The following is a 110,140-nucleotide window of genomic DNA, read 5'->3' on the forward strand; positions in this document are numbered from 1 at the left end:
GAAGGCCCGCTTGGGGACGCCTCCCCCGCCCATCGGCAGATCACCTTCGAGGACCTGCTCACCCACCGGGCGGGCCTGACCTATGGCGATTTCCACGCCGGCCCCATTGCGGCGGCCTATGCCGAGGCCCTGGGCGGCGACATCGACAGCGAAGTTCCGCCCGACGCGTGGATCGCCCGCCTGGGCGCCCTGCCCCTGATCGACCAGCCGGGGGCCCTCTTCCACTACGGACGCTCCACCGACCTGCTCGGCCTGCTGATCGCGCGGATGGAGGGCGCGCCGCTCGGCGAGGTGATGCAGGCGCGGATCTTCGAACCCCTGGGGATGGCGGATACGGGCTTCCGGGTCCCGCTGGAAAAGCGAGACCGGCGCGCGGGCCATCACGGTTTCGATGCAGGCGGACGGCTGGTGAAGCGAAGCGCCGTTCCGGGCGAGGCGGCCCTGCCCGAACGCCCTGAGGGCATGGCCTATGAGTCCGGCGGCCAGGGATTGTGGTCGACCCTCGACGACTATCTGACCTTCGCCCGGCTCTTTGCGGAGGGCGGCGCGGTCGGAGGCGTCCGGCTCCTGCAGCCGGAGACCGTGAGCCTCATGACCGCCAATCGGCTCACGCCGCAACAGCGAGCGGATTCGCAGATGTTCGGCCAGCGGCTGTTCGCCGCCGGCCACGGATTCGGCCTCGGCGTGGCGGTGGTCGTGGAGCCCGAGCTGGCCGATCCCATCCGCTGCGGCGGCGGAACGGGTTCCGTCGGATGGCCGGGCGCCTATGGCGGCTGGTGGCAGGCCGATCCGAACGATGCGAGCGTGCTGATCTTCCTCACCCACAATATGGTCGAACTGCATCAGTTGATGGAGGGGGTCGGGTTGGGCTGCTACGCCGCCATCGGGGAATTCCAACGGCTGGCAACCGACGCCTTGAACTAGCCGCGCTTGCGGCTTTCGCGTGCGCCGGGAGGTTCCCTGCCGCCCAGGATTGCGCCAGGGTGGGCGCTGACCCTTTTCTTTGGAACGCGCATGAAACCGATCATCGCCGCGGCGCTGCTGACGCTGCTTTCGACCGCGCCCGTCCTGGCCCAACCCCAGGTGCGGGAACAGGGCCAGCTCGTCATGGAGAACGTGCCGGTCACCCCGCCCGAAGTGCGCGAGGCGCTGCAGCGCTATTCCAATACACGTTCGGCGCGCTTCCTGGACTGGCTGGACGACGGTTCGATGCTGATCTCCACCCGCTTCGGCCAGACCGCCCAACTGCACCGGGTGACCCAGCCCGGCGGACAGCGCACCCAGCTCACCTTCTTCGACGAACCGGTGATGACCGCCTTGGCCCAGCCGAACGGCGGCGGGCGCTTCCTCTATCCGCGCGATGTGGGCGGGGCGGAATACTTCCAGGGCTATCTGGCGAGCCTGACGGGGGCGGAGGCGGCGTTCACCGCGCCCGGCACGCGGAACCTCGGCTTCGTCTTCTCCCGCGATGGCCGGCGGCTCGCCTGGGCGCAGGTTACGCCGGGGTCGGGCGACTACGAAGTGATGCTGATGGAGGTGGACGATCCGGCCAGTCGGCGGGCCGTGCACAAGGGCGGCGGGGCGGTCTTCCCCATCGACTTCTCGCCGGATGGCGGCAGGCTGCTGCTGGGCCGCACCATCTCGGTCCAGTCCTCCAAGCGCTATCTCCTCGATCTGGCCAGCGGCGCGGCGGCCGAGATCAATCCGTCCCGCAGCGAGATCGCCTACGGCGGCGGGGAGTTCACGCCCGACGGCCGCGCTATCCTGATGCTGTCCGACCAGGGCTCGGAGGTCGCCCGGCTGGTCCGGTACGATCTGGCGACCAAGCGGTTTTCACCTGTCGGCGACGGCGGCCGATGGGAGGTCGAGGACTTCGACCTTTCCGCCGACGGGCGCACCCTCGCCTACACCATCAACGAGGAGGGCCGCTCGCGCCTGGTGGTGCAGGACGCCGTGACCCGCCGCGCCCTGCCGCAGCCGCCGCTGCCGGTGGGCGAGGTGGAAGGCGTCAAGTTCTCGCCGGACGGGCGGCGCCTGGCCATCAGGTTCAATCAGGCGACCTCGCCCCTGGACGTCTGGGTATGGGACCTGGACGCTGCTGAACTGACCCGCTGGACCCACAGCGAGATGGGCGGGCTCGATCCCGCCGAGATGGTCACCCCGGAGCTGATCCGCACGCCCTCCTTCGACGGGCTGGAGGTTCCGGCCTGGGTCTATAAGCCCAAGCGCGCCGGCAAGGCGCCGGTGATCGTCAGCATCCACGGCGGCCCGGAGGGCCAGTCCCGTCCGGGCTTCACCTCCACCTATCAGTACTATGTCAACGAGCTGGGAGCCGCAGTGGTCGTGCCGAACGTCCGCGGCTCCACCGGCTACGGCAAGACCTATGTCAGCCTGGACAACGGCGTGAAGCGCCACGACGCGGTGCGCGACATCGGCGCGATCCTGGACTGGATCGCCCAGCAGCCGGACCTCGACGCCGAGCGGGTGGTCGTCACCGGCGGGTCCTATGGCGGCTACATGTCGCTGGCCTCGCTCGCGCACTACAACGACCGCCTGGCCGGCTCCATCGTGGTGGTCGGAGTGTCGAACTGGCTGACCTTCCTGGCCAATACCGAGGGCTATCGCCGCGACTTGCGGCGCGTGGAGTACGGCGACGAGCGCGACCCGAAGATCCGGGCCTTCCTGGAGCAGGATTCGCCCATGAACCACACGTCGAAGATGACCAAGCCGCTGTTCGTCATCCACGGCTTCAACGACCCGCGCGTGCCCTGGACCGAGGGCCGGCAGGTCGTGGACAAGGTGCGGGCGAACGGCGGCGAGGTCTGGTGGCTGCTGGCCAAGGACGAGGGCCATGGCTTCCGCAAGAAGCCCAACATCGACGCCCAGCGCGAGGCCGAGACCCTGTTCCTGCGCAAGGTGTTCGGGGAATAGCCGCCGCCACGTCGCCCTTTCCCCGACTCCCGCGGTTGGTTAACCTCGCTTGAGAGGGCCGGCCGCCGGAGGGGGTGCGGAGGCAATATGGGCGAGCGTGTGCTGGTCATCGGCGCCGGGATCGGAGGGCTGTTCACGGCCCTCGCCCTTGCGCCGACCGGCCGCGACATCGTGGTGCTGGAGCGCGACCCGCCGCCGCCCGGCAAGGATCCGGAGCTCGCCTTTTCCGACTGGAACCGCCGGGGCGTCGGCCATCTGCGCCATTCGCACGCCTTCCTGGCCCGGCTGCGCACGGTGCTGCGCAGGGAGCATCCGGCCCTGCTGGCCGAGCTGACGCGGGCCGGCTGCCGCGAGCTCGGCTTCGAGCGGATGCTGACCGACCTGCACAAGGCCCGCTACGCCCCGCGTCCGGAGGACCGCGACTTCGTGGTGCTGACCAGCCGCCGCACCACCCTGGAGCTGACGATCCGGCGCTATGTGGAGACCTATCCCAATGTCCGCATCGCCTCGGAGACCTTCGTCCGCAAGCTCCTGATCCAGCACGACCCGGAGGGCCTGAGGGTGGCGGGCGTCTCGGTCGCCGACGCGGCCGGCGGGCGTGACGTGATCGGCGACGTGGTGATCGACGCCGGCGGCCGCACCGCCTCAGGCGTGGAGCAGCTGGTGGAGGCCGGAGCCGCGATCGCCGAGGTGGCCGAGCCTTCGGGCATCCTCTATTTCACCCGGCACTATCGCCTGCGCGACGGCCTCACCGAGCCTGCCCGCAACACCCGCGCACCCTCGACCGGCGACCTGGGCTACCTGAAATTCGGCGTCTTCCCGGCCGACAACGGCTGGTTCTCCATCACGCTCGCCACGCCGGAGCTGGAGATGGAGCTTCGCAAGGCCGCGGTGGACCCGGAGCGTTTCGACGCCGTCTGCCGCACCATCCCCGGGCTCGTTCCCTGGCTGGAGGCGGCCGAGCCCGCCAGCAAGGTGTTCGGCATGGGCGACCTCGCCCTGCGCTGGCGCAGCTTCGTCCGCGACGAGACGCCGGCGGTGCTGGGCTATTTCGCCGTCGGCGACAACCTGATCCGCACCAACCCGCTCTATGGCCGCGGCTGCTCCTTCGCGGCGGTGGAGGCCTATCTGCTGCGCGACGCCCTGGTGGCTTCCGACGATCCGGGGGAGCGCCTGCTGGCCTACGAGGCGGCGGTGGAGCGCGAGCTGCGCCCGTTCTACCTGGCGATGCGCGACCAGGATCGCTCGGCGATCCGGCGGGCGCGGATGGCCCTGACGCCGGGCGCGAGGCCCAGCCTGAAAGGGCGGCTGATGAAGAGCTTCCTCGAGGACGGGGTGAACATCGCCGTGCGCTCCGATCCCGACCTGCTGCGCGAAGCCCTGCGCGGCTTCCACATGCTGGAGCACCCCACCGCCTGGCTGAAGCGGCCCGACAATCTGGCCAAGGTGCTCTACTACTGGGCGCGGGGAAGGCGCCGCAACGCCGCGGCCTATCCACCCAAGCCCGGGCCGGAGCGGACGGCGCTGATGCGGGCCGTGGGCCTCTCGCCCGAGGCCGACCTGCTGCCGGGCCGACGCTAGATCAGGCCCGACAACGGCGAGGACGGGTCGGCGTACGTGCGCTTTGGCATCCGGCCGGCGATGTAGGCCTCACGCCCGGCGATGACGGCGTGCTTCATGGCCCGCGCCATGCGGATCGGGTCCTTGGCCTCGGCTATGGCGGTGTTCATCAGCACCGCGTCGCAGCCCATCTCCATCGCCTGGACGGCGTCGGACGCCGTGCCGACGCCCGCGTCCACCAGCACCGGCACCTTGGCCTGCTCGATGATGAGCGCCAGGTTCAGGAAGTTCTGGATGCCGCGCCCGGAGCCTATCGGCGCAGCCGCCGGCATGATCGCCGCGGCGCCCGCGTCTTCCAGCTTCTGCGCATAGACCGGATCGTCGCTGCAATAGACCATCACCTGGAAGCCGTCGGCGATCAGCAGCTTCAGGGCCCGCAGGGTCTCTTCCATATCGGGCAGCAGATGCCTGGTGTTCGACAGCACCTCGAGCTTGACCAGGTCCCAGCCGCCGGCCTCGCGCGCCAGGCGCAGGGTGCGCACCGCCTCCTCGCCGGTGTAGCAGCCGGCGGTGTTGGGCAGAAAGGTGAAGCGGTCGGGCTTCACGTGGTCGACCAGCATGGGCTGGCTGGGATCGGACAGGTTCACCCGCCGCAGGGCCACGGTGACGATCTCGGCGCCCGCCGCCTCCGCCGCTGCGGCGTTCTGGGCGTAGTCCTTGTACTTGCCGGTGCCGACGATCAGGCGCGAGCGGAAGGTGCGCCCGGCGACGCTCCACGTCTCCTCGGGGTGGGTCGCTCCGTCCATCTTCAGCCGCCTCCGACGAATTGCACGATCTCGATGCGGTCGCCGTCGGCGAGCGCCGTGGCTGCATAGGCCGATCTGGGGACGATCTCCAGATTGCGTTCGACCGCCACCTTGCGCGGATCGAGCCCCAGGGCGGCGACCAGTGCGGCCAGGTCGCTCAAGGGCCCGAAGGTGCGCGGCTCGCCGTTGATGGTGAGGATCATGACCGCCTCGTGAAGCCTCGTGCTTGTGACGCCTGCCGCCGGACGATACAAGACGCCGGAATCGACGGCGGAGCCGAATGTCGAAACCGATCTATGTGCTGAGCGGGCCCAATCTCAACCTCCTGGGCGTCCGCGAGCCGGAGATTTACGGAAAAGAGACCCTGGACGACGTCCGCAGCCGATGCGAGCGCCGTGCGGGCGATCTGGGACGCGCGATCGTCTTCCGCCAGACCAACCACGAGGGCGAGCTGATCGACTGGGTGCAGGAAGCCCGCACGCAGGCCTGCGCGCTGGTGATCAATCCGGCCGGCTATGGTCACACCTCCGTGGCTTTGCTCGACGCGCTGAAGATGCTCGATATCCCGATCGTCGAGTGCCACCTTTCGAACCCCGCGGCGCGCGAGGCGTTCCGCCGCGAAACCCATGTGTCCCTGGCTGCGACCGGCGTCGTTTCCGGCTTCGGCGCGGCGAGCTACGAGTTGGCCGTCGAGGCCGCCGCGGGTCTGGCCCGCTGAAGCCCCGCATCAGAAGAACAAGTTCGAGGAATAAAGTATGGCTAGCAGTCCGAAGGCTCCCGCCGCCGATCCGATCGACGCGCGCCTGGTGCGCAAACTGGCCGACATCCTCACCGACACCGGCCTCTCCGAGATCGAGGTGGAGCGCGACGGCCTGAAGATCCGCGTCGCCAAGAGCCTGACGGCCGCCCCGGCCCCGATCCACTACGCCCCGGCCCCGGCGGTCGCCACCGCGCCCGCAGCAGCCCCCGCGGCCGCGGCCGAAGCTGCGCCGGAAGCGCGCCGCAACGGCGACGTCGTCAATTCGCCCATGGTCGGCACGGTCTATCTGCAGCCCCAGCCCGACGCCCCGCCCTTCGTGAAGGTGGGCGACACGGTCACCGCCGGCCAGACCCTGCTGATCGTGGAAGCCATGAAGACCATGAACCCGATCCCGGCGCCGAAGGGCGGCCGGATCGTCGAGATCCTCGTCTCCGACGCCCAGCCCGTCGAATTCGGCGAGCCCCTGGTCGTGATCGAATAGGCGTCTCGATGTTCGAGAAGATCCTCATCGCCAACCGCGGCGAGATCGCGCTGCGGGTCCACCGCGCCTGCAAGGAGATGGGCATCTCCACGGTCGCGGTGCATTCCGAGGCCGACGCCAACAGCATGTGGGTGCGGCTGGCCGACGAGAGCGTCTGCATCGGCCCGGCGCCGGCGGCCAAGTCCTATCTGAACATCCCCTCGATCATCGCCGCGGCGGAGATCACGGGGGCGCAAGGCATCCATCCCGGCTACGGCTTCCTGTCGGAGAACGCCCGCTTCGCCGAGATCGTAACCGCCCACGGCTTCACCTTCATCGGGCCCAAGGCCGAGCACATCCGGATGATGGGCGACAAGATCACCGCCAAGCAGGCGGTGAAGGAGGCCGGCATCCCCGTGGTGCCCGGCTCCGACGGCGCCGTCACCACCGAGGAACAGGCCTTCGCCGCGGCCAAGGAGATCGGCTTTCCGGTGCTGATCAAGGCCGCCGCCGGCGGCGGCGGGCGCGGCATGAAGGTGGCCAAGACCGAAGAGGACCTGGCCGAGGCCGTCTCCACCGCCCGGGCCGAGGCGCGCGCCGCCTTCGGGGACGATGCGGTCTATATGGAGCGCTATCTCCAGACCCCGCGGCACATCGAACTGCAGGTGGTCGCCGACTCCTTCGGCAATGTCTGCCACCTGGGCGAACGCGACTGCTCGCTGCAGCGCCGCCACCAGAAGGTGCTGGAGGAGGCGCCCTCCCCCGTGATCGACGCCGCCGCCCGCGCCAAGATCGGCAAGGTCGTGGTCGATGCGGTGAAGGCCATCGGCTATCTCGGCGTCGGCACCATCGAGTTCCTGTACGAGAACGGCGAGTTCTTCTTCATCGAGATGAACACCCGCCTGCAGGTGGAGCACCCGGTCACCGAGGCGATCACCGGAATCGACCTGGTGCGCGAGCAGATCCGCATCGCCGCGGGCCTGCCGCTCTCCTTCACCCAGGAGGAGGTGGTGTTCGAAGGCCACGCCATCGAGTGCCGCATCAATGCGGAGAACCCGCGCACCTTCGCCCCCTCGCCGGGCCAGGTGACCGACTTCCATGCTCCCGGCGGCCTGGGCGTGCGGCTCGATTCGGCGCTCTACGCCGGCTATTCGATCCCGCCCTATTACGACAGCCTGGTGGGCAAGCTGATCGTCCACGGCCGCGACCGGGAGGAGTGCATCGCACGCCTGAACCGCAGCCTGGGCGAGATGGTGGTGGGCGGCATCGACACCTCGATCCCGCTGTTCCAGGAACTGCTGCACGAGCCCGACATCCTGGCCGGCGACTACAATATCCACTGGCTGGAACGCTGGATCAAAGCCCAGCAGGAAGCCTGAGCTACGCCCTGGCCCCGGCTTCGGCCAGGGCCTATGGGGTGGGGTCATGAAGCCGTTCGGCCCGCACGAACTCCTGGACTGCTACGCCCGGGGCGTCTTCCCGATGGCCGACGCGCGGGACGACGAGCGGATCTTCCTGATCGACCCGGAGCGCCGGGGCGTGCTGCCGCTCGCCGGTTTCCACGTGGGGCGGCGGCTGGCGCGGACGGTCCGCCGCGAGCCCTTCGAGGTGCGGGTCGACAGCGCATTCGCCGAGGTGGTCGCCGCCTGCGCCGAGGCCATGCCGGGGCGGGCGGAGACCTGGATCAACACCACCATCGAGCGGCTGTACGGCCGCCTGTTCGAGATCGGCCACGCCCACAGCGTCGAATGCTGGAAGGAGGGCGAACTGGTCGGCGGGCTCTACGGCGTCTCGATGGGCGGCGCCTTTTTCGGGGAGAGCATGTTCAGCCGAGCGACCGACGCCTCGAAGGTGGCGCTGGTCCACCTCGTCGCCCGCCTGATCGAAGGCGGCTACCGGTTGCTCGACGCACAGTTCATGACCGAGCACCTGCGCCAGTTCGGGGCCGTGGAGATCCCCCGCCGCGAATATCACCGCCGGCTGGCCGCGGCCCTACAAGTCCAGGGGGATTTTCAGCGGCTGGCGACGGCCTCCGGCGAACGCGCCCTGCAGGTGATCAGCCAAGCGTCGTAGACCGGGTGTTCCAGCGGATTGAGGCTGGGCGAGGAGGCGTACATCCAGCCGCGGAAGGCCTGCCGGGGCGGCGGCGTCGGCTTGCCGGGCGCCGAGCGGGGCTGCGACTGGACGGTGACGTGGGCGATGGAATCGTCCTGCGCCTCGTCCGCCGCGGCGCGTTCGCAGGCGCGCACGGTGAAGACCAGGCTGCGATAGCGCACCGGCTGCCCGACCTGGGCCTCGAAACGCACCGAGCGGGCGCTGATCTTGTCGAGCGCCTGGATCACGGCCACGTCGTAGCGCTGGCGCTTCAGCGGCTCCTCGGTGGCCTTGGTCGCGACCTTTTCGGCCGGCGGCGGCGCGGGCGCCACCTCCTGGGCCTCGATGGGCGGCGCGGCCACCACCGGAGGCGGGGGCGCGACCTTGGCCGGCGGCGCTTCCTCGGCCGGCGGCGGTCCGTTCGATGTCGGTGGGTTCAGGGGCGGGGGTTGCAGCGGCGGCGGCTGGATGGGCGCAGGCTGCTGAGCGGCCACCGCGCCCGCCCCGGCGGCGAGCGCGACGGTGAGGATCGCGCGGGTGCGGATCCGGCCCATGGCTATTCCGGCCGCCAGGCCTCGTAGTCGCCGGTCGCCCGCTGGCGCTCGCCGCCGCGGGCGATCGAGCCCTTGGGACGCCAGGCGTGCACCGTGCCGCTCAGGTTCGGGACGTGGTCCTTCTCCCACGGCTGGCGCTTCAGCGGCGCGGTGGTCGGCGGCTCCTCGAAGGTGTGGTGCAGCCACCCGTGCCAGTCCGGCGAGACCTTCGAGGCCTCGGCATAGCCGTTGAACACCACCCAGCGGCGCTTGCGGCCGTCGTAGGAGTCCTTGGTGTCCTTGGCTTCGTAATACTTGTTGCCCAGTTCGTCCTGGCCGACGAACACCCCGCGCCGGCGGATCGTATTCAGGATGCCCGGCGTGGCGCCGTTCCACCAGGTGAAGAGTTGTTTCAGCACGTTCACGCGATCCGGACGGGGTTGCGAAGCGGGCGGACTATAGGCGCCGGCGCCGGGCGCGTCCAGCGGCCGCCATGTCGCGGAACGGCCGCAATATCTTGGGGACACAAGGCGCTGTGACCGCAACATCTATTGCCGCCCCTTGCGCCGCTCCCTAGACTCGCTCGACGGGAGAGTCACATGCGTCACGAGACGGCGAGGATCGAACGACGGCAGCTCGAACGGGCGTCGAGCGTGGCCGAGGTGCTGGCCCCCGCGGCCTGGACGGACGCGCGGGTCGAAGCCTGGCTCGACTGGCTGGATGAGGCCTCCGACCTCCCCGCCGCCCTCTTCCGCTTCGCCGAATCCTTGGTCCAGCGCGGCGACGCCGCAGGACTGTTCGACTCCGCCCGCGCCCGCGCCGCCTTCCGCCGCGACCTGGGCGCGGCCATGCTGGCCGGGCAGATGGCGATGCGGGGCCCCCGCCCGGGGCCGGCGCTTCCGGTGATCCGATGGGGCGAGCCCGGCGCAGCCGGGGCGCTCGCCACCCTGCGGGCCGAACATCGCGGCCGGGCCATGGCGCGCGCCGCCGTGCGCGAGATGGCCGACCGCCTGCAGGCGGTGATGGACGCGATCCTGCGCTGCGAAGGCGATCCGGCCGCCTGCGCCGACCTCGCGGCCAATCCCAGCCTGGCCCGCGCCGCCGAGGCCGCCCGAGCGGCGGGCGCCACCGACGCCATGATCCTGGAGGCCATCGGCCTGGCGCAGTCGGGCGAGGACCAGTGGACGGCGCTGGCTCCGGTGTTCAGCGACATGGAAGGCCTGGAGATCGCCTGCGTCTCCCGGCCGGAGATCGAAGGCCCTCTGGCCGCCGCCGCCTGGGAAACGGGGGCCGTGGCCGTGGCGGTCGCCGAGGAGGTCGCAGCAGGCGTCGCGCGCGCGGCCGGCGGCGCCCGCGGCGCGATCGACGTGCTGGCCTTCGGCGCCGGCCAGGACTTCGACGGCGCGGCCTTCGATCAGGCCGTGGTGCTGCTCGGGACGGCGCTTGCCGCCTTGGCCGATGAGCGGCCGGCGGCCCTGGGCCTCGCGGGCGTGGCCGACTGGCTGGTGGCCCAGGGCCTGGCCTATGACAGCGAGGCGGGGCGGGATGCGGTTCGCGACCTCTATCGCCGGGCGGCCTCGGCGCTAGTGGGCTCCGGCCTGCGGCTGAACGGCGGCCTGTCGGTGTTCGACGATCCCGAACTGGCCCTCAGGCTCGGCGGGATTTCGACCTCGGCCGCGCCCTGGACCGGGCCGGTGACGGTGGCCCAGACCGCCGACGGGGCGATCACCCGGGTGCTGTCGGAGGCCGCGCTCCGGGGCCTGACCGTACTGGGCGCGGACATCGCCCAGGCGCGCGCCTGCCTGCTGGGCCAGCTCGACCTTTCCGATGCGCCCGGCGTCGACTACGCCGCCCTGCGCGCCCGCGGCTTCACCGAGCACGAGATCGCCGCGGCCGAGGCCGCCCTGCCCTTCGCCGAACGGCTGTCCGACGCCTTCCGGGCCGTCGACGCCGGCTTCCTGACCGACGTGCTGGGCGCCACCGAGGCGGACCTCGCCGATCCCGCCTTCGACGTCCTGGCGCTCGCCGGCTTCTCGGCCGACGAGATCGCCGCGGCCGAGCAGTACGCCCTCGGCTCCGGCGAGCTGTCGTCGGCCGAATTCCTGACCCCCGCCCAGCAACGCGTCTTCCGCTCGGCCGACGAACTGGGTCCGGCGCCCTATTTCGCCCTGCTGGCCGGCCTCGGATCGGCCCTGGCGGTCCCGGCGCTGGCCGAGTTCGAGCTCGATTTCGACAGCCATCCGCTCGACGCCCAGGAACTGCTCGCCGCCGCCGCCGCGGCCAGGGCCTTTGCGGTGCGCATCAAGCGCGCGCCGGCCCCGGCCGACCTGAAGCTCGAGATCCCCAAGGCCGCCGAACCGCCGCCGCGCCCTTCACGCGAACCCGTCGCCCAGGCCGAGGCGCCGCCGCAGGAGCGCATCGTCGAACGGATCGTGGAGCGCGACCGCACCCGCCGGAAGCTGCCGGACCGCCGCAAGGGCTATATCCAGAAGGCGGCCGTCGGCGGCCACAAGGTCTATCTGCATACCGGCGAGTACGACGACGGCGAACTCGGCGAGATCTTCATCGACATGCACAAGGAAGGCGCGGCCTTCCGCTCGCTGATGAACAACTTCGCCATCGGCATCTCCATCGGCCTGCAGTACGGCGTGCCGCTGGAGGAGTTCGTCGACGCCTTCGTCTTCACCCGGTTCGAGCCGGCGGGGCCGGTGACCGGCAACGACTCGGTGCGTTCGGCCACCTCGATCCTCGACTACATCTTCCGCGAACTCGGCGTGTCCTATCTGGGACGCGACGACCTGGCCAACGCCGACCCAGGCGAGCTCAACGCCGACGGACTGGGCCGCGGCAAGCAGGAGGGCGCGGGCCTGTTCGAGGAGCCGCAGCCGGCGAGCCACTTCATCTCCCGCGGCTTCGCCCGGGGGGCTGCGCCCGACAATCTGGTCTTCCTGCCCTCGGCCAAGGAGCGCGGCGCAGCCGGCGGATCGCACGAGGCCGACGTCTGTGCGGCCTGCGGCGACGTGGCGGTGGTGCGCAAGGGCGCGAGCCTGATCTGCGAGACCTGCGGCGCTAGGGCCGGCCAGCCGCCCGGCGACATGACCGGCTGAGGCGCCCCTACATGGCGCCCAGCCGCGCCAGCACCGCGCGCGGAATGGCGTAGTGGGCGATGACCGGCCGGTGATCGCGCGCCCCGCAGGCTTCGCGCTGGATGAAGAACTTCCACACAGCCTGGGCGGCGGCCTTCAGCAGCGCCTCGCGCCCCTCCTGCGCCAGGGCGTCGGGATCCTCCAGCCGGGCGAGCGCCGCCTCGACGGCCCGCCCGGCGCGCCCGAGGGAAAGCGCCTTCTCCTCCTGGATCTCCACCCCGAGAATATCCACGCCGGTCTGGAGCGGGGAGCGGGCGCCCAGGCTTTGGGGAAGTCGCACGGCCATTCCCCACAATAGCAGGCTCCCGAACATGGTCACCTGGCCTTAAGCTTGCTCGCCCATGGTCACGCTGCGCCAACGGGAGACGCTTGCGCCATGAGACCGATCGCCCTCGTGCTTGGACTGTCGCTGCTGGCGGCCGCGCCGCCGGCCCAGGCCCAGAACGCCGGACACATCGCCCAGGCCCGCCGAGGCGCCGACTGTCCCAAGTGCAACCTCTTCCAGGCCGATTTCGCAGGCCTGGAGATCCGCGGCCGCAATTATGCCGGCGCCCGCCTGCGCCAAGCCGACCTTTCGCTCTCGGTGCTCAACCGCGCGAACTTTTCCGGCGCAGACCTGCGCGACGTGGAAGCCTACGGCGCAGTGCTTTCGGGGGCGAATTTCTCGGGCGCGGATCTCACCAACGCCAGTTTCGTAGGCGCCTATCTCGAGGGGGCGAATTTCTCAGGCGCGAAGCTGGAAGGGGTGAATTTCGCCGGGGCGGAGCTTTCCAGCGCCCGAGGCCTGTCGCAAAACCAGCTGAATCGGGCCTGCGGCGATCTGTCCACTCGCCTGCCCAAGGGCCTGAATTTGCAGCCTTGCTAGGGCTAAGTGGCTGGAAATTACCGCGAATTAAATAGCGCCAGCGACCGCCGACGGGCACAACCTGCGACATGAAGCTTACGTCCAGAGTCTTCGCCCCAGCGCTTAGCGCCCTCGCCCTGGCTGCGGCCCTCCTGCCGTCGGCGGCCCATGCGGCCCTGAGCGACAAGGAAGTCGCCCGCATCACCTCCTTCGGCGGAGCCTGCAGCGGCTGCGAGCTCTCCGGACGCAAGCTCGCCAAGGCCCAGTTCATGGGCGCCAACTTCTCCGGCTCGGCCCTGGTGGGCGCCGACCTTCGCGAGGCCCGCTTCATCGGCGCCAATTTCGCCAAGGCGGACCTGACCCGCGCCGACCTCTCCGACTCCCAGATGATCGGCGCCAATTTCGGCGGCGCCGTGCTGTCGAACGCCAGGCTGCGCTCGGTGGAGGCCAAGGCGGTGAACTTCGGCTCGGCGGTCATGACCGGCGTGGACCTGCGCGACAGCGAAGCTGCGGGCTCCAACTTCGCGAACGCCAATCTGGCCAACGCCCGCTTCAACGACTCCGTCCTGGTGGGGGTGAACTTCAGCCGCGCCGACGCGAGAGGCGCCAGCTTCCGCGATGCGGAGTTGCGCGGGGCCAATCTCGCCCACGGCCGGTTCGATCAGGCCTCGTTCCGCGACGCCGACATGACCGCTTCCAATCTGGGCGGAGGCAGCTATGCGGGCGCGGACTTCCGAGATGCGAGCCTCAAGCACGCCAACATCGTAGGCGCGGACCTTTCCCGAGCCCGCGGCCTCACCCAGGACCAGATCGACCAAGCCTGCGGCGACGCCACGACCCGCCTGCCGGGCGGCCTGACCGCCAAACCCTGCTCCCGGAACCGGGTGCGGTTCGTGGCGGGCCCTGCCCCTGCAGTCGCCCCAAGCCTGAAGCCGATGCCCGCTCCGCCGGCCCCGCCTTCGCCCCCCTCGCCGGCCCCGCGCTATCTGATCGCGCTGGACTGAGGCCTTCCGCCGATCAGACCTTGATCGGCGGCGCCAGGCGGATGTGCAGCTCCTTGAGCTGCTTTTCGGTCACCTCGGACGGCGCGTTCATCAGCAGGTCCTGCCCCTGCTGGTTCAGCGGGAAGGCGATGACCTCGCGGATCGCCGTCTCGCCCGCCAGCAGCATGACGATCCGGTCGATGCCGGGCGCCAGGCCGCCATGCGGCGGGGCGCCGTGGCGGAAGGCGTTCAGCATGCCGCCGAACTGCTCCTCCACGAGGTTGGCGCCGTAGCCGGCGATTTCGAAGGCTTTCACCATCAGGTCCGGCAGGTGGTTCCGGATGGCGCCGGAGCACAGCTCGTAGCCGTTGCAGACGATGTCATACTGATAGGCGCGAATGGTCAGGGGGTCCTGGGTCATCAGCGCCTCCAGCCCGCCCTGGGGCATGGAGAACGGGTTGTGCGAGAAGTCCGGCCGGCCGGTCTCCTCGTTCAGCTCGTACATCGGGAAGTCGACGATCCAGCAGAACTTGAACTGCTCCTCGTCGATGAGGCTGAGGTCCGTCCCGACCTTGGTGCGGGCGAGCCCTGCGAACTTGGCGAACGCCTTGGGATCGCCGGCGACGAAGAAGGCGGCGTCGCCCTGACCCATGCCGAGCTGGTCCATCAGACCCTGGGTCGCTTCCGCGCCAAGGTTCTTGGCGATCGGGCCGCCCCAACCGCCCTGGTCCTCGCTCCAGAAGATATAGCCGAGACCCGGCTGGCCTTCGCCTTGCGCCCACGAGTTCATGCGGTCGCAGAAGGCGCGGCTGCCGCCCTTCGGGGCCGGGATCGCCCAGACGGCGTTCTTGGCGTCCTCGAGGATCCGCGCGAACAGGCCGAAGCCGCCGCCGCGGAAACGCTCGGAGACGTCCTGCATGACGATGGGGTTGCGCAGGTCCGGCTTGTCGGTGCCGTAGCGCTGCATCGACTGCACATAGGTCAGGCGCTCGAAGCCCTTGTGCTCGATGGTCTTGCCGAAGTCGTCCACATAGGACATCGGCTGGTCGATCGGCGAGACGCGCTTGCCGTTGGCGAACTCGGTGAAGACCCCGTGCATCACCGGCTCGATCGCCGCGAACACGTCCTCCTGCGTCACGAAGCTCATCTCGACGTCGAGCTGGTAGAATTCAAGGCTGCGGTCGGCGCGCAGGTCCTCGTCGCGGAAGCAGGGCGCGATCTGGAAGTAGCGGTCGAAGCCCGCCACCATCAGGAGCTGCTTGAACTGCTGCGGCGCCTGGGGCAGCGCGTAGAACTTGGTCGGGTGAAGGCGCGAGGGCACCAGGAAGTCGCGGGCGCCTTCGGGGCTGGAAGCCGTCAGGATCGGCGTCTGGTACTCCAGGAAGCCCTGCTCGATCATGCGGTTGCGGATCGAGTGGATCACCTTGGACCGCAGGACGATGTTGCGGTGCAGGGTCTCGCGCCTAAGGTCCAGATAGCGGTGCTTCAGGCGGATCTCTTCCGGATAGTCGGGCTCTCCGAACACCGGCAGCGGCAGTTCGGCGGCGTCGGACAGCACCTCGGCGCCGCGCACCCGCACCTCCACCTCGCCGGTCGGCAGGTTGGGGTTCACCGTCTCAGGGCTGCGGGCCACCACCTCGCCGTCGATGCGGATCACGCTTTCGGCGCGGGTGTGCTCGATGGTCTCGAAGCCGGGGGTCTCCGGGCTGAAGACCAGCTGGGTCAGGCCATAGTGGTCGCGCAGGTCGACGAACATCAGTCCGCCGTGGTCGCGCTTGCGGTGGATCCAGCCGGAGAGGCGGACGGTCTTGCCCGTGTCGGCGGCGCGGAGCTGGCCGCAGGTATGGGTGCGGTAGGCGTGCATCGGGAGTCGCTAAGGCTCAGAAAAATCGAGGCGCGGAAGGGCGCATGCGCGCCCTTCGATGTCAAGGCGGCGGGGCTGTTTGGCCCCGCCGCGTCGTCCTACTTCGGCCGGAACCGCTTGGACGTGGGGAAGCCCTTGGGGGCCAGCTTGCCGGCGGCCGCGCGCTTGCCCAGCCAGTCGCGCCATTCGGGCCAGACGCGGGTGCGGCCGGCGGAATCGATCCAGCTCGCCCCCTCCTCGGCCTTGAAGATCGCCGCGTCGCGCAGGCCGCCCTCGCGGTAGGACTGCAGCTTCACCCCCTTGCCGCGAGGCATTTCCGGCAGCTCCGCCAAGGCGAAGACCAGGATCTTGCCGTTGTCGCCGATGACCGCGATGTGGTCCCCGGCCAGAGGCATGGCGAAGGCCGCGCCCTTGGCCCCGGCGTTCAGCACCTGCTTACCCGCCCGACGGAAGGAGATCGCCTCCTCTTCCGGGAGGATGAAGCCGTAGCCCTCCTTCGAGGCGATCACCCGCCTGGTCCCCGGCCGATGCGGGAAGATGTCGACGATGCCGACCCTGTCCTCCAGGTCGAGCATCAGACGCAGCGGCTCGCCATGGCCGCGGGCGGAAGGAAGCTTGTCGCAGCCCAGGGTGAAGAACCGGCCGTCGGAGGCGAAGATCAGCAGCTTGTCCGTGGTCTCGGCCGGCACCACGAAGGCGAGCTTGTCGCCCTCCTTGAACTTCAGCTCCGAGGGATCCTCCACCCGGCCCTTGGCGGCGCGGATCCAGCCGCGTTCGGAGAGGATGACGGTGATCGGCTCGCGCACGATCATGGCTTCGATGGCCGCGTCGGCGTCCACCTGGGGCGCCTCGGCGAAGGTGGAGCGGCGCTTGCCGAGCGCGGTGTCGGGGCCCAGCACCTCGCGCACCGACCTCAGGCCCACGCCCACCAGCTTCCACTGGGCCTTGTCGGAGGCCAGCATCTTCAGGATGCCTTCGCGCTCCTCGGCCAGTTCGGCGTGCTCGCGCCGGATCTCCATCTCCTCCAGCTTGGCGAGCTGGCGCAGGCGGGTGTTGAGGATGGCGTCGGCCTGAATCTCCGAGAGCTCGAAGGTCTCGATCAGCTTGGCCTTGGGCTGGTCCTCGTAGCGGACGATGCGGATCACCTCGTCGAGGTTGAGATAGGCGATCAGCAGGCCGTCGAGGATGTGCAGCCGCGCCTCGATCTTCTCCAGCCGGTGTCGCGCCCGGCGCACCAGCACCTCACGGCGGTGGTCGAGGAAAGCCTTCAGGGCCTGGCGCAGGCCCATCACGCCGGGCGAACCGCGGGCGTCGAGCACGTTCATATTGACCGAGAAGCGGGATTCGAGCGCCGAGAGCTTGAACAGGCTCTCCATCAGCACCTCGGGCTCGACGTTGCGGCTCTTGGGCTCCAGCACCAGCCGCACGTCCTCGGCGCTCTCGTCGCGCACGTCGCCCAGCAGCGGCGCCTTCTTGTTTTCGATCAGCTCGGCGAGTTGCTCGACCAGATCGGCCTTCTTCACCTGGTAGGGGATCTCGGTGACGACGATCTGGTAGGTTCCCCTGCCCGTCTCCTCTTTCTCCCAGCGCGCCCGCACGCGCACGCCGCCGCGGCCGGTGGCGTAGGTCTCGACCAGGCTCGCCTGGGGCTCGACGATGACCCCCCCGGTGGGGAAATCAGGGCCCTTCACGTGGGCCATCAGCTCGGCCGTCTCGGCGTTGGGGTTTTCCAGCAGCAGCAGGCAGGCGTCGATCAGCTCGGCGGCGTTGTGCGGCGGGATGGAGGTGGCCATGCCCACGGCGATGCCGCTGGCGCCGTTGGCCAGCAGGTTCGGGAAGCCGGCCGGCAGGACCACCGGCTCCTCGTCCTCGCCGTCATAGGTGGGGCGGAAGTCGACGGCGTCCTCGTCGATGCCGTCCAGCAGCAGTTGCGCGGCGTCGGTGAGCTTGCACTCGGTGTAGCGCATGGCCGCGGCGTTATCGCCGTCGATGTTGCCGAAATTGCCCTGGCCGTCGATCAGCGGGTAGCGCTGGGCGAAGTCCTGGGCGAGGCGGACCAGGGCTTCATAGACGGCCACGTCGCCATGCGGGTGGAACCGGCCGATCACGTCGCCCACCACGCGGGCGCACTTCTTGGCGGTGGTGTTGGGGTCCAGGCGCAGCTGGCGCATGGCGTAGAGCAGCCGCCGGTGGACGGGCTTCAGGCCGTCGCGCACGTCCGGCAGGGCGCGACCGGTGATGGTCGAGAGCGCATAGGCCAGATAGCGCCGGGACAGCGCCTCCGACAGCGGTTCGTCGATGATGCGGTCGCCGTCGCCCGGCGGAGCTGTGTGTACGGTCATAGCGAATCAGGCGTGAGGTTTCCCACCCGTTCTAGCGGGCGGAGCCGGCCGCGTCCCCGCGGCGGATGGACTCCCTCTCCTCACATGGCCCGACGGATCTCCGCAAGGCCGAAGGCCGCCAGCACGGCCCCCGAAACGCGGTCGATCCAGCGCCGGGCGCGCCGGCCAACGGCGTGCCGTGCAGCGGCGACGACGGCCACCATGCCGATCCACCAGAGCATGGAGCCTGTGAAGACCCCGGCCACCGTCACGGCCGCCGTGGCGGGCTGGAACCCATGGGCCGGCGCCAGGGCGGCGAAGACGGCCGCGAACATGATGATGGTCGGCGGATTGGTCAGGGTCAGCAGGACCGAGCCTGCGAAGGCGCCGGCGAGCGAGGCGCTTTCCGGCCGTACGGCCTCGGCCTCCTCGGCCTTGCGGAAGAAGGTCTTCAGGCCGAGCCAGATCAGGAACAGGCCCGCAGCCAGGTGCAGCGGCTCCTGATGGGCCAGCATGAAGGCCGAGACGCCAGCCAGGCCCAAAGCCGCCACCGCGGCGAAACAGGCGTCGCCGACGGCGATGCCGGCGCCGGTCGCCAGCCCCTGCCCCCACCCGCGCGTCAGGGTGCGCCGCATGCAAAGCAGCGCCATCGGACCGACCGGCGCGGCCACGGCCAGGCCCACGCCGCAGGCCTTGAGGAACAGGGGAAGGGTCTCCATCGAAGTCTCTCCAGGGGTGGAAATGCAAAAAGCCCCGCCGAAGCGGGGCCTTGGGTTCGCCGGTTCGCTTGTGGATTCGGCCTTAGCCGTCCCGCGCGCACAGCCCCGCCCCGCCGCCGGCCTGGCGACGTTGCTGGTTGGGCCGTTGCTGTTGGATGCGGACCATGGGCGGGAGCCTAACCCGACTGCGCCGGTTCGGCCACCGCCTCGATGATGACGAAAGCCTGGGCGTAGGGGTGGTCGTCGGTGAGCGAGAGGTGGATCACGGCGCGATGGCCGGCCGGCGTGATCTCCTCCAGACGCTTCAGGGCGCCGCCGGTCAGCGCCATGGTGGGTTGGCCGGAGCGCATGTTCACCACCCCCATGTCGCGCCAGAAGACGCCGCGCTTCAGGCCGGTGCCGAGCGCCTTGGCGCAGGCCTCCTTGGCGGCGAACCGCTTGGCGTAGCTGGCGGCGCGATCCGGCTTCCGCTCCGAGCGGGCCCGCTCGATCTCGGTGAAGACCCGATGGGTGAACCGCTCGCCGAAGCGTGCGAGGCTGTTCTCGATCCGCCGGATGTCGGAAAGGTCCGATCCGATCCCGACGATCACGCCGCGCGCCCCGCCCGGGCCTCGTCCATCAGCGCCCGCATCCGCTGGATGGCGGGGCCGAGGCCGGTGAAGATCGCCTCGCCGATCAGGAAGTGGCCGATGTTCAGCTCGGCGACCTGGGGAATAGCGGCGATCGGCTTGACCGTCTCGTAGTCGATGCCGTGGCCGGCATGGACCTCCAGGCCCAGGCGCGCGGCCTCCGCGGCGGTGACCCGCAAGGCTTCCAGCATGCGGCCCGCCTCGGGCGAGCCTTCCCGCACCGCGTCGCAATAGGCGCCGGTGTGCAGCTCGACCACCTGGGCGCCGGCGGACTTCGACGCCTCCGCCTGCGCCGGATCGGCGTCGATGAAGCAGGAGACGCGGATTCCAGCGTCCGCCAGCCGGCGCACGACGGGCGCAATGGCGTTGTGCCCGCCGGCGACGTCCAGCCCGCCCTCGGTGGTCCGCTCCTCGCGCCGCTCGGGCACCAGGCAGGCGGCGTGGGGCAAGTGGGCGAGCGCGATGGTTTCCATCTCCGCGGTCACCGCCATCTCGAAGTTCAGCGGCCGGCCGCGCTTGCGGGTGATGGCGGCCAGAGCCTCGATATCGGCGTCGGAGATATGCCGGCGATCCTCCCGAAGATGGGCGGTGATCCCGTCGGCGCCCGCGGCGATCGCCATCTCGGCCGCCCGCAACGGATCGGGATAGGTCGAGCCGCGGGCGTTCCGGATCGTCGCGACGTGGTCGATGTTCACGCCCAGGCGGATGCGGTTCACGCGTGCAGCCTCCGGCTGCCGGGGTCCTCGACGGGGATCGCCGCCAGGTCCGGGGGAAGCTGGTCGGCGGGATAGGCGGGGACATCCAGCCTCGCCAGCGCCACGAACGGCGCGCCGGGATCGGCGCGGCCGCCGGAGCGGTCCACGATGCAGGCGGCGACCACCACGTCGCCGCCGTGGGCCTTGATCGCGTCGACGCACTCACGGGACGAGAGGCCGGTGGAGACGATGTCCTCCACCATGGCGATCCGCGCGCCCGGCGGGATGGAGAAGGCGCGGCGCAACTTGAAGGCGCCCCCTTCCCGCTCGACGTACATCGACGGCACCCCCAGGTGGCGGGCGGTTTCGTAGCCGGGGATGATCCCCCCGACCGCAGGAGAGATGCACAGATCGACCTCGCCCACCGCTTCGCGGATTCTGGCGGCCAGGGCCTTGCAGAGGCGTTCGGTGCGGTCCGGGTACTGGAAGACCAGGTTCTTCTGCAGGAAGACCCCGGAATGCAGACCGCTGGAGAGCACGAAATGCCCTTCGCGCAAGGCGCCGGCGGCGCGGAACTCTTCCAGGACCTCTTCGGTGTTCATGCGGGCCTCCTCCGTCGTCCAGCGGATAACGCATGGCCGGGCCGGCTGTCATCGGCCATTTCGCGGCGCAGGAACGGACCAATCGCGCTCAGGCGAAGCCCGAAAGGTCCGGCATGCGGCCGTTCCAGCCGGACAGGCGCTCGAAAGCGGCGGCCAGGGCGACCACTGTCGCCTCGTCGCCCGTCCGTCCCATGATCTGGAACCCTGCCGGCAGGCCTTCGCGCGTTAGCCCCATGGGGACGCTGGCCGCCGGCAGGTCGAGATAGTTGGCCGCCCGCGTCAGGGCGGAGAACGGCGAGACGGTCTCATCGACCTCGGCGATCGGAGGGGCAGGGATCGGCGCAGTGGGGCTGACCAGGGCGGCGTAGGGCGCCATCCAGGCGCCGAAGCGCGCCTGAGCCTCCGCCCGCTGCGCCTGGGCCCCGGCGAGTTCGGCGTCGGAAACCCCGCGGCCGGCTTCGAACCGCTGGCGGACCCACGGATCCATCTCCTCGCCGTGCGCCTGGATATGAGCGCCGCGCACGCGCCAGCCTTCGGCCGACATCAACCAGCCGTTCGGCAGGAAGTAGTCCGAGAACGGCCGAGGCGTGACGGCGGGCTCGACCTTCACCCCCAGCGCCTCCAGCCTGGTGAGCGTCTGGCGGTAGAGTTCGGCGATGTCGGGGTGGACCGTCGGCATCGCTTCAAGCGGGAGCGCTGCGACCCGGCCCCCGCCGACCTGGGTCGCCAGCGCGGCCTCGGCGTCGAAGGGGCCCCGTCGCGCGCTCCCGCCGTCGGGGCCCGAGATCGCCGCCAGCATCCGCGCCGCCTCTGGCACGGACCGTGCGAGGGTTCCGACGGTGTCGAGACTGGGGGCGAGGTCATGCACGCCGCGGGTGGGAACCAGGCCGCGGCCAGGCTTCAGCCCCACCACGCCGCTGGCCGCAGCGGGGATCCGCACCGAGCCTCCCGTGTCCGTGCCGAGTGCGACGTCGCAGAGCCCCGCGGCCACCGCGACCGCCGAGCCGCTGGACGAACCTCCAGGCGCCCGGCGCACCTTCGCGTCCCACGGGTTCCACGGCGCGCCCACCGCCCGGTTGGTTCCCCAGCCGCCAAAGGCCAGCTCGACCGTGTGGGTCTTGCCCACGGCGCCGTAGCCCGCATCGAGCAGCCGCTGAACCACTGTGGCGTGCGCCGCCGGACAAGTGGCGAGCGGAACCTTCCCGCCGCCTCCGGTTGGGACGCCGGCCACATCGATCAAGTCCTTCACCGCAAAGGTCGGCCCGGAGTCGTTTCCGAGCGGGGGTTCAAAAACCTGCGTGAAGACGTGCAGGCGCTCGCCCAGTCGACGACGTTCGTCCACGTCTATCGGCGGCCGCTCGCTCGGCCGGATCGGATCGCCAGACATGGTTGGGTCTCGGGAAGAATCGTCTGTCCGCCCGTCGATCGCCAGGAACAGGCGGGCGGCGCGGGAATTGATATAGCAGTGCTATATCAAGGAGCCCAGCCGATGAAATGGCTTAACCTCATTACCCTGGCCCTCGTGATCGTGGGCGGGCTGAACTGGGGACTGGTGGCGTTCGGCGGCTATGGCGCCGATCTCGTGGCCAGCCTCTTCGGCGGCGCGGACACGGCCGCGGCGCGGGTGGTCTACGGCCTGGTGGGCCTGTCGGCCCTCTGGCAGCTGGCCCCGCTGTTCCGCTCGGCGCGGATCGGCGAGGTGAACGCCGAAGCCAACGTCCGTACGCACTAGTTCAGTCGGACGACAGGAGAAGCGCCGCGGTTCACCGCGGCGCTTTTTCGTGGTCAGCCCTTCGCCCGGTCCACGGTCTCGATCGACGGATTGGCGCGCAGGGCGGCGGCGATGTGGGTCAGGTGCTTGGCGTCCTTGACCTCGACATCGAAATCCACGTCGAAGAAGTCCGACTGGCGCCGGTGCATGCGCAGGTTGACGATATTGCCCCCGGCTTCGCCGATCACCGTACAGGCCTGGCCGAGCACGCCGGGCGCGTTACGGATGGTGGCGGTCAGCTTCGACAGGGTGACGGTGTTGCGCTCGGCCTCCGGCGTCCATTGCAGGTCGCGCCAGAGTTCCTCGCGGTCCTCGAACGCTTCCAGGGTCTCGCAATCGATGGTGTGGACGGTCAGCCCGCCGCCGTCCGGTTCGAGGATGCCCACGATCCGGTCGCCGGGCACCGGCGTGCAGCAGGCGCCGAAATGCAGCGAGACGCCTGGCGTGAGACCGCTGCCCCGGACATAGAGCCGGGCGGCCTTGCCGTCCTCGATCCGCCGCACGGCGCTGGCGGCCTCGCGTTCGGCGGCCTTCAGGCCGGGGAAGATGACGTCGAGCACCTGGGTCGGCGAGACCCGCCCGCGGCCCACCGCCTCGAACAGCTCGTCCTCGCCGGCGGCGGCGAAGCGCTCCAGCGCCGGACGCAACGAAACGTCCTTCCGCGCCTTTCCTGCGCGTTCGAAGGTCTGGTCGACCGTCGCCAGGCCCAGGCGCACGAACTCCTCGCGCTCGGTCTGGCGGATGTGCCGGCGGATGGCGGAACGGGCGCGGCCGGTGACCGTGAGAGAGCGCCAGTCCGGCGGCACCACGGGCTTGGCCCCGCGCACCACCTCCACCACGTCGCCGTTCTGAAGAATCGTCCGCAAGGGCTTGAGTTCGCCGTTGATCTTCACCCCGATGCAGGTGTCGCCCACGTCGGTATGGACGGCATAGGCGAAGTCGAGCGGCATCGCCCCGCGCGGCAGGCTGACCAGGCGGCCCTTGGGCGTGAAGACGAACACCTGGTCGAGGTACATTTCGAGCTTGGCGTGCTCGACCAGCTCCTCCACGTCGCCGCCGTGCTCCAGCACCTGGACCAGGTGGCGCAGATTGACCAGCGGGTCGCGCCCGCCGGCCGCGGCCTGGTGCTCGGCGTCGAAGCCGTAGGAGGTTTCCTTGTAGCGCCAGTGGGCGGCCACGCCCTCCTCGGCGACCCGGTCCATGGCCTCGGTGCGGATCTGCATCTCGATCCGCATGCCCTTAGGCCCCACCACGGTGGTGTGCAGCGAACGGTAGTTGTTCCGCTTGGGCGTGGAGATGAAGTCCTTGAACCGCTCGGGCACGCTCGGCCAGGCGCGGTGGATGACGCCAAGGGCGCGGTAGCAGTCCTCCTCGGTGTCGACGATCACCCGGAAGGCGTAGATGTCCGACAGTTGGGAGAAGCCGATCGACTTGCGCTGCAGCTTGCGCCAGATCGAATAGGGGTGCTTCTCGCGGCCGAAGACCCGCGCAGGGATGCCGGCCGCCTCCAGCTTGGCGGCGATTTCGCCGGACACCAGCGCCACGGCCCCGCCCTGATCGTGGCGAAGCGTTTCCAGTCGCCGGCCGATGGCGTCGCGGGCCACCGGGTTGAGGTGTTCGAAGGCCAGCTCCTCCAGCTCCGAACAGATGCGATGGCAACCGATGGATCGCGCCAGCGGGGCGTAGATGTCCAGGGTCTCGCGGGCGATGCGTTCGCGCTTGGCCGGGCTCTTGATGTACTGGAGCGTCCGCATGTTGTGCAGGCGGTCGGCCAGCTTGACCAGCAGCACCCGCACGTCTCGGGAGATGGCCAGGATGAACTTGCGCAGGTTCTCGGCCTGGCGCGTGTGCTCGCTGGTGAGCTCGAGTTGCGAGAGCTTCGTCACGCCGACCACCAGCTCGGCGATCTCCTCGCCGAACAGCTCACGGATGTCGTCGGGCGTGACCGGGCAGTCCTCGATCACGTCGTGCAGCAGGGCCGTCACGATGGTCGAGGTGTCGAGCCGGTAGTCGGTGAGGATGCCGGCCACCTCGATGGGGTGGGCGAAATAGGGGTCGCCGGACGCACGCTTCTGCGAGCCGTGCATCCGCATGGCGTAGACATAGGCGCGGTTCAGCAGCGCCTCATCGGCGGTGGGGTCGTAGGAGCGGACCTTTTCGATCAGCTCGTACTGCCGAAGCAGCTTGGGCCGCTTAGGCGCGGCCGGCGCGACGGGACGTCCGGCGGGCTTGGCCGCCGTGGCGGTGAGAGGGTCTGCGCCTTCGGGGCTCAGTACCGCTCCTCCTGGCCGCCGTCGCGGTCGCTCTGCAGGGCGCGGACCAGCTCCAGCTCGCTCATCTGCATGTGGGTCGGATCGGCCAGCAGGGCGAGGGTCTCGGCCTCTTCCTCGGCTTCCGAACGCTCGTCCACCCGCTGCAGGGTGCCGATCAGGTTCTCGCGCAGCTCATCGGCGTCGACCACGTCGTCGGCGATCTCGCGCAGGGCGACGACCGGGTTCTTGTCGTTGTCGCGATCGACCAGGAGCTGGGCGCCGGCCGAAATCCCGCGGGCGCGGTGCGCGGCCAGCAGAACCAGGCTGAAGCGGTTCGGAACCTTCTCGATGCAGTCTTCGACGGTGACGCGGGCCATGGAGTCCTCGGATCGGGGATAGAACCGTTGAAAATAGAGCTTTCGGCGCTTTTGTGCAACGCCGCAAAGGCGGTCAGGCCGCCGCAGCCAGGATGTCGGTCGGGCGTTCGAAGAAAAGCTCCGGCTTCTGCGCCTGGAGAATGTCCCGCGTCGCATAGCCCCACGCGACCGCAGCCGCCGGCAGCCCAGCCTTTCGCGCCGCCTCGATGTCGCGGACCTCGTCGCCGACGCAGAGGGTCTGGGAGCGTTGCGCGCCGGCGCGCCGCATCACCGCGCGGAACTTGGCCGCCTTGCCGAAGATCGAGGCGCTGCAGGCGTAGTGGTCGATCAGCCCCGCCAGTTCCGGCCCCAGCACCCGACGCACCACCGCCTCGCTGTTGGAGGAGACGACGGCCACGGTGACGCCGCGGGCCTTCAACTCCCACAGGAGGGCCGGCACCTCCTTGAAGAGCTTCAGGCGCGAGGCGGCGCGGGCGGCCTGCTTGCGCATGTGGGCGGCGATGAAGGGCATCTTCCAGGCCGGCACGCCCAGATAGCGGACGATCTCGCGGTTTCCCTGATCTCGAAGCTGGGCCACCTCGGTCGCGCCGACCGTACGGAAGCCGTAGGCGCGGGCGGTGTCGTTCAGCACGCCCAGGAACCAGAGCATGCTGTCGGCGAGCGTGCCGTCGAAATCGAAGATGATCAGCTTGCGGGTCACGCGACGCCTCCGCCGAAACGAAAGGGGCGGCCTCTAGACCTGCGGGTGGGCGGGGTCAACAGGACTCGCGTCGCGCCCCACCGGCGCCTTCGCGGCGAGCGCTGCGGCTGTTTCGCCCAGGACGGGATGGCGCCAGTCCGGCGCAATTTCCGCGAGCGGACCCATGACGAACAGGCGCTCGTGCGCGCGGGGGTGCGGCAGGGTGAGAGCAGGGTCGTCCGACACCCGCCGGCCGTGGGCGATCAGGTCGAGGTCGAGCGTCCTCGCCGCGTTTTTTTCGCCCCGCCTGCGGCCGAACGCCTGCTCCACCTCGAACAGCGTTCGGATTATGGCTTCCGGGCCAAGCCGAGCCTCGACAAGCACAATCCCGTTGCGATACTCGTTGGCCGTCGGGTCCGGCCAGGCGGCGGAGCGCCACCAGGACGACCGACGCAAGTGGGGCAATCCCGCCTCCGCCAACCGAGCGAGCGCCGCCTCCAGAAGGGCCTGCGACGAACCGAACGCGCCGGCGAGATTTCCGCCAAGGGCGACGACGACGGCCTCGTCCAGGTCCACTCCAGCCCCTTTCCAGGATTTTCCGAACACCATGACTTTCTACCCCACGGACAGGATCGCGCTCTTCATCGACGGAGCGAACCTGTACTCGGCCGCCAAGGGCCTGGGCTTCGACATCGACTATCGCAAGCTGCTGGAAGAGTTCCGCAAGCGCGGCGTGCTGGTGCGCGCCTACTACTACACCGCGCTGGTGGAGGATCAGGAATATTCGCCGATCCGGCCGCTGGTGGACTGGCTCGACTACAACGGCTTCCGCCTGGTGACCAAGCCGGCGCGGGAATACACCGACGCGCAGGGCCGCAAGCGCTGGCGCGGGGACATGGACGTCGAGATCGCCGTCGACATGATGGAGATGGCCGGACCCGCCGATCACCTGGTGCTGTTCTCCGGCGACGGGGATTTCCGCGTGCTGGTGGAGGCCGTGCAGCGCAAGGGCGCGCGCGTGACCGTGGTGTCGACCGTGAAATCCCAGCCGCCCATGGCTTCGGACGACCTGCGGCGGCAAGCCGATTCCTTCGTGGATCTGGCCGATCTGGCCGACATCATCGGTCGGCCCTCGCGGCTGCCGCGGTTCATCCAGGAAAGCCGCGCCGGCGCCGAGCGCGACGCCGACCTCGACGCCGAGGTCTGATGTCGGTGGAGCTTTGGGGCGCTGAGCCGCCCCGGGACTGCCCGCTGTGCCCCAGGCTGGTGGCCTATCGCGCCGTCAACCGCACCCAGAATCCCGACTGGTGGAACGGACCTGCGCCGTCTTTCGGCGATCCGCAGGCCCGCCTGCTGGTGACCGGCCTGGCGCCGGGCCGCACCGGCGCCAACCGTACCGGTCGCCCCTTCACCGGCGATCATGCGGGCTGGATGCTCTACGAGACCCTGGTCAAGACAGGCTTCGCCCGCGGAACCTATGACGCCCGCCCCGACGACGGGCTGGAGCTGGCGGACTGCATGATCACCAATGCGGTGCGCTGCGCCCCGCCCGGCAACAAGCCGGAGACGTCCGAAGAGGCGACCTGCCGCCAATTCCTCACCGCGCGGCTGGAGGCCCTGCCGCGGCTGAAGGTGATCGTCACCCTGGGCGACGTGGCGCGGCGCAACGTGCTGCGGGCCATGGGCTTGAAGGCCTCGGCCGGGATCGCCGGCCACGGCACGGAATTCCGGGCCGGCCCCTATGTGGTGCTGAACAGCTATCACTGCTCGCGGCTCAACACGAACACCGGCCGGCTGACGGCGGAGATGTTCGAGGCGGTGTTCCAGCGCGCGCGCGAGCTGGTAGGCGGCTAAGGCCGGCTCAAGCCTTACGCCAGTACCAGTAGCGGCGACGGCGCTCGAACCCGAACCGGCGATAGAGCCCGCGAGCGGGGTTCTCCTCCGTCACCTGCAGGAAGACCTTGGCGACCCCGCGCGCCTGGGCCTCGGCGGCCAAGGTCGCCAGTATGCGGCCAGCCGCCCCCTCCCCGCGCCGGTCCTGCGCCGTCCGCATGCCGTGAATGCTGGCCCAGCCGCCGTGGAAGGACATCACGCCTACGGCGACGGTGCGGGCCCCGTCGCGCACGCGGCCGTAGAGCGCACCAGGCGAGCGCGTGAACGCGGCCACGCGGTTGAAGCCGTCCTCCGGATCGAACCCCTCGCCGGTGAAGACCGCGGCCCAGTCGGCGTCTGGCGCGTCGATCAGTTCAGCGGGCGCGCCCCGAAAGGCTGCGATCATCCTCGCTATGGATCCGGTCTTCAGGAGGGTCGGGGTGTCGGGGCGGTAGCCGCGCTCGGAAAGCGCCACCCGGATCGGTTCGTGCCCCGGCTCGTCGCCGATCCGCCAGACGGGCGAAAGGCCGGCCTCGGCGTAGAGCGCCTCGATCCGCGGCACGGCGTCGGCCGTCATCTCGAGCGAGAAGGGGGCGGCGCTGTGCGCCCGGCCGATGGTTCCCTGATCGAGGGCCAAGACCCAGCCGGGCAACTCCATCACGCGCGCCGGCGCCACAGCCGCCACGGTGGCGCGCTCGATGGATTCCAGCTCGTCCGGGCTCAAGCTCAGCCCCGCTCCCGCAGGAGCCGCGCCTTGTCGCGCTGCCAATCGCGCTCGGCCACCGCTTCGCGCTTGTCGTGGGCCTTCTTGCCCTTGGCGAGGGCGACCTCCAGCTTGGCGATCCCCTTGTCGTTCCAATAGAGCTTGGTGGGGATGATGGTGCGGCCTTCGCGCTGGACCGCGCCGATCAGCTTGTCGAGCTGCTTACGGTGCAGCAGCAGCTTCCGCGGCCGCCGCGGCTCGTGGTTGAAGCGGCCTGCCTGGGCGTAGGGGGGGATGTCGGCGTTGATCAGCACCACCTCGTCGCCCTCCACCGCCGCGTAGCTCTCGGCGATGTTGGCGCGGCCGTTGCGCAGCGACTTGACCTCCGATCCGGTGAGGACCAGGCCCGCCTCCATGGCGTCTTCGAGGAAGTAGTCGAACCGCGCCCGCCGGTTCTCGGCGATGAGCTTGCCGGACATCAGGTAAGGCCGAGTTCCTTGAGCGCCGCCGTCACCTCCTCGCGGGCGGACGCCGAGCACGGGGTGATCGGCAGGCGCGCGTCCTCCCGGCAGAGGCCGAGGTGCGACAGGGCGAACTTGGTGGGGCTGGGCGAGGCGTCCGCGAACAGCGCCTTGTGCAGGCGGAAGAGCCGATCCTGCCAGTAGAGGGCGCCCTTCCAGTCCTCGCCTAGGGCGGCGTTGTAGAAGGCCGCACAGAGGTCGGGCGCCACATTGGCGGTGACCGAGATGCAGCCGTGGCCGCCATGGGCCATGTAGCCCAGCGCCGTGGGGTCGTCGCCCGACAGCATCGTCCAGCCTTCGCCGCACAGGGCGCGCTGGCGCGTGGCCCGTTCCAGGTCGCCGGTGGCGTCCTTCACGCCCACGATATTGGGCAGCTTGGCGAGCCGGGCGAGCGTGGCGTCGGAGATGTCCACGCTGGTGCGGCCGGGCACGTTGTAGACCAGCACCGGCAGCTGCACGGCCTCGTTGATGGCGGCGTAGTGGGCGTAGAGCCCTTCCTGGCTGGGGCGGTTGTAGTAGGGGGTGACCACCAGGGCCGCATCGGCGCCGATCGTCTTGGCGTGGCGGACCAGCTCGATGGCCTCGGCGGTGGAGTTCGACCCTGCGCCGGCGACCACGGGCACGCGGCCGGCGGCGGTCTTGACGCACAGCTCCACCACGCGGCGGTGCTCGTCGTGCGACAGGGTCGCGGTTTCGCCGGTGGTGCCCACCGGGACCAGGCCGTGCACGCCGCCCGCGATCTGCCGCTCGACCAGGGCGACGAAGGCCTCTTCGTCAACCGCGCCGTCGCGGAAGGGCGTCACCAGGGCCGGCATGACGCCCTTGAACAATGGATCCGACATCTCTGCAAAAAGCCGTGATTTGAAGGCGGATTATTCTCGCCTCAAGATTTGGCCGGACAATATGTCCGCCTGCCCCCGCGCCGCAACCTGATACTCGTGCCCCTTACGCGTGACCGGAGACATAACTTGCCCTCCAAGGCCCGCAAAGCGTTCCTCGCCGCCGCCTCCATCCTGGCCCTCACGACGGTCGCCCAGGCCCAGACGGCCCGCGCCCCGGCCGCCCCCCACCAGGCGACCGAGGGCCCCAAACCCCTTGAGCTGACGCAGACTCCGCAGGTGGCCCGCCATCGCCCGGTGTCGGACGCCGAGGCCGCGGCGCTGCGTACGGCGCTGGCCGCCGCCCGCCGGAACGACATCTCCGGCGCGCGCGCCGCCATGGCCAGTCTGAGCGATCCGGTGGCGCGGAAGGTGGCGACCTGGGCCCTGGCCGACGCGGCCGCCGAATCGATCGGCTTCTTCGAGATCGATCAGGCGCGACGCGACCTGGCCGGCTGGCCGCGGGGTCAGCGGCGGCAATTGGCCGCGGAGAAGCTCTTGGCGACCTCGGGCCAATCGCCGCAGGCGATCCTGGCCTGGTTCGGCGGGGCCGAGCCGCAGACGGCCGAGGGCGCCATGGCGCTCGCCTCCGCCTACGAGGCGACGGGGCGTACGGCCGAAGCCCAGGCCCTGATCCGCAGCTTCTGGCGCGACAAGGTCTTCGAGGCGCCCGCCCAACGGGCCATGCTGGCGCGCTACGGCGCCTGGCTGACGCCGGAGGATCACATCCGCCGGGCCGACATCCTGCTCTATGGCCCGCAAGGCCCCGCGGCGCGGGAGATGATCGCCCTGCTGCCGGCCGATCACCAGCAGCTGGCCCAGGCGCGGATCGCCCTGCGCGCCAACGAAGCCAACGCCAACACCCTGGCGAGCGCGGTCCCGGCGCACCTGCAGTCTCATACCGGCCTCGCCTTCGAGCGTGCCGGCTTCTTCCGCAAGCGCGGGCTCGACACCCTGGCCGTCGAGCAGCTTCGCCTGATGCCGCGCGAGGTCCATCACTCGGACATGGCCTCGCGCGCCTGGAGCATCCGCTATCCGCTGATCCTGGCTTCCATCCGCAGCGGCGATCATCGCAACGCCTATGCGGCCGCCGCCGATTCAGGCCTGACCTCGGGCGGCGACGCGGCCGATGCGGAATTCTACGCCGGCTGGATCGCGCTTTCGAAGCTGAAGGACCCGGCCCGCGCCGACGTCCACTTCGCGAACCTTGAGAAAATCGGTTCCTCGCCGATCACCCGCGGGCGCGCCCTCTACTGGCGCGGCCGGGCGGCCGAGGCGCGCGGCGACCAGGCCGCCGCCCAGCGCTGGTACCAGGCTTCGGCCCAGTTCGGCACCACCTTCTACGGCCAGCTCGCCGCCGAGAAGCTCGGCCAGCCGCTGACGCTGGGGGCGGACCCGCCGATCGCGGCGGCCGACCGCGCCCGGTTCGAAGGCCGCGAGACGGTGCGCGCCGCGCGCCTGCTGCAGGAGATCGGCGAGCGCGACCTGTTCCGCGCCTTCGTCCTGGCCCTGGACGATGTCCTGCCGACGGCGGAGGAGCTGGCCCTGCTGGTCGACCTGGCCCGCGGGTACGGCGACCAGGACACCTCGATGAAGGTCGTGCGCACCGCCGCCCAGCGCGGCTTCATTCTGCCCGACCGCGGCTATCCGGTGCGCAATGCGCCGTTCGTGCCGGGCGCGCCCGAACTGGCCCTCACCATGGGGATCACCCGTCAGGAAAGCGGCTTCGACCCGATGGTGCGCTCGCATGTGGGCGCGCGGGGCATGATGCAGCTGATGCCGGCCACGGCGCAGCTGACGGCCAAACGGATCGGCGTGAACTATTCGGCGAACCTGCTGGACGACCCGGACTACAACATGCAGCTCGGCCAGACCTATCTGGCGCAGATGCTGAGCACCTTCTCCGGCTCCTATCCGATGGCCATCGCCGCCTACAACGCCGGGCCCGGGCGGCCCGCCCAATGGATCGGCTTCTGCGGCGACCCCCGCACCTCGGCCGTGGACCCGATCGACTTCGTCGAGTGCATCCCGTTCTCCGAGACCCGGAACTACGTGATGCGGGTGATGGAGGGCATGCAGGTCTATCGCGCCAAGGCCGCCGGCGGCCAGGCCCCCGTCACCCTGACCGCCGACCTGAAGCGCGGCGGCTACGGAACCGCCTATGCCGGTCCGATCGAGCCCCCGCCCGCGCCGTTGCCGATCGGCGGGGCCAGCAGGCCGGTTCCGAATCCGTAGAGCACGATGCGGTCAGACGTACTCGTCCGACCGCATCGTGCTCTCGATTCTAAAGCTTGAGCGCGTTCTGTTCGCAAGACCGGGTTCCACTTTTGCGGAACGCGCTCTGGGCTCAGTCGGCCACCAGGCCGTGCATCAAGCCGTCGAGGGTGACCGAAAGGAGCTCGTCGGTCGGCGCCCATTCGAAGTTCGGGCGGTTGATCAGGAGCGTGACGACGCCGTGGCAGGAGGCCCAGAGCGCCTGGGCCGCGGAATCGGCCGTGCCGGTGCGCAGGCGGCCCTCGGCGGCGATCTCGCGCACCACGCCGGAAAATATCTCGTAGCAGCGCGCGCCCAGGTCGGCGGCGGTCGTCTCTTCATTGACGATCGCCGAGAGCTGCCGGACGTGGGTGAAGACCAGTTCGTAAGCGTTCGGATGCTCCAGGCCCCAGCGCATGTAGGCGTCCAGCATCCGGCGCACCCGAGTGACCGGATCGAGCGGCATGGCTGCAATCTCGGCGTTGCGCTCCAGGAGTTGAAGGATCGTTCCTTCGCAGATCTCCAGCAGGATGCAGCCCTTGTCGGGAAAGTGCATGTAGAGCGCCGTGGAGGACACGCCCACCTCGTCGGCGATCTTGCGGATGGTGGCGCCCTCATAGCCCTCGGCCACGAAAATCCGCTCCGCGGCGGCCAGGATCTCGGCCCGGCGCAGATGGCCGTCGCCTTTCGGCTTACGGGCCGAGCGTTTCGGAGCTGCAACCGTCGACACGAGATACCTTCCACTTCCCCCTAGAGCGCGATGCGGTCGGATAGACTCATCCGAACGTTGAATCGTGCCCTCAATTCAAAAACTTGCGCGCGTTCTGCTCACAAAGCCAGATCCACCTTTGCGGAACGCCCTCTGGCTTGCAGCGGAAACCAAAACCACCGCGGAGGCAACCCCGTGGGCGGCCGATTGCGACAATTTGGTGGCGCCGGGCGGCCGGCGCGAACCAACCGCGGCCGTCGTCCATTGTTGACGGAGCGGGAGGGCGAGCGCCCACTGGGGCCCGCACGTCCGCCTTCGAAAAGGAGGGATCATGAGACTGCCCGACGACCAACTGGAACGCCTGGCCCTGCACAGCGCCTTCGGCCTTCACCTGATCGCCAAATGGATGTCCGGCCGCTCGGACGTGGACCCGGAAATCCGCGACCGGCTGCGCGTGCACATCGCCGCCATCGACGGGGTGCTCTCCACCAACGGCCACGACTGGATCCGCGACGAGATCGAGGCCACCGAGACCGCGCTGCAGAGCTGATCCCTGCCCCTTCGTCCCTCTCCCGCCATGCGGGAGAGGGTGTCCGAAGGACGGGTGAGGGCGAGGCGCAGCCGAGGCCGCCGCTAGGCGGGCGGCGCGAAGCGGCGCCTAATCCTGATGCGTTGAAGGGGTGGCGCCTGACGGCGCCAGCGGCTCCGCCGCCCTCGCAGGCTTCGCCCGCTCGCCCTCACCTGGCCTGACGGCCTGTCCTCTCCCGCTTGCGGGAGAGGAGGACTCCCGCCCTGGACGGCGAGGCCTTGCAGGGGCTAGTCCAGCGGCATGGACAAGACCCCCGTCGTCGCCGAGAAGCCCGGCGTCATGCGCACGACCGGCTGGACCGACTACGCCCTGATCGACAGCGGCGGCGGCCGCAAGCTCGAGCGCTACGGCCCCTACTCGGTGGTGCGGCCGGAGCCGCAGTGCATGTGGACGCCCAGGCTGGCGGCGGACGAATGGGCGCGGGCGGACGCAGCCTTCGACCCCACCGACGAGGAGGACGCCGGCCGCTGGCGGTTCAGGGGCAAGCCTCAGGAGACCTGGCCGCTTTCCTGGCGCGAGGTGCGCTTCTACGGCCGCTTCACCGCCTTCCGACATCTGGCCTTCTTTCCCGAACAGGCCGCCAACTGGGCGTGGCTGGACGAGCGGGTGCGCAACCTGGAGGGCCAGCCGCGCATCCTGAACCTGTTCGGCTATACCGGCGTGGCGAGCCTGGTCTGCGCCGCGGCCGGCGCGGCCGTGACCCATGTGGACGCCTCCAAGAAGGCGGTGGGCTGGGCGAGGGACAATGCGGCGCTTTCCAAGCTGCAGGAGCGGCCAATCCGCTGGATCGTCGAGGATGCACGGCGATACGTGCAGCGCGAGGTTCGCCGCGGGTCGCGCTATGAGGGGATCGTGCTCGATCCGCCCAAGTACGGCCGCGGTCCGGACGGCGAGGTCTGGCGGCTGTTCGAGGATCTGCCCGAACTTGTCGCCCTATGCGCCGAACTTCTTTCGGAAAACGCTTCGTTCCTGCTGCTCAACGCCTATGCCGAGCGGATTTCCGGCCCGGCGCTCTCCTCGCTCCTGGCCCAGAAGCTGGCCGGACGCGGCGGACGCATCGACTGGGGCGAGCTGGCGCTGGTTGAAGACGCGCCCGACCGGCAGATCGGGATGAGCTTCTACGCCCGGTGGTCGGCGTGAGCGCTCGGGCGGTCACCTCGCTGACGAATCCGACGGTGAAGGCCGTCCGCGCCCTGCACCTGCGCAAGGAACGCGACGCCACCGGCCTGTTCGTCGCCGAAGGCCTGAAGATCGTCACCGAGGCGGTGGAGTTGGGTCATGCTCCGCGCATTCTGATGCACGGCCGCGAAGCCGAGGGCCATCCCCTGCTCCGCCGCGCCCTGGAGGCCACGCGCGCCGCCGGCGGTGAAGCGCTGGAAGTCACCCAGGACATCCTCGCCAAGGTCTCCCGGCGCGACAATCCGCAGGCGGTGGTCGGCGTCTTCGCCCAGGCCTTCACCCCGCTTGCGGAGCTGAAGCCGCAATCCGCACCCTGCTTCGTGGCGCTCCATCGCGTGCGGGACCCCGGCAATCTCGGGACCATCGTGCGGACGGCCGATGCGGCGGGCTGCGGGGCGGTGATCCTGGTGGGCGAATGCTGCGATCCCTATTCGGTGGAGGCCGTGCGGGCGACCATGGGCTCGATCTTCGCCGTTCCCATCGTCAAGGCGAGCGAGGCGGAATTCGCCGGCTGGCGCTCCGGCTGGCCGGGCTCGGTGGTGGGCACCCTGCTGACCGCCTCGGTCGACCATCGGCAGGCCGAATATGTTCAGCCCGCCCTTATCCTGATGGGCAACGAGCAGCAGGGCCTGACGCCGGAGATGGCGGCGCTGTGCGACGTCAACGTCAAGATCCCGATGCGCGGTCGGGCCGACAGCCTGAACCTCTCCGTAGCCACGGGGATCATGATCTACGCCGCGACGGCGTGACCCCGATGAAGACCCTGCTGATCGTCTGGCACTCCCGGACCGGCGGGACCCGGCAGATGGTCCAGGCCGCGGCCGAAGCGGCGCGCGCTCAGGGCGAGGTAGAGGTTCGGGTTCTGGAGGCGCAGACCGCCGGCGCGGCGGACCTGCTGGCGGCGGACGGCTACATCTTCGCCTGCCCGGAGAACCTGGCGGCCATGACCGGCGAGATGAAGGCCTTTTTCGACCGCACCTACTATCCGGTGCTGGAGCGCCTGAACGGCCGGCCCCATGCGGCGATGATCTGCGCCGGCAGCGACGGCTCCAATGCGGCGCGCCAGATCGCCCGCATCGCCACGGGCTGGCGCCTGAAAGCGGTGGCCGAGCCGCTGATCGTCAACACCGCGGCCCAGACGCCGGAGGCGATCCTGGCGGAGAAGCATCTGGACGAGGCCCAGCTCTCCCCCTGCGTCGAGCTCGGCGCGGCCATGGCCGCCGGCCTGGCGCTCGGCGTATTCTGACGACGATCAGGTCCCACGCGGCTTGGCGCGGGCGGTGGGGGCGGCTGCGGCCGGGTCTTCCGGCCAGACATGCTTGGGATAGCGGCCGCGCATGTCGGCGCGTACGTCCTTCCAAGAGCCCCTCCAGAACCCGGCCAGATCCTTGGTGGTCTGGATCGGCCGATGCGCCGGCGACAGGAGCGCGAGCGTGATCGGCGTCCCTCCGACGGTCGGGTGTTCGGAGAGCCCGAAGACTTCCTGCACCCGGACTTCCACCTTAGGCCCCCCATCCGCGCCGTAGTCGATGGCGAAGCTGTTGCCCGTGGGCGCAGTCCAGCGTGGGGGCGCCGCCGCCTCGAGCCGGCGCTGGAGGTCCCAGGGAACCAGGCTGCGCAAGGCGCCATCCAGCACCTCGGGCCGCAGGGCCGCCAGCGACCGGACGCCCGCCAGCAGCGGCGTCAACCACGCATCCAGCCGGGCCAGCAGGGCGGCGTCGGAGAGGTCAGGCCAGGGCTCCCCCTCCCGCTCGCGCAGGAACTGCGCCCGCTGCCGGAAGGAACGGGCGCCCTCGCCCCAGGCCAGCGCCTCCAGCCCCTCGCGCTGGACGCGGGCGGCCAGCGCCGCGGCGATCAGGCCCGGGTCGGGGTTCTCATCGATCTCCTCGCGGATCGCGAGGCGGCCCAACCGGACGATGCGCTTTGCGCGCAGGCGCCCGCCGCCGCTCTCTTCCAGGCGCTCTTCGGTTTCGAACTGATCGGCGAAGGCCGAAGCCAGCTCGGCTGCGTCCAGAGGCGCGGCGAGCAGGATGCGGTCGCGGCGCTCGCCGCCGCCGAGTTCGGCCACCGCCAGCCATTTTTCCCGCGCCAGAGCATCGGTGGGCTCCACGAAGGCGCCGCGGCCGGTGACCAGCTGGAACTCTCCCTGCCCGCCGCGGGCCTCGGCGATGCGCTCTGGATAGGCGAATGCGAGCAGCAGGCCGTCGGCCAGGGGATCGCCCTTCCCGCCCTTGCCAGCCAGTCCCGCCCAGCGGTCGGCGAGCGCGCGGGCGTCACGCGCCCGGGGCGAGCGATCCCGCTCGAACGCCTCGAGCCGATGGCGCAGATCGGCGTCGCGTCCGCCAAGCCCGCGTTCGGTCACCAGGGCGGCGATGCGCGCCGCCCGCGCCGCCTGGCCGGTCTCGGCGGCCTTCAGCACCATGTGGGCGAGCCGGGGCGGCAGCGGAAAGCCGCTCAAGACGTCGCCGTGCGGTGTCAGCACGCCGTCGGCGGTCAGGGCTTCCAGGCGCTCCAGCAGGCCCCTCGCCTCCGCGAAGGCCGCGGCCGGCGGCGGGTCGAGGAAGGCCAGGGCGGCCGGGTCCTTCGCCCCCCAGCGGGCGAGGTCTAGGGCGAGGCCCGCGAGATCGGCCTGCAGGATCTCCGGCTCGGCGAAGGCCGGCAGGGCGCGGGTCTCGGCCTCGTCCCACAGGCGATAGGCGACGCCCGGCTCGGTGCGGCCGGCCCGGCCCCGGCGCTGGTCGGCGGCGGCCCGGCTGACGCGAACGGTGGCGAGCCGCGTCAGGCCGCTGGCGGGGTCGAAGCGCGGAACCCGCGCCAGGCCGCAGTCGATCACCACCCGCACCCCTTGAATCGTCAAGCTGGTCTCGGCGATGGAGGTGGCCAGCACCACCTTGCGTACGCCGGGCGGCGCGGGCTCGATGGCGGCGTCCTGTTCGGCGGGGTCGAGGGCGCCGTAGAGGGGGGCGATCCGCACCTCGGGCCGCCGGATCCGCTCGGCCAGCAGCTCGGCGGTTCGCCGGATTTCGGCCTGGCCGGGCAGGAAGACGAGCAGGCTGCCGCTCTCCTCGGCCAGGGCGCGTTCGACGGCGCGGACCACGCGGTCCTCCAGGCGCAGGCGCTCGTCCCGGCCCAGATAGCGGGTCTCGACCGGATAGGCCCGACCGTGACTCTCGATCACCGGCGCATCGTCCAGCAGGCGCGCAACCGCCGCCCCGTCCAGGGTCGCCGACATGACCAGGAGCCGCAGATCCTCGCGCAGCAGCCCTTGAGCGTCGCGGGCGAGCGCCAGGCCGAGATCTGCGTCGAGGCTGCGCTCGTGGAATTCGTCGAAAAGCACCGCGCCCACGCCCTCGAGGCTGGGATCCTCGAGGATCATGCGCGTGAAGACGCCCTCGGTGACCACCTCGATGCGGGTGCGGGCCGAAACCCGCGACTGCATCCGCACGCGGTAGCCGACGGTCTGGCCGACGCGCTCGCCCAGCGTGGCGGCCATCCGCTGGGCCGCGGCGCGGGCGGCGAGGCGCCGGGGCTCGAGCACCAGCACCTTGCCGCCGGCGAGCCAGGGCGCATCCAGCAGCTCAAGGGGAACCACGGTGGTCTTGCCGGCGCCCGGCGGGGCGACGAGCACCGCGGCGTTGCGCCGGGCGAGCGTCGCCTTCAGGGCCGGCAGGGCCTCGTGGATCGGCAGTTGCAGCGCCTCGCCGGGGAGGCTCGCGCCGCCCGCCATCAGCTGATGAGCTGCGGGAACAGGCCGAACAGCAGGATCAGGGCGACGGCCAGGGGGCAAACCCAGGCGATCAGCGCCCGCCAGAGCGGCAGGAAGCGACCGGGCCTCAGGCCGGTTTCGGGGTCCACCAGCTTCTTGTCCGCGACCCAGCCAATGAAGATTGCGGTGATCAGGCCCGACAGCGGCAGGAGCAGCTTGCCGGTGACGCCGTCGATGGCGTCGAACCAGGTGGCGTTCTCGAAGCCGGGCAGGAACGGAAGCGGCCGCTGGTCGGCCCAGATGTTGAAGGAGAAGAGCGAGACGAGCCCGATCAGGAAGAAGCCGAGGCCAAGCAGGCTGCTGGTCAATACCCGGCCGAGCTTGAACCGCTCCATCACCCAGCCGACCCCGATCTCCAGTAGGGAGACCGACGAGGTCACCGCCGCGAAGAAGGCCAGGACGAAGAAGGCCAGAGCCACCAGCGCGCCGCCGGGCATGGAGTGGAAGGCCGCCGGCAGGGTCTGGAACATCAGGGTCGGGCCGGCGTCCGGCGACAGGCCGACACTGAAGACGATAGGGAAGATCGCCAGGCCCGCCACGATGGCGACGGCGGTGTCGGCGAAGGCGATGGTCCCGGCGCTGGAGGAGAGGTTGGTCTCGCGCGAGGCGTAGGCGCCGTAGGCCACCATCGCCCCGCCGCCGAGGCTGAGCGAGAAGAAGGCCTGTCCGAGGGCCGAATTCAGCACCTGGGGCTGGATGGCGCGCTGGAAGTCCGGCTGGAACAGGAAGGCCGCGGCGGCGGCGAGGTCGCCGACCACGGCGGAATAGGCTGTGATGCCGATCAGCAGCAGGAAGAAGGCCGGCATCAGCCAGACGGCGGCCACCTCGATGCCGCTCTTGACGCCGCGCGCCACGATGAAGGTCGTGATGATCGCGAACACGGCGTGGAAGATCAGCATCTTGCCGGGATCGGCGAACAGATCGGGCATCTGCGCCCTCACCTGCTCGGTCGTCAGGCCGGCATAGGCTCCGGCGAAGGGCTGGCCCGAGGCGACGGCCCCGGCCACGTCGCCCAGGGAGGTGGCGACGTAATAGAGCACCCAGCCGGCGACCACGCTGTAGAAGGTCAGGATCAGGAAGTTGGCGATCAGGCCGATCACCGCCAGCGCCGCCCATCCGGACGAGGCGCCCGACTGCTTGGCCAGGATCGCCGCGCTGCCGATGGTCGAGCGCTGGCCGTGCCGTCCGATCAGCGTCTCGGCCAGCAGGAGCGGCGCCCCGATGAGCGCGACGCACAGCACGTAGATCAGGACGAAGGCCCCGCCGCCATTGGCGCCGGCCTCGCTGGGGAACCGCCACAGATTGCCCAGGCCGACGGCCGAGCCCACCGCCGCCAGCACGAAGGCCGCGCGCGACGACCAGTGGGCCTGGCCCGGCGCGGAGTTCACGTTTCCTGCCATATGAATTCTTCCTGCGCCTCGTTTGCTGTGCGCGATTTTCGCAGCCGGCGCATTCGCCCGCCGCTCGAAGCTATCCTTGGACGGCCGCGCCCCGGCGATCAAGCCGAAGCGCGGCTTCGCCTATTCGTGGTCGGGCCCCGCAGTCTTGTCCCCCTTGGCGAGGGCGAAGACCACGCCCGAAAGCAGGGCCAGGGCCAGCAGGTTGGGCAAGGCCATGGCGGCGTTCGAAAGGTCGCCCAGGCGCCAGACGAAATCGATCTCCTGGAAGGAGCCCACGAAGATCATCACCACCCACAGCACGCGGAACGGAATGGCGAACCGCTGCCCGAACAGGAAGGTGGCCGCCCGTTCGCCGTAATAGCCCCAGGTGATCAGGGTGGTGAAGACGAAGAGGATCAGGGCCACCGAGGCGATCAGCCCGCCGATGGTGACCTGGCCGAACACCTTCAGCGGGAAGGCCGCGGCGTAGGCCGCCTCGGTCATGGCGAAGCCGCGCAGATCCGAGGTCCAGACGTGCTCCTGCATGGTCTGGACGCCGTCAGGGCCGGTGTGGGGGAATGCGCCCTGGACCGTCAGCAGGACGAGGCCGGTGGCCGTGCAGATGATGATGGTGTCGATGAAGGTGCCCATCATGGCGAAGCGGCCCTGGCGGGCCGGGTCGGTGGTGCGGGCGACCGCGTGGGCGATCGGAGTCGAGCCTTGGCCTGCCTCGTTGGAGAAGAGCCCCCGGGCGACGCCGGCTCGGATCGCCATGATCATCGCCGCGCCCAGGAAGCCGCCGGTGGCCGCCTGCCCGTTGAAGGCGCTGTCGAAGATCACAGCGAAGGACGCCGGCAGGTCCTCCAGGTTCAGAGCCAGTGCGACGACCGCCATCAGGATGTAGGCGATGGCCATGGAGGGCACGATCTTCTCAGCCACGGCGCCGATCGACTTGATGCCGCCGATGATCACGGCGAACACCGCCGCAGCGGCGATCAGCCCGGCGACCCAGTCGGGCAGGCCGGTCAGGGCATGCACGGAATCGGCGAAGGAATTCGCCTGGATCATGTTGCCGGTCGCGAACGAGGAGAACAGCAGGCCGATGCAGAAGAACACCGCCAGCCAGCGCCATTTCTTACCGAGGCCGTGCCGGATGTAGTACATCGGCCCGCCCTGATAGGGACCGTCGGGCAGCTTCTCGCGGTAGCGGATGGCGAGCGAGCCTTCGGCGAAGGCCAGAGCCATGCCGAACAGGGCGGTGATCCACATCCAGAACAGGGCGCCTGGGCCGCCCAGGGTGATGGCGGTGGCCACGCCGGCCAGGTTGCCGGTGCCGACCTGGCCCGAAAGCGCGGTGGAGAGCGCCGCGAAGGGCGAGATTTCCCCCGCCTCGGGCGACTTGTCCTTCTTGAACAGGCCCGCGAACGCCGCAGGGAGGTGAGTGACCGGATAGAACCGCAAGCCCACCATCAGCCAGAGCCCGACGCCCAGCAGGATCACCACCATGGGGGGGAAGAGCAGCACCTGCTCCCCGTTCCAGGTTCCGCCCCATACGAAGTCGCTGACGTTGGTGACCCCGTCGTAGAAGCGCTGAAGCCCTGGGCTTGTGGCCATTCGAATCCCCCTCGGAACGCCGAAAAAGCGAACCTATGCCGAGGCGGGGCGGATTGACCAGCCCGTCGCGGGGCACGACATTCCGCGCATACCGCCGATGAACGCAAATTGATCCCTTTTCGAGCGTCGCCCCGAGGATTCCTTGCACCCCCCAATCAAAGCCCTGATCGCGCCCGTCACGCCGCTGGCCCAGAACTGCACCATCGTCTGGTGCGCCAAGACCCGGAAGGCCGCCATCATCGATCCCGGCGGCGAGGTCCCGCGCCTGCTGGAAGCCCTGAAGGCGCATGACCTGACCCTGGAGAAGATCTGGATCACGCACGGGCACCTCGACCATGCCGGCGGGGCGGCCGCTCTGCAGGCGGCGACCGGCGCGCCGATCGAGGGGCCGCATCCCGACGACGCCTTCTGGATCGAGGACATCGGCCAGAGCGGCGCGCGCTGGGGCGTGCCCGACGCCAAGTCCTTCACCCCCGACCGCTGGCTCGCGGACGGCGACGTCGTGACCCTGGGCGAAACCCAGTTCGAGGTGTTCCATTGTCCGGGCCACACGCCGGGGCACGTGGTCTTCTTCCATCGCGAGGCGCGCTTCGCCCAGGTGGGCGACGTGCTGTTCCAGGGCTCCATCGGGCGCACCGATTTTCCCCGCGGCAATCATGGCGACCTGATCGCCTCGATCACCGGCAAGCTCTGGCCGCTGGGCGACGACGTGGCCTTCGTGCCCGGCCACGGCCCGATGTCGACCTTCGGAGCGGAGCGCAAATCCAACCCCTTCGTCGCCGACGCCGTGCTGGCCGAGAGCTGAAAACCTCTTTCAGCCGTGAAATCCGCACGTTACCCAAGGGCGCGAAAATGACCCCGATGGAACCGCGCCTCGAACCTTCCGCGCCCGCCCCGCGCGAGACCGCCCGCATCCTGATGGTCGACGACGATCCGGGAATCCGCGACGTGGTGTCCGACTTCCTGGGCAAGCACGGCTATGCGGTCGAGACCGCCGCCGACGCCCGGGAGATGGAGCAGGTGCTGGAGCGGACCTCCGTCGACCTGATCGTGCTGGACGTCATGCTGCCGGGCGAGGACGGCCTGGCCATCTGCCGCCGCCTGGCGGTCTCCGAAGGTCCGCCGGTGATCATGCTGTCGGCGATGGGCGAGGACACCGACCGCATCGTCGGGCTGGAGCTGGGCGCCGACGACTACCTGGCCAAACCCTGCAATCCGCGTGAGCTGCTGGCCCGCGTGCGCGCGGTGCTGCGTCGCGCCGAGCAGCGCGCCCAGGCCGGCGGCATGGGCGCGGGCTGCGAGTTCGCCGGCTGGCGGCTCGACCTGGTCCGGCGGGAGCTGCGCTCGCCGCAGGGGGTGGTGGTGAACCTCTCCTCCGGCGAGTTCTCCCTGCTGCGGGCCTTCGTGGAGCGGCCCCAGCGCGTGCTGACCCGCGACCAGTTGCTCGACCTGGCGCGCGGCCCGGACTCCGACGCCTTCGACCGCGCCATCGACGTGCAGATCAGCCGGCTCCGCCGCAAGCTCGACGACGGCGGCCAGGAGCTGATCCGCACGATCCGCAACGAGGGCTACATGTTCACCGCCAAGGTGAAGCGCACGTGACGGCGCCCTGGGCGGGGCGGCCGACGGCGTCGCTGTTCGGCCAGCTTCTGGCCCTGATCGGGCTGTCGCTGATCGCCGCCCAGGCGATCAGCCTGATCGTGCTGTTCAGCCTGCCGCCGCCGGCGCCGGACTTCTATCGTCTGAGCGAGATCGTGCAGGCCTTCCGTGGCGCGCCCCCCACCTTCACCGAACGCCGGCCCCTGAAGATCCTGACCCGCGACGCGCCGCCCGCCCAGCCGATGGAAAGCCGGATGGCGCCGGTGATCCGCCATGAACTCGCCCGGGCGCTCGGCGTGCCCGCGCGGGACGTGGTGATCGGGTCGAAGTCCCGCTTCCCGATCTCCGACCGGCGGGTGTTCCGGATCGTGCGCGACCGCATCGCCCGTGAAGGCGAGCGCGAGGAGCACTTCCTGATCGCGCCGTTCGAGGTGGCCGTGCGCCAGGCCGACGGCCGCTGGCTGGCCGTGCGGCCCGATCGGGGCTTCGGGCTCGACCCCTGGCAGCAGCGGATCGCGCTCTATTTCCTGCTGACGCTCGCGGTGATGGCGCCGGTGGCCTACGTCTTCGCGCGCCGGCTCTCCGCACCCATCGTCATCTTCGCCGACGCCGCCCGGGCCATCGGACGCGATCCACGCGCCCCGCCGCTGTCGCTGCGGGGGCCGGCCGAGATCGACGTGGCCGTCCGCGCCTTCAATGAGATGCAGGAGCGCCTGCGCCGCTATGTGGAGGACCGCACGGCGATGGTGGGCGCCATCGCCCACGACCTGCGCACGCCCTTGACCCGCCTGCGATTCCGTATCGAAGGCGCGCCGGACGACCTGAAGGCGAAGATGGCGGCCGACATCGACCAGATGGAGGAGATGATCTCGGCGGCCCTCACCTTCGTGCGCGACGCCACCCGCGCGGCCGAGCGCACGCCGCTGGAGCTCTCGTCCCTGCTGGAGAGCGTCTGCGACGAGATGGCCGAGACCGGCGCCGACACCGAGGTGGAGCGCGGTGAGAAGGTGGTGCTGCACGGCGATCCCGTGGCCTTGCGGCGGATGTTCACCAACCTCCTGGAGAATGCGGTGAAGTTCGGCGGGGCGGCCCGCGCCCGGGTGTTCAAGGCGGGGGCCTTCGCCGTGGTCGAGATCGAGGACGACGGGCCGGGCGTCCCGCCGGAAGACGCCGAGCGGGTGTTCGAGCCGTTCTACCGCCGCGAGCCGTCGCGCAGCCGGCAGACTGGGGGGGCGGGCCTCGGTCTGGCCGTCGTCCGCTCGGTCGCCCGCAGCCACGGCGGCGACGTGACCCTCGAGAACCGGGCCGGCGGCGGCCTGACGGCGCGCGTGCAACTGCCGCTCTGACGGCTCCGGCGAAGGCCGATGCGGCGGCGCCGAAACGCTCCGCCGCGATTAAGCGGAACGAATTGCATTTTCTTCGCAACCTACGCCGCATCTCGCGGGTTTGCTTGACCGTAACACGCCCGAGGCGTCAGCCCGCCTCCCCCGGTCGACGCAAAACGAGGAGCCGCTCATGGATCTCGATCCCAACGCCAAGCCGAAGTCCCGCCGCGGATTCGCCGCCATGAACCCCGAGCGCCGCCGCGAGATCGCCCGCAAGGGCGGGGCGAGCGTGCCGGGCGAGAAGCGCAGCTTCGCCAAGGACCGCGACCTGGCGGCCTCGGCGGGCCGCAAGGGCGGGGAATCTTCCCGCGGCGGCGGCCGCACCCGCGGGGAACGGCCCGAAGGCTGACGCGGTCGAAGCGCGTTCCGGCGTCGTGCTCGGAGCGCGCTCCATCCTCTGCGACGAGATTCTGGAACGGTCAGGCGATTTCGTCTGACCGCGTCTTGATTCAGGCCCGCAGCAGGACCACCGCGAAGCGGGGCTCGGGGCTTTCCCAGCTTCGCTCCAGCCTCCAGCCCGCCGCCTCCGCCAGCTTCGCGAAGCCCTCGACCGTGAACTTGTAGGAGTTCTCGGTGTGGATGGTTTCGCCTGCGCGGAAGGCGAAGGTCCGGCCGGCGGCGGTCGCCGTCTGGTCGATCTTGCTGCGCAGGTGCATCTCCATCCGGCTTTCGGCCGGGTTCCAGACCGCCAGGTGTTCGAAGGCCGAGAGGTCGAAGTCGCCGTCCAGCTCGCGGTTGATGCGGGTCAGGAGATTCAGGTTGAACGCCGCCGTCACGCCTGCGGCGTCGTCATAGGCCGCCACCAGGGTCGCCTCGTCCTTGGCGAGGTCGATGCCGACGAGGAAGCCCGCCCCCGCCCCTAAGAGCCGCCGGGCGGCGGCCAGGAAGGCGATCACCTCGTCCGGCTGGAAGTTGCCCACCGTCGAGCCGGGGAAAAACCCCAGCCGCGGGCGTTCGGCCGCCGCCGCCGGCAGCCGCAGGGCGCGGGTGAAGTCGTCCACCAGCGGGGCGACGGCCAGGTGCGGATAGCTGGCGCGGATCGAGGCCGCCGCGGCTTCCAGGGCCGAGGCCGAGATGTCGATGGGCACGTAGGCCGCGATCTGCGGCGCGGCGTCGAGCAACAGGCGGGTCTTGGTGCTGGCCCCGCTGCCGAACTCCACCAGCACCGCCCCGTCCGGCGCGGCATGGGCCATTTCGCCGGCCTTGTCCCGCAAAAGGGCGATCTCCGTGCGGGTTGGATAGTATTCCGGCAGCTCGGTGATGGCCTCGAACAGGCGCGAGCCCTCGGCGTCGTAGAAGTACTTCGCCGGCAGGGCTTTCCGCCGCTGCGACAGCCCCGCTTTCACGTCTGCGGCGAATCCGTCCTCCCGCGGCCGGCGGCGAGAATGGGGCTCGGCGTCCCACGCCAGACGCAGGCCGGAGAACATCCACCGCTGATGCGGATGGAAGAAGTTGCGATAGGTCGGGCGCACATGGCCCGCCGGCGTGACGCAACAGCCCCCGCGCAGCACCATCTGGCCGCTCATGAACTTGCCGTTGTATTCGCCCACCGCGCCGGCGGCGGGACGGAAGCCCGGATGAGGCCCGTAGGCGCTGCGCGTCCATTCCCAGCAGTCGCCATAGGCCTGCCGCAGGCCCTGCCCCGGCGCGGCCGCCGACGGGCCGAACTGGCGATCCTCCAGGAAGTTGCCGCGCACCGGCAGGCCCTGGACAGCGTGCTCCCACTCAGCTTCGGTGGGCAGGCGCGCGCCGGCCCAGGCGGCGTAGGCCTCGGCCTCGTAGAACGAGATATGGGTGACCGGCGCGTGCGGCGCGATCGCCCGCAGCCCCTGCAGGGTCATGGCCAGCCAGCCCCGCTCGCCCTCTTCCCAGTAGAGCGGCGCCCGCCAGCCTTCGGCCTGGACCAGCGCCCAGCCGTCGGACAGCCAGAGTTCGGGCCGCGCGTAGCCGCCGTCCTCCATGAAGGCCAGCCACTCGGCGTTGGTGACCAGGCGGTCGGCCAGACGATAAGGCGCAAGATAGGCCGTGTGCCGCGGCCCCTCGTTGTCGAAGGCGAAGCCCGCGCCCGCGTGGCCGATCTCCACCAGGCCGCCCTCGAACTCCACCGCGCCCATCGGGCCCGGATCGGCGCCCACCGGAAGGGCGGGCGCGCGAGCGTAGGCGGGCTTCAGCGGCGACTGGGCGTAGAGGTGCAGGAGGTCCATCAGGATCAGCTCCTGATGCTGCTCCTCGTGCGCGAGGCCGAGGTCCAGCAGGCCGGCGACGGAGTCCGGCCGCTCGGCCAGCAGCCGCGCCATGCCGGCGTCCACATGGGCGCGATAGGCCAGAACGTCGCTGAGCGGCGGCCGGCTGAGCAGGCCGCGCTGGGGGCGGGGCTGCCGCGGGCCCAGCGCCTCGTAATAGGAGTTGAACAGATAGGCGTAGGCCGGATGGAAGCGCCGGTAGCCCTCCAGCTGCGGCTCCAGCAGGAAGGTCTCGAAGAACCAGGTGGTGTGCGCCAGGTGCCACTTGGCCGGGCTGGCGTCGGGCATGGACTGGATCGTCAGGTCCTCGATCGGCAGGTGACGCACCAGCGCCGCGGTCGCCTCGCGCACGCGCGCGTAGCGAGCGGCCGGATCCTGTGCGCGTGCGGCTCGCAACGGGGCCGGGGCCGCCTCTCCCAAAGGCTTCATGTGCTGCTCCAATCGCGCTGGTTTCGACTTGACGGCGACGCTCGCCGGACGCCTGCGGCCGAACGTCGCGGACGCAGCCCAGGTTCCGAATTTGGGTGTTCCCGTCCCGTTCGCAACCCCCGGAACGGTTGGACTCCGCGTGCGTTCAAATGCGGTCGGAGCGCACGGCCGGCCAGGGTCATTCGGGCGACGGGGCGGATCGAGGTCCAGCATGAGCAGTGACGGCGAATGGCGCGATAGTGTGGTGGCCATGATCCCGGCCCTTCGCGCCTTCGCTTGGTCCTTGAGCCACAACGGATCGGACGCCGACGACCTGGTCCAGGACACGCTGATCAAGGCCTGGACCAACCGCGACAAGTTCGAGCCCGGCACCAACCTGCGGGCCTGGCTGTTCACGATCCTGCGCAACACCTACTACACCCAGGTGATCCGCCGGCGCCGCGAGGTGCGCGACGAGACCGGCGAATACGCCAACAACCTGCGCGCCCCGGCCACCCAGGACTGGAGCGTGGCCATGAACGCCCTGGCCGCGGCCCTGAAGCAGCTGCCTGACGAGCACCGGGAGGCGCTGATCCTGGTGGGGGCGGCGGGGCTTTCCTACGAGGAAGCCGCCGAGATCTGCGGCTGCGCGCTGGGCACGATCAAGAGCCGGGTCAACCGGGCCAGGGCGCGGCTCCTGAAGATCATGGACGCCGAGGACGCCACGGACGTGATGGCCCTGGAAGACCTCGCCGCGGCGAACCAGGCGTAGGCGCCTCGCGCGCGCTCGCTACTATGGCCTTCGAGTCAGTTCGCAGGGCCTTCCATGTTCCGACGCCTCACCCTCGCCGCGGCGCTGGCCGCCGCGATCGCGCTCCCGGTGTCCGCCGCGCCCAAGGACGAGGTGGCGCAGATTGTCGAGAGTGCGGCGTTCAAGACGGCGGTCCAGACGCTGGCGGCCGAGCACGACCGAACGGTGGCCGACATCGTGGCGATCACCCAGATTCCCGCGCCCCCCTTCAAGGAAGCGGCGCGGGCCGAGGCCTACCGCGCCATGCTGGAAGCGCACGGGCTTCAGGACGTGGAGATCGACGCCGAAGGCAATGTCATGGGCCTGCGCAAGGGAACGGGCGACGGGCCGCTGGTGGTGATCTCGGCCCATCTCGACACGGTCTTTCCGGAGGGAACGGACCTCACCGTGCGGCGCGAGGGCACGCGGCTCTACGCCCCAGGGATCGCCGACGACAGCCGCAGCCTGGCGGTGCTGCTCGCCTATCTCCGCGCCCTGGACGCGGCCGGGATCCGCACCAGGAGCGACGTCCTGGTTCTCGGCACGGTCGGCGAGGAAGGCGCGGGCGACCTGCGCGGGGTGCGCCACTTCTTCGAGAAGGGCAAGTACAAGGATCGGATCGGCGCCTTCTTCTCCATGGACGGGATCGATCCGGCCAACCTGGTGCATGTCGGCGTCGGGTCGAAACGCTATCGCGCCGTGTTCAAAGGACCCGGCGGCCACAGCTACGGCGCCTTCGGCATCGTCAATCCGATGGCGGCCCTCGCAGGGGCCATCGTCGAGTTCTACGAGATCCGTCCGCCGACGCGGCCGAAGGTCACCTATTCCGCCTCGGTGATCGGGGGCGGGACCTCGGTGAACGCCATTCCAGACGCGGCCTACGCCGAGTTCGACATGCGGTCGGCCGACGCAGGCGAACTCGCCAAACTGGAAACGCGGTTCAAGGCCATCCTCGAAGCCGCGGCCCAGGCCGAGAACGCCGCCCGCTCCACCCGCTTCGGCGCGGTGGAGGTGGAACTCATCCCCATCGGCGACCGGCCGGCCGGATCGACGCCCCGGACCTCGCCGCTGGTCGCCCGGACCGCGGCGGCGATCGAAGCCTTGGGCTATCGGCCGGTGTTCAGCGCCTCCTCCACCGACGCCAACGCCCCCATGGCGCTGGGCGTCCCGGCGGTGACCATCGGCTCCGGCGGATCGGGCGGCCGAGCCCATTCGCTGCAGGAGTGGATCGACGTGGAGCCTGTGGAGAGCGTGCGCGGGATGAGCGTGGGTCTGGCGGCCCTGCTGGCCGCGGCGGGCGTGGAATAGGCGGATTCAGCCCCGCTCGCGCTTTGCTTTCAAGGGCTTCGGCGTCTCGGCGCCGTCGAGTTGATCCAGGACGGAAAGGATCGCGTCCGGAACGGGCCGGGCTTCCAGCGCCTGGAACATGACCTTGAGCTCGGCGTCCGGCGCCTTCGGCTTGCGCGACTTCCGCGGCATTCCCCAGATCCCCTTGTGCCCAACAGAATGAATAAAGGAAAAGCCTTAACGAGCCCATCGGGCTCGCCCGGCGGGTGAAGCGCGGAACAGGACCCCGCCCGCGGCCGTTCCGGCTTCGAACCTTGAGCGGAGGGTGAAGCCATGCCGGACAGATACGGTAAAGGCCCCCGAGGACGTCCCGGGAGCGAACCGCGCAGCTTCGAGGAACGCGGCCGGTTCTCCTCCGACCAGGCGCGCTACTACGGCGCGGACGAGCGCGACTACCGCCCGCCCGCGCGCACGGCCGGACCGAGAGCACGCGGAATCTTCGGCTCCGACGAAGCGCACGACTATCACGCCTATCCCGGCGATCTGCATCGCGAGCAGGAGTATGGGCTGAGCGCTGGAGGACGAGAGCGCGGGCCACGGCACGCCTTCCGCGGCGACCCGAGGCGGGAGGTTCCGTATGGCGACGAACCCCTGCCCCACGGCGCGGACGTGAACGCCTTCGGCTTGCCGGCCGACTACGCCTATCACCCCGACCTGCAGCGCGACCTCGACCGCGACTACTTGGCCTGGCGCGAGGAACGGCTGCGGGGGCACGATCGCGATTACGCCCAGTGGCGGGACGAGCAGCGCCGACGTTACGACGACGAATACCGCAGCTTCCGCCAGGAGCGCCGCGCCGAGTTCGGCAAGAGCTTCACCGACTGGCGGTCCCAGCGCGACGCCGTCTCGCAGGACCTGTCGAGGGGGGCCGAAACCCCCGACGACAAGATCTGAGCCGTCAGTTCCCCTCCGGATAGATCACCGGCAGCACCAGGGCCGAAGGCCGAGCGGCCTCGTGATGGACGGCGTTGGTCGCCACGCGGGGCTTCGCCTTTCGGGCGCCTTCCGGTTCGCCGGTGTTGGGGTTCACGTCGAACCGGGGGCTGTTGGAGGAGGTGATGTGCAGGGCGATGCGGTGACCCTTTTCGAAGGTGATCGCCGTGCCCCACAGGTCGAGGACCAGTTCCTCCGGCGCGCCGGGCGTCATCGGCTTGACGTCGTCGGGCATGCGGCCGCCCCGGAACCGTGCGCGGATCGGGGCGTCGAGGACGAGCGCCTCGTAGCCGTCGGGATAGACGTCCACCAGCTTGGCGACGAAGTCGGTGTCCGGTCCGTCGGTGGCGGCGTGCAGCTCCACCTTCACGGGGCCGGCGATCACGACGTCCTGCTCCAGCACCGGCGTCTGGAACCGCAGATAGTCCTGGCGGGGCGGGATCGCCCGCTGGTCCATCGGCCCGCGCTCGAAGGTGAGGTTGGCGCCGCCCACGGTGGGGACCGGGCGGGCCGGATCGAAGCGGTAGCTGGTCTTGCCCCCGTTTGCGGCCGGCGGCCGGGTCGAGAGCCCCTTGTCCGGGGTCAGGTAGTAGCGGACCTCGCGATAGGCCGGCGGCCAGTTGGCGAAGGCCATCATCCGGTTCTTCGGCGAATAGGCGCCCTTGCGGGCCGAGGCCATCATGAAGGCCTGGACCGGGGGTTCGTCCATGATCCCGTTGTCGATCCCCTTCAGCCAATAGTCGAACCAGCGGATCTCCTCGTCGCCGCTCAGCGCCAGGCGGTCGTAGCCGGGATAGGCCAGGTCGCCGGATAGTTCGCCGTGGCCGAAGGGGCCCATCAGCAGCTTCTGGTTCCCCCGCGCGCCCTTGGCGCCGTGGTTCTGCAGCCAGGTGAAGTTGTCGGTGTTGCCGTTGTTGAAGATGTCGTACCAGCCGCCGACATTGTAGATCGGGATCCGGATGTACTTGCGGTTGGCGCTCATCGCCCCGCGGTTCCAGACCACGTCGTCGACCACCCGCGCGCGGACGGAGTTGCGGATCTCCTCCGAAACCCCCTGCCCCTCCAGCCAGCCGAGGGTGTCCTTCTCCTTCAGGACGCCGCCCATATAGGTGTTGTGCAGGCGGTCGTAGGGGGCGACCACCACATAGGCGGCCTTCAGGGCCGGATGGGCGGCCATGGCCGCGGCGTTGCCCGTTATGCCGAGCGCCGAGCCGCCGGTGATCCCGATCCTGCCGTTGCTCCAGGGTTGGGCGGTCAGCCACTCGAGGGTGTCGTAGCCGTCCTCGATGTCGTTCTCGAAGGCGGCGTAGAAGCCCTCCGAGCGTCCCTTCCCGCGCACGTCCTGCAGGACGTAGACATAGCCCGCGTCGGTATAGCGCTTGGCCTGGGCGCGCAGCCGATCGGCGGCTTCCGGACGATCGGGCGGTCCGTCCTTCAGATAGGGCGTGCGCGAGACGATCACCGGCCAGGGGCCGGGGCCTTCCGGCTTGAAGATGTTGGCCGCCAGCTTCGTCCCGTCCCGCATGGCGGCGAATTCTTCGGCATGTGCGGGCGGCGCGGGGGCCTGGGCCTGAACCTGCAGCGGCGCGACCGCGAGGCACAACGCCGCGGCCAGCATGGCGAGCTTCTTCATCAATCCCCCCTGCGCGGCCTGGGCGGCTGCGATCTATGGCTTTGGTTTCAAATCTCGGCCCTGCGCCTTGGCGCTGGCCGCAACGCAGTGTGGCGCCGGTCGCGGGATCCCGCCACCGGCGCCTTCTGCAAAATGGGGGGTCAGGCGAACCGTGTCGAACGGCGCAGGCCGAGATACTGGAGGGCTGCAAAGCCGCCCACCGCGGCCGCCTGGGCGATCACGAAGGCCGTCCCGAGCGCATTGGGTGAAACCCAGCCAAGCGCCAGGCTTCCTACGCTTTCGAGAGACCAGACCGTGTTGATGCCGATCACCGCCCAGACCGCCGGCGCCGGGACCACCCGCAGCGCCGCCATGGCGCCGGGCAGGAACGCGTAGGCGATCAGGAAGAGGCCGACCGGGCGGCTCATGTCCGCGGGCAGTCCCATCAGCCCCTCCAGGGGCTGGGCGGCGGTCGCCAGCAGCGCCCCGGTGGCGGCGGTGGCGACGGCGTCGAGGGCGAGGACGCGGCGGAGGAAGACGGACGCGACGAGCGAGGACATGGCGGGTTCCTTCGAGAGGTTTCGGACGCCGGGCTTGCCGCCCGACGTCCAGGAGCATGCCGCCCGCCCCGCCGTCTGCCGATTACGCCGGAGGTAAGGAATCCCAGCCGCCGCCGAGCGCTTTGTAGAGCGCCGCCACGTCTGTATTGAGCGCCGTCTGCGCCAGGCTGAGCCCGTCTTCCGCCGCCAGCAGGGTGCGCTCGGCGTCCAGCAGGACAAGGAAGTCGATCTCGCCCTCGCGGTAGCGGATGCGGGCGAGCTCGGCCGCCCGGCGCGAGGCCGCCGCCTGTTCGGTCAGGCTGCGCAGCTGGGCCTGGCGCTGGGCGTAGGCGACGAGCGCGTTCTCCACATCCTCGACAGCGCGCAGCACCGCCTGGTCGTAGGCGGCAAGCGCGCCTTGGGTGCGCGCTTCCTGCGCCCGGAGTCGGGCGCGGGCGCCGCCGAGATCGAGCCCGGGCCAGCTGACGGCCGGCGTCGCCGACCAGGCGCGGCTCGCCCCCTCCCCCAGCGCCGAGAGGTCGCCGGCCAGAAAGCCGACGAAACCCGTGATCCGCACCCGCGGGAACAGGTCGGCGGTCGCCACGCCCTGGCGGGCCGTCTCCGCGGCCAGCCGGCGCTCTGCCGCCTGGACATCGGGCCGGCGGCGCAGGAGGTCGCCGGCTTCGCCGATGGGCAGGGGCCGGGCCAACGGAGCCTTCCGCGTCATCGGCTCGGCGAGCCGCGCATCAAGCGCTCCGGGCCTCTGGCCGGTCAGCACGGCCAGCCGGTGCGCCGCCTGCCGTTCGGCGGCGATCAGGGCGGGGATGGTCGCCTCGGTGGCGGCCAGGCGGGCGCGGGCGCTCTCGGCGTCTATGGGATCGCCCCGGCCGACATCGAAGCGCACCTGGGTGATGCGCATGGTCTCGCGCTGGCTCTCCAGGTTTCGGCGGGCGACATCGAGGCGAGTCTGGGCGCCGCGCAGCTCGAAATAGGTCCGCGCCACCTCGGCGGCGACGGTGACCTGGGCGTCCCGGAGCGAGGCCTCAGCTGCGCCCGCCTCCGCCCGGGCCGCCTCCACCCCGCGGCGGACGCGGCCGAAGAGGTCGAGCTCCCAGGCGGCGTCGAAGCCGAGCTGATAGGTCTCGCTCTCCACCCGCGCGCCGCCCGAGCCCGGTTGCTGCTGTTCGCTGGCCGAATAGGCGCCGAGCAGCGTGGCGCGGGGCAGCTGGTCCAGCCGGGCGTCGGTGAACAGCGCACGGGCTTCGGCGACGCGGGCGAGCGCGATCCGCAGGTCGGTGTTGGCGACCAGCGCCTGGGCGATCAGGTCGTCCAGCACCGGATCCTCGAAGCCCCGCCACCACGCGGCCTCCGGATTGGCCTGCGCATAGACCGCCGGATCGGCGTTGCGGAACTCCGCCGGCGCGACAATCGGCGCCTTGTAGTCCGGACCCACCGCGCAGGCGGCCAGGACCAGGGCGGAGGCTGCGGCGAGGATCGGAGAGAAACGGCTCATCCCTGCACCTCCGAAGCCAGCGCCGCGGCGGTGCGGGTCCGCCCGGTGAAGCGGCGCACCAGAAGGTAGAAGACCGGCGTCAGGACCAGGCCGAAGAAGGTCACCCCGATCATGCCGGAGAACACCGCCACGCCCATGGCCCGGCGCATCTCGGCCCCTGCCCCGCTGCCGAACACCAGGGGCGCCACGCCCATGATGAAGGCGAAGGAGGTCATCAGGATCGGCCGCAGGCGAAGGCGGCAGGCCTCCAGCACCGCATCCCAGGTGGGGATCCCGTGCTCCTCGCGGTCACGGGCGAACTCCACGATCAGGATGGCGTTCTTGCACGCCAGCCCCACCAGCACGATCAGCCCGATCTGGGTGAAGATGTTGTTGTCGCCGCCGGTGATCCAGACCCCGGCCAGCGCCGAGAGCAGGGTCATGGGCACGATCAGGATCACCACCAGCGGCAGGCTCCAGCTCTCGTACTGCGCGGCCAGCACCAGGAAGGCCAGGAGCACGCAGAGCGGGAAGACGAACACCGCGGTGTTGCCGGCCAGGATCTGCTGGTAGACGAGCTCGGTCCACTCATAGCCCATGCCGTTGGGAAGCTCCTCGCGGGCCAACCTCTCCATCGCCGCCTCGGCCTGGCCGGACGAGAAGCCGGACGCGGGGCCGCCGTTGATCTCCGCCGACAGATAGCCGTTGTAGTGGGTCACCCGGTCGGGCCCGGTGGCTTGCTGAAGGGTCACGAAGGCGCCCAGCGGGACCATCTGACCTTCGGCGTTTCGGGTCTGGAGCCGCAGGATGTCTTCCGGCTCGAGGCGATGGGCCTGGTCGGCCTGGGCGTGGACTTCATAGGTCCGGCCGAAGCGGTTGAAGTCGTTCACATAGACCGAGCCCAGATAGACCTGCATGGTCTCGAAGAGTCCCGTCAGGGAGACCCCCTGGGCCCGCGCCTTCTCCCGGTCGATGTCGGCTGTAACCTGCGGCACGTTGATCTGGAAGCCGCTGAAGAGGCCCATCAGCGAAGGCTCGTTCCCGGCTTTTTCGATCAGGCCCTGGGTCTGGGCGTAGAGCTCCTCGGCCCCCAGGCCCGCGCGGTCCTCGATCTGGATCTTGAAGCCGCCGATGGTGCCGAGACCCATGACCGGCGGCGGCGGGAAGACCGCGACATTGGCGTCCTCGATGGCGCCGAACTTGGCGTTCAGCTCGCCGGCGAGCGCGTCGGCCGAAAGCGCCCGTCCCTTGCGCTGCTCGAAAGGGTCGAGGGTGACAAAGACGATGCCGGCGTTGGGGCTGTTGGTGAAGCCGTTGATGGACAGACCGGGGAAGGCCACGGCGCTTTCGACCCCCGGGGTCTTCAGCGCCAGGTCGCTCATCTGGCGGATCACCGCCTCGGTGCGGTCGAGCGAAGCCGCGTCCGGCAGCTGGGCGGCGGCCACCAGGTACTGCTTGTCCTGGGCCGGGATGAAGCCGGCCGGGGTTCGCATGAAGCCGATAGCGGTGACCAGGATCAGCACGCCATAGACGGCCATGGCGACGCCGGAGCGGCCGAGGGCCTTAGACACCGACCCCACATAGCCGTGCGAGGCGCGGCCGAAGAAGCGGTTGAACGGGCCGAACAGCCAGCCGAAGGCCGCGTCGATGAGGCGCTGGAAGCGATCCTTCGGCGCATCGTGCGGCTTCAGCAGCACCGCGGCCAGGGCCGGCGACAGGGTCAGCGAGTTGAAGGCCGAGATCACCGTCGAGATGGCGATGGTCAGGGCGAACTGGCGATAGAACTGCCCGGTCAGGCCGCTGATGAAAGCGGCCGGCACGAAGACGGCGCAGAGCACCAGAGCGGTGGAGACGATCGGGCCGGTGACCTCGGTCATCGCCTTGCGGGCGGCGGCCAGGGGGGCCAGCCCCTCCTCGATGTTCCGCTCGACGTTCTCCACCACCACGATGGCGTCGTCGACCACCACGCCGATGGCCAGCACCATGCCGAACAGGGTGAGCGTGTTGAGCCCGAAGCCCATCATCAGCATGACCGCGAAGGTCCCCACCAGCGAGACCGGAACGGCCACCAGCGGGATCACCGAGGCGCGCCAGCTTTGCAGGAACAGCACCACCACCAGCACGACCAGCAGCACGGCCTCGGCCAGGGTGTGGGTCACCGCGTCGATGGAGCCACGGACGAAGACGGTGGGGTCGTAGACGATGGCGTAGTCGACCCCTTGCGGGAACTCCTTCTTCAGCTCGGCCATGGTCGCCCGCACGTTCTGCGAGATCTGCAGGGCGTTGGAGCCGGGCCGTTGGAAGATCGGCAGGGCCACGGCCGGCTGGTTGTCGAGCAGCGAGCGCAGCGCGTAGCTGGAGGAGCCCAGCTCCACGCGGGCCACGTCGCCCAGGCGGGTGATCTCGCCCGAGGGGCCGGTGCGCACGATGATGTTGCGGAAGTCCTCTTCCTCGGTCAGCCGCCCCTGGGCGTTGATGGCCAACTGGAAGTCGGCCTGGCCGGGCGCGGGCGGCGCGCCCAGCTGGCCTGCGGCCACCTGCACGTTCTGCTCGCGGATCGCCCGCAGGATGTCGCCGGCGGTCAGCGCCCGGGAAGCCACCTTCTCCGGATCGAGCCAGACGCGCATGGCGTAGGGGCCCGAGCCGAACATCTGCACGTCGCCCACGCCCTCGATCCGGGCCAGCTGGTCGCGGATGCGCAGCTGGGCGTAGTTCGACAGGTAGAGCATGTCGTAGCGCCGATCCGGCGAGATCAGGTGCACCACCATGGTCAGGTCCGGGGAGGCCTTGGTGGTGGTGACGCCGGCGCGCTGCACCTCCTCGGGCAGCTTGGGCAGGACCTGGGCCACCCGGTTCTGCACCTGCACCTGGGCCTTATCGAGGTCGGTCCCGAGAGAGAAAGTGACGGTGAGCGTCATCACCCCGTCGGCGGTGGACTGGGAGGACTGGTAGAGCATCCCCTCCACGCTGTTCAGCGCCTGTTCCAGCGGCGAGGCCACTGTCTCGGCGATGACGGTCGGATTGGCGCCGGGGAAGACCGCGCGCACCACGACGGTGGGCGGCACCACCTCGGGGTATTCGCTGATCGGCAGGCGCGGCAGGGCGATGACGCCCGCCACGAAGATCAGGATCGAGAGCACCGCAGCGAACCGCGGCCGATCCACGAAGAAGCGTGAGAAGTTCATGGCAAGGCGTTCCTGGGCCGCATTGGCGGCGGGCGTTTGGGGCACGCGGGGCCGCTCCTCCCGCAGTTGCGGGGAAAGCGGCGCGCCGCGCGGCTTGGATCAGTTGGTCTTGGTTGCGGTGGCCAGGGCGGCGGTCTGCAGCGGCTTTGCCTCGATCTGGGCGAGCGCGGCGGCCGGCAGTTCGTAGGCGACGCGGGTCGGCGCCATGGCGTCGCCGGGCCGCACCCGCTGGCCGCCGCCGATCACCACGACATCCCCGCGCTTCAGGCCCTCGCGGACGATACGCAGGTCGCCGACCTTCGGCCCCAGGACGACCGTACGGTACTGGGCCTCGTTCTTCGGTCCCACCACCAGCACGAAGCGTTTGCCGAGGTCGGCGGCGATGGCGCGGTCGGGGATCAGGGCCACGTCCTCCGCCGCCTCGCCGACCAGCTTGATCCGCGCGAACAGGCCGGCGGTGAAGCGGCCGTCCGGATTGGTGAACAGGGCCCGCCCGGCGATGGTGCCGGAGCCGGCGTCCATGGCGTTGTCGACGAAGACCAGCCGCCCCTCGTGCGGATAGCCCGCCTCGGTCATCAGGCCCATGTAAACCGGCGCCTGGCGGCCGCGGGAGGCCGCGGCGTACTTCAGATAGGTCTGCTCGTCGGCGTTAAACGACGCATAGACCGGGTTTTCCGAGACCACGGTGGTCAGGAGGTCGGCGCTGGTGACCAGGTTGCCCGCGGTGACCACGGCGCGCGAGACGCGCCCGTCGATCGGCGAGGTCACACGGGTGAACTCCAGGTTGAGCCGGGCGGAGGCCAGCGCGGCCGAGGCCGCTTCCAGCGCGCCGCGGGCGGCCTTTTCCTCGGAGACTAGGCGCTCGAACTCGCTGCGGGAGAGCGCGTTCTGCTCCACCAGCCGCTCGCCGCGGCCGCGGTTGGCCGAGGCGAGGTCGAGCTTGGCGCGGCTGGCCTCGACCTCGGCGCTCAGGCGGTCGACCTCGGCCTGGAAGGGCCGCGGATCGATCTGGAACAGCACCTGGCCCTTGCGGACCTGGGCGCCCTCCTGGAAGCGCACGCTGTCGATGTAGCCGCCCACGCGCGGGCGGACCTGAACCTGCTCCACCGGCTCTAGCCGGCCGGTGAATTCATCCCAGGGGCGGATGGACTTGAAGACCACTTCGGCGGCGGAGACCTGCGGCGGCGGCGGGGCGTCGGTCGCCTGCTGCGCCTGCGCGCCGCAACCGGCGACCAGCAGGGATAGGGCGAGGATCGAGCCGACGGAGGCGAAGGATTTCAGAGGCATGGGATCGTTCCGGCCAATTTGTCGCGGCTGGCCCGCGCTTGACGCGCCGGCCCGTCGGTGCTTTAGGGAGGATGTGACGATACCGGTCGGTAACGTGAGCTGTAGATACTGACCGGTCACTCTCACGTCAAGACAAGGAAAAATGAAAATGTCGGGGAGCGAACCTAACGGGGGGCCGGCTGCGGCCGAAAAGTCACGCCGGCCGGCGCGGGACCGGATCTTCGAGACCGCCCGGGAGATGTTCTACAAGCACGGGATCCGCGCCGTCGGGGTGGAGACCATCGCCGCCGAGGCCGGCGCCACCAAGATGAGCCTCTACCGGAACTTCCCGTCGAAGGACGAGCTGGTGGCCGAGGTGCTGCGCGAGCAGTCCCGCGAGGCCTTCGACTGGTGGGACGAGGTGACCGCCGGAGAGGACGATCCCCGGGAGAAGATCGCCGCCCTGTTCGAGGCCCTGGCCGGCAAGAACTGCTGCGAGGAATCCCACGGGTGCGCACTCGGCAACGCCGCGGTCGAGATTCACGAGCCCGACCACCCCGCGCGGCTGGTGGCCCACGAGCACAAGCGCGAAACCCATCGCCGCCTGCTGCAGATGGCCCACGCAGCGGGGGCCGAGACCGACGACCTTGGCGACGCCCTCATGCTGCTCATGGAAGGGGGCTACATGGCCCGGGTGACGCTTTCCCCCAAAGGCCCGGTCCGCAACCTCGCCGGCGCCGCCCGGGCGCTGATGCGGGCTTATCTGGATTAGGTTTGTCGAAAGGCGCGCGCGCCGCGTTGCAAGGCGCGCGCGAACCGGCTATCCGTCCCGGCCCGGATGGTGACGTGGCCGAGTGGCTGAAGGCAACGGTTTGCTAAATCGTCATACTCGAAAGGGTATCGAGGGTTCGAATCCCTCCGTCACCGCCAGGCTCTTCCGCCAGTTCCGGCACATCTGACCACCGCCGCCCATTGCCCCAACCCGCGATTCCGCGCCATCTCCGGTTCGGGACGGAACGACGGGGCGCGGCCTTGAGCGATATCGACGACATTTCCAGCCCCTCGCCTGCGCGCCGGATCGCGGGTTTCGTGCTGGGGCTGGCCGCCTTCTTCGCGGTGCTGCTGGCGCCGCCGTTCACGCCCGAGCCTGAGGCCCAGAAGGTGGCCGCCGTCACCCTGCTCATGGCCATCTGGTGGATCAGCGAGGCCGCGCCCCTGGCGGCGACGGCCCTCGTGCCCCTGGTCCTGTTCCCGATCCTGGACGTGGCCGGCATGCAGGCGGCGGCGGCGCCCTACGCCGATCCGGTGATCTTCCTGTTCCTGGGCGGCTTCATCCTGGGCGCGGCCATGGAGCGCAGCAACCTGCACAAGCGGGCGGGCCTGGCCTGCGTGGGGGCCATCGGAACCACGCCGCGCCGCCTGCTGGGCGGGGTGATGATCGCCACCGCCCTGATCAGCATGTGGGTCAGCAACACCGCCACCACCGCCATGATGCTGCCGGTGGCCGCCGCCGTCCTCGCCTTCGTGGAGAGCCGGGGCGAGGCGCTGGACCCGGTCTCCCGGCGCAATCTCGGCGCAGGCCTGATGCTGGGCGTGGCCTACGCCTCCAGCGTCGGAGGCCTGGCCACCCTGATCGGCTCGCCGCCCAACGCGCTGCTGGCCGGCTACATGGCGCGCGAGCACGGGATCGAGGTGGGCTTCGCCCAATGGATGCTGGTGGCGACGCCGATCTCGGTGGTTCTGCTGGCGGCCGCCTGGGCGATCCTTGCGCGCCTGCACCCGGTGCGCGCCGCCCTCCCCGACGCCGCAGGCATGCTGGCCGAGGAACGGGCGAGCCTCGGCCGCATGTCGCGAGCCGAGTGGCGGGTGGCGGCGATCTTCGCGGCCACCGCCCTGGCCTGGATCACCCGGCCGCTGTTCCAGGACCTCGCCCCCGGCTTGAGCGACGCCGGCATCGCCGTCACCGCCGCCCTGATCCTGTTCCTGACGCCCTCCGGCTCAGGGACCGGGACGGGCCTTGTCGAGCTTTCCGACCTGAAGCGGGTGCCGTGGGACGTGCTGCTGCTGTTCGGCGGCGGGCTCAGCATGGCCGCGGCGATCTCCAGCAGCGGCCTGGCGGCCTATCTGGGGGGCCTGCTCCACGCGGCGCACGCCATGCCCGTGGTGCTGATGGTGGTGGTGCTGACGGCGGCCATGATCTTCGTCACCGAACTGACCAGCAACACCGCCTCGGCCGCCACCTTCCTGCCGATCGGCGGGGCGCTGGCTCTGTCCATGGGCGCCGATCCCCTGGCCTTCGGCGTGCCCCTGGCGCTGGCGGCGACCTGCGCCTTCATGCTGCCGGTGGCGACCCCGCCGAACGCCATCGTCTACGGCAGCGGGCGGATAGCCCTGGGTCAGATGATGCGGGCCGGGCTGTGGCTGAACCTGGCCGCCATCATCGTCATCTCGGCGGCCGCGCTTGGGATCGCGCCGGCGGTGTTCGGCCGCTGAGGCCTATTTCAGCTTCTCCCAGCGGTAGGGTTCGTCCTCGCCGTTGCGGAAGTCGCCGCGCAGATCCGCCTCGCCGTCCCCATCGGTGTCGTAGAACGCGGCGTCGAAAGCGCCGTCGCGATCGAAATCGAGCAGGGTGAGCTCCACCTTGCCGTCCCCATCCTCGTCGAACATGTAAAGGACGGGATCGCGCTTGCGCTTGGGCTCGAGGATCACGAAGTCCGGCTCGCCGTCGCAGGTCTCGTCTACGATGAACATGATCCCCGCCGGCTTCTTCGTAGGCTCTTCGGCGAGCACGGTCAGCTCGCAGCCTTCCGGGATGCGCGACGGCGCCTTCGGGGCCGCGCGGTCCTCGGCGAGCGTCAGGAAAGCCTTCACGTCCTCGGCCGAGACGGCGAAGTTCAGCCCCTCGCCTTCGCTCTTGAAGCTGTTGATGCCGACGATGGTCAGGTCGTCGGCGATCAGCGGCCCGCCGGAATTGCCCGGATTGATCGGCGTCTGGGTCTGGATCAGGGTCGCGCGGTGCTCGGTCCGCGCATCGATGCTCCAGGGGTGGTCCTTGCGGATCTGACTGACGATGCCGCGGGTGTAGGTCCAGGTCCGGCCAGTCGGATGGCCGATGGCGTGGACGTCGGCGCCCACCTGCAGCTTGCCGGAATCGCCCAGGACAAGGGGTTTCACGCCGGGCGGCGGCTCCACCTGAAGCAGGGCGAGGTCGGTCATCCCGTCGCGCCGGATCACCTTGGCGGTGCGGATGTCGGGCTCCCCGACCTTAGCGTCCTCGGCGGCCGGCTTGAAAACCACGCCGACCGTCTCGGCGGCGCCGACCACATGCAGGTTGGTGACGATCTTGCCGTCCTCGCTGATCAGGGCGCCGGAGCCGAACGCCTCATCGGTCACCACCAGCACCACGGCGGGCGCGGCCTGCTGGTAGACCTGCACCTCCTGCGGGCCCCGCGTCGTCGCACGGCCTTCGGGCTGCAGGCCTGCCAGGGTTCCGGCGAAACGGGCGAGCGGCGGACGCGGCGCGGGCTTCGCCAACACCGAGGGACGGCTGACGGCCGGCCGCTCCGACCGAGGCATGGGCTGGCCCAACAACCCTGCCGCGTCCTGAGCCCACGCATAAGATGACGTGGCGAGAATCAACGCCGCCGCGCCGAACTGGAGCCGCCCCATGGCTTTCCTACCCCCGACTGGTTCGCTACGGCGAAGCCTAGCGGTCTCGCTGCTCGCCGCAAGCGTCCTTCTCGCGCAGCCACGACCTGCGGTGGCGGCCGAGGCGGCGCCTGACAGGATCAACGCGGCCTGGGGCGCCTATTTCGAGGGGCGAGGGCTTACGGCGCGCCAGGACCTCACGGCCCTGCTGGGCGAGCCGGCGACGCAGGAGTCCTGGGCGCGGCTGGCCGTGCTGGGCGCCCTTCTCGACATCTGCATCCGAATGCAATCGGACCCCTGCCTCGCCGAGCACGCACCTCAGTATGTCGACGCCGCGGAGGCGGTAGCCGAAACCGATCCGCAAGTCCGGGCGCAGCTCGCCCGACGCGCCGCCTACTACTTCGATCACGGCCGTCTGGCCCTGCGGCGGCCGGAGGTGACGGCCCAGATCCTCGATTGGGCGCCGTGGAAGGTGGAGAACGCCTTCGACGTTCCCCTCTATCTGCAGCGCCAGGTTCTGGCCGCCGAAGTCCAGGTCGCGCTGGACGACGCCCGCGGCGCGACACGCTCGCTCGACAAGGTCCTGTCACTGATCGCCTCGGTGAAGAACCCCCAGGATGGGCGCTACACGGTGGCCTGGACCGGCGCGGAGGCTGTCAGCCTGCTGATCGAGCTGGGCGACAGCGACCGGGCCTATGGCGTCTATGCGGCCCTCGGCCCGATGGTGGCGCAGACCCTGCCGCCGCTCAGCGTCGAAGCGGCGCGGTTCCGGCTTTCCGAGGCGCAGCTGCTGCAGGAGCGCGGCGACCTGCCGGCCGCTGTGCGCGCGGCCGAGGCCGCGGCGGCGACCCTGCGCGTCATCGAACTCGACCCGGAGGAGCGCGAACGGCTGCTGGGAGCGGCGCTCACCCTGAAGGCCGCGCTCTGCGCGATCCAGGGCGATCCGGACTGCGCGGGGGCGGCCCTGGCCGAGCATCCCTTCGCCGCCCGGCACGCCAAGGCCGGCCGCGCCCCCGCCTCGATGGCCGAGCTGACCTATCTGACCGCCCGCGCCCTGGCTCACGCCCTGACGGGCGAGGCCGATCCCGTCGCGGCGCAGGCGCTCGCGAAGCCGGCGGGGTTCGCGACCACGCCGGCCACCGACGCCCTCATCGAAGCCTACCGGGCGCTCGGCCATGCCCTGGCCCAGCCGCAGGGTGACGGTCGGGCGAGCGGCCTCTACGAGACCGGCCGGCGCATGACCGCAGCCCTTGCCGCGCAGCCGGCTGGCGGTTTCGGCGCCTGGCGGCGGCCGGACGCGATCGACCGCACCATCGTGGCGCTGGCCCTCACCCAGGCCGCCGCGGAGCAGCCCGACGCCGACGAAACGGTGTTCGCGCTTCTCCAGTTGGCGGGGCGGATGGGCGCGACCTCCGAGTCCGACGCCCTGACGGCGCTGTCCCAGGCCAAGGACGCCCTGCAGCGGCGTTCGATCCACCAGGCCCTGCGCCTGCGGGCGCGGCGAGACCGCCTGGAGCGGCTGGAGCTGCGCAAGGTGGCCGAGCGGATGTCGACGGCCCCCACCAGCCAGGGCCTGAGCCATGATCACGACACCCGCAGCCTGTTCCGCGACTTCGCCAAGCGGCTCTCCGAGACCGACCGCCGGCTCTCGGCCGACGGGATCGAGGCTTCGGGCCTCAACCTCGTCTCGCTCGCGGACTTCCAGGCGAGCCTGGGCGAAGACGAGGCGGCCTTGAGCTTCACGCTTGTCCCCGGCGGCGTGGCGCAGATGTGCGTGCGCCGCGACGGCGTGCGCCGCCGCGTGGGTCCCCTCGACGCGAGGCGCATGCTGTTGGACCTTCGAGCCCTGCAGGGCTCGCTGACCGCCGGCCACGCGCCTTCGGAGGACCTGGACGCTCAGTTCCCGGCCGAGGCGGCGGTGAGGCTCTACGATCTGCTGATCCGCCCGCTGGACGCCTGTTTGAAGCCCGGCGACCACGTGCTCTGGCTCCCCAACGCCGGGCTCTTCCCCCTGCCGCTCGGCGCCCTGCTCGAGCGGGTCCCCCCGAAGCTCGGCGACGGCTATGATCTCGCCGCCGCCGACTGGTTCGCGAGGCGCCATGCGATCAGCTATCCGGGCGCGGCGAGCGTGGTGGCCGCCATCCGCTCCGCGCCCGCCGGCGAGACCGGCTATTTCGATTTCCTGGGCGTGGGCGATCCGATCTTCTCGGGCGCCACACCGGCCGGCGAGGACCGCGCCAAGGTCCTGCTGCGCGGCGCGCGGCTTTCGGCGCTCCAGCCCCTTCCCGAGACGCGGGACGAGCTGGAGCGGTCGGCTGCCCCCTTCGCCGCCGCCCGCGTGCTGCTGCAGGGTCAGGCGACCGAGCGGGCGGTGCGCGGCGAGTTGATCGGCGGCTACCGCCACCTTTCCTTCGCCACCCACGGCCTGATCCGCGACGAGCTGGAGGGGGTGACGGAGCCGGCCCTGGCTCTGACGCCCGTGTCGGCCGGCGATCCCGCCGATGACGGCCTGCTGACCGCCTCGGAGATCGCTGACCTGAGCCTGGCGGCGCGGTTCGTGGCGCTCTCGGCCTGCAATACCGCCAATTACGACCTGAGCCGTATGTCGGGCGAACTCTCGGCGCTCGCCTCGGCCTTCGCGGTGGCGGGGACGCCGGCGGTGCTGGGGACGCTCTGGCCGGTGGAGTCCGAGACCGGAAAGGAAGTGGTCGCCGGCGTCTTCGAACGGCTGGGCGGGGGCGAAGCGCGCCCGGCCCAGGCCCTGGCCGACGCCCAGCGCGCCTTCCTGGCCGCTCCGCCGGGGCGGGCCTATCTGCATCCGCGCTTCTGGGCGCCGTTCCTGCTGCTGGGCGACGGCGGGCGCGGGACCGCGGCGGCGCCTGCGCCGGCGGCGCTCTCGATGGAGGTTCTGACCCGCGGGACCGGCGGGGCGAGCGAGGTCCTGGGCCTGGCCCGCAGCGAGGCGGGGATCGTCGCCCGCTTCATCGGCGCGGCGGACGCTGAAGGCCGCCACGGCGCCGGGATAGCCGCCGTGTCGGGCGAGCGGACCTGGCGGCGGGAGGACCGGAACGCCGGCGCCGGAAACCTGATCGTTCCGCTGGGTCGCAGCCTGCTGACCAGCGGCTATGTCGCGGCCGGCGGGGACCGCTTCATCCCCACCCTGGAGCTCTTCGACGCCAAGACCGGCCGGCGGACCAAGGCGTGGCGCGGCGACGCGGCGGAAGGTGCGAGCGCCTTCGTCCTGGGCGGCGCGGCGCTCGGATCCGATCAGGCTGTGTTCGTCACCGCCGAGCGGAGCTTCGATCCGAACCGCATCACCCCGGCGCGGCTGCGCGCCTTCGAGGTGGATGCGAAGCTCGCGCCCCGGCCCCTGTTCGAGATCGCCTTGCCGGCGGGCGTGCAGGTCGACGAGGCGACGATCATTCCGCGCGGCGAGACCCTGCTCCTGACCTACAGCCGCCGCCACGGCGCCTCCCCGCCCCTGCCCGAGGAGCTGGACGACTTCGAGTGGCCGATCTGCATTCCGCCCCCGACCACCTGGATCGAGGTGCGCGACGGCCGAACCGGAGCGCTCGTCGCCCGGCGGGAGCTGCCCGGCTGGGCTATCGCCGCCGGCGCGGCATGGCGGGACGGGACCGCGCTCGCCGGCGCGTTCAAGGCCGACTGCGCGACGGACGAGAAGGCCGGCCTGCTGACCCTCGGCCCTGATCTCGCGCCGGAAATCCTCAACCTCGACGACAGCCTCGGCGTCTCCGAGATTCGCGCCCTGGCGGTCGCGCCAGACGGGGCGTTGATCGCAGCCGGGCGGAAGGAGAACCTGCTGGACTATCGCCTGGGAGACGCGCCGCTCTCCGGCGGCAAGCGGGCCTCCTACAGCGGCGTGGTTCTGACGGTCGGGCCGGACGGGACGGTCTCACAGCCGCGCATGCTGGACTCCGGCGGAAACCTCTTCCTGTTCAGCGTCGAGGCGAGCGATCCCGAGTCGGTGGTGCTGGGCGGCGCCGTTGGCGGCGAGGCCGCGGTCTTCCGGCTCGACCGGGGCGCCTTTCCCCCAACACGTTAGTCGAACGCTGGCCCGTTAACGGCTCGTCCAGGGCGCGCGTGCATGCTGCAGCTCCATTTCCTGGGCTGCGTCCGCATTCGTTCAATGACTTCCACCGCCATCCTGGAGCGCCCGTCGAAGGCCGCCGGCTCCGCCGATCCGGCTCATCCCGACCGGCGCGGCCCCTTGCGGCCGGCTCAGCTGGCGCCCACGCGCGCGCGCCTGCCCGGGCGCGTGGTGGCCTGGCTCGCCCAGCTTTCCGACATGGGCGGCCTGCTGGCGGCCGCGCTGCTGCTGAACCGCGCGGCGGGCGTATCGGCGGCTTTCGCCGCGGCCGCCGCCCTGGCGACCTTGCTGGCCCTTTCGCTGATGAACGCCTACGGCTTCGGCCGGCGCGAAGGGCCGAAACTGCACCTGGCCCGTGCCGGAATCGCCCTGGCGCTTGGAACCGGCGGCGCCTTCCTGGCCCTCGCGCCCGTCACGCCCCTCGCCGCCCTGACCGCGGGGCTCCAGGCCTGGATCCCTGTGGCGGGCACCGTTCTGCTGACCACCCACCTGGGCTGGTGGTGCGGCGTTCAGACCTGGCGGCGCAACGGGCGCCTCACGCCCAATATCGTCGTGGTGGGCGCGACGGGCGCAGCCGAGCGCCTGATCGCCGCCGCCCTGAAGAGCCGCGAGGTCAACATCCTGGGCGTCTTCGACGACCGCGCGGCGCGGCGGCCCAAGGACCTGCGGGGCGTGCCGGTGCTGGGCGGGTCCGAAGCGCTGCTCGGCCACCGCGTGCTGCCCTATGTGGACCGCATCGTCATCACCGTGCCCGCCAAGGCCGGCGATCGCATCCGCCAGCTGGTGGAACGGCTGCGGGTCCTGCCCAACGAGATCGTCCTCTTGCTCGACGGCGCCGACCCGGCCGCCGAGGCCGAGGCCATCGACCGCATCGCCGACGTGCCCCTGGCGCGGATATCCGGCCCGCCCTCCGATCACGGCAAGGCGCTGGCCAAGCGGGCCCAGGATCTCGCCGTCGGCGCGCTGGCCCTGCTGCTCGCCGCCCCCGTCATGGCCGCCATCGCCGTAGCGATCCGCCTGGACAGCCCGGGCCCCGCCCTGTTCCGTCAGCGCCGCCACGGCTTCAACAACGAAGAGATCGTGGTCTGGAAATTCCGCTCCATGCGGGTGGAGGCCGCCGACGCCACGGCGAGCCGCCAGATCACCGCCGACGACGACCGCGTCACCCGGGTGGGCCGCTTCATCCGCCGCACCAGCCTGGACGAGCTGCCGCAGATCCTGAACGTGCTAAAAGGCGAGATGTCCCTGGTCGGCCCCCGCCCGCACGCCGTGGGCATGAAGACCGGCGACGTGGAGAGCGCCCGCCTGGTCGCCGAATACGCCCACCGACACCGCATGAAGCCGGGCATGACCGGCTGGGCCGCCATCAATGGCTCGCGAGGGCCCGTCGACACGCCAGAGCTCGTCCGCCGCCGCGTGGCGCTGGACGTGGAATACATCGAGCGCCAGTCCTTCTGGTTCGACCTCTACATCATGGCCATGACCATCCCCTGCCTGCTGGGGGATAGCGAGGCGGTGCGCTGATGTTCTGGCGCGGCGTCCTCGGATACCTGCCGGTCAACATCGTGCAGGGCCTGGTGGGCCTGGCCACCATCGTCACCTTCACGCGCCTGCTGACGCCTGGGCAGTTCGGGGACTACGCCCTCGGCTTCTCGGTGATGACCTTGGTCCATACGGCCGCCTTCACCTGGAACGAAGCGGCGCTGGCTCGCTTCTGGGCCGCCGAGTCGGGCCGCGACGGGGGCAAGGCGCTTTCCGCCACGGTGCAGCGGACCTGGCTCCTGCTGCTGGCGGTCCTGCCGCTGGCGGCCGCCGCGGCGCTCTTCTGGCCGATGGGGCCGGGCCTGAAGTTCGCAGTGCTCGCAGGCCTCGCGGCCGTTCTGCCCCGCACCTTCGCCAAGATCGCCCAGGAACGCGCCCGTGCGGCCGGAGAGGTCCGCACCGCCGCCCTGATCGACGTGATCCAGACCCTGGGCGGCTTCCTGATCGGCGCGGGCCTGGCGCTCGCCGGGTTCGGCGGCGCGGCGCCCCTGCTGGGCTTCGGCCTGGCGGCGGCGGTCTGCATGGCCTGGCGGCTGCCGGCCGAGGCAAGCCTCGCCCGCGGCGGGCGGCTCGAGACCGCGCGGCTCCGAGAACACGCGTCCTATGGCGTGCCGGTCGCGCTGTCGCTGATCCTGGCCCTGGTGCTGGCCAGCACCGACAGGTTCCTGCTGGCCGCCTTCCTGAACGCCGAGGCGGTGGGCCTCTATCACGCCGGCTACAGCCTCGCGAACCGCACCCTCGACGTGGTCTTCATCTGGCTGGGGGCGGCCGGCGGACCGGCCCTGATCATGGCGCTTGAGCGCGGCGGACGCGGTTCGCTGCGGCGGGCGGCGCGCGAACAGGCCAGCCTGATGATCCTGCTCACCTTCCCCGCGGCCGTCGGGCTGGCGCTCGTCGCCGCGCCGCTGTCGCAGCTGATGGTCGGCCAGGCCATGGCGGCCGGCGCCGCCCATGTCACACCCTGGATCGCCGCCAGCGGCCTCTTCGCAGGGCTCACCACCTATTATTTCCATCAGGCCTTCACGCTCGGCCGCCGAACGACCCTGCTGCTGGTCGCCATGGCCATCCCGGCCGGCGCCAATCTCGTGCTCAACCTGGTCCTCATCCCGCGCTTCGGCCTGGACGGCGCCCTGTGGGCGACGGCGGCGAGTTACGCCCTGGGCCTTGTCGCCTCGGTCCGCCTCGGCCAGGGCCTCGCGCCCCTGCCGATCCCATGGCGCGTGGTGCTGCAGGCCGGCGGCGCCAGCGCCTTGATGGCTGGCGTCGTGATGAGCCTGCCGTCCCTCGGCGGCCTTCCCGAACTGCTCATCAAGGCGGCGGCCGGCGCGGCCGTCTATGGGGTGACCGTCTATCTGGTGGACGCCGGCGGCTTCCGCAGCCGCGCAGGCGATGCGCTGGCCGCCCTCCGCGCCCGGAGCGCCGCATGAGCGCCCAGACCGAGGTTCTGTTCGACAACGCCCTCTGGGCCGCCGGCGGCGCGCGCCTGTCGGTGCTGATCCCTTTCAAGGGCGACGATCCCGTCCGGCTGCTCCAGGCGCTCGGGACGATCCCTGCTGCGGCCGAGGTCGTCGTGCTCGACGACGGCACCGGCGACGCGGAACTCGCCGCCAGGGTCGAGGCGGCCGTCGCCGCCCTGCCCCACCCTGCGCGCTTCGTGCGCCTGGCGCGCAACGAGGGCCGCTCAAAGGGGCGCAACCGCCTGGTCGGCCACGCCCGCGGCGCCTGGTTCCTGTTCCTCGACTCCGACATGCTGCCGGACACGCCGGACTTCCTGGTCCGCTGGCTCGAGCTCATCGAAGCGGAGAACCCGGCGGTCGCTTTCGGCGGCTTCTCGCTGGACCAGCTGCCGCCGCGCCGGGAGCACGCCCTGCACCGGGCCATGGCCGTCCATTCCGACTGCCTGCCCGCCGAGGTTCGCCGACGGAACCCGGAGAAGCACGTCTTCACCTCCAACCTGCTGGTGCGCCGCGACGTCTTCCAGACCGAGGCCTTTGACGAGGCCTTCTCCGGCTGGGGCTGGGAGGACGTCGAATGGGGGATGCGGGTCGCCCGCCGCTGGCCGATCCTGCATATCGACAACACCGCCACGCACCTTGGGCTCGATACGCCCGGCGCCATGGCCGCCAAGTACGAGCAGTCGGCGGCCAATTTCGCCCGGGTCGTGGCCGCCCATCCGGAGGTGGTCTCCACCTATCCCAGCTATCGCGTCGCCCGGGCGCTGAAGCGCGCGCCCTTGCGCGGGCTGTGGCGGCCGCTGCTGAAGGCCTACGCCAAGGCCGACGCCGCACCGCTTTCGAGCCGCGCCTTCGCGATGCGTCTCTATCGCGCCGCCCTCTATGCCGAGGCCGTATGACCGCCGCCTACGACGAAGCCTATCGCGCCAACGCCGGCCTCGACGGCAAGATCCGCCGCCGGGTGGCCCGCCTGCTCCACCGCCGCCCCCTGGCCCGCGCGCCGGAACGGCCCATGCTGTCCATGAGCTTCGACGACGCCCCGCTGACCGCGGCCGTGACCGGCGCCCAGATCCTCGAAGCGCGGGGCCTGCGCGGCACCTTCTACGTGTCCGCCGGGCTCGCCGGGGCGGAGATCCCCATGGGGCGCTGCGCCGAACCGGCCGACTACCGACGCCTGGCCGAGGCCGGGCACGAGATCGGCTGCCACACCTTCTCCCACCTGGACTGCGGCCGCGCCTCAGGCGCGGAAGCCGAAGCCGAGGTGGCCCGTAACGCCGACCTGCTGGCGCAATGGGCGCAGAAGCCGGTGGAAAGCTTCGCCTATCCCTACGGCGACGTGGCGCCGGGACCGAAGGCGGCGCTGGCTCGCCGCTACGCCACCCTGCGCGGCCTGCACCACGGCATGATCGAGAAGGGCTCGGATCTCAACCAGGCCCCGGCGGTGGGTATCGAAGGCGAGAAGGGCGAGTCCACCGCCCGCTACTGGCTGGCCAAGGCCCGGGCGAAGACCGCCTGGCTGATCCTCTACACCCACGACGTGCGGCCCGATCCCTCGCCGTGGGGCTGCACGCCCCAGGCCCTGGCCGGCATCCTCGACGACGCCCTGGCCGAAGGCTTCCAGGTGATGACGGTGGGCGAGGCCGCGCGGACCCTTGGCGTCACCGCCTGACCGTAGCGCTAATCGGATAGGCGAGCTTCACCGCGATCATCACGAACAGCGCCCAGCGGAAGTCGTGATAGGTCACCGCGATGCTCTCGGTGAAGGACATCAGGCTGTAGACGATCAGGAACGGGACGGCGAGAAACGCCCCGCGGTCGCGGAAGATCGCCACAGCCGCCAGGATCAAGGCCTGGGCGTACATCAAGGCGAAGGCCGCGAGCCCTGGAAGGCCCATGCCGATCCATTGCTCCACCCAGGCGCTGTGGGCGTGGATCGGTGTGAAGTTGGCGTCCTTGACGATCCAGGCGAGCGGGGTCCATGCCCCCTTCACTTCCCAGACCACGCCGTAGCCGTAGCCGGTCCAGGGCCGCTTCTCGATCTGGCGCATCGCCGCCTCCCAGATCTCCGTCCGGCCGGTCAGCGTGGCGTCCTTGCCCAGGAGCTCGAAGAAGACGTCGGCGGCCACCAGCATGAAGCCGCCCAGCAGGGCCGCCCCGAACACCGCCAGCCAGACCATGCCGACACCCAGCGCCGCGTTGCGCCGGACCAGCGCCACGAAGACCAAGCCCCCGAAACCCAGCAGCAGCGAGACGAGAGAGGTCTTCGAGGTCGACATGAGCACGAGGAACAGCGCCAGGACGGCGAACCCGCCCCAGAGCAGCGCCCGCTTCGGGTTGAGCGCCGCGGCGGCGGCCAGCACCACGAAGCCGATCGCCATGTTGCCGCCCAGCGCGTTCTTTTCCGGCCAAACGCCACGCCACGCCCCGGGGAACAGGTCGGGCATAACGCCCAAGGAGGGGACCAGCAGGGCCGCCAGGATGGCGATCACCGCCAAGGCGGCGAAGCAGCCCGCCAGCAGCTCCGCCAGCTCGGCCCAGGAATAGCGCACCGCCAGCACGATAGCGCCCAGGCAGGTGAAGCCGAGCGCGATCACCCGGCGGAAGCTCTGGTCGGGCGCGATGGACCAGGTGATCGAGGCGGCGCAGATCAGGAGCAGGAGGATCAGGAAGGGCTGGCGCAGCGTGGCGCGCACCACTTCCCATGGCGAGAGCGCGAACAGGAAAAGCGCCGCCGCATAGGCCGGCAGATAGAGGTTGCGCACCAGGCCGCTGGCCGCCGGATCGCCGTCCTCGCCCAGGATCGGAAAGACCCAGAACTGGCTATAGATCAGGAAGACCAGCGCCGCGGCGCCGACGGTGGCCAGGCGCCAGAGCGTCCAGCGCGCTTCCGCGGCAGGCGGGGCGCCGGCCCAGGCGCCGTGGGTCACGGCAGGATCGCCTTCAGGAAGCCCGGGCGCTGCACCACGCCGCGATTGAAGAACAGGCCCGAGACCTGGCCGCCGGCCGCGGCGACGGCGTCGCGCAGGCGCGCAGGCGCCTTCACGTCCGGCTCGTCGGCGGCCACGACCATGACGATCTGGTCCATGAAGGGGGCGACCATCAGGCCCGCCTGGGAGCGCTCGGGCGAAGGCGCGTCGACAACCACCAGGTCGGCGTGGGCCCGCATGGCGTTCCAGTAGTCGGCGGTCGGCCGGATATGCACGCTCTGACGGCCGCGCAGGGCCTCGGCCCGGAACCGGGTGATCCACAGGCGTGCGCTTCCAACCCGACGGGCTTCCAGATAACGGGCGTCGGGCCAGGGCGTCCCATCGGCGGTCCGCGCCGGCGGCTGGACGGTGAAGAAGGTCGAGCCGTCAGGGCTGGCGGCCACGGGCTCGCCCAGCGCCCCATAGCGGCCCGCCTCGCGGTTCAGGGCCTCATGCTGCGGCGCGCCGAGCAGGTCGAGGTCCACGAGCCAGACCCCACGCGCGGCGCGGCGAGCGGCGTGGGCGGCGAGCTCACGTGCGACGGTTGAGGCGCCCTCCCCACGGCGCGCGGCGATCACCTGGACGATCCGCGCGCGGCCGCCCGCCGGCGCGCCGAGCGACGCCCAGAGGTCGGCCATCTCGGCGCTCAGATCCACCATCGCTCGAATCGCCGTCCGTACAATCGGCTCAAACTAACCCAAATATCCGCCGTCGCTCACGCCTTCAGCGGCGCTGCGCCCAGCACCGGCAGGTCGAGAGTGCGGGCGGCCGATTCCGGGGTGGGCAGGCCCGGCCGCAGGAACATCCGCAGCAGGCCGGCGCAAAGCGCGGTGAAGGCGGCGAACATAAAGGCCAGCATCGCCACCGGCCGCTTCAGGCTCTTGCCCTTGGTGGCGGGGATCGCGCGCGAGACGATGCGGATGTTGTCGTTGGTGCGCGCGGCGATCTCCTGATTGGCCCGGCTCTGCTCCTCCTTGACCGTCAGGTCGCGGACATTGGCCTGCAGCACGTCGCGGCCGAGCGAGAGCTCCTGGAACAGCGGCTCGAGCTGGGCGAGCCGCAGCCGCCGGCGGGTGACCTGCTCGACCTGATCGGCGAGCGCGGCCTGGCTCTGGCGCAGGGCGGCGACCTCGGCGGCGAGCTGGATCTTCTCGGTCTGCAGGGTCTGGTGGACCGGATTGACGCCGATGCGCCGCGCGCCCTCCCCGGCCGTGCGGCCTGCGGCCATCCCGGCCTCCAGCTGGGCGATCTGGGCGTCGAGTTCCTGCACCGGACGGGCTTCAGCCTTGTAGCGGGACAGCAGGTCCTCGCGCTGCAGCTTCAGGGTCACCAGCTTCTCACCCGGCGCGCCGGAGACGTCGCGATAAAGACCCACCTCGGGAGACACCTGGGCGAGCTGACGCTCAAGCGTGGCGAGCCGGCCCTCGCGTTCGCTGAGTTGGGCGTCGGTCTGGTATTTCTGCTGCTCGATCTGGGCCTGAAGCGCCGAGAGCGAGGCCTTCTCGGCCACGAAATCGCCGATGCGGTTGTTGGAGAGGAAGTCCTCATAGGCCGAATCGGCCTCCGCCAGCCGCCGCTGGAACGCCAGTCGTTGCTGCTCAAGCGCCGAGGCGCTGGGGTCGAGCAACACCGAGCGGCGATAGACGAGGTACTCTTCGAGCAGCGTGTTCAGCACCAGCGCGGCGGTCTCGGCGTCGGTATGGGCGAAGGACACCCGGATGATCGGGGTGTCGGGCGCGGTCTCGATCTTCAGGTGACGCTCCAGGCCGAGCACCGCCTGGCCCATGATCTTGGCCTTCTCGGCCGGGCCAGCCTTGGCGTATTTCGGCGCGAGCTCCGGATAGATGCGGGCCAGGCCTAGCCGGTTGATCACCCGATGCTTCAGCTGCCCGGCGCCCAGGATCTCGGTTTCGGACTGGATCACCTGGTCGGGGTCGAGCACCGCGCCGCGGCCGGCGTCGCCGGCGCGGGGCTCGTACACATACTCCTGGCCCAGCCGGACCAGCACGCTGGAATAGGCGGGAAAGGTGGTCTTCAGGGTGAAGGCGAAGGCGATCCCAAGGCCGAACAGCACGAGGAAGACGGCCAGCATCAACCAGCGCTCGCGCCAGAGCAGGGTCGGAAAATCCGTCCAGGCGTAGCGGGGCCGTGCGCTCCAGCCGGAGCGCGCCGTCATGTCCTGCCCTGCCCAAGCCCCCGGCGACGCCATCGAATCCCGACCGTTCACACCCTTCACGGCGCAAGCTGGCGGGGCGCGATTAACACTCCGTTACCCATTCTCCTTAACCTTTGGGCCATGCGATCCGCAGTGTCCCTGGCCATCACCCTGACCGCCGCCCTGGCGCTCGGCGGTTGCGCGGTTCCGCGGCCGCCCAATGTCGACTTGCTGGGCGTGCGCGACGAGCCGGCGCCCAAGCGTACGCGCGGCGCCTTCGCCGATATTCCCTATGCGAGCTGGACGGACTACGAGCCGGACTACCGCTTCTATCCCGGCGACGAGATCGAGCTGACGGTGCCGTCCGCCCCGGAGCTGAACAAGGTGGTCACCGTGCAGCCGGACGGGCGAATCATCGCTCCGCTGGTGGGCCCGGTGATGGCCGCCGACCGCTCGGCGCACGAGCTGCAGGCCGATCTCCACCAGGCCTATTCCGGCCAGCTCCTGCGGCCCTATGTGGAGGTGACGCCCAAGGCCGCGCCCTTGAAGGTCTTCGTCGGCGGCGAGGTCGACAAGCCCGGCGTGATCGATCTGGTGGGCGACTCCGACGCCCTGCGGGCGGTGATCCAGGCCGGCGGGTTCAAGGTCACGGCCGACAGGTCGAAGGTCATCGTGATCCGCCGCGGCCCCGACGGGCGGGCGATGATGCGTCACGCCGACCTTCTGCGGGGACTGGGATCGCCGGACGCGGACCTGGTGCCGCTGCGCCGGTTCGATATCGTCTATGTGCCCCGCAGCGGCGTCGCCAATGCGGGACTGTGGATGCAGCAGTACTTCCGCGACGTCTCGCCGATCACCTTCGGGTTCAACTACGCCCTGGGCGACCGGGTGGTTCAGTAAGGCAAGAGGCGGCGGCTCAGCCGTGGGCGAGCCACTCGCGGGCCTGACGCTGGGCTTCGGCGACCTCCTCGGCGGCCATCTCCTGGCTCAGCTCCTTGCGGTAGATCTTGGCCTCCACCGAACCGCGCATAGCGGCGAGGTTGAGGAGCATGTGCGCCGAGACGTAGTCCAGCGGCGCCCCGCCCTGCCCCGTCGAATAGAGCAGGCCCATCTTGAAGAGTTCGTCGCCCGTGGCGGTCGGGTCCGGCAAAGGCAGGCCGCCGTCCATTTCCATGCTCGCAGGCATGAGCAGTTCCCCTTTTCCCCGGACCGCCGCGCCCCGTTCTGGAACACGCGCGGCCCTTCCGATCAGAGGATGAGCCGATATGCGTTAAACATAGGGTTAATACGAAAGACTGCGGCGGCAGGCCGCAGTCTTGGCGCACTATTCATGCGTTTTACTCGACGGAAATCAGTGTCGAGAAAGGGTTAAGCTCAGCGGGCGCGCTGGCCGAACAGCACCTTGCGCGCAGCCTCGGCGTCGGCCGTCGCCGCCCCCAGATTGCGGTTGGTGATGCCCTTGCCCTTCTCGGCGCTGCGCTGCACGGCCGGCCGCGCGGCGATGCGGTCGTACCAGGCCTTGAGGTTCGGGAACTCGTCCATGACGATGCCCTGCAGCTTCCAGGGCGTGACCCACGGCCAGGCGGCCATGTCGGCGATGGAATAGTCGCCGGCGACATACTCCCGGTCCGCCAGACGCTTATCCAGCACCCCGTAGAGCCGATGCGTCTCGTTGGTGTAGCGGATGGCGCCATAGGCGATCTGGCGCTGATCGGAAATCATCGCCGGGGCGTACTGGCGGAAGTGATGCGTCTGACCGGCCATGGGTCCCAAGCCCGCCATCTGCCAGAACAGCCACTCGTCCACCTCGATCCGCGCCCGCTCGTCGGCGCCGTAGAACTGACCGGTCTTGCGGGCCAGGTACTGCAGGATCGCCCCGGATTCGAACACCGACACCGGCTTTCCGCCCGGGCCGTCCGGATCGACGATGGCGGGCATGCGGTTGTTGGGGCTGATCGCCAGGAATTCCGGCTTGAACTGCTCGCCCGCCCCGATGTTCACCGGCACGATGTTGTACGGCAGGCCCATCTCCTCGAGCGCGATGGTGATCTTGTAGCCGTTGGGCGTCGGCCAGAAGTGGACGTCGATCGGTTCAGCCATGGCGTTCTCCCTTGCAAGCCGGTCGGACATAGATGGCGGTCGACGCGCTTCGCGCAACCGCCAAGCCTGACAGTTCTGTTCAGGTCGAGTTCAGCCGCGCTTGATCATGGTTACCGCCAAGGGACCTTCAAGCCGGGAGGCTTCGCAGATGAAACACCTTGTCCTGGGCCTCGCCGCGGCCGCCGCCGTCGCCGGCCCGATCGCCGCCGGCGCCACCGCCGCCTACGCCCAGCCGCGTGACTATTACGACCGGTGGGATCGCAGGGACGACCGCCGCGACAACCGTTGGGACCGCCGCGACGACCGGCGGGACTATCGTCGCGACCGTCGCGACGACCGGCGCTACAGCCATTGGGACCGCGGCCGGCACAACGGCTACTACTACAACAACCGCTGGTACTACGGCCCGCCTCCAGCCGCCTACTACGGCAGCCCCTACTACCGCCCGGGCTACACGGCCTGGCGGCGCGGCGCCTATATGCCGCCCTACTACCGCGAATACGTGATCTACGACTACGACCGCTATCGGCTCCGCCGCCCGCCGCCGGGCTACGCCTGGCACCGTGTCGGGAGCGACTACCTGCTGGTGGCGCTGGCTACCGGCCTGATCCTCGAGATCATCAACAACTGACCTGGGCGAGAGGGCCTCGAAGCGCACGCTTCGAGGCCTTTTCCGTCGGTTCAGACGCCCAGCCTGGCCTTCAGGAGCTGGTTGACCGCTCCGGGATTGGCCTTGCCGCCGGTGGCCTTCATCACCTGGCCCACGAACCAGCCGATGGCCTGGGGCTTTTCCTTCACCGCGGCGGCCTGGCCGGGATTGGCGGCGATCAGGTCCTCGATGATCTTCTCCAGGGCGCCGGTGTCGGAGACCTGTTGCAGGCCCTGCTTCTCGACGATCTCGCGCGGGGTCCCCTCGCCCGCCCACATGCGTTCGAACACGTCCTTGGCGATCTTGGAGGAGATCACGCCCTCCTCGATCAACTGGACGAGTTCGGCGATGGCCGCGGGCTTGATCGGACTGTCGGCGATCTCGATCCCGCCGGCGGCCAGCTTGGCCGCCAGGTCGTTGGTCACCCAGTTGGCGACCAGCTTCGCGTCCCGCCCCTTGGCGGCTTCCTCGTAGAAGTCGGCCCGGGCCTGGTCGGAGATCAGCACGCCCGCGTCATAGGCGCTGAGCCCATACTGCGACTGTAGGCGCGCCTTCTTGGCGTCGGGCAGCTCCGGCAGGGAAGCCTCGATCTGCTTCACCCAGGCCGGGTCCAGCTCCAGGGGCAGCAGGTCGGGGTCGGGGAAATACCGGTAATCGTGCGCGTCTTCCTTGGAGCGCATGGACCGGGTCTCGCCCTTGTTCGGATCGAAGAGGCGGGTCTCCTGGTCGATCTTGCCGCCGTCCTCGAGGATCTCGATCTGGCGGCGCGCCTCGTACTCGATCGCCTGCTGGATGAAGCGGTAGGAATTGACGTTCTTGATCTCGCAGCGCGTGCCCAGGTGACTGAAATCGCCGGTCTCGCGGAACTTCTCGTAGTCGCCGGGACGGCAGACCGAGACGTTCACGTCGGCCCGGAGGTTGCCCTTCTCCATGTCGCCGTCGCAGGTGCCCAGATAGACGAGGATCGTCCGCAGCTTCTTCACATAGGCCGCGGCCTCGGCCGAGGTGCGCATATCGGGGCGCGAGACGATCTCCATCAGCGCCGTTCCAGCCCGGTTCAGGTCGATGTAGGTGGCGTTGGGGTCCTGATCGTGCAGGCTCTTGCCGGCGTCCTGCTCCAGGTGCAGGCGCTCGATGCGCACGGTGAAGGTGGAGCCGTCGTCGTGCTCGACGATGACCTCGCCTTCCCCGACGATGGGCTGCATGTACTGGCTGATCTGATAGCCCTGCGGCAGGTCCGGAAAGAAGTAGTTCTTCCGTTCGAAGCGGCTCTTCAGATTGATCTGGGCCTTCAGGCCCAGGCCCGTGCGCACCGCCTGCTCCACGCAATGGCGGTTGATCACCGGCAGCATGCCGGGCATGGCCGCGTCCACGAGGCTGACCTGCTCGTTCGGGCCGGCGCCGAAACCTACCGCCGCGCCGGAGAACAGCTTGGCGTTCGAGGCGACCTGGGCGTGCACCTCCAGGCCCAGAACCATTTCCCACGGGCCGGTGCGGCCCTCGATCACCTTGGACGTCTCAGTCATGGGGGGTTACTAGCGCCAGCCGCGGAGGAGCGGAAGCCGGCGCCGCGAAATCCCTTGCACACGGCGCCGCTCGCTGGCGAAATCCGCGCTCGACGCGAACGGGAATGAGGAAACACCCATGAAGATCACGCTTGCCGCGACGCTCGCCGGCGCCGCCCTGGCGTTCGCCGCCGCCCCCGCTTTGGCCGAAAACGCGCACGCCGGCCATGAGGGCCACGCCGAGGCCCCGGCCAAGCTGTCGGCCGAAAACAGCCCCATCGCCGACATCGCCGCCAACGAGGCCGGCAAGGCGGCGCTGGAGAAGAACCTGCCCGGCATCACCAGCCACGAGGCCTACGACCAGTTCAAGGGCATGACGCTGAAGCAGCTGCAGCCCCTGTCCCAGGGCATGATCACCGACGATTCCATCGCCGCTGTGCAGGCCGAGTTGGACAAGATCTGATCTGCGGTCAGCCTTGACAGACAAAAGCCCCGGCCGGCGGCCGGGGCTTTTCTTATGGCGTCACCACCACTTGGCCGGCTTGGCCTTGAAGTCGGCGGCCTTTTCCAGCGCGCCGCCCAGGGAGAACAGCGTCCCCTCGTCCAGCGCCTTGCCGATGAGCTGCAGGCCGAGCGGCAGGCCGTTGGCGTCCACGCCGGCCGGGATGCTCATGCCCGGCAGGCCGGCCAGGTTCACCGTCACGGTGAAGATGTCGTTCAGGTACATGGCCACCGGATCGTCGGCGTTCTCGCCGAGGCCGAAGGCGGCCGAGGGCGCGGTCGGGGTGAGCAGCGCGTCCACCTTCTCGAAGGCCTGGTCGAAGTCGTCGGCGATGCGCCGGCGCACCTTCAGCGCCTTCAGGTAATAGGCGTCGTAATAGCCGGCCGAGAGCACATAGGTGCCGATCAGGATCCGGCGCTTGACCTCGGTCCCGAAGCCGGCGGCCCGGGTGTTCTCATAGGTCTCGATGAGGTTCGCCCCCTCCTCGCGCAGGCCGTAGCGCATGCCGTCATAGCGGGCGAGGTTCGACGAGGCCTCGGCCGGCGCCACGATGTAGTAGGCCGGCAGGGCGTACTTGGTGTGCGGCAGGGAGACTTCGACGATCTCGCAGCCGGCCTCCTTCAGCCAAGCGATCCCCTGCTCCCACAGCTTCTCGATCTCGGCGGGCATGCCGTCGACCCGATATTCCTTGGGGATGCCGATCCGCAGGCCCTTCACCGACTTCCCGACGAAGCTCGGGAAGTCCGGCGTCTCCACCGGCAGGCTGGTGGAATCCTTGGGATCGTGGCCGGCCATGGACCGCAGCAGGATCGCCGCGTCCTCGACCGTGCGCGCGATCGGCCCGGCCTGATCAAGAGAGGATGCGAAGGCGACCACGCCCCAGCGCGAGCAGCGGCCGTAGGTTGGCTTGATCCCCACCGTGCCGGTGAAGGCCGCCGGCTGGCGGATGGAGCCGCCGGTGTCGGTCGCCGTGGCGCCGAGGCACAGCTCCGCGGCCACCGCCGCGGCCGACCCGCCCGAGGAGCCGCCGGGCGTCAGCTTGGCGTTCGAGCCTTCCGAGCGCCAGGGATTCACGACCGGACCGAAGGCCGAGGTCTCGTTGGACGAGCCCATGGCGAACTCGTCCATGTTCAGCTTGCCCAGCATCACCGCCCCGTCGCGCCACAGGTTGGCGGTGACGGTGGATTCGTAGGTCGGGACAAAATTGCCGAGGATGTTGGAACAGGCCGTGGAGCGCACGCCCTCGGTGCAGAAGAGGTCCTTGATCCCCAGCGGCGCCCCGTCCAGCGGCCCGGCCTCGCCCTTGGCCCGGCGGGCGTCGGAGGCCTTGGCCATGTCCAGGGCCTTTTCGGGCGTCTCCAGGATGTAGGCGTTCAGCGAGCGGGCGGCTTCGATGGCTTCCACGTGCGCGCGGGTCAGCTCCTCGGACGAGAAGGCTTTCGACTCAAGGCCTTCCAGCGCGGCCTTCAGGGTCATGGTGGTGAAGGACGACATCTATTCCACCACCTTCGGCACGACATAGAAATTGCCCACGCTCTTGGGCGCGTTGGAGAGCACCTTGGCGGGATCGCCGCCCTCGGTGACCACGTCCTCGCGCATCGGCAGGGTGGCGTGGACGGCGGTGGTCATGGGCTCAACCCCGTCGGTGTCCACCTCGTTCAGCTGCTCGATCCAGTTGAGGATGCCGGTCAGCTCCCGGGCGAGCGGCTCCAGCTTCTCTTCCGGCTCGGCGATACGGGCGAGCCTCGCGACCTTGCGCATGGTCGCGGCGTCGATGGCCATGGGGGCCTCCTGATTGTTCGGGGCACGGGTTAGCCGCGCGGGCCTCCCTTTGACAAGCCATCCCCGCTAAGAGGAGCCATGGCCGTCGTCGACCTGAGCGAACTTCCCGCCCTTCTGCCCCGTTACGGCGCGCTGATCGGCCTGGATCTGGGGGAAAAGACCATCGGGGTCGCGATCTCCGACGCCACCCGCACGGTGGCGAGCCCGCTGGAGCTGATCCGCAAGACCAAGTTCACCGAGGAGGCCAACCGCCTGTTCGCCCTGATTCAGGACCGCGACGCCGCCGGGATCGTCATCGGCCTGCCGGTGAACATGGACGGGACGGAAGGCCCGCGCTGCCAGTCCAACCGCGCCTTCGCCCGCAACCTGCTGCGCCTGCGCGACCTGCCCATCGCCTTCTGGGACGAGCGGATGTCCACCATGGCGGTCAACCGCTTCCTGATCGACGAGGCGGACATGACCCGCGCCCGCCGCGCGGACGTGGTCGACAAGATGGCGGCCGCCTGGATCCTGCAGGGCGCGCTGGAGCGGCTGCGCGCCATCGGAGGCTAGGCGGCCGCTTCGACCCCGGGCTAAGCTCTTCCCCAATCATAGAGCACAGGGAGGGCGGCGCATGAAGGACTTCGCCGGCAAGATCGCGGTCGTCACGGGCGGCGGCACGGGCATGGGCCGCGAACTCGCCCGCCAGCTGGCCGCGGAAGGCTGCAGCGTGGCCATGTGCGACGTCTCGGCCGACGCCATGGCCGAAACCCTTCGGCTCTGCGAGGCCGAGCGCCTGCCCCAGGGCGTTAAGGTGACCGCCCACCGGGCCGATGTCTCCGACGAGGACCAGCTGGTCCGCTTCCGCGACGAGATGGCCGAGCAGCACCAGACCGACCGGCTGCACCTGCTCTTCAACAACGCCGGGATCGGCGGCGGCGGTAGCATGATCGCCGACGACCGCGCCCAGTGGGAGCGGACCTTCAACATCTGCTGGGGCGGCGTCTATTTCGGCGTGCGCACCTTCCTGCCCATGCTGATGGCGGCCGAGGAGGCCCACATCGTCAACACCAGCAGCGTCAACGGCTTCTGGGCCAGCATCGGCCCCAACACGCCGCACACCGCCTATTCCGCCGCGAAGTTCGCGGTGAAGGGCTTCACGGAGGCCCTGATCACCGACCTGCGGGTGAATGCGCCGCACGTGAAGTGCTCGGTGGTGATGCCTGGCCACATCGGCACGCCCATCGTCGCCAATTCCCGCAAGGTGCTGGGCGGCGACGGGGCGCTCACCCCCGAGGACCTCGCCCGCGCCCGGGCGCGGATCGCCGCCATGGGGGTCGACGTCGCCCAGCTGCCGGACGAGGCCATCGCCGCCCTGGTCGCCGAACAGGCCCGGCGCTTCGAGGAGGACGCCCCCACCAGCGCCGCCGAGGCCGCGACCATCATCCTCGACGGCGTGAAGGCCGACCGCTGGCGGATCCTGGTGGGCGACGACGCCCACCGCCTTGACGAGCGCGTGCGCGCCGCGCCGGAGAAGGCCTACGAGCCGGAGTTCTTCCAGGGCTTTGCGGCGGAGGCCAACTGGCGCGTAGCCAACTAAGGCGGCTGCCGGCCTTGGCGCCCGCGCCGCCCTCGCCTATGAGCGGGCTTTAATGAGCGCCGCCCCCACAGGTCTGAACGAGGTCCTCGGCCGGACCTTCCCCTTTCCCAAGCGGCATTTCCTGTCGGTGCTGGACCTCGATCCGGTCGAGGTGACTCGGCTCCTCGATCTCGCCGATTCGTTCGTCGCCCTGAACCGCCAGACCTCGAAGAAGCTCGACCTGCTCAAAGGTCGAACCCTGATGAACCTTTTCTTCGAGAACTCCACCCGCACCCAGAGCTCCTTCGAGCTGGCCGGCAAGCGGCTGGGAGCGGACGTGGTCAATATGAGCCCGCGTTCCTCCTCGATCTCCAAGGGCGAGACCCTGATCGACACGGCGGTGACGCTGAACGCCATGCAGCCGGACCTGCTGGTGGTGCGCCACGCCTCCTCCGGCGCGGCCTCCCTGCTGTCCCAGAAGGTCACCTGTTCGGTGATCAACGCCGGCGACGGCCAGCACGAGCATCCGACCCAGGCCCTGCTGGACATGCTCTCCATGCGCCGCACCTTCGGGCGCATCGCCGGGCTGAAGGTGGCGATCTGCGGCGACGTCCTGCACAGCCGCGTGGCCCGCTCCAACGTCGCCCTCCTGCAGATGATGGGCGCGGAGGTGCGGCTGGTCGGGCCCTCCACCCTGATGCCCGCGCAGGCGGACCGCTGGGGCGCCGCCGTGCACAACGACCTGCGCAAGGGCATCGAGGGCTGCGACGTGGTGATGATGCTGCGCCTGCAGCTGGAGCGGATGGACGGGGTGATGGCGCCGTCCCAGCGGGAATACTTCCGCTTCTACGGCCTGGATCGTGAAAAGCTCGCCCACGCCTCGCCTCAGGTCCGCGTCATGCACCCCGGCCCCATGAACCGCGGCGTGGAGATCGATTCCGACGTGGCCGACGACCTGTCGGTGTCCCTGATCCAGGATCAGGTGGAGATGGGCGTCGCCGCGCGCATGGCGGTGCTGGCGGCCCTGGCGGCGCGGCTGGAAAACGCCTGATGGCGCAGCTCGCCTCCGTCTGCGTGTTCTGCGGCTCCAGCCCCGGCGCCGATCCGGCCTATCGCGCCGCGGCCGAGGCGATGGGGCGCGAGATCGCCGGCCGGGGCCTGCGGCTGGTCTATGGGGGCGCCAAGGTCGGGCTGATGGGCGCGGTGGCCGATGCGGCGCTGGCGGCCGGCGGCGAGGTCGTGGGGATCCTGCCGCACGCCCTCTCCGACAAGGAGATCGCGCACACCGGCCTGACCCGGCTGGAGATCGTCGGCTCGATGCACGAGCGCAAGGCGCGGATGGCCGAGCTGTCCGACGGGTTCGTCGCCCTGCCCGGCGGGGCCGGCACTCTGGAGGAGATCTGCGAGATCTGGACCTGGGCGCAGCTCGGCTTCCACGCCAAGCCCGCCGGTTTCCTGAACGTGCGCGGCTATTACGACGGCCTGCGCTTCTTCGTCGACCATGCGGTGGCCGAGGCGTTCCTGCGGGCTCCGCATCGCGACATGCTGCATTTCCGCGGCGAGGCCGCCGAGCTGCTGGACGCCTTTTCCGCCTATGCCCCGCCGGCGGTCGAGAAATGGATCGGACGACCCGAGCTATGACCCAACGCCCGACCGCCTTCGTAGGCGCCCGCCTGGTGGACCCGGCCTCCGGCTGGGACGGCCCGGGCGCCCTTCTGGTGCAAGATGGGAAGATCGCCGATCTGGCCAAGGGCGGGGAGCTCGGCGCGCTCTCGGCCGACATCGAGGTCGTCGACGCGCGCGGCGCCATGCTGGCGCCGGGCCTGGTCGACCTGCGGGTGAAGACCGGCGAGCCGGGCATGGAGCCCAAGGAGACCCTGAAGTCCGCCGCCCTGGCCGCTGCGGCCGGCGGGGTCACCTCCATCGTCGTGCAGCCCGACACCAACCCGGTGGTGGACGAACCGGCGGTGGTCGACTTCATCCTGCGCCGGGCGCGGGACATCGAGCTGGTTCACGTCTATCCCGCCGGCGCGGCCACCAAGGGGGCCAAGGGCGAGCGGATGGCCGAGATCGGCCTGATGCGCGAGGCCGGCTGCGTCTATGTCACCGACGCCGACCGGCCCATCGTGAATTCCAAGGTGCTGCGCCGCGTGCTGGCCTACGCTAAGGGGTTCGACACCCTCGTGGCCCACCGGCCGGCGGATCCGTGGCTGGCCGCGGGCGCCGCGGCGACCGAGGGCGAGTTCGCCGGCCGCATGGGCCTGCCCAGCGTGCCGCCGGCGGCCGAGAAGATCATGCTGGAGCGGGACCTGGCGCTGGTGGAGCTGACCGGCGCCCGGTTTCTGGTCGATCAGGTGACCACCGCCTGCGCGCTGGAAAGCCTGGCGCGCGGAAAGGCCAAGGGCCTGCCGGTGACCGCCACCACCTCGATCAACCACCTGTCGTTCAACGAGATCGACATCGGCGACTACCGGACCTTCCTGAAGTTCGACCCGCCGGTGCGCAGCGAGGACGACCGGCAGGCGACCATCGAGGCCCTGGCTTCGGGCCTGATCGACATCGTCGTCTCGGCCCACGCCCCTGCGCCCGCCGAGGACAAGCGCCTGCCCTACGACGAGGCGGCCCCCGGCGCGGTGGGCCTGCAGACGCTGCTGCCGGCCCTGCTCGCGCTCCAGGACCGCATCCCGCTTATCGACCTGATGCGAACGGTTACAAGTCGGCCGGCCGAACTGCTGGGCCTGCCCGCCGGGCGCCTCGAAAAGGGCGCGACCGCCGACCTGGTGCTGTGCGACCTCGACGCACCGGTGGTGGTGGACTTGGAAAAGCTGAAGTCCAAGTCCCGCAACTCGCCCTTCGACGGGCGGCGGTTGTTCGGCGAGGTGAAGATGACCCTGGTCGACGGTCGCGTGGTCTATCGCGCCTAAACCCCGCCGGCGCCGGCGAGATAGTCCATCTTGCCGAGGGGAACGCCCTGGTTGCGCAGAACGGCGTAGGCCATGGCGACGTGGAAGAGGAAGTTGGGCAGCGAGAACTGGAAGAGGAAGTCGCGGCCGCTGAAGGTCATGGTCTGGTTGGGGAACTTCAGTTCGATGACCGCCTCTTCCCGGCCGTCCACCTGTTCCCGCCCTACGCTCTCAACGAATTCGATCGTCTTGGCGATGCGCGCCTTCATCTCCTCGTCGGTCGTCTCGGTGTCGGCGAAGCTCGGCGGCGTCAGGCCGGCCAGGCGCGCGGCGGCGCCCTTGGCCGCATCGCTGGCCAGCTGGATCTGGCCGATCAGCGAGTGCATGTCGGGCGCGAGCCGTGCGTCGGCCAAAGTCTTGAGCGGAATGCCGTTGGCCTTGGCGTGGCCTTCGCCCTTTTCCAGGATGGCCGCAAGATTGCGCAGCATCCGCAGATAGCCGGGGATCGAGGCGTCATAGAGCGAAAGGGTCAAGGCGGTCTCCCATAGCCGAGGTTGTGCAGGCCAGATGGGGTGGTCCATGCGCGCCGCAAGTGCGCCCAGCGCATCGATCTTGCCCCCGCCCGGCCCGGCGACTAGGTTTCTCCGCAGTTTTTCGGGGTTTAGCCAACCGGCGATATGACCGACGCAAACGCCTTCAAGGCCCTCGGCAACGAACGCCGACTCCAGATCCTGGCCTGGCTGAAGGACCCGCGCGCCCATTTCCGGCCTCAGGTGGACGGCGATCTGGTGGACGACGGCGTCTGCGCCCTGCTGATCGCCGAGAAGCTGGGTGTCAGCCAGCCGACGCTTTCGGAGCACATGCGGGTTCTGACCCAGGCCGGCCTCGTCACGCCCAAGCGGATCAAGCAGTGGACCTTCTACAAGCGCAATGAGGAGCGGCTTCAGGCCCTGACACGCGCCCTGGCCGAACAAGTCTGAACATCCGCCGTTGAACCTCGCGCCAGGCGAGGCTATAGCCATTGGAACAAAGGGAGAACTCGCATGACCTATCACGGCGGATGCCAATGCGGCGCGGTGGCTTTCGAGGCCGACGGCGAAATCGAGCAGCTGATCGAATGCAACTGCTCGATCTGCAAGCCGAACGGCTATCTCCTGTGGTTCGTGCCGGAAGCGAATTTCCGGCTGCTCACCGACGAGGGCGCGCTCAGCGAATACCGCTTCAACACCCATAAGATCGCCCACCAGTTCTGCTCGACCTGCGGGGTCTCCACCTTCGGCCATGGGCCGGGGACCTACGCCGTCAACGCCCGCACCTTGAAGGACTTCGACGTCGCGAGCGTTCCGATCCAACAGGTCGACGGCGCTTCCCGGTGACGGCGGGCCGCGGCGCAGGTTAGGACTCCCAGGCAGACCGGGGGGAACCGATGCCGACAGACCAGCTCAGCCCTATGCTCATCGCCGCCGCGCTAGCCGGGGGCTACCTCTTGGGCTCCATACCCTTCGGGGTGATCGCCACACGCCTGGGCGGCGCGGGCGACGTGCGCAACATCGGCTCCGGCAACATCGGGGCGACGAACGTGCTGCGCACCGGGCGCAAGGACCTGGCGCTGATCACCCTGCTGGGCGACGGGGGCAAGGGGGCGCTGGCGGTGCTGATCGCCTGGCTTGCGACCCGCCAGGCGAGCGCCGAGATCCAGGCGACCCTGACGGCGCTGGCGGCCGGAGCAGCCTTCCTGGGCCACATCTTTCCGGTCTGGCTGAAGTTCAAGGGCGGCAAGGGCGTGGCCACCTTCTTCGGCACGCTTCTGGCCGCGGCCTGGCCGGTGGGCCTGGCGGCCGGGGCGACCTGGATCGCCATGGCCTTCCTGTTCCGGATCTCGTCACTCGCCGCCCTGACCGCCGCGGCCCTGGCGCCGATCTACGTCTTCCTGCTGGACCGCCCCTATCCGATCGCGGTCCTGGCCCTGTTCATGGCGGTGCTGATCTATCTGCGACACCGGGAGAACATCGCCCGCCTGCTGAAGGGCCAGGAGCCGCGCATCGGCGGCGGCAAAGCCAAGGGCGGCGATAGCGCGTGAGCCGCAAACTGACCGAGGCGGCGCGGCGCGACTGGCTGCGGCTGGCGCGGACCGAGAACATCGGCCCCGTCACCTTTCGGGAGTTGATCGCCCGCTACGGCGAAGCCTCGTTGGCGCTGGCCGCCCTGCCCGACCTCGCCCGTCGGGGCGGGCGGGCCTCACCGCTGGGCGTGCCCAAGGTGGAGGCGGTTCTGGCCGAACTGGAGGCCGGCGAGGCTCTGGGCGCGCGGCTGCTCTGCGCCTGCGAACCCGACTTTCCGCAGATGCTCGCCGCCCTCGACCCGCCGCCGCCGGTGATCTGGGCGCGCGGGAACTTGAGCCTGATGCATCGGCCGGCCGTGGCGGTGGTCGGCGCCCGCGTCGCGTCGGCCGGCGGGCAGCGATTCGCCCGCGGCCTGGCCGCCGACCTCGGCGCGGCGGGCTTCGTGGTGGTCTCGGGCATGGCGCGCGGCGTGGACGGCGCCGCCCACGAAGGCGCGCTGGCCATCGGGACCGTCGCGGTGCTGGGCGGCGGGATCGACGACGTCTATCCGCCCGAGCATCGCGATCTCTACCAGCGCATCGTCGCCCAGGGTTGCGTCGTCTCGGAGAACGCGCCCGGGCGTACGGCGGTCGCCAAGGATTTCCCGCGCCGGAACCGGCTGATCTCCGGCCTCTCCCAGGCCGTGGTCGTGGTGGAGGCGGAGGCCCGCTCTGGCTCGCTCATCACCGCCCGCATGGCGGCCGAGCAAGGGCGCGAAGTCCTGGCGGTGCCAGGATCCCCGCTCGATCCGCGGGCCCGCGGGACGAACGACCTGATCCGTCAGGGCGCGGCTCTCTGCGAGGGCGTGGAGGACGTGCTGCGCGCCCTGGAAGGTTTCGGCGGCCTCGGCGAACCAGAGCGCGCCTTCGCCCCGCCGGTCGCAGCCTCCGAGGGTGAAATCGACGCGGTTCGCGAGCGCGTCGCCGGCCTCCTCTCCCCCACGCCCGTCAGCCGCGACGAGATCGTGCGCGCGGCCGGCGCGCCGGCTCCGGCGGTGATCGCCGCCCTGGTGGAGCTGGCCCTCGCCGGCCGCGCCGAACTGCTGCCGGGCGGACTCGTCGCGGGATGCTGAAACACGCCGCGGTTGACAGCGGCCCGGCCCCGCCCCCACTTTTCGCGCCCCTGAATTCGGGCGGCCTGCAGACCGCCCGGTAGAAAAAGCACGCATGAACGTCGTCGTCGTCGAAAGTCCGGCCAAGGCCAAGACCATCAACAAGTATCTGGGCTCGGGCTACACGGTCCTGGCCTCGTACGGCCATGTCCGCGACCTGCCGGCGAAGGACGGCTCGGTGAAGCCCGACGAGGACTTCGCCATGAGCTGGGACGTCGACGCCAAGTCGGCCAAGCGGCTTTCGGACATCGCCGAGGCGGTCAAGGGCGCCGACCGCCTGATCCTCGCCACCGACCCGGACCGTGAGGGCGAGGCCATCTCGTGGCACGTTCTGGAGGTGCTGCAGAAGAAGCGCGCCCTCAAGGAGGCCAAGGTCCAGCGGGTGGTGTTCAACGCCATCACCAAGTCGGCCGTGACGGAAGCCATGAAGCATCCGCGCGACATCGATATGGAGCTGGTGGAGGCCTATCTCGCCCGCCGGGCGCTGGACTATCTGGTGGGTTTCACCCTCTCGCCGGTGCTGTGGCGCAAGCTGCCGGGCGCGCGCTCGGCCGGCAGGGTTCAGTCGGTGGCCCTGCGGCTGATCGTCGATCGCGAGCTGGAGATCGAGCGGTTCAAGACCCAGGAGTACTGGACGGTCGAAGCCGACGTCTCGGCTGGAGGCGACCCGTTCACCGCCCGTCTCGTCAAGCACGAAGGCAAGCGGCTCTCGAAGTTCGACCTGGGCGATGCGGCCGCCGCCGAGGCCGCCAAGGCCGCCGTCCAGGCCGCCGCCCTGAAGGTGACGGCGGTCGAGAAGAAGCCGGCCCGGCGCACCCCGCCCCCGCCCTTCACCACCTCGACCCTGCAGCAGGAGGCGGCCCGCAAGCTCGGCTTCTCCGCCCAGCGCACCATGCAGGCCGCTCAGAAGCTCTATGAAGGGATCGATATCGGCGGCGAGACCGTGGGTCTCATCACCTACATGCGGACCGACGGGGTCCAGGCCGCGCCGGAAGCCATCGACGAGGCGCGCCAGGTGATCGGCGGCCTCTACGGCCGCGAATACGTTCCCGAGAGCGCCCGGATCTACAAGACCAAGGCCAAGAACGCCCAGGAGGCGCACGAGGCGATCCGGCCCACGAGTCTCGCCCGCAATCCCGGCTCCCTGCGCCTGGAGAGCGACCTTGGCCGGCTCTACGAACTGATCTGGAAGCGAATGATCGCCTCCCAGATGGAGGCCGCGCGCATCGAGCGGACCACCATCGAGCTGGAAAGCGCCGACGGAAAGACCGGCCTGCGCGCCACCGGCCAGGTGGTGTTGTTCGACGGCTACCTGGCCGTCTACGAGGAAGGCCGCGACGACGCCGAGGACGAGGACGGCGGCCGCCTGCCCCAGGTGCGCGAGGGGGCCGAGGCGCGCGTCGCCACCGCCCGCGCCGACCAGCACTTCACCGAGCCGCCGCCGCGCTATTCCGAAGCGAGCCTGGTCAAGAAAATGGAGGAGCTGGGCATCGGCCGCCCCTCCACCTACGCCTCGATCCTGACCGTGCTGCGCGACCGCGCCTATGTGCGGATGGACAAGAACCGCTTCGTGCCCGAGGACAAGGGCCGGCTGGTCACCGCCTTCCTGGAGCAGTTCTTCTCCCGTTATGTGGAGTACGACTTCACCGCGGCGCTGGAAGAGAAGCTCGATCAGGTCTCGGCCGGCGACCTCGATTGGAAGACCCTGCTGCGGGAATTCTGGCAGGGGTTCCAGGCCGCGGTGGGCGAGATCGCAGAGCTGCGGGTCACGCATGTTCTGGACGCCCTCAACGATGCGCTCGGCCCCCACATCTTCCCCGACCGCGGCGACGGGACCGACCCCCGCGCTTGCCCGACCTGCGGGACCGGGCGGCTGTCGCTGAAGACCGGGCGATTCGGCGCCTTCATCGGCTGCTCGAACTATCCGGAATGCCGCTTCACCCGGCCCATCGCCCAATCCGAGGAAGACGCCGCCCAGGAAAGCGGCGACCGCGAGCTGGGCGTCGATCCGGTCACCGGTGAGACCGTGTTCCTGAAGGCCGGACGGTTCGGCCCCTACGTCCAGCTCGGCGAGGGCGACAAGCCCAAGCGCGCCAGCCTGCCCAAGGCCTGGCCGGCCGCGGCCATGGACCTGGAAAAGGCCCTGCGCCTCCTGCGCCTGCCTCGCGAGGTCGGCCCTCATCCCGAGGACGGTCAGCCGATCCTCGCCGGCATCGGCCGCTACGGGCCGTTCGTCCAGCACAACGGCACCTATGCGAACCTGCCGAGCGTGGACGAGGTGTTCGAGGTTGGTCTGAACCGCGCCGTGACCCTGCTGGCCGAGAAGCGCGCCGGCGGCGCCGGCCGCGGCCGCGCGGAGGCCGCGGCCCTGAAGGAGCTGGGCGCCCACCCGGCCGACGGCGCGCCGGTGCGGGTGCTTTCCGGTCGCTACGGCCCCTACATCAAGCACGGCTCGACCAACGCCAATATCCCCAAGGGCAAGGATCCCGCCGAGATCACCCTCGAGGAGGCCCTGGCCCTCATCGCCGAACGCGAAGCCAAGGGCGGAGGCAAGAAGAAGCCCGCCAAGGCTAAGGCCGCCGCCAAGCCCAAGGCCGAGAAGCCGCCCGCCAAGAAGCCAGCCGCGAAGAAGGCGAAAGCCTAAGGCGCGCCATGGATCTGCCTGTCCGGGAGTTCGCCGCCTCGGGCTACAGGTCGCTGCAGCGGATCGTCTATCCAGTCTCGCGGCTGGACGTGCTGGTCGGCGCCAACGGCGTCGGCAAGTCGAACCTCTACCGCGCGCTGGAGCTGCTGCGCGCGGCGGCGGCCAATGGGCTGGGCGCGCAACTGGCGCAGGAGGGGTTGGAAGCCGCGCTGTGGGCCGGTCCCCGGCGCTCCGAGCCGGTGCAGATCGGGCTAGGCGTGACGCTGGCCTCGCCTCACCGCACCGACGCCACGCTCCGCTACGACGTGGCGGTGGGCTTTCCTCCGCCGACCGCCGCCGCGTTTCAGCTCGAACCGCAGATCAAGACCGAACGCCTGACTCATGCGACGTCGCAGCGGAAGGTCGTGCTGGCGGAGCGTGACGGCCCCTCGGTAATGGCGCGCGGCGAAGACGGCCGGCCTGCGACGGTGGAGATCGACCTGCTGGCGTCCGAGACCATGCTTGGGCGCCTTGAGGATCCATCTCGCTATCCCGCGCTCGATCTACTCCGGCGGACTCTGCTGGAGTGGCGGTTCTATCACGACCTGCGGACCGACCCGGGCTCGCCGCTGCGGAGGCCCTGCACGGCCGTGGCCGCGCCCAACCTGGCCTCCGACGGCTCGAACCTGGCGGCGGTCTTCGCCACCCTGGCGCACATCCGCGGCGACACCGCCGAACTGGACGCGCTGATCGAACGCGCCTTTCCCGGGGCGAAGCTCGTCGTCCCGACGCCGGACGCAACGGCGAGCTTCGGGCTACGCCTGCCGGACTTTCCCAGGCGGGTGTTCGACGCCGCGGAGCTCTCCGACGGCACTCTGCGATTCCTCGCCCTGGCCGGCGCCCTGATGGCCTATCGCCTGCCGCCCTTCGTGGCCCTGAACGAGCCGGAATCCAGTCTGCATCCAGACCTGATGGAGCCGCTCGGTGCGCTGATCGCCAAGGCTTCGGAACGCACCCAGGTCTGGCTCGTCACGCACTCCGAGCGCTTGGCGGCCGCGGTGGAAGCGAGCGGTGCAGGCGCGGTGCGCACGGTGCTGAAACGGAACGGCGCCACCGCCATCGAAGGCCTAACTCCGTTTGGCGCCTTCCGCGACGACGAGGATTGAAGCTGCGACGGCTTCGATCTGCGCACGCGAGGACGATTTCCGCGTTATAGGGGCTCATGGCACGACCCCGCACGCCCAAGGCCGAGCGATTCGCCGCCGGAAAGAAGCCCGCCCAGGGCCTGCCGGACCGCGAGACTCTGTTGAAGTACATCCGCGAGGCTGGGGAAACCGACCGCGGCGAGATCGCCCGCGCCTTCAGCCTGAAAGGCGCCGACCGGCGGGCCCTGCGCGAGATGCTGAAGGAGCTGGAAGAGTCCGGCGCGCTCGGCCGCCGCGGCCGCAAGGGCGTGGCCGAGCCCAGCGCCCTGCCTGAGGTCGGCGTCGCCGATGTGGTGGAGCGGGATCCGGACGGTGAATTGCTGGTCCAGCTGACCCGCGCCGAGGACGCCCCTCTCGTGCGGTTGGCCCCGGATCGCCGCGAGGCGGTCGGTGGCGCGCCCGGCCTGGGCGACCGGCTGCTGGTGCGGTTCACGACCCTGGAGAGCGGAGAGCCGGAGGCGCGGCTCATCAAGCGGCTGGGTCAGAGCGCCCACCGGATCCTGGGCGTGGTGCGCAAGGCGCGGCGCGAGGTGCGGATCGAGCCGGTGGACCGCCGCTCGAAGGAGAGCCTGATGCTGTCGCCCGGAGAGGGCGAAACCCTACGCGACGGCGATCTGGTGCTGGCCCAGGTGGGACTGCAGGAGCGCCGCTACGGCCCCAAGCGGGGCAAGATTCTGGAAGTGGTGGGCCGCGAGGACCAGCCGCGCGCCGCCTCCCTGATCGCCATCCACGCCCACGGCATTCCCACCGGCTTCTCCCAGGCCGCGGAGGCGGAGGCCGAAGCGGCCGAGCCCCCAACCCTCTCGGGCCGGGAGGATCTTCGCGACATCCCGTTGATCACCATCGATCCGCCGGACGCGCGCGATCACGACGACGCGGTCTATGCGCAACCCGATCCAGACCCAAAGAACGAAGGCGGCTGGATCGTCTGGGTCGCCATCGCCGACGTAGCGGCCTATGTGCGGCCAGGCTCGGCCCTCGACAAGGAAGCCCGCGACAAGGGCAATTCCACCTATTTCCCGGACCGGGTGGAGCCGATGCTGCCCGAGCGGCTGTCGGCCGGCCTGTGCTCCCTCCGCCAGGGGGAGAACCGCGCCTGCCTGGCCGTGCGGATGGTGTTCGACAGTACGGGCAAGAAGCGCAGCCATCGGTTCGTGCGCGGGCTGATGCGGTCCGCCGCCAAGCTTTCCTACGAGCAGGCCCAGGCCGCCGTCGACGGCTTTCCCGACGACCACGCCAACCCGCTGCTGGAGCCGGTGCTGAAGCCGCTCTGGGCGGCCTACGCGACCATGCTGAAAGGCCGGCGCGCCCGTTCGCCGCTGGCCATCGAGAGCCAGGAGCGCAAGATCGTCATCAGCCCTGAAGGCGAAGTGGTCTCCATCCAGCCCCGCGCCTCGCTGGAAGCGCACCGGCTGATCGAGGAGATGATGGTCCAGGCCAATGTCTGCGCCGCCGAGACCCTGGAGCAGAAGAAGACGCCGCTGATCTACCGGATCCATGACGCGCCCAGCCAGGAGAAGCTGCAGTCGCTGGCCGAATTCCTCCAGACCCTGGGCGTCAACTGGAGCAAGGGGGAGGCCCCACGCACCGACCGGTTCAACCGGCTGCTGGACGAGATGCGGGAAGGTCCGCATGCGGCCATCGTCAACGAAGTGGTCCTTCGCACCCAGATGCAGGCCATCTACGCGGTGGAGAACATCGGCCACTTCGGGCTGAACCTCGATCGCTATGCGCACTTCACCTCGCCGATCCGGCGCTATGCCGACCTGATCGTGCACCGGGCGCTGATCCGGGCGCTTGGCTTCGGCGATGACGGCCTGACCGACCGCGACGTCGCTCAGCTGCGCGACACCGCCGAGCGGATCAGCTTCGCCGAGCGTCGCTCGATGGCCGCCGAGCGCGATGCGACCGACCGCTATGTCGCCGCCTTCCTGGCCGACCGGGTCGGCGCCGACTTCCAGGGCCGGATCACCGGCGTGACGCGGTTCGGCCTGTTCATCCGGCTGGAGGAGACCGGCGCCGACGGCCTCGTCCCGGTCTCAAACCTGGGCGGCGAGTACTTCTTCCACGACGACCGCGCCCACGCCCTGGTCGGCGAGCGCACCGGCCGGCGCTGGCCGCTGGGCATGTCCGTCGAAGTGCGGCTGAAAGAGGCGACGCCCCTGACCGGCGGCCTGCTGTTCGAGATGCTGAGCGAGCCGCTGCCCGCCGATCCCACGGCGAGCCGCCCCCGGTTAGGAGTGCGCGACCGCGCCTTCGCCGGCCCCAGGCGCGGCCGGATCGGGAAAAGCGGCGGACGCCGGGGACGCTGACGCCCTCAGGCGGCGTGGGCGATCACCTTGTTGCGGCCAGAGGCCTTGGCCTCATAGACCGCCTCGTCGGCGCGCTTCAACAGGGCTTCAGGCCGATCTTCGGCGCCCAGCGTGGCCGCGACGCCGATGGAGATCGTCACGGTCAGCAGCTCCGAGCCGCCCATCACACGGAAAGGCGAGCCGGCCACATGCAGGCGGATCCGCTCGGCGATCCGTTCGGCGTCGGCCAGCCGAGTGTCGGGCATGATCACCACGAACTCCTCGCCCCCGTAGCGGCAGGGCAGGTCGACGGCGCGGACGTTCGAGGCGAGCCGCACGGCGAACTCCCGCAGCACCTCGTCGCCGACGTCGTGGCCATAGCCGTCGTTGATCATCTTGAAGTGGTCGATGTCGATGACGAGCGCCGCCACCTGGTCGCCGCCGTGGGCGGCGCGCTTCACCAGGGCCTCGAGCTGGCCGGACATGTAGCGCCGGTTGTGCAGGCCGGTGAGTTGGTCGGTGACGGCCAGCTCCAGCGAGTGGTCGAGATTGTCGCGCAGGTAATCGGTATAGCGCTTGCGCCGGATCTGGGTGCGCGCCCGGGCGGCCAGCTCCTGCGGGTCGATAGGCTTGGAGAGGATGTCGTTGACGCCGATCTCAAGCGCCTTCACCAGGCGTGGGCGCTCGTCATAGTCCACCACCGCCAGGATCGGCAGGTTGCGGGTGGCCTCGTCCGACCGCAGGTGGGCGGCGAAGCGTAGTCCGTCGAAAGAGCGCGCCGTGGCGTTGACGATCACCAGGTCCACCGGGCCGCGGACGGCGATCAGCGCCTTCTCCGGATCGGTCTCCACCACGGGCCGATGCTCGATGGACAGCTCGGCGGCGACTCGCTGGGCCTGGCGCTCGTGATCGTCGACAATCATCACCCGACCGCCCGTGCCGCCCAGGCGCGCCGCGGCGCCGGCGATCACGCCCATCCGCCGGCCCGAGGCCTCGCGCTCGCGCAGCTCGTCAATGACCATCTTCAGGCGCGTCAGGCTGCGCACCCGGGCGAACAGCATGACGTCGTCGATGGGCTTGGTGAGAAATTCGTCGGCCCCGGCCTCCAGCCCCGCGATGCGGTCGGCCCGCCCGTCGAGGGCGGTGACCAGAACGACCGGGACGTGGCGCGTCTCCGGATCGTCCTTCAGCCGACGGCAGACCTGGAAGCCGTCCATGCCCGGCATCATCACGTCCAGCAAGACGATATCGGGCTTCTCGGCCGCGGCGATAGCGAGCGCCGTCGGCCCGTCGTACGCCGTCAGCACCTCGTAGTACTCGGCCGTCAGCTTGGCTTCGAGGAGGCGGACATTCGCCTCGATGTCGTCGACGACCAGAATACGTGCGGTCATTGGCTCAACTCAAAAGGCGCCGGATCGTGTCCAGGAAGTGGGACACCGAGATCGGTTTGGAAATATAGGCCTCGCACCCCCCCTCACGGATGCGCTCCTCATCGCCCTTCATGGCGAAGGCGGTGACGGCGACCACAGGGATCGAGGCCAGCTCGTCGTCTTCCTTCAGCCACTTGGTGACCTCCAGCCCTGAGATTTCCGGGAGCTGGATATCCATGAGAATCAGGTCCGGGCGGTGTTCGCGGGCGAGCGCCAGCGCCTGCAGCCCTTCGCGGGTCTGCAGGGTCTCATAGCCTTGAGCATCGAGCAGATCATGAAAGAGCTTCATGTTCAGCTCGTTATCCTCGACGATGAGGACCTTCTTGGCCATTGTCGTCTCAACAATGCTACGAGCCCGCGGAGAATCGTCCGCTCGCCCCACCTTTGAGCCTTGATCCCACGGATATCCTTAAACTCGCGTTAGTCGAAGAACGCCGCTTGACCGATCAGCCTCCTGTCGTCCGAACCGTCCGCGCCCCCGACCTGCAAAGCCTCGGGATCGATCCCGCCCGCCCGCTCCTACTGGTCGACGTCGACGAGGTGCTGGGCCTCTTCATGGAGGGGTTCGGCCGGTTCCTCGCCGACCAGGGTCTGGAGTTCCGCGTCGACCGCTTCGCCCTCTTCCAGAACATCTATCGCCCCGGCGAAGACACGCACCTGGCGGTGGAGGAAGGGCGACGCCTGTTCGACACCTTCTTTCGGGAGGCCTGCTCCGACATGACGCCGGCGCCCGGCGGGCCGGAGGCCCTGCGCGCGCTCTCGAACAAGGCCGGCGTGGTGATCCTGACCAACGCCCCGGATCACGGCCGCTTGGCGCGTGCGCGCTGGCTGGGCCGTACGGGCCTGGACTACCCCCTGGTTCTGAACAGCGGACTCAAAGGGCCCGTGGCGGCGGAGCTCGTCGCTCAGGTGCGTGCGCCGGCGGTGTTCGTCGACGACCTGATCCCCAACCTCGACTCGGTCATGGAGCACGCGCCGGAGGTGGCGCGCTTCCAGATGGTGGCCGATCCGCGCCTGCGCCCGCTGGCCCCCAGCGCGCCCGACCGCCACCGGCGCATCGACGACTGGACCGAGCTGCGCGCCGCCATCGAGGACGTGCTGGCTTAAGGGTTCGCCGCCGCGTAGGCGTCGATCTCCGCCAGGCGCCGGTCGATCTCGGCCGGTTCGAGGAAGGAGCCGGTGAAGCTGTTGCGGGCGAGAGTCACGAGATCGTCTCGTGTCAGCCCGACGGCCTTGGCGGTCGCGATCCAGTTCTCCCCCAGATAGCCGCCGAAATAGGCCGGATCGTCGGAATTGATCGTCGCCTTGAGCCCCAGATCGAGCATCCGCTTCAAGGGGTGGTTCTTGAGGTCGTCCACCACGCAGAGCTTCAGGTTCGAGAGCGGGCAGACGGTGAGCGTCATCCCCTCGCGCGCCAGCCGCTCGACCAGGACGGGATCCTCGAGCGAACGGTTGCCGTGGTCGATGCGGTCGACGCCGAGAAGGTCCAGCGCCTCGTGCACGTAGTCCGGCGGCCCTTCTTCGCCCGCGTGGGCCATCAGCTTCAGCCCCCGCTCGCGCGCCGCCTTGAACACCCGCACGAACTTGGACGGCGGATGGCCCACTTCGGAGGAATCGAGCCCCACGCCGACGATCCGGTCGAGATAGGGCTCGGCCTGGCGCAGGGTTTCGAAGGCCGCCTCTTCGGACAGGTGCCGCAGGAAACAGAGGATGAGCTTCGAGGTGATCCCAAGCTCCCGTTCGGCCTGCGCCATGCCGGCCAGCAGGCCGTCGGCGACCACGGCGAAGGGCACCCCGCGGTCGGTGTGGGTCTGGGGATCGAAGAAGATCTCGGCATGGCGCGCCCCGTCGGCCGCCGCCCGTCGGAAATAGGCGAGCGCCAGGTCGCGGAAGTCCTCTTCGGTCAGCAGCACCTGGGCGCCCTGATAGTAGATGTCGAGGAAGTCCTGCAGGTTGGAGAAGGCGTAGGCCGCTCGCACCTCCTCCACACTGGAGAACGGCAGGGCGATCCGGTTTCGCCGGGCGAAGGCGAACATCTGCTCGGGCTCGAGGCTGCCCTCGATGTGCAGGTGGAGCTCGGCCTTGGGCAGGCCGCGGATGAAGGTGTCCAGCGCGCTCATGGCGCCATCTCCGGACCGTGGGAGCGGAACGTCAAGGCTTGCGACGGCTCCGCGGCTTCCTGCGGGGCGGAAGCTTGCGCTTTTCGACCACCACTGCGCCCGCGGTCGCGCCCTTTCGCTTCGGGCGCGGCTTCTTGGCGGCGCGAGCCTTGGCGGCGGCCACCTCCTCGCGCGCGGCGGGATTGCTCCGCCGTACGTGCTTCGGGGGCTTGAGCTTCTGGCGCTTGCGGGCCTCGACGTCCTGCCGCAGCGCCTCCTCCCGGGTTTGGGCGGTCCGGGCGGTCAGCACGTGGATCTGCGCCCGCAGCCGATGCTTGCGCCCGCTGAGCGAAGAGGCGGCGTAGATGTTGGCGTTCCACCCGATCAGGGTGGAAGCGCCCCGGTACGATCCCTTGGACATGCGCGATCAGGCCCCGCCCGGCGGCGCGGCGGCCTTCCCGCTCATGAGTCGATGGACGCCGGATCGCATGGGTGTTGAACTCCACCGCGAAGCGGAACAAATCAAGACCTCATGATCCGGATCGGGGTGGATTTCGGCGGGACCAAGATCGAGGCCGCGGCGCTGGACGCCGAGGGCAGGTTCCTGGCGCGCGTGCGACGGCCCTCGCCGCGGGAATACGAACTGGGGCTGGAAGCGGTGCGCGAGGTCGTGGCCGAGGCCGAGCGTCAGTCCGGGGCCAGGGTTGGGCGGATCGGCGTGGGCGGCCCAGGCTCGCCCTCCCCCGCCACCGGCCTGATGCGCGGCTGCAATTCGACCGAGTTGAACGACCGCCCCTTCCCCGCCGACCTCGCCCGGGTGCTGGAGCGGCCGGTGCGCTACGCCAACGACGCCAACTGCCTGGCGCTTTCCGAGGCCATCGATGGAGCGGGCGCCGGGGTCGAGGTTGTGTTCGCCGCCAACCTCGGAACCGGCTGCGGCGGCGGGGTGACGGTGGGCGGCCGTCTCGTCGAGGGCCGCAATCGGTTCGCCGGCGAGTGGGGGCACATGCCGCTGCCCTGGCCAACCGCAGCGGAGTATCCCGGTCCCGCCTGCTGGTGCGGCCGGCGAGGCTGCCTGGAGCTCTGGATCTCCGGGCCTGGCCTGCAGCGGGACCACGGCGCCGACCTCACCGGACAGGAGATCGTCGCGGCCGCCCGGACAGGCGACGCCGCGGCCGCCGCGGCGCTGGATCGGTATATTGACCGCCTGGCCCGCGGATTGGCGGTCATCTGCGACGTGATCGACCCGGACGTGATCGTGCTGGGCGGCGGCATGTCGAATGTCGACGAACTCTATGCGCGCCTGCCCGCCGCCATTGCGCCGCACGTCTTCTCCGATGTCTTCACCACGCCCGTGGTCCGCCCGCTGCATGGCGATTCCTCGGGCGTGCGGGGCGCAGCCTGGCTCTGGCCCCTGGAGCCATGAGCGCCTTCTGCCGCGACTGCTTCGCCCGCGGCGACTTCGTCCGCCGCTGTCCCACTTGCGGCTCGCCCCGCGTGGTGGCGCACACGGAACTTGAGACGCTCTCCATCGCCCACATGGACTGTGACGCCTTCTACGCGACGGTGGAGAAGCGGGACGATCCCAGCTTGCGGGACAAGCCGGTGATCGTCGGCGGCGGCAAGCGCGGGGTGGTCACCACCTGCTGCTACATCGCCCGCATCTCCGGCGTCCGCTCGGCCATGCCGATGTTCAAGGCGCGGCAGCTCTGCCCGCAGGCGGTGATCGTCAAGCCGGACTTCCAGAAGTACCGGGCTGAAAGCCGGCGGATCATGGAGATGGTCCGGGCGCTCACGCCGCTCGTCCAGCCGCTCTCGCTCGACGAGGCCTGGATGGACCTTTCCGGCACCGAACGCCTGCACGGCGCGCCGCCGGCCTTGACCTTGGCCAAACTCCAGGCGCGCATCGAGGCGGAGGTGGGGATCACCGTCTCCATCGGCCTAGCGCCCAACAAGTTCCTGGCCAAGGTGGCGTCGGACCTCGACAAGCCGCGCGGCTTCTCCGTGATCGGGGCGGCGGAGGCCCGCGCCTTCCTCGCCCCGCGGCCGGTAGGGCTGATCCCCGGGGTGGGGCCGGCCATGGTGCGCTCGCTGGAGGGGGCCGGCTATCGCACGGTGGGCGACCTGGCCCGCGCGGAGCCGAAAGTGCTGGCGAAGGCGTTCGGCGCGCATGGCCTGCGCCTGCACGACCTGGCCCACGGCCGCGACAATCGGCCGGTGAATCCCAACGAGGGCCGCAAGGGCATCAGCGCCGAGACCACCTTCAACGAGGATCTGAGAGGGCTGCCGGAGCTGGAGGATCAGCTCGCCTGGCTCTGCGACAAGGTCGCCCGTCACGCCCGTGCGAACGGCCTAGCCGGCCGCGTGGTGACCCTGAAGCTGCGCGGCGCGGACTTCCGCATCCTCACCCGCCGGAGGGCCATCGCGGTTCCGACCCAGACAGCCAGGACGCTGTTCGCGGTCGGCCGGGACCTCCTCGCCAAGGAGGCGGACGGCCGCCCCTGGCGGCTGATCGGGATCGGCCTGGCGGAGCTGGTGGGCGCCGATGCGGTGGAGCACGACCTGTTCGCCGACGGCGAACGCCGGGCGCTGCTCGGCGAAAAGACCGCCGACTCACTACGGGCGCGATTCGGCCCCAGCGCGGTGACCTCGGGCCGCGCCCTGCGCGCCAAGGCCTCTCCCGAGGATTGACCGGCGAGGCCTGCGGCGCCCGCCTGCGTGGCAAAAACGCCCATCCGGAACGGCCGCGGCTTCTCGCCGCCATTTGCACCCTTCCAAAGGCGCATCTTTTTCATATCTAATTCGTAGATAGAGCGGGCCACACGTCCGCCCAGGAGACCTGTTCGATGGCCGAGCGAAAGCAAGGTGATCAAGCGACGGGCGTCCGGTCGGCGGTCATCACCCAGACCAAGCCGAAGACGCAGAAGCCTTCGCTGTATCGTGTACTGCTGCTGAACGACGACTACACGCCGATGGAGTTCGTCGTCTATGTCCTGGAGCAGTACTTCCATAAGTCGCGCGAAGACGCGACGCGGATCATGCTGCACGTCCACCAGCACGGTGTCGGCGTCTGCGGCGTGTTCACCTACGAAGTGGCGGAAACAAAGGTGGCCCAGGTCGTTGATACCGCCAGGCGGCATCAGCACCCGCTTCAATGCACCATGGAAAAGGACTAGGCCCCGTTGCCGTCATTCTCGCGCCAGCTCGAAGAGACCCTCCACCGCGCCGTCGCTTTCGCCAATCAGCGCAAGCATGAATACGCGACGCTGGAGCATCTCCTGCTGTCTCTCATCGACGATGAGGACTCCGCCGGGGTGATGCGCGCTTGCGATGTGGATCTCGCCGCGCTGCGCACCACCCTCACCAACTATGTCGACAACGAGCTGCGCTCGCTGGTCGTGGACGACGGCGAGGACGCCAAGCCCACCTCCTCCTTCCAGCGCGTGATCCAGCGCGCGGTGATCCATGTGCAGTCGTCCGGTCGCGAAGAAGTGACCGGAGCGAACGTGCTGGTGGCGATCTTCTCCGAGCGCGAGAGCCACGCCGCCTATTTCCTGCAAGAGCAGGACATGACCCGCTACGATGCGGTCAATTACATCGCCCACGGCATCGCCAAGAAGGCCGGCCACGACCAGCCCAAGCCGGTGAAAGGCGCCGAGGACGAGGACAAGGCGCCGGTCAAAACCGGCGGCGAGGCGCTCGAGGCCTACTGCATCAACCTCAACGAGAAGGCCAAGCAGGGCAAGGTCGACCCGCTGATCGGCCGGGCGGCCGAGGTGGAGCGCTGCATCCAGATCCTCTGCCGACGCACCAAGAACAATCCCCTGCTGGTGGGCGACCCCGGCGTGGGCAAGACCGCCATCGCCGAGGGCCTGGCCCGCAAGATCGTCAACGGCCAGGTGCCGGACGTGCTCTCCGGCTCGACCATCTTCTCGCTCGACATGGGCGCGCTCCTGGCGGGCACCCGCTACCGCGGCGACTTTGAGGAGCGCGTGAAGCAGGTGGTCAAGGAGTTGGAGAACCACCCCGACGCCATCCTGTTCATCGACGAGATTCACACGGTGATCGGCGCCGGCGCCACCAGCGGCGGGGCGATGGACGCCTCGAACCTGCTGAAGCCGGCCCTCGCCTCCGGCAGCCTGCGGTGCATGGGCTCGACGACCTACAAGGAGTTCCGCCAGCACTTCGAGAAGGATCGGGCGCTGGTCCGCCGGTTCCAGAAGATCGACGTGAACGAGCCGACGATCGACGACACGATCAAGATCCTCAAGGGCCTGAAGACCTATTACGAGGAGTTCCACAAGCTCCGCTACACCAACGACGCCATCAAGTCGGCGGTGGAGCTGTCGGCCAAGTACATCACCGACCGCAAGCTGCCGGACAAGGCCATCGACATCATCGACGAGGCCGGCGCCAGCCAGATGCTGCTGCCGGAAGGCCGGCGGAAGAAGACCATCGGCGTGAAGGAGGTCGAGGCCGTCGTCGCCAAGATCGCCCGCATCCCGCCCAAGTCGGTCTCCAAGTCCGACACAGAGGCGCTGAAGCAGCTGGAAAGCGACCTGAAGCGTGCGGTCTACGGCCAGGAAGACGCCATCGAGCAGCTCAGCGCCGCCATGAAGATGGCGCGCGCCGGCCTGCGCGACCCGAACAAGCCGATCGGCTGCTACCTGTTCTCAGGCCCCACCGGCACCGGCAAGACCGAGACGGCCCGGCAACTGGCCTCGACCATGGGCATCGAACTCCTGCGCTTCGACATGTCGGAGTACATGGAGCGCCACACGGTCAGCCGCCTGATCGGCGCGCCTCCCGGCTATGTGGGCTTCGATCAGGGCGGCCTGCTGACCGACGCGGTCGACCAGCATCCGCACGCGGTCGTGCTGCTCGACGAAATCGAGAAGGCCCATCCGGACGTCTTCAACATCCTGCTGCAGGTCATGGACCACGGCGTGCTGACCGACGCCAACGGCAAGAAGGTCGACTTCCGCAACGTGGTCCTGATCATGACCACCAATGCGGGGGCCTCCGACGCTCAGCGCAACGCCATCGGCTTCGGCCGCGGCAAGGCGGAGGACGAAGTGGATGAGGCGCTCAAGCGCCTGTTCACCCCGGAGTTCCGCAACCGCCTGGACGCCATCGTTCAGTTCAAGGCGCTGACACCGGAAATCATCCGCCAGGTGGTGCAGAAGTTCGTCATGCAGCTGGAGGCCCAGCTGGCCGACCGTCACGTCACCATCGAGACCTCGGAAGAAGCCGCCGACTGGCTGGCCAAGAACGGCTTCGACGAGCTCTACGGCGCCCGGCCGCTGGCCCGGACGATCCAGGAGCACATCAAGAAGCCGCTGGCCGACGAGATCCTGTTCGGCAAGCTGGTCAAGGGCGGCCACGTCAAGGTGGTGCTCAAGGACGGCAAGCTCGGCTTCGAGATCGAAGGCGACGACCGGGCGCCCGGCGCGCCGATCATCGAAACTCCGACCGAGGAGTCGGCGGCCGAACTCGCCGACTGACCCTGCGGGACTCCCCATGTGGCCCCTTCCCTCTCCCGCCGTGCGGGAGAGGGTGTCCGAAGGACGGGTGAGGGCGAGGCGCAGCCGAGGCCGCCGCCAGGCGGGCGGCGCGAAGCGGCGCTAGAACTTGCAGCATCCGAGACTGGCGCCTTTCGGCGCCAGCGGCCTCGCCGCCCTCGCGGCTGGCGCCGCTCGCCCTCACCTGGCCTTCGGCCTGTCCTCTCCCGCGAGCGGGAGAGGAGATATTCGTGATCACATCACGGCGGGCTCGCGCGCGAGGTCGCGGCGGAGGGCTTCGATCACTAGGTGTTTCGGCAACCGCACCGGCCGCCAGCCGCGTCGCGGCCAGCGGGGCAGTCCGGTGCGCAGGTTGGGCGGTAAGCGCACGTGCAGCCGACCGGCCTCCACATCGGACAGCATCGGCGTGTAGTAGATGCAGTTCTCGAAGTAGTTGTGGACGACGAGGCTCCGCCGGGTGGCGCCCGGCTTCTCGATCGGCGCTCCGCCGTGCGCCAGGTTGGCCGCCCAGACGAAAGCCCACCCCTTCTTGATCAGAGCCTGGCTACGGGGCAGGCCGGACGCCTCGATAGCCGCGGCGTAGCGCGGCACATAGGCGGCGACGTAGTCGTCATAGGTGGGCTCGGGATTGTTCACGCCGGCCCCGCGCATGGTCATGACCGGCAGCTTGTGGCTGCCCGGATAGTAGATCAGCGGCCCGGCTTCGGGGCGCACATCCTCCAGGGCGATCCAGACGCCGCACATGAACCGCTCGGGCGCGGAGTGGAAATGGATGGTGTCGGAATGGACGCCCTGCTGGCTGCCCTGCCGGAAGTTGAGCGTCTGGAAGGGAAACGGGTCGCGGCCGTAGGCGGCCTTCAACAAGCGACGCATCTTCGGCCAGGTGGCGAGCCTGCGCACCGCCGGGCTGCGGTACCAGGCATCCTGGACTCGACTGACGCCCTCGACGAAATAAGGCTCGGTCTCCGCCACCGCCTGGTCGCAGAGGCGGCGCGCCTCGTCTCCCAGGTCCACCGCCACGACGCCGTCGCGCGCGAAATCGCGGATGAAGGACTCCGTCTCCGGGTCGAACCTCGAACGGGCCAGATAGGGCTCAAGGTCGTCGGACTCGAACCACGGCGCGACCGCCTTGCGCCGGCCCAATGAAAAGAGACCCAAGGAACGCTCCAAGCTTGACCTTAGGCCTACAAGATGACCTCGCGTGCGCCCTATGCAAGGCTTGGGTCAGTCGATTTTCGCCGCGATCTGCTCCGCCAGAGCCTTCAGCTCGGCAGGATCGGCCATGCCGCCGGAAGCATGGCGCCCGACCGGCACGCCCTCCCAGCGAGGGATGATGTGGAAGTGCAGGTGGAAGATGGTCTGGCCGGCCGGCGCGCCATTGAACTGGGTCACCACGATCCCGTCCGGCGTCAGGGCCGCGCGCACCGCCCGGGTCACCCGCTGCACGCCCAGGATCAGCGGCTGCAGCGCCTCTGGCTCTACATCGAGCAGATTGCGCGCTTTAGAGTGCTTCGGGATCACCAGGGTGTGGCCCTTGGACTGGGGGAAGACGTCCATGAAGGCGAAGACGTGGCCGTCCTCGAACACCTTGGCGCAGGGCGCCTCGCCCCGCAGGATCTTCGCGAAGATGTTGCCGTCGTCGTAGGTCCCGTCCAGGCTCATGATCCGCTCCTCTGCTTCAGCCGAGGTGGTAACAGGAAGGGGCAAGCCATGGGAACCGTCCGGCCGCACCTGACCGAGCGCCAGGAGAAGTGGTTCGCCTCCGTCCACGCCGGATTGGAGCGCGACACCGGCAAGACCCTCGCCGAATGGGTGGCCATCGCCCGCGCCTGTCCCGAGACGAAGCACAGGGCGCGCCTCGCCTGGCTGCGCACCCATCATGGCCTGGGCGTCAACCGCGCCTCTTACGTCCTCTCCGAAGCCTTTCCCTCGGAGGATCGCTGGGACCAGCCGAACACGCTGCGCTCGAAACTCTGGACCGACCCTGCGGCCCTGGCGATCCTGGAAGCGCTGGAGGCCGCCGTAGCTCCCCTGCCCGGCCTGGTGGTCGGTCAGCGCAAGGGCTTCACCGCCTTTTCCAGCAAAGTCCAATTCGCCGCCGCCAAACCGCTGAAGGACAGGCGCGTGGCGCTCGGCCTCGCCGTGGAGCCGGCGGCCGATCCCCGACTGCAGCCGCCGAAGAACGAGAGCTGGTCGGAACGGCTGAAATCGAAGCTGATCCTGGCGGATCCAACAGAGGTGGACGCCTCGGTCTTCGCCCTCCTGAAGGCGGCCTGGGCCCGGTCCTGACCGTCAGCCGCCGTCGCGACGGAACGGCGAAAACTCCTCCGCCAGCCACTCCATCTCGCCGTCCACCGCCGCCCGTTCGCGTTCCACGAAATCGGCTACCGGCGCGCGCAGCCGCGGATCGGCGATGTAGTGGGCGGAACGCACCGGAACCGGCAGATAGCCGCGGGCGATCTTGTGCTGACCCTGCGCGCCCGCCTCCACCCGCCCCAGCCCGCGGGCGATCGCCCACTCGATGGCCTGGTAGTAGCAAAGCTCGAAATGCAGGAAGGGCACGTCCACGATACAGCCCCAGTTGCGGCCATAGAGGCAGTCGCCGCCGATCAGGTTCAAGGCGCCGGCGATCCAGCGGCCGCCGCGCCGCGCCATGACCAGCAGCACCCGGTCGGCCATCCGCTCGCCCAACAGGGAGAAGAACCGGCGGTTCAGGTACGGTCGCCCCCATTTGCGCGAGCCGGTGTCCATGTAGAAGGCGAAGAAGGCGTCCCAGTGATCTTCGGTGAGATCTCCGCCCGTGAGGCAGGCGATCTCGTCGACCCCGACCTGGGCCTCGCGCCGCTCCCGCCGGATCGTCTTTCGCCGGCCGGAGGAGAGCGCGCCCAGGAAATCCTCGAAGTCTCCATAGCCGGGATTGCGCCAGTGGTACTGCTGGCCCTGGCGCAGCAGCAGGCCCTGCTCGCCCATCCACGACCACTCGGCCTCGGTCGGAAAGTTCACGTGCAGGGAGGAGGCGTCGTAGCGCTCGCAGACCGCCAACGCCCCGCCCAGGAGGATCGCCCGGGCCTGGCCCGGATCCACGTCGGGCCGAACCAGCAGCCTGGGCCCGGTGACCGGTGTGAACGGGGCCGCCGAGATCAGCTTCGGATAATAGGTTCCGCCGGCCCGCTCATAGGCGTCGGCCCAGGCATGGTCGAAGACGTATTCGCCCTGGCTGTGGGACTTCAGGTAAAGCGGCATGACCGCCGCCACGCGGCCCGCCTCGTCCTCCACCGACAGGTGCTGGGGGCCCCACCCGGCCCGCTCCACCGCACAGCCCGCCTGTTCGGCGATGTCCAGGAAGTCGAAGGCCACGAACGGGTTGGCGGCGTAGTCTGGATTGCCCGCGCAGGCGTCCCACGCCTCGCACCCCACCTCGGCGATTCGGCGGTGGACCTGGACCGCCGGCTTGAGGTTCACGCCCGGAAGCCCTCGAAGATCAGGTTGTCGCAGTGCGCCTTCACGCCGTCCCACTGGTCCTGCGAACGAACGGTCCAGGCGACCACGGGCATCCCCTGCTCGCGCAGCTCGGCGGCGCGGGGATTGGGCAGCATGTCGACGCTGAGCGCCAGGAAGTGAGGCCGGGCGATCTCCACGTGCTCCAGGCGGGCGAAGGCGGCGCGTTCCTCCTCGGCCAGTTGCGGCGCACGCTTGTAGTCATAGGAGTCGAGGCCACGAAGCACGCCCGGAAACCGCTCGGCGAACCAGGCGTGGGAATAGGGATTGAAGCCGATCACGCAGACCGGGCCGGCGTGGTCGATCAGGACCTCGTGGACGCGCCGCTCCAACGGCCCGACCTCGCCGTAGGGGGTCTTGAGCTCCACATGCACCATGGCGCGGTGGCCGACGATGGCCATGGTCTCCAGAAGGGTCGGAATCCGCTCGTCGGAGCCCGCGAGGCGGAGTTCGGCCAGATCGGCGGCGGAATGGTCCTTCACCCGCCCCTCCGCGCCGGTCATCCGCTTGAGCTCAGCGTCATGGAAGACCATGGCCTCGCCGTCGGCGGAGAGCTGGACGTCGAGCTCGATGCCGTAGCCGGCCTGGCACGCGGCCTGGAACGCGCCCAGGCTGTTCTCCGGCGGGCCGTCGGGTGACCACAGGCCGCGATGCGCCACCGGCGGGTGGAAAAGAAGATCCCAGGCCTCGCCGAACCGGGCCCTCACCGGACCTCCACCACCGCATCGACCTCAACGGCGAAGTTCAGCGGCAGGCGATAGACGCCGACGGCGGAGCGGGCGTGGCGGCCGGCGTCGCCGAAGGCCTCGACCATCAGGTCCGAACAGCCGTTGACCACCTGCGGGATGTCGAAGAAATCAGCGCCCGCCTGGACGAAGCCCCCCAGCTTCACCACCCGCGCCACGCGATCGAGGTCGCCGTCGCAGGCGGCCTTCATCTGCGACAGCAGGTTGATCCCGCACAGCCGGGCCGCGCCTTTGGCGGTCTCCAGGTCGACGTCCTCGCCGACGACGCCGCGGACGCCGCCGGCGGCGTCCACCGACACCTGACCGGAGATGTGCACCAGCGCGCCGCTTCGTACGAAGGGCACATAGTTGGCGACGGGCGGATTGGGCTTGGGAAGCGTGATCCCGAGGGCGAGCAGACGGTCTTCGACGGCGGACATGGCCGCAGGTCTAGCGCCGGCGTGGGAAAGAGAAAAGGCCCGCGCAAGCTGCGCGGGCCTTTCCTGGGAGGAACCCCCACCCGTAGGCGGAGGCGACTGGAGCTTGGCTTAGCGAGCGGCTTGGAAACGCTCGACCGCGGCCGTCACGCGCTCGTTCAGCGGCTTCATGCTGTCCTTCATCGAGGCGGAGACGATCTCCGACATCTTGCCGACCTGAGCCATGTAGGTCTCCAGGGCCGACTTGGCGAAGGCGGTTTGCAGTTCGACCACTTCCTGCACCGACTTGGCGCCAGCGAGCGACTTGGCAGCGTTCATGTTGGCTTCGACCGATGCCTTGGAGAAGGCCATGGCCTCGGCGCCCAGGGCTTCGGCGCCCTTGGTGGCGGCGGTCACCGAAGCGATGACGGCTTCCAGGTTCTTCTTGGAGTGGGTGTTGACCTCGTTGAGGTTCGCCAGGGACTTCTCGACGGCGTCCTTGAAGGCGACATTGCCGGCGGCGGTGAATTGCTCGACGGTGGTCTTGACGGTTTCGGCGGCGGCCATGGGGTAACTCCTTGGGCGGGGGCTTGGAGCGGCTGTCACTGCATTGCAAACAATGTCGGGCACATTGCCCTTGAACTCGCGGCGGTTTTCTCATGTTGCAGTGCAGCAGTCAAGCGGATTTTTGTGCAGCGCACAAAAACCCATCACGCGAGATTTGATCGCCCCTCCCGCGACAAAACGGCGCCATTCAACACCTGTTTACCCTCACGCAACGCGATTGGAGGCATGCTAGGGTCTCGCAAGGGCGCAGTTTCGCCCTCCACAAACCTTTGATTCGACGGACGAACCCGATGCTCGAGCGCGCCCGCCGCCTGTTCGCTTCCCTCGCTCTCGGAGCGGTCACGGCTATCGCCCCGGCCGCCGCCACCAGCGCCCAGGCTCAAATTCCGTATACCGAGCTCTCCGCCAGCGAACCGAAGTACGCGGCGATCGTGGTCGATGCGACCAGCGGAGAAGTCCTGTACGCCAAACGCGCAGACAGCCCGCGATATCCCGCCTCGATCACCAAGGTGATGACGCTCTACCTGGCCTTCGAGGCCCTGGCCGCGGGGCGCATCAAGCTGGACGACCCCGTCGTCGTATCCCCGCGGGCCGCGGCCCAGGCGCCGACCAAGCTCGGCCTGAAGGCGGGCGAGAGCCTCACGGTCGAACAGGCCATGCTGTCGCTCGCCACCAAGTCGGCCAACGACATCGCCGTGGCGCTGGCGGAAACCCTGGGCGGCACCGAAAGCCGTTTCGCCGCGATGATGACCCTGCGCGCGCGCGAACTGGGCATGACCCAGACCCGCTTCGTGAACGCCTCGGGCCTGCCAGATAGCCGCCAGATCTCTACAGCGCGCGACCTCGCCATCCTGTCGCGCGCGGTGATGCGAGACTATCCGCAGTATTACGACCTGTTCAGCACTCGGAACTTCACCTTCCGCGGGACGTCCATGCGGAACCACAACGGGATGCTGAACTCCGTGCCCGGCGTGGACGGCATCAAGACCGGCTACACCAACGCTTCGGGCTACAACATCGCGGTCTCGGCGGTGCGCGACAATCGGCGCCTGATCACGGTGGTGCTGGGCGCGCCCTCGACGGCGGCCCGCAACCAGAACGCCGAGCAGCTGCTCCTCACCGGCTTTGACGTGATGAACCGGCGCAGCCGCGGCGAGTTGATCACCGTGGCCCAGACCATCTTCGAGCCCGAGCCGATGAACGCCATCTCGCGCCCCTCCTACCAGCAGGGCGACAGCGACGTTCAACTGACGTCCGCTCCAGCTCCCGCGGCGGCGCGGCCGCCGGCCCAGGGCGCCGCCCGGAGCGGAAACTGGATCGTCCAGGTGGGCGCCTTCAAGTCCAAGGCGGACGCTACGGAGCAGCTCGGCTTCGTCACCAAGCGGTTCGGC

The 110,140-nt window shown here is 69.9% G+C and carries 104 protein-coding genes and 1 tRNA gene (2 of these 105 cut by a window edge); 55 read left to right on the plus strand and 50 right to left on the minus strand.

All coding sequences use genetic code 11. The features are described from left to right. The 3 genes from ACK41C_RS16430 to ACK41C_RS16440 form a co-directional block, all read left to right on the plus strand. Positions 1 to 924, plus strand: partial view of a serine hydrolase domain-containing protein gene (locus ACK41C_RS16430; RefSeq protein WP_409656411.1) — the 3' portion only. Its footprint begins 303 nt before the window's first position; the window shows 924 of its 1,227 coding nt (coding positions 304–1,227); the start codon falls outside the window, past its left edge; it ends in the stop codon at positions 922 to 924. A 90-nt stretch (positions 925 to 1,014) separates the two neighbouring features. Further along, positions 1,015 to 2,931 carry a S9 family peptidase gene (locus ACK41C_RS16435; RefSeq protein ID WP_409656413.1) on the plus strand — a complete coding sequence of 639 codons (1,917 nt, stop codon included), beginning with the start codon at positions 1,015 to 1,017 and terminating at the stop codon, positions 2,929 to 2,931. An 87-nt stretch (positions 2,932 to 3,018) separates the two neighbouring features. Beyond that, positions 3,019 to 4,512, plus strand: a complete 1,494-nt coding sequence (locus tag ACK41C_RS16440) for an FAD-binding protein (protein WP_409656415.1) — start codon at positions 3,019 to 3,021, stop codon at positions 4,510 to 4,512. Here the strand turns inward: ACK41C_RS16440 and ACK41C_RS16445 are convergent. Both ACK41C_RS16445 and thiS read right to left on the minus strand, forming a co-directional pair. Beyond that, a complete protein-coding gene (locus ACK41C_RS16445; RefSeq protein WP_409656416.1) occupies positions 4,509 to 5,297 on the minus strand; it encodes a thiazole synthase in 789 nt (262 codons plus the stop codon). The two genes, ACK41C_RS16440 and ACK41C_RS16445, sit on opposite strands and share 4 nt — an antisense overlap. A 2-nt stretch (positions 5,298 to 5,299) precedes the next feature. Next, complete coding sequence (thiS, locus tag ACK41C_RS16450; RefSeq protein ID WP_409656418.1) at positions 5,300 to 5,500, minus strand: sulfur carrier protein ThiS; 201 nt, start codon at positions 5,498 to 5,500, stop codon at positions 5,300 to 5,302. Positions 5,501 to 5,577: 77 nt separating this feature from the next. On the opposite strand from thiS, the gene ACK41C_RS16455 reads away from it, so the two are divergent. From ACK41C_RS16455 to aat, 4 genes are read left to right on the plus strand one after another with little or no spacing between them, the layout of a single operon-like run. Next, complete coding sequence (locus ACK41C_RS16455) at positions 5,578 to 6,015, plus strand: type II 3-dehydroquinate dehydratase (protein WP_409656420.1); 438 nt, start codon at positions 5,578 to 5,580, stop codon at positions 6,013 to 6,015. Positions 6,016 to 6,052: 37 nt separating this feature from the next. After that, the gene (accB, locus tag ACK41C_RS16460) at positions 6,053 to 6,538 is read left to right on the plus strand and encodes an acetyl-CoA carboxylase biotin carboxyl carrier protein (protein ID WP_409656422.1); all 486 of its coding nucleotides are present in this window, start codon (positions 6,053 to 6,055) and stop codon (positions 6,536 to 6,538) included. An 8-nt stretch (positions 6,539 to 6,546) separates the two neighbouring features. Then, on the plus strand, positions 6,547 to 7,896 hold the full coding sequence (gene accC, locus ACK41C_RS16465) for an acetyl-CoA carboxylase biotin carboxylase subunit (protein WP_409656424.1): 1,350 nt from the start codon (positions 6,547 to 6,549) through the stop codon (positions 7,894 to 7,896). A 46-nt stretch (positions 7,897 to 7,942) separates the two neighbouring features. Beyond that, entirely contained in the window at positions 7,943 to 8,590 is a 648-nt protein-coding gene (gene aat / locus ACK41C_RS16470) for a leucyl/phenylalanyl-tRNA--protein transferase (protein ID WP_409656426.1), read from the plus strand. On the opposite strand, the gene ACK41C_RS16475 is transcribed toward aat, so the two are convergent. Continuing rightward, complete coding sequence (locus ACK41C_RS16475) at positions 8,530 to 9,165, minus strand: DUF2155 domain-containing protein (protein WP_409656428.1); 636 nt, start codon at positions 9,163 to 9,165, stop codon at positions 8,530 to 8,532. The two genes, aat and ACK41C_RS16475, sit on opposite strands and share 61 nt — an antisense overlap. A gap of 2 nt (positions 9,166 to 9,167) precedes the next feature. Continuing rightward, positions 9,168 to 9,563, minus strand: coding sequence for an NADH:ubiquinone oxidoreductase subunit NDUFA12 (locus tag ACK41C_RS16480; protein ID WP_409656430.1), 396 nt, complete (start codon positions 9,561 to 9,563; stop codon positions 9,168 to 9,170). Between the two features lie 180 nt (positions 9,564 to 9,743). Between ACK41C_RS16480 and ACK41C_RS16485 the strand changes: the two genes are divergently transcribed. Next, positions 9,744 to 12,251: a ribonucleotide reductase gene (locus ACK41C_RS16485; RefSeq protein WP_409656432.1), complete on the plus strand. Its 2,508-nt coding sequence runs from the start codon at positions 9,744 to 9,746 to the stop codon at positions 12,249 to 12,251. Between the two features lie 7 nt (positions 12,252 to 12,258). Here ACK41C_RS16485 and ACK41C_RS16490 read toward each other — a convergent pair whose 3' ends face one another. Continuing rightward, a complete protein-coding gene (locus tag ACK41C_RS16490; protein WP_409656434.1) occupies positions 12,259 to 12,570 on the minus strand; it encodes a DUF6665 family protein in 312 nt (103 codons plus the stop codon). Between the two features lie 96 nt (positions 12,571 to 12,666). Here ACK41C_RS16490 and ACK41C_RS16495 point away from each other — a divergent pair, with 96 nt between their 5' ends. Together ACK41C_RS16495 and ACK41C_RS16500 are read left to right on the plus strand one after the other, a co-directional pair. After that, positions 12,667 to 13,155 (plus strand): pentapeptide repeat-containing protein, encoded by a 489-nt coding sequence (locus ACK41C_RS16495; RefSeq protein ID WP_409656436.1) that lies wholly within the window; start codon positions 12,667 to 12,669, stop codon positions 13,153 to 13,155. 68 nt (positions 13,156 to 13,223) lie between these two features. Then, positions 13,224 to 14,138, plus strand: a complete 915-nt coding sequence (locus ACK41C_RS16500) for a pentapeptide repeat-containing protein (RefSeq protein WP_409656438.1) — start codon at positions 13,224 to 13,226, stop codon at positions 14,136 to 14,138. A gap of 13 nt (positions 14,139 to 14,151) precedes the next feature. On the opposite strand, the gene aspS is transcribed toward ACK41C_RS16500, so the two are convergent. The 7 genes from aspS to ACK41C_RS16535 form a co-directional block, all read right to left on the minus strand. Then, positions 14,152 to 15,981, minus strand: coding sequence for an aspartate--tRNA ligase (gene aspS, locus ACK41C_RS16505; RefSeq protein WP_409656440.1), 1,830 nt, complete (start codon positions 15,979 to 15,981; stop codon positions 14,152 to 14,154). A 98-nt stretch (positions 15,982 to 16,079) separates the two neighbouring features. Next, positions 16,080 to 18,323 carry a DNA topoisomerase IV subunit A gene (parC, locus tag ACK41C_RS16510; protein ID WP_409656442.1) on the minus strand — a complete coding sequence of 748 codons (2,244 nt, stop codon included), beginning with the start codon at positions 18,321 to 18,323 and terminating at the stop codon, positions 16,080 to 16,082. Between the two features lie 80 nt (positions 18,324 to 18,403). Next, the gene (locus ACK41C_RS16515; protein WP_409656444.1) at positions 18,404 to 19,021 is read right to left on the minus strand and encodes a LysE family translocator; all 618 of its coding nucleotides are present in this window, start codon (positions 19,019 to 19,021) and stop codon (positions 18,404 to 18,406) included. A gap of 176 nt (positions 19,022 to 19,197) precedes the next feature. Continuing rightward, positions 19,198 to 19,611 carry a holo-ACP synthase gene (gene acpS / locus ACK41C_RS16520; protein WP_409656446.1) on the minus strand — a complete coding sequence of 138 codons (414 nt, stop codon included), beginning with the start codon at positions 19,609 to 19,611 and terminating at the stop codon, positions 19,198 to 19,200. After that, positions 19,608 to 20,366 carry a pyridoxine 5'-phosphate synthase gene (locus ACK41C_RS16525; RefSeq protein ID WP_409656448.1) on the minus strand — a complete coding sequence of 253 codons (759 nt, stop codon included), beginning with the start codon at positions 20,364 to 20,366 and terminating at the stop codon, positions 19,608 to 19,610. The genes acpS and ACK41C_RS16525 overlap by 4 nt, the downstream gene beginning before the upstream one ends. After that, positions 20,363 to 20,947, minus strand: coding sequence for an orotate phosphoribosyltransferase (pyrE, locus tag ACK41C_RS16530; protein ID WP_409656450.1), 585 nt, complete (start codon positions 20,945 to 20,947; stop codon positions 20,363 to 20,365). Before pyrE ends, ACK41C_RS16525 begins: the two co-directional genes overlap by 4 nt. Before the next feature lie 88 nt (positions 20,948 to 21,035). Next, entirely contained in the window at positions 21,036 to 22,334 is a 1,299-nt protein-coding gene (locus tag ACK41C_RS16535; protein ID WP_409656452.1) for an amidase, read from the minus strand. Positions 22,335 to 22,436: 102 nt separating this feature from the next. Between ACK41C_RS16535 and ACK41C_RS16540 the strand changes: the two genes are divergently transcribed. After that, positions 22,437 to 22,679: a DUF378 domain-containing protein gene (locus tag ACK41C_RS16540; RefSeq protein ID WP_409656453.1), complete on the plus strand. Its 243-nt coding sequence runs from the start codon at positions 22,437 to 22,439 to the stop codon at positions 22,677 to 22,679. A gap of 53 nt (positions 22,680 to 22,732) precedes the next feature. Here the strand turns inward: ACK41C_RS16540 and ACK41C_RS16545 are convergent, their stop codons facing one another. The 4 genes from ACK41C_RS16545 to folK form a co-directional block, all read right to left on the minus strand. Further along, positions 22,733 to 24,991, minus strand: a complete 2,259-nt coding sequence (locus ACK41C_RS16545; RefSeq protein WP_409656694.1) for a RelA/SpoT family protein — start codon at positions 24,989 to 24,991, stop codon at positions 22,733 to 22,735. Continuing rightward, a complete protein-coding gene (gene rpoZ, locus ACK41C_RS16550) occupies positions 24,988 to 25,347 on the minus strand; it encodes a DNA-directed RNA polymerase subunit omega (protein ID WP_409656455.1) in 360 nt (119 codons plus the stop codon). Before rpoZ ends, ACK41C_RS16545 begins: the two co-directional genes overlap by 4 nt. 73 nt (positions 25,348 to 25,420) lie before the next feature. After that, a complete protein-coding gene (locus ACK41C_RS16555; RefSeq protein ID WP_409656457.1) occupies positions 25,421 to 26,047 on the minus strand; it encodes an HAD hydrolase-like protein in 627 nt (208 codons plus the stop codon). 33 nt (positions 26,048 to 26,080) lie between these two features. Further along, positions 26,081 to 26,635, minus strand: a complete 555-nt coding sequence (gene folK, locus ACK41C_RS16560; RefSeq protein ID WP_409656458.1) for a 2-amino-4-hydroxy-6-hydroxymethyldihydropteridine diphosphokinase — start codon at positions 26,633 to 26,635, stop codon at positions 26,081 to 26,083. Here folK and ACK41C_RS16565 point away from each other — a divergent pair. Then, complete coding sequence (locus ACK41C_RS16565) at positions 26,634 to 27,233, plus strand: NYN domain-containing protein (RefSeq protein ID WP_409656460.1); 600 nt, start codon at positions 26,634 to 26,636, stop codon at positions 27,231 to 27,233. The genes folK and ACK41C_RS16565 overlap by 2 nt on opposite strands. After that, positions 27,233 to 27,880 carry a uracil-DNA glycosylase gene (locus ACK41C_RS16570; RefSeq protein WP_409656461.1) on the plus strand — a complete coding sequence of 216 codons (648 nt, stop codon included), beginning with the start codon at positions 27,233 to 27,235 and terminating at the stop codon, positions 27,878 to 27,880. The genes ACK41C_RS16565 and ACK41C_RS16570 overlap by 1 nt, the downstream gene beginning before the upstream one ends. 7 nt (positions 27,881 to 27,887) lie before the next feature. Here ACK41C_RS16570 and ACK41C_RS16575 read toward each other — a convergent pair whose 3' ends face one another. The 3 genes from ACK41C_RS16575 to dapA are packed head-to-tail and all read right to left on the minus strand — an operon-like array spanning position 27,888 to position 29,964. Then, positions 27,888 to 28,622 (minus strand): GNAT family N-acetyltransferase, encoded by a 735-nt coding sequence (locus ACK41C_RS16575; protein ID WP_409656463.1) that lies wholly within the window; start codon positions 28,620 to 28,622, stop codon positions 27,888 to 27,890. A 2-nt stretch (positions 28,623 to 28,624) separates the two neighbouring features. Further along, positions 28,625 to 29,080 carry an SsrA-binding protein SmpB gene (gene smpB, locus ACK41C_RS16580; protein WP_409656465.1) on the minus strand — a complete coding sequence of 152 codons (456 nt, stop codon included), beginning with the start codon at positions 29,078 to 29,080 and terminating at the stop codon, positions 28,625 to 28,627. Then, the gene (gene dapA, locus ACK41C_RS16585; protein ID WP_409656467.1) at positions 29,080 to 29,964 is read right to left on the minus strand and encodes a 4-hydroxy-tetrahydrodipicolinate synthase; all 885 of its coding nucleotides are present in this window, start codon (positions 29,962 to 29,964) and stop codon (positions 29,080 to 29,082) included. The genes smpB and dapA overlap by 1 nt, the downstream gene beginning before the upstream one ends. A gap of 126 nt (positions 29,965 to 30,090) precedes the next feature. On the opposite strand from dapA, the gene ACK41C_RS16590 reads away from it, so the two are divergent. Then, positions 30,091 to 32,235 carry a transglycosylase SLT domain-containing protein gene (locus ACK41C_RS16590; protein ID WP_409656469.1) on the plus strand — a complete coding sequence of 715 codons (2,145 nt, stop codon included), beginning with the start codon at positions 30,091 to 30,093 and terminating at the stop codon, positions 32,233 to 32,235. A 112-nt stretch (positions 32,236 to 32,347) separates the two neighbouring features. Here ACK41C_RS16590 and ACK41C_RS16595 read toward each other — a convergent pair whose 3' ends face one another. Next, positions 32,348 to 32,983 carry a TetR/AcrR family transcriptional regulator gene (locus ACK41C_RS16595; RefSeq protein WP_409656470.1) on the minus strand — a complete coding sequence of 212 codons (636 nt, stop codon included), beginning with the start codon at positions 32,981 to 32,983 and terminating at the stop codon, positions 32,348 to 32,350. A 310-nt stretch (positions 32,984 to 33,293) separates the two neighbouring features. Between ACK41C_RS16595 and ACK41C_RS16600 the strand changes: the two genes are divergently transcribed. The 4 genes from ACK41C_RS16600 (at position 33,294) to ACK41C_RS16615 (ending at position 35,976) form a co-directional block, all read left to right on the plus strand. Then, complete coding sequence (locus ACK41C_RS16600; RefSeq protein WP_409656472.1) at positions 33,294 to 33,512, plus strand: hypothetical protein; 219 nt, start codon at positions 33,294 to 33,296, stop codon at positions 33,510 to 33,512. A gap of 279 nt (positions 33,513 to 33,791) precedes the next feature. After that, complete coding sequence (locus ACK41C_RS16605) at positions 33,792 to 34,691, plus strand: class I SAM-dependent methyltransferase (RefSeq protein ID WP_409656474.1); 900 nt, start codon at positions 33,792 to 33,794, stop codon at positions 34,689 to 34,691. Beyond that, positions 34,688 to 35,479, plus strand: coding sequence for a TrmH family RNA methyltransferase (locus ACK41C_RS16610; RefSeq protein WP_409656476.1), 792 nt, complete (start codon positions 34,688 to 34,690; stop codon positions 35,477 to 35,479). Before ACK41C_RS16605 ends, ACK41C_RS16610 begins: the two co-directional genes overlap by 4 nt. Before the next feature lie 5 nt (positions 35,480 to 35,484). Next, positions 35,485 to 35,976, plus strand: a complete 492-nt coding sequence (locus ACK41C_RS16615; protein ID WP_409656478.1) for a flavodoxin family protein — start codon at positions 35,485 to 35,487, stop codon at positions 35,974 to 35,976. Between the two features lie 6 nt (positions 35,977 to 35,982). On the opposite strand, the gene hrpB is transcribed toward ACK41C_RS16615, so the two are convergent. The 3 genes from hrpB to ACK41C_RS16630 form a co-directional block, all read right to left on the minus strand. Next, positions 35,983 to 38,457 carry an ATP-dependent helicase HrpB gene (hrpB, locus tag ACK41C_RS16620; RefSeq protein ID WP_409656480.1) on the minus strand — a complete coding sequence of 825 codons (2,475 nt, stop codon included), beginning with the start codon at positions 38,455 to 38,457 and terminating at the stop codon, positions 35,983 to 35,985. Continuing rightward, the gene (locus ACK41C_RS16625; RefSeq protein WP_409656482.1) at positions 38,457 to 39,896 is read right to left on the minus strand and encodes a sodium-dependent transporter; all 1,440 of its coding nucleotides are present in this window, start codon (positions 39,894 to 39,896) and stop codon (positions 38,457 to 38,459) included. Before ACK41C_RS16625 ends, hrpB begins: the two co-directional genes overlap by 1 nt. Before the next feature lie 120 nt (positions 39,897 to 40,016). After that, the gene (locus ACK41C_RS16630) at positions 40,017 to 41,489 is read right to left on the minus strand and encodes an alanine/glycine:cation symporter family protein (protein ID WP_409656484.1); all 1,473 of its coding nucleotides are present in this window, start codon (positions 41,487 to 41,489) and stop codon (positions 40,017 to 40,019) included. Positions 41,490 to 41,631: 142 nt separating this feature from the next. Between ACK41C_RS16630 and ACK41C_RS16635 the strand changes: the two genes are divergently transcribed. The 4 genes from ACK41C_RS16635 (at position 41,632) to ACK41C_RS16650 (ending at position 44,822) form a co-directional block, all read left to right on the plus strand. Next, a complete protein-coding gene (locus tag ACK41C_RS16635) occupies positions 41,632 to 42,294 on the plus strand; it encodes an MBL fold metallo-hydrolase (protein ID WP_409656486.1) in 663 nt (220 codons plus the stop codon). Positions 42,295 to 42,341: 47 nt separating this feature from the next. Next, a complete protein-coding gene (locus tag ACK41C_RS16640; protein ID WP_409656488.1) occupies positions 42,342 to 43,091 on the plus strand; it encodes a response regulator in 750 nt (249 codons plus the stop codon). Next, complete coding sequence (locus tag ACK41C_RS16645; RefSeq protein ID WP_409656490.1) at positions 43,088 to 44,434, plus strand: sensor histidine kinase; 1,347 nt, start codon at positions 43,088 to 43,090, stop codon at positions 44,432 to 44,434. The genes ACK41C_RS16640 and ACK41C_RS16645 overlap by 4 nt, the downstream gene beginning before the upstream one ends. 169 nt (positions 44,435 to 44,603) lie before the next feature. After that, on the plus strand, positions 44,604 to 44,822 hold the full coding sequence (locus ACK41C_RS16650) for a general stress protein (RefSeq protein WP_409656491.1): 219 nt from the start codon (positions 44,604 to 44,606) through the stop codon (positions 44,820 to 44,822). A 100-nt stretch (positions 44,823 to 44,922) separates the two neighbouring features. Here the strand turns inward: ACK41C_RS16650 and egtB are convergent, their stop codons facing one another. Further along, positions 44,923 to 47,145 carry an ergothioneine biosynthesis protein EgtB gene (gene egtB, locus ACK41C_RS16655; RefSeq protein ID WP_409656493.1) on the minus strand — a complete coding sequence of 741 codons (2,223 nt, stop codon included), beginning with the start codon at positions 47,143 to 47,145 and terminating at the stop codon, positions 44,923 to 44,925. Between the two features lie 211 nt (positions 47,146 to 47,356). On the opposite strand from egtB, the gene ACK41C_RS16660 reads away from it, so the two are divergent. Both ACK41C_RS16660 and ACK41C_RS16665 read left to right on the plus strand, forming a co-directional pair. Continuing rightward, positions 47,357 to 47,896, plus strand: coding sequence for a sigma-70 family RNA polymerase sigma factor (locus ACK41C_RS16660; RefSeq protein ID WP_409656495.1), 540 nt, complete (start codon positions 47,357 to 47,359; stop codon positions 47,894 to 47,896). Positions 47,897 to 47,950: 54 nt separating this feature from the next. Next, a complete protein-coding gene (locus ACK41C_RS16665) occupies positions 47,951 to 49,222 on the plus strand; it encodes a M20/M25/M40 family metallo-hydrolase (RefSeq protein WP_409656497.1) in 1,272 nt (423 codons plus the stop codon). A 6-nt stretch (positions 49,223 to 49,228) separates the two neighbouring features. On the opposite strand, the gene ACK41C_RS16670 is transcribed toward ACK41C_RS16665, so the two are convergent. Next, positions 49,229 to 49,393, minus strand: coding sequence for a hypothetical protein (locus ACK41C_RS16670; RefSeq protein ID WP_409656499.1), 165 nt, complete (start codon positions 49,391 to 49,393; stop codon positions 49,229 to 49,231). 141 nt (positions 49,394 to 49,534) lie between these two features. Here ACK41C_RS16670 and ACK41C_RS16675 point away from each other — a divergent pair, with 141 nt between their 5' ends. Beyond that, entirely contained in the window at positions 49,535 to 50,155 is a 621-nt protein-coding gene (locus tag ACK41C_RS16675) for a hypothetical protein (protein ID WP_409656501.1), read from the plus strand. A gap of 4 nt (positions 50,156 to 50,159) precedes the next feature. Here ACK41C_RS16675 and ACK41C_RS16680 read toward each other — a convergent pair whose 3' ends face one another. From ACK41C_RS16680 to ACK41C_RS16700, 5 genes are all read right to left on the minus strand, one after another. Then, positions 50,160 to 51,827: a CocE/NonD family hydrolase gene (locus ACK41C_RS16680; RefSeq protein ID WP_409656503.1), complete on the minus strand. Its 1,668-nt coding sequence runs from the start codon at positions 51,825 to 51,827 to the stop codon at positions 50,160 to 50,162. A 140-nt stretch (positions 51,828 to 51,967) separates the two neighbouring features. Then, the gene (locus tag ACK41C_RS16685) at positions 51,968 to 52,366 is read right to left on the minus strand and encodes a hypothetical protein (RefSeq protein WP_409656505.1); all 399 of its coding nucleotides are present in this window, start codon (positions 52,364 to 52,366) and stop codon (positions 51,968 to 51,970) included. An 82-nt stretch (positions 52,367 to 52,448) separates the two neighbouring features. Continuing rightward, positions 52,449 to 53,858 carry an efflux transporter outer membrane subunit gene (locus ACK41C_RS16690; protein WP_409656507.1) on the minus strand — a complete coding sequence of 470 codons (1,410 nt, stop codon included), beginning with the start codon at positions 53,856 to 53,858 and terminating at the stop codon, positions 52,449 to 52,451. Continuing rightward, positions 53,855 to 57,022, minus strand: coding sequence for an efflux RND transporter permease subunit (locus tag ACK41C_RS16695; RefSeq protein ID WP_409656696.1), 3,168 nt, complete (start codon positions 57,020 to 57,022; stop codon positions 53,855 to 53,857). Before ACK41C_RS16695 ends, ACK41C_RS16690 begins: the two co-directional genes overlap by 4 nt. A 99-nt stretch (positions 57,023 to 57,121) precedes the next feature. Then, entirely contained in the window at positions 57,122 to 58,309 is a 1,188-nt protein-coding gene (locus ACK41C_RS16700) for an efflux RND transporter periplasmic adaptor subunit (protein WP_409656509.1), read from the minus strand. Between the two features lie 148 nt (positions 58,310 to 58,457). Between ACK41C_RS16700 and ACK41C_RS16705 the strand changes: the two genes are divergently transcribed. The 3 genes from ACK41C_RS16705 to ACK41C_RS16715 all read left to right on the plus strand — a co-directional run bounded on the left by ACK41C_RS16705 (position 58,458) and on the right by ACK41C_RS16715 (position 60,781). Next, on the plus strand, positions 58,458 to 59,060 hold the full coding sequence (locus ACK41C_RS16705) for a TetR/AcrR family transcriptional regulator (protein ID WP_409656511.1): 603 nt from the start codon (positions 58,458 to 58,460) through the stop codon (positions 59,058 to 59,060). A gap of 68 nt (positions 59,061 to 59,128) precedes the next feature. Beyond that, positions 59,129 to 59,218, plus strand: a tRNA-Ser gene (locus ACK41C_RS16710). A gap of 102 nt (positions 59,219 to 59,320) precedes the next feature. Then, the gene (locus ACK41C_RS16715; RefSeq protein WP_409656513.1) at positions 59,321 to 60,781 is read left to right on the plus strand and encodes an SLC13 family permease; all 1,461 of its coding nucleotides are present in this window, start codon (positions 59,321 to 59,323) and stop codon (positions 60,779 to 60,781) included. Between the two features lie 3 nt (positions 60,782 to 60,784). On the opposite strand, the gene ACK41C_RS16720 is transcribed toward ACK41C_RS16715, so the two are convergent. Continuing rightward, on the minus strand, positions 60,785 to 61,864 hold the full coding sequence (locus ACK41C_RS16720) for a S1C family serine protease (protein WP_409656515.1): 1,080 nt from the start codon (positions 61,862 to 61,864) through the stop codon (positions 60,785 to 60,787). 91 nt (positions 61,865 to 61,955) lie between these two features. On the opposite strand from ACK41C_RS16720, the gene ACK41C_RS16725 reads away from it, so the two are divergent. Genes ACK41C_RS16725 through ACK41C_RS16745 form a run of 5 tightly spaced genes read left to right on the plus strand, consistent with a single transcriptional unit; the run spans position 61,956 to position 70,709 of the window. After that, positions 61,956 to 65,999 carry a CHAT domain-containing protein gene (locus ACK41C_RS16725; protein ID WP_409656517.1) on the plus strand — a complete coding sequence of 1,348 codons (4,044 nt, stop codon included), beginning with the start codon at positions 61,956 to 61,958 and terminating at the stop codon, positions 65,997 to 65,999. A gap of 42 nt (positions 66,000 to 66,041) precedes the next feature. Further along, a complete protein-coding gene (locus ACK41C_RS16730) occupies positions 66,042 to 67,568 on the plus strand; it encodes an exopolysaccharide biosynthesis polyprenyl glycosylphosphotransferase (protein WP_409656519.1) in 1,527 nt (508 codons plus the stop codon). Further along, entirely contained in the window at positions 67,568 to 69,013 is a 1,446-nt protein-coding gene (locus ACK41C_RS16735; RefSeq protein ID WP_409656521.1) for a lipopolysaccharide biosynthesis protein, read from the plus strand. Before ACK41C_RS16730 ends, ACK41C_RS16735 begins: the two co-directional genes overlap by 1 nt. After that, positions 69,010 to 69,939 carry a glycosyltransferase family 2 protein gene (locus ACK41C_RS16740; protein WP_409656523.1) on the plus strand — a complete coding sequence of 310 codons (930 nt, stop codon included), beginning with the start codon at positions 69,010 to 69,012 and terminating at the stop codon, positions 69,937 to 69,939. Before ACK41C_RS16735 ends, ACK41C_RS16740 begins: the two co-directional genes overlap by 4 nt. Next, positions 69,936 to 70,709, plus strand: a complete 774-nt coding sequence (locus tag ACK41C_RS16745) for a polysaccharide deacetylase family protein (protein WP_409656525.1) — start codon at positions 69,936 to 69,938, stop codon at positions 70,707 to 70,709. The genes ACK41C_RS16740 and ACK41C_RS16745 overlap by 4 nt, the downstream gene beginning before the upstream one ends. On the opposite strand, the gene ACK41C_RS16750 is transcribed toward ACK41C_RS16745, so the two are convergent. From ACK41C_RS16750 to ACK41C_RS16760, 3 genes are read right to left on the minus strand one after another with little or no spacing between them, the layout of a single operon-like run. Further along, positions 70,699 to 71,967 (minus strand): O-antigen ligase family protein, encoded by a 1,269-nt coding sequence (locus tag ACK41C_RS16750; protein WP_409656527.1) that lies wholly within the window; start codon positions 71,965 to 71,967, stop codon positions 70,699 to 70,701. The two genes, ACK41C_RS16745 and ACK41C_RS16750, sit on opposite strands and share 11 nt — an antisense overlap. Beyond that, positions 71,964 to 72,665, minus strand: coding sequence for a sugar kinase (locus ACK41C_RS16755; RefSeq protein WP_409656529.1), 702 nt, complete (start codon positions 72,663 to 72,665; stop codon positions 71,964 to 71,966). Before ACK41C_RS16755 ends, ACK41C_RS16750 begins: the two co-directional genes overlap by 4 nt. Positions 72,666 to 72,721: 56 nt before the next feature. Beyond that, entirely contained in the window at positions 72,722 to 74,182 is a 1,461-nt protein-coding gene (locus ACK41C_RS16760) for a GumC family protein (RefSeq protein ID WP_409656531.1), read from the minus strand. Positions 74,183 to 74,302: 120 nt separating this feature from the next. Here ACK41C_RS16760 and ACK41C_RS16765 point away from each other — a divergent pair, with 120 nt between their 5' ends. Further along, positions 74,303 to 75,061 (plus strand): polysaccharide biosynthesis/export family protein, encoded by a 759-nt coding sequence (locus tag ACK41C_RS16765; RefSeq protein WP_409656533.1) that lies wholly within the window; start codon positions 74,303 to 74,305, stop codon positions 75,059 to 75,061. Between the two features lie 16 nt (positions 75,062 to 75,077). Here the strand turns inward: ACK41C_RS16765 and ACK41C_RS16770 are convergent, their stop codons facing one another. Together ACK41C_RS16770 and ACK41C_RS16775 are read right to left on the minus strand one after the other, a co-directional pair. Further along, the gene (locus ACK41C_RS16770; protein ID WP_409656535.1) at positions 75,078 to 75,347 is read right to left on the minus strand and encodes a sel1 repeat family protein; all 270 of its coding nucleotides are present in this window, start codon (positions 75,345 to 75,347) and stop codon (positions 75,078 to 75,080) included. A 188-nt stretch (positions 75,348 to 75,535) separates the two neighbouring features. Continuing rightward, positions 75,536 to 76,261 carry a glutathione S-transferase N-terminal domain-containing protein gene (locus ACK41C_RS16775; protein WP_409656537.1) on the minus strand — a complete coding sequence of 242 codons (726 nt, stop codon included), beginning with the start codon at positions 76,259 to 76,261 and terminating at the stop codon, positions 75,536 to 75,538. A 148-nt stretch (positions 76,262 to 76,409) separates the two neighbouring features. On the opposite strand from ACK41C_RS16775, the gene ACK41C_RS16780 reads away from it, so the two are divergent. Further along, complete coding sequence (locus tag ACK41C_RS16780; RefSeq protein ID WP_409656539.1) at positions 76,410 to 76,892, plus strand: RcnB family protein; 483 nt, start codon at positions 76,410 to 76,412, stop codon at positions 76,890 to 76,892. 50 nt (positions 76,893 to 76,942) lie between these two features. Here the strand turns inward: ACK41C_RS16780 and gatB are convergent, their stop codons facing one another. Beyond that, entirely contained in the window at positions 76,943 to 78,436 is a 1,494-nt protein-coding gene (gene gatB, locus ACK41C_RS16785; RefSeq protein WP_409656541.1) for an Asp-tRNA(Asn)/Glu-tRNA(Gln) amidotransferase subunit GatB, read from the minus strand. Between the two features lie 118 nt (positions 78,437 to 78,554). Here gatB and ACK41C_RS16790 point away from each other — a divergent pair, with 118 nt between their 5' ends. After that, positions 78,555 to 78,878, plus strand: a complete 324-nt coding sequence (locus ACK41C_RS16790) for a hypothetical protein (protein ID WP_409656543.1) — start codon at positions 78,555 to 78,557, stop codon at positions 78,876 to 78,878. Between the two features lie 60 nt (positions 78,879 to 78,938). Here the strand turns inward: ACK41C_RS16790 and gatA are convergent, their stop codons facing one another. Together gatA and gatC are read right to left on the minus strand one after the other, a co-directional pair. Beyond that, positions 78,939 to 80,411, minus strand: coding sequence for an Asp-tRNA(Asn)/Glu-tRNA(Gln) amidotransferase subunit GatA (gatA, locus tag ACK41C_RS16795; RefSeq protein ID WP_409656545.1), 1,473 nt, complete (start codon positions 80,409 to 80,411; stop codon positions 78,939 to 78,941). Then, entirely contained in the window at positions 80,412 to 80,699 is a 288-nt protein-coding gene (gene gatC / locus ACK41C_RS16800; protein ID WP_409656547.1) for an Asp-tRNA(Asn)/Glu-tRNA(Gln) amidotransferase subunit GatC, read from the minus strand. It lies immediately after the preceding gene. A gap of 78 nt (positions 80,700 to 80,777) precedes the next feature. On the opposite strand from gatC, the gene ruvX reads away from it, so the two are divergent. From ruvX to pyrC, 5 genes are all read left to right on the plus strand, one after another. Continuing rightward, positions 80,778 to 81,251: a Holliday junction resolvase RuvX gene (gene ruvX / locus ACK41C_RS16805; RefSeq protein ID WP_409656549.1), complete on the plus strand. Its 474-nt coding sequence runs from the start codon at positions 80,778 to 80,780 to the stop codon at positions 81,249 to 81,251. 61 nt (positions 81,252 to 81,312) lie between these two features. Beyond that, positions 81,313 to 82,278 carry an SDR family oxidoreductase gene (locus tag ACK41C_RS16810; RefSeq protein WP_409656551.1) on the plus strand — a complete coding sequence of 322 codons (966 nt, stop codon included), beginning with the start codon at positions 81,313 to 81,315 and terminating at the stop codon, positions 82,276 to 82,278. A gap of 52 nt (positions 82,279 to 82,330) precedes the next feature. Continuing rightward, on the plus strand, positions 82,331 to 83,308 hold the full coding sequence (locus tag ACK41C_RS16815; protein WP_409656553.1) for an aspartate carbamoyltransferase catalytic subunit: 978 nt from the start codon (positions 82,331 to 82,333) through the stop codon (positions 83,306 to 83,308). Further along, a complete protein-coding gene (locus ACK41C_RS16820) occupies positions 83,308 to 83,898 on the plus strand; it encodes a TIGR00730 family Rossman fold protein (protein ID WP_409656555.1) in 591 nt (196 codons plus the stop codon). Before ACK41C_RS16815 ends, ACK41C_RS16820 begins: the two co-directional genes overlap by 1 nt. Further along, positions 83,895 to 85,181 carry a dihydroorotase gene (gene pyrC / locus ACK41C_RS16825; protein WP_409656557.1) on the plus strand — a complete coding sequence of 429 codons (1,287 nt, stop codon included), beginning with the start codon at positions 83,895 to 83,897 and terminating at the stop codon, positions 85,179 to 85,181. The genes ACK41C_RS16820 and pyrC overlap by 4 nt, the downstream gene beginning before the upstream one ends. Here the strand turns inward: pyrC and ACK41C_RS16830 are convergent. Beyond that, complete coding sequence (locus ACK41C_RS16830; RefSeq protein ID WP_409656559.1) at positions 85,178 to 85,693, minus strand: DUF1993 family protein; 516 nt, start codon at positions 85,691 to 85,693, stop codon at positions 85,178 to 85,180. The genes pyrC and ACK41C_RS16830 overlap by 4 nt on opposite strands. A gap of 144 nt (positions 85,694 to 85,837) precedes the next feature. On the opposite strand from ACK41C_RS16830, the gene ACK41C_RS16835 reads away from it, so the two are divergent. From ACK41C_RS16835 to rnr, 7 genes are all read left to right on the plus strand, one after another. Further along, entirely contained in the window at positions 85,838 to 86,140 is a 303-nt protein-coding gene (locus tag ACK41C_RS16835; RefSeq protein ID WP_409656561.1) for an ArsR/SmtB family transcription factor, read from the plus strand. 63 nt (positions 86,141 to 86,203) lie between these two features. Next, positions 86,204 to 86,536 (plus strand): GFA family protein, encoded by a 333-nt coding sequence (locus ACK41C_RS16840; protein WP_409656563.1) that lies wholly within the window; start codon positions 86,204 to 86,206, stop codon positions 86,534 to 86,536. A 50-nt stretch (positions 86,537 to 86,586) separates the two neighbouring features. Next, entirely contained in the window at positions 86,587 to 87,240 is a 654-nt protein-coding gene (gene plsY, locus ACK41C_RS16845; protein WP_409656565.1) for a glycerol-3-phosphate 1-O-acyltransferase PlsY, read from the plus strand. Continuing rightward, on the plus strand, positions 87,237 to 88,334 hold the full coding sequence (gene dprA / locus ACK41C_RS16850) for a DNA-processing protein DprA (RefSeq protein WP_409656567.1): 1,098 nt from the start codon (positions 87,237 to 87,239) through the stop codon (positions 88,332 to 88,334). The genes plsY and dprA overlap by 4 nt, the downstream gene beginning before the upstream one ends. A 94-nt stretch (positions 88,335 to 88,428) precedes the next feature. Beyond that, complete coding sequence (topA, locus tag ACK41C_RS16855; protein ID WP_409656569.1) at positions 88,429 to 91,017, plus strand: type I DNA topoisomerase; 2,589 nt, start codon at positions 88,429 to 88,431, stop codon at positions 91,015 to 91,017. Positions 91,018 to 91,025: 8 nt separating this feature from the next. Continuing rightward, entirely contained in the window at positions 91,026 to 92,162 is a 1,137-nt protein-coding gene (locus ACK41C_RS16860; RefSeq protein ID WP_409656570.1) for an AAA family ATPase, read from the plus strand. Between the two features lie 56 nt (positions 92,163 to 92,218). Continuing rightward, positions 92,219 to 94,513, plus strand: coding sequence for a ribonuclease R (rnr, locus tag ACK41C_RS16865; RefSeq protein WP_409656572.1), 2,295 nt, complete (start codon positions 92,219 to 92,221; stop codon positions 94,511 to 94,513). 5 nt (positions 94,514 to 94,518) lie between these two features. Here rnr and ACK41C_RS16870 read toward each other — a convergent pair whose 3' ends face one another. Beyond that, complete coding sequence (locus tag ACK41C_RS16870; protein WP_409656574.1) at positions 94,519 to 95,883, minus strand: PleD family two-component system response regulator; 1,365 nt, start codon at positions 95,881 to 95,883, stop codon at positions 94,519 to 94,521. A gap of 4 nt (positions 95,884 to 95,887) precedes the next feature. Then, positions 95,888 to 96,253 carry a response regulator gene (locus tag ACK41C_RS16875; protein WP_409656576.1) on the minus strand — a complete coding sequence of 122 codons (366 nt, stop codon included), beginning with the start codon at positions 96,251 to 96,253 and terminating at the stop codon, positions 95,888 to 95,890. 107 nt (positions 96,254 to 96,360) lie between these two features. Between ACK41C_RS16875 and ACK41C_RS16880 the strand changes: the two genes are divergently transcribed. Beyond that, positions 96,361 to 97,029, plus strand: a complete 669-nt coding sequence (locus ACK41C_RS16880; protein ID WP_409656578.1) for a hypothetical protein — start codon at positions 96,361 to 96,363, stop codon at positions 97,027 to 97,029. Here the strand turns inward: ACK41C_RS16880 and ACK41C_RS16885 are convergent. After that, positions 97,026 to 98,042, minus strand: a complete 1,017-nt coding sequence (locus ACK41C_RS16885) for an adenosine deaminase (protein WP_409656579.1) — start codon at positions 98,040 to 98,042, stop codon at positions 97,026 to 97,028. The two genes, ACK41C_RS16880 and ACK41C_RS16885, sit on opposite strands and share 4 nt — an antisense overlap. Positions 98,043 to 98,073: 31 nt before the next feature. Continuing rightward, complete coding sequence (locus ACK41C_RS16890; RefSeq protein WP_409656581.1) at positions 98,074 to 98,442, minus strand: hypothetical protein; 369 nt, start codon at positions 98,440 to 98,442, stop codon at positions 98,074 to 98,076. 111 nt (positions 98,443 to 98,553) lie between these two features. Between ACK41C_RS16890 and ACK41C_RS16895 the strand changes: the two genes are divergently transcribed. The 4 genes from ACK41C_RS16895 (at position 98,554) to clpA (ending at position 103,525) form a co-directional block, all read left to right on the plus strand. Next, the gene (locus ACK41C_RS16895; protein ID WP_409656583.1) at positions 98,554 to 99,447 is read left to right on the plus strand and encodes an ROK family protein; all 894 of its coding nucleotides are present in this window, start codon (positions 98,554 to 98,556) and stop codon (positions 99,445 to 99,447) included. After that, complete coding sequence (locus ACK41C_RS16900; RefSeq protein ID WP_409656585.1) at positions 99,444 to 100,712, plus strand: DNA polymerase IV; 1,269 nt, start codon at positions 99,444 to 99,446, stop codon at positions 100,710 to 100,712. Before ACK41C_RS16895 ends, ACK41C_RS16900 begins: the two co-directional genes overlap by 4 nt. 155 nt (positions 100,713 to 100,867) lie before the next feature. Continuing rightward, a complete protein-coding gene (gene clpS / locus ACK41C_RS16905; protein ID WP_409656587.1) occupies positions 100,868 to 101,197 on the plus strand; it encodes an ATP-dependent Clp protease adapter ClpS in 330 nt (109 codons plus the stop codon). 6 nt (positions 101,198 to 101,203) lie between these two features. Further along, positions 101,204 to 103,525 (plus strand): ATP-dependent Clp protease ATP-binding subunit ClpA, encoded by a 2,322-nt coding sequence (clpA, locus tag ACK41C_RS16910; protein ID WP_409656589.1) that lies wholly within the window; start codon positions 101,204 to 101,206, stop codon positions 103,523 to 103,525. Positions 103,526 to 103,777: 252 nt separating this feature from the next. On the opposite strand, the gene ACK41C_RS16915 is transcribed toward clpA, so the two are convergent. Then, complete coding sequence (locus ACK41C_RS16915; RefSeq protein WP_409656591.1) at positions 103,778 to 104,701, minus strand: phytanoyl-CoA dioxygenase family protein; 924 nt, start codon at positions 104,699 to 104,701, stop codon at positions 103,778 to 103,780. Positions 104,702 to 104,767: 66 nt separating this feature from the next. Further along, positions 104,768 to 105,205, minus strand: coding sequence for an HIT family protein (locus tag ACK41C_RS16920; RefSeq protein WP_409656593.1), 438 nt, complete (start codon positions 105,203 to 105,205; stop codon positions 104,768 to 104,770). A 48-nt stretch (positions 105,206 to 105,253) separates the two neighbouring features. On the opposite strand from ACK41C_RS16920, the gene ACK41C_RS16925 reads away from it, so the two are divergent. Beyond that, entirely contained in the window at positions 105,254 to 105,832 is a 579-nt protein-coding gene (locus tag ACK41C_RS16925) for a DUF4287 domain-containing protein (RefSeq protein WP_409656595.1), read from the plus strand. A gap of 3 nt (positions 105,833 to 105,835) precedes the next feature. On the opposite strand, the gene ACK41C_RS16930 is transcribed toward ACK41C_RS16925, so the two are convergent. The 4 genes from ACK41C_RS16930 to ACK41C_RS16945 all read right to left on the minus strand — a co-directional run bounded on the left by ACK41C_RS16930 (position 105,836) and on the right by ACK41C_RS16945 (position 108,749). Further along, complete coding sequence (locus tag ACK41C_RS16930) at positions 105,836 to 107,005, minus strand: GNAT family N-acetyltransferase (RefSeq protein WP_409656596.1); 1,170 nt, start codon at positions 107,003 to 107,005, stop codon at positions 105,836 to 105,838. Further along, positions 107,002 to 107,748: a glycerophosphodiester phosphodiesterase gene (locus ACK41C_RS16935; protein WP_409656598.1), complete on the minus strand. Its 747-nt coding sequence runs from the start codon at positions 107,746 to 107,748 to the stop codon at positions 107,002 to 107,004. The genes ACK41C_RS16930 and ACK41C_RS16935 overlap by 4 nt, the downstream gene beginning before the upstream one ends. Continuing rightward, positions 107,745 to 108,206 carry a RidA family protein gene (locus tag ACK41C_RS16940; RefSeq protein ID WP_409656600.1) on the minus strand — a complete coding sequence of 154 codons (462 nt, stop codon included), beginning with the start codon at positions 108,204 to 108,206 and terminating at the stop codon, positions 107,745 to 107,747. Before ACK41C_RS16940 ends, ACK41C_RS16935 begins: the two co-directional genes overlap by 4 nt. A 108-nt stretch (positions 108,207 to 108,314) precedes the next feature. Beyond that, positions 108,315 to 108,749 carry a phasin family protein gene (locus ACK41C_RS16945; RefSeq protein WP_409656602.1) on the minus strand — a complete coding sequence of 145 codons (435 nt, stop codon included), beginning with the start codon at positions 108,747 to 108,749 and terminating at the stop codon, positions 108,315 to 108,317. Positions 108,750 to 109,039: 290 nt separating this feature from the next. On the opposite strand from ACK41C_RS16945, the gene ACK41C_RS16950 reads away from it, so the two are divergent. Further along, a protein-coding gene (locus ACK41C_RS16950; protein WP_409656604.1) for a D-alanyl-D-alanine carboxypeptidase crosses the window boundary here: on the plus strand, positions 109,040 to 110,140 show its 5' portion. It continues 153 nt past the right edge of the window; the window shows 1,101 of its 1,254 coding nt (coding positions 1–1,101); it begins with the start codon at positions 109,040 to 109,042; its stop codon lies beyond the right edge, outside the window.

It is taken from the genome of Phenylobacterium sp. (assembly GCF_046290725.1).
Classification (GTDB): Bacteria; Pseudomonadota; Alphaproteobacteria; order Caulobacterales; family Caulobacteraceae; genus Phenylobacterium.

Excerpts from the sequence above, each read along its gene's own strand:
- ACK41C_RS16435 (WP_409656413.1), top strand. The coding sequence starts at position 1,015 with ATGAAACCGATCATCGCCGCGGCGCTGCTGACGCTGCTTTCGACCGCG.
- ACK41C_RS16440 (WP_409656415.1), top strand. The coding sequence starts at position 3,019 with ATGGGCGAGCGTGTGCTGGTCATCGGCGCCGGGATCGGAGGGCTGTTC.
- ACK41C_RS16445 (WP_409656416.1), bottom strand. The coding sequence starts at position 5,297 with ATGGACGGAGCGACCCACCCCGAGGAGACGTGGAGCGTCGCCGGGCGC.
- thiS (WP_409656418.1), bottom strand. The coding sequence starts at position 5,500 with ATGATCCTCACCATCAACGGCGAGCCGCGCACCTTCGGGCCCTTGAGC.
- ACK41C_RS16455 (WP_409656420.1), top strand. The coding sequence starts at position 5,578 with ATGTCGAAACCGATCTATGTGCTGAGCGGGCCCAATCTCAACCTCCTG.
- accB (WP_409656422.1), top strand. The coding sequence starts at position 6,053 with ATGGCTAGCAGTCCGAAGGCTCCCGCCGCCGATCCGATCGACGCGCGC.
- accC (WP_409656424.1), top strand. The coding sequence starts at position 6,547 with ATGTTCGAGAAGATCCTCATCGCCAACCGCGGCGAGATCGCGCTGCGG.
- aat (WP_409656426.1), top strand. The coding sequence starts at position 7,943 with ATGAAGCCGTTCGGCCCGCACGAACTCCTGGACTGCTACGCCCGGGGC.
- ACK41C_RS16475 (WP_409656428.1), bottom strand. The coding sequence starts at position 9,165 with ATGGGCCGGATCCGCACCCGCGCGATCCTCACCGTCGCGCTCGCCGCC.
- ACK41C_RS16485 (WP_409656432.1), top strand. The coding sequence starts at position 9,744 with ATGCGTCACGAGACGGCGAGGATCGAACGACGGCAGCTCGAACGGGCG.
- ACK41C_RS16495 (WP_409656436.1), top strand. The coding sequence starts at position 12,667 with ATGAGACCGATCGCCCTCGTGCTTGGACTGTCGCTGCTGGCGGCCGCG.
- ACK41C_RS16500 (WP_409656438.1), top strand. The coding sequence starts at position 13,224 with ATGAAGCTTACGTCCAGAGTCTTCGCCCCAGCGCTTAGCGCCCTCGCC.
- aspS (WP_409656440.1), bottom strand. The coding sequence starts at position 15,981 with ATGCACGCCTACCGCACCCATACCTGCGGCCAGCTCCGCGCCGCCGAC.
- parC (WP_409656442.1), bottom strand. The coding sequence starts at position 18,323 with ATGACCGTACACACAGCTCCGCCGGGCGACGGCGACCGCATCATCGAC.
- ACK41C_RS16515 (WP_409656444.1), bottom strand. The coding sequence starts at position 19,021 with ATGGAGACCCTTCCCCTGTTCCTCAAGGCCTGCGGCGTGGGCCTGGCC.
- pyrE (WP_409656450.1), bottom strand. The coding sequence starts at position 20,947 with ATGAACACCGAAGAGGTCCTGGAAGAGTTCCGCGCCGCCGGCGCCTTG.
- ACK41C_RS16535 (WP_409656452.1), bottom strand. The coding sequence starts at position 22,334 with ATGTCTGGCGATCCGATCCGGCCGAGCGAGCGGCCGCCGATAGACGTG.
- ACK41C_RS16540 (WP_409656453.1), top strand. The coding sequence starts at position 22,437 with ATGAAATGGCTTAACCTCATTACCCTGGCCCTCGTGATCGTGGGCGGG.
- rpoZ (WP_409656455.1), bottom strand. The coding sequence starts at position 25,347 with ATGGCCCGCGTCACCGTCGAAGACTGCATCGAGAAGGTTCCGAACCGC.
- ACK41C_RS16565 (WP_409656460.1), top strand. The coding sequence starts at position 26,634 with ATGACTTTCTACCCCACGGACAGGATCGCGCTCTTCATCGACGGAGCG.
- folK (WP_409656458.1), bottom strand. The coding sequence starts at position 26,635 with ATGGTGTTCGGAAAATCCTGGAAAGGGGCTGGAGTGGACCTGGACGAG.
- ACK41C_RS16570 (WP_409656461.1), top strand. The coding sequence starts at position 27,233 with ATGTCGGTGGAGCTTTGGGGCGCTGAGCCGCCCCGGGACTGCCCGCTG.
- smpB (WP_409656465.1), bottom strand. The coding sequence starts at position 29,080 with ATGTCCGGCAAGCTCATCGCCGAGAACCGGCGGGCGCGGTTCGACTAC.
- dapA (WP_409656467.1), bottom strand. The coding sequence starts at position 29,964 with ATGTCGGATCCATTGTTCAAGGGCGTCATGCCGGCCCTGGTGACGCCC.
- ACK41C_RS16600 (WP_409656472.1), top strand. The coding sequence starts at position 33,294 with ATGAGACTGCCCGACGACCAACTGGAACGCCTGGCCCTGCACAGCGCC.
- ACK41C_RS16605 (WP_409656474.1), top strand. The coding sequence starts at position 33,792 with ATGGACAAGACCCCCGTCGTCGCCGAGAAGCCCGGCGTCATGCGCACG.
- ACK41C_RS16615 (WP_409656478.1), top strand. The coding sequence starts at position 35,485 with ATGAAGACCCTGCTGATCGTCTGGCACTCCCGGACCGGCGGGACCCGG.
- hrpB (WP_409656480.1), bottom strand. The coding sequence starts at position 38,457 with ATGGCGGGCGGCGCGAGCCTCCCCGGCGAGGCGCTGCAACTGCCGATC.
- ACK41C_RS16625 (WP_409656482.1), bottom strand. The coding sequence starts at position 39,896 with ATGGCAGGAAACGTGAACTCCGCGCCGGGCCAGGCCCACTGGTCGTCG.
- ACK41C_RS16630 (WP_409656484.1), bottom strand. The coding sequence starts at position 41,489 with ATGGCCACAAGCCCAGGGCTTCAGCGCTTCTACGACGGGGTCACCAAC.
- ACK41C_RS16640 (WP_409656488.1), top strand. The coding sequence starts at position 42,342 with ATGACCCCGATGGAACCGCGCCTCGAACCTTCCGCGCCCGCCCCGCGC.
- ACK41C_RS16650 (WP_409656491.1), top strand. The coding sequence starts at position 44,604 with ATGGATCTCGATCCCAACGCCAAGCCGAAGTCCCGCCGCGGATTCGCC.
- egtB (WP_409656493.1), bottom strand. The coding sequence starts at position 47,145 with ATGAAGCCTTTGGGAGAGGCGGCCCCGGCCCCGTTGCGAGCCGCACGC.
- ACK41C_RS16660 (WP_409656495.1), top strand. The coding sequence starts at position 47,357 with ATGAGCAGTGACGGCGAATGGCGCGATAGTGTGGTGGCCATGATCCCG.
- ACK41C_RS16665 (WP_409656497.1), top strand. The coding sequence starts at position 47,951 with ATGTTCCGACGCCTCACCCTCGCCGCGGCGCTGGCCGCCGCGATCGCG.
- ACK41C_RS16670 (WP_409656499.1), bottom strand. The coding sequence starts at position 49,393 with ATGCCGCGGAAGTCGCGCAAGCCGAAGGCGCCGGACGCCGAGCTCAAG.
- ACK41C_RS16675 (WP_409656501.1), top strand. The coding sequence starts at position 49,535 with ATGCCGGACAGATACGGTAAAGGCCCCCGAGGACGTCCCGGGAGCGAA.
- ACK41C_RS16680 (WP_409656503.1), bottom strand. The coding sequence starts at position 51,827 with ATGAAGAAGCTCGCCATGCTGGCCGCGGCGTTGTGCCTCGCGGTCGCG.
- ACK41C_RS16685 (WP_409656505.1), bottom strand. The coding sequence starts at position 52,366 with ATGTCCTCGCTCGTCGCGTCCGTCTTCCTCCGCCGCGTCCTCGCCCTC.
- ACK41C_RS16690 (WP_409656507.1), bottom strand. The coding sequence starts at position 53,858 with ATGAGCCGTTTCTCTCCGATCCTCGCCGCAGCCTCCGCCCTGGTCCTG.
- ACK41C_RS16695 (WP_409656696.1), bottom strand. The coding sequence starts at position 57,022 with ATGAACTTCTCACGCTTCTTCGTGGATCGGCCGCGGTTCGCTGCGGTG.
- ACK41C_RS16700 (WP_409656509.1), bottom strand. The coding sequence starts at position 58,309 with ATGCCTCTGAAATCCTTCGCCTCCGTCGGCTCGATCCTCGCCCTATCC.
- ACK41C_RS16705 (WP_409656511.1), top strand. The coding sequence starts at position 58,458 with ATGTCGGGGAGCGAACCTAACGGGGGGCCGGCTGCGGCCGAAAAGTCA.
- ACK41C_RS16720 (WP_409656515.1), bottom strand. The coding sequence starts at position 61,864 with ATGCCTCGGTCGGAGCGGCCGGCCGTCAGCCGTCCCTCGGTGTTGGCG.
- ACK41C_RS16725 (WP_409656517.1), top strand. The coding sequence starts at position 61,956 with ATGGCTTTCCTACCCCCGACTGGTTCGCTACGGCGAAGCCTAGCGGTC.
- ACK41C_RS16730 (WP_409656519.1), top strand. The coding sequence starts at position 66,042 with ATGCTGCAGCTCCATTTCCTGGGCTGCGTCCGCATTCGTTCAATGACT.
- ACK41C_RS16735 (WP_409656521.1), top strand. The coding sequence starts at position 67,568 with ATGTTCTGGCGCGGCGTCCTCGGATACCTGCCGGTCAACATCGTGCAG.
- ACK41C_RS16740 (WP_409656523.1), top strand. The coding sequence starts at position 69,010 with ATGAGCGCCCAGACCGAGGTTCTGTTCGACAACGCCCTCTGGGCCGCC.
- ACK41C_RS16745 (WP_409656525.1), top strand. The coding sequence starts at position 69,936 with ATGACCGCCGCCTACGACGAAGCCTATCGCGCCAACGCCGGCCTCGAC.
- ACK41C_RS16755 (WP_409656529.1), bottom strand. The coding sequence starts at position 72,665 with ATGGTGGATCTGAGCGCCGAGATGGCCGACCTCTGGGCGTCGCTCGGC.
- ACK41C_RS16760 (WP_409656531.1), bottom strand. The coding sequence starts at position 74,182 with ATGACGGCGCGCTCCGGCTGGAGCGCACGGCCCCGCTACGCCTGGACG.
- ACK41C_RS16765 (WP_409656533.1), top strand. The coding sequence starts at position 74,303 with ATGCGATCCGCAGTGTCCCTGGCCATCACCCTGACCGCCGCCCTGGCG.
- ACK41C_RS16770 (WP_409656535.1), bottom strand. The coding sequence starts at position 75,347 with ATGCCTGCGAGCATGGAAATGGACGGCGGCCTGCCTTTGCCGGACCCG.
- ACK41C_RS16775 (WP_409656537.1), bottom strand. The coding sequence starts at position 76,261 with ATGGCTGAACCGATCGACGTCCACTTCTGGCCGACGCCCAACGGCTAC.
- ACK41C_RS16780 (WP_409656539.1), top strand. The coding sequence starts at position 76,410 with ATGAAACACCTTGTCCTGGGCCTCGCCGCGGCCGCCGCCGTCGCCGGC.
- gatB (WP_409656541.1), bottom strand. The coding sequence starts at position 78,436 with ATGACTGAGACGTCCAAGGTGATCGAGGGCCGCACCGGCCCGTGGGAA.
- ACK41C_RS16790 (WP_409656543.1), top strand. The coding sequence starts at position 78,555 with ATGAAGATCACGCTTGCCGCGACGCTCGCCGGCGCCGCCCTGGCGTTC.
- gatA (WP_409656545.1), bottom strand. The coding sequence starts at position 80,411 with ATGTCGTCCTTCACCACCATGACCCTGAAGGCCGCGCTGGAAGGCCTT.
- gatC (WP_409656547.1), bottom strand. The coding sequence starts at position 80,699 with ATGGCCATCGACGCCGCGACCATGCGCAAGGTCGCGAGGCTCGCCCGT.
- ruvX (WP_409656549.1), top strand. The coding sequence starts at position 80,778 with ATGGCCGTCGTCGACCTGAGCGAACTTCCCGCCCTTCTGCCCCGTTAC.
- ACK41C_RS16810 (WP_409656551.1), top strand. The coding sequence starts at position 81,313 with ATGAAGGACTTCGCCGGCAAGATCGCGGTCGTCACGGGCGGCGGCACG.
- ACK41C_RS16815 (WP_409656553.1), top strand. The coding sequence starts at position 82,331 with ATGAGCGCCGCCCCCACAGGTCTGAACGAGGTCCTCGGCCGGACCTTC.
- ACK41C_RS16820 (WP_409656555.1), top strand. The coding sequence starts at position 83,308 with ATGGCGCAGCTCGCCTCCGTCTGCGTGTTCTGCGGCTCCAGCCCCGGC.
- pyrC (WP_409656557.1), top strand. The coding sequence starts at position 83,895 with ATGACCCAACGCCCGACCGCCTTCGTAGGCGCCCGCCTGGTGGACCCG.
- ACK41C_RS16835 (WP_409656561.1), top strand. The coding sequence starts at position 85,838 with ATGACCGACGCAAACGCCTTCAAGGCCCTCGGCAACGAACGCCGACTC.
- ACK41C_RS16840 (WP_409656563.1), top strand. The coding sequence starts at position 86,204 with ATGACCTATCACGGCGGATGCCAATGCGGCGCGGTGGCTTTCGAGGCC.
- plsY (WP_409656565.1), top strand. The coding sequence starts at position 86,587 with ATGCCGACAGACCAGCTCAGCCCTATGCTCATCGCCGCCGCGCTAGCC.
- topA (WP_409656569.1), top strand. The coding sequence starts at position 88,429 with ATGAACGTCGTCGTCGTCGAAAGTCCGGCCAAGGCCAAGACCATCAAC.
- ACK41C_RS16860 (WP_409656570.1), top strand. The coding sequence starts at position 91,026 with ATGGATCTGCCTGTCCGGGAGTTCGCCGCCTCGGGCTACAGGTCGCTG.
- rnr (WP_409656572.1), top strand. The coding sequence starts at position 92,219 with ATGGCACGACCCCGCACGCCCAAGGCCGAGCGATTCGCCGCCGGAAAG.
- ACK41C_RS16870 (WP_409656574.1), bottom strand. The coding sequence starts at position 95,883 with ATGACCGCACGTATTCTGGTCGTCGACGACATCGAGGCGAATGTCCGC.
- ACK41C_RS16875 (WP_409656576.1), bottom strand. The coding sequence starts at position 96,253 with ATGGCCAAGAAGGTCCTCATCGTCGAGGATAACGAGCTGAACATGAAG.
- ACK41C_RS16885 (WP_409656579.1), bottom strand. The coding sequence starts at position 98,042 with ATGAGCGCGCTGGACACCTTCATCCGCGGCCTGCCCAAGGCCGAGCTC.
- ACK41C_RS16890 (WP_409656581.1), bottom strand. The coding sequence starts at position 98,442 with ATGTCCAAGGGATCGTACCGGGGCGCTTCCACCCTGATCGGGTGGAAC.
- ACK41C_RS16895 (WP_409656583.1), top strand. The coding sequence starts at position 98,554 with ATGATCCGGATCGGGGTGGATTTCGGCGGGACCAAGATCGAGGCCGCG.
- ACK41C_RS16900 (WP_409656585.1), top strand. The coding sequence starts at position 99,444 with ATGAGCGCCTTCTGCCGCGACTGCTTCGCCCGCGGCGACTTCGTCCGC.
- clpS (WP_409656587.1), top strand. The coding sequence starts at position 100,868 with ATGGCCGAGCGAAAGCAAGGTGATCAAGCGACGGGCGTCCGGTCGGCG.
- ACK41C_RS16920 (WP_409656593.1), bottom strand. The coding sequence starts at position 105,205 with ATGAGCCTGGACGGGACCTACGACGACGGCAACATCTTCGCGAAGATC.
- ACK41C_RS16925 (WP_409656595.1), top strand. The coding sequence starts at position 105,254 with ATGGGAACCGTCCGGCCGCACCTGACCGAGCGCCAGGAGAAGTGGTTC.
- ACK41C_RS16940 (WP_409656600.1), bottom strand. The coding sequence starts at position 108,206 with ATGTCCGCCGTCGAAGACCGTCTGCTCGCCCTCGGGATCACGCTTCCC.
- ACK41C_RS16945 (WP_409656602.1), bottom strand. The coding sequence starts at position 108,749 with ATGGCCGCCGCCGAAACCGTCAAGACCACCGTCGAGCAATTCACCGCC.